This is a genomic window from Streptomyces sp. NBC_01497 (assembly GCF_036250695.1).
Classification (GTDB): Bacteria; Actinomycetota; Actinomycetes; order Streptomycetales; family Streptomycetaceae; genus Streptomyces.
In genome coordinates, this window is sequence record NZ_CP109427.1 from 863,464 (window position 1) to 975,189 (window position 111,726).

The window sequence follows — 111,726 nt, forward strand, 5'->3', positions numbered from 1 at the left end:
GGGGTCGTCAGGCCGTACTCGCGGGAGATGCCGTTGGCGCCCACGTACGCCAGGTCGATCACGAACCCGGAGAGCATCCGGGTGGTCCAGTGGTCGACCGTCGCCATGGTGGAGCCGCGCACCCGGCCGCCGAGCAGCAGTACCGCCGTCTTCTCCGTGCCCGCCAGCGCGGTCGCCACACCGAGGGACGCGGTCACCACGGTCAGCGGCCGGTCCCTCGGCAGCGCCTCGGCCACCAGTCTCGGGGTGTAGCCCTCGTCCACGAAGACGGTCTCCGCGTCGCCGAGCAGGTCGGCCGCCGCCGTCGCGATGCGGGACTTCTGCGGGACGAGCCGGGTCGTGCGCACCGCCAGGGTGGTCTCGAACCCGGCGCTCTCCACCGGGTAGGCGCCGCCGTGCGTCCGGCGGACGAGGCCGTGTTCCTCCAGCGCGCGCAGGTCCCGCCGCACGGTCTCCTTCGCGACCAGGAGCTCGGCGGCCAGGTCGGTGACATCCACGGATCCGTCCCTGCGGGCGACGTCGAGGATCGTTCGTCGGCGTTCGTCGGGGTCCATGGCACACTTCCCTGCTTGCTTCTCACTCGGCCCTGTGCCCGATCGGGTCCCGTACCCGTTCGGGCTCATGCGTCGTTTGTACAAGCAACGCCCGGCCCTGGACCAGCTTCTTCGCCACGGCGGCTGTGCCCGTTCACGCCCGTTTCACCGTTCGCCTTTGAGCAGGTCATGACCGATCGGGCGCCCGATGCCGCCCGGATCGGTGACCGATAGGGGCCACGGGCCGCCCGGACCGTGCCCGCCGGCGGTCCTGTGGCCCCGTCCGGGCCCGGGTCGGACCCTGCCCGGCGGCGCGCCGGGCGGCCGCCCGCAGGCCCGCCCGCCGGCCCCTTGCGACGGTGCCGCGCCGGGGAGCGATCCGACCCGCGCGCGTGGATCGCGGAATGAACGGCGCTCCACCACCATTGGTGATCAGATGGAAGAAGACATCCACGGACACGCTTCAGGAGTACACGCATGAGTGGTACTGCCCAGATCGGCGTCACGGGGCTGGCGGTCATGGGCCGCAACCTCGCCCGTAACTTCGCGCGCAACGGCCTGACGGTCGCGCTGCACAACCGGACCGTCGCCCGCACCCGCTCCCTGGTGGAGGAGTTCGGCGACGAGGGTTCCTTCGTGCCCGCCGAGAGCGCCGAGGACTTCGTGGCGGCGCTCGAACGGCCGCGCCGGCTGATCATCATGGTGAAGGCGGGGGAGCCGACCGACGCCGTGATCCAGGAGTTCGCCCCGCTGCTCGAAGAGGGCGACGTCATCATCGACGGCGGCAACGCGCACTACGAGGACACGCGGCGCCGCGAGCGGGAACTGCGCGAGCGCGGCATCCACTTCGTCGGCGTCGGCATCTCCGGTGGTGAGGAGGGGGCGCTGCACGGCCCCAGCATCATGCCGGGCGGATCCGCCGAGTCCTACGCGTCGCTCGGCCCGCTGCTGGAGAAGATCGCGGCCAAGGCGCCCGACGACGCGCCCTGCGTGACGCACGTGGGCCCGGACGGCGCGGGCCACTTCGTGAAGATGGTGCACAACGGCATCGAGTACGCCGACATGCAGCTGATCGCGGAGGCGTACCACCTGCTGCGCGCGGTCGCCGGCTACTCGCCCCAGCAGATCGCCGAGACCTTCCGCCGCTGGAACACCGGCCGGCTGGACTCGTATCTGATCGAGATCACCGCCGAGGTGCTGTCGCACACGGACGAGGCCACCGGCAAGCCGTTCGTCGACATCGTGCAGGACCAGGCGGAGCAGAAGGGCACCGGCCGCTGGACCGTGCAGACCGCGCTCGACCTCGGGGTCCCGGTGTCGGGCATCGCGGAGGCGGTCTTCGCGCGCTCGCTGTCCGGCCACCCGGCGCTGCGTGAGGCCTCCCGGTCGCTGACGGGCCCGAGTGCCCGTCCGCTGGACGAGGCGGGCGCCGCGCGCTTCGCCGACCAGGTCGAGCAGGCCCTGTACGCGTCGAAGATCGTCTCGTACACGCAGGGCTTCCACCAGATCCAGGCGGGCAGCGAGGAGTTCGGCTGGGACATCGACCTCGGGTCGGTGGCGGCGATCTGGCGGGCGGGCTGCATCATCCGCGCCGCCTTCCTCGACCGGATCCGCAGCGCGTTCGACACGCGGCCCGACCTGCCGAGCCTGCTCCAGGACAAGCAGTTCGCCGAGGAGATCGGCGCGGCGCAGGACGACTGGCGGGCCACGATCGCCGAGGCCGTGCGCCAGGGGGTGCCCACGCCGGGCTTCTCCGCCGCGCTCGCCTACTACGACGCGCTGCGCGCCGAGCGGTTGCCGGCCGCGCTCACCCAGGGACAGCGCGACTTCTTCGGTGCGCACACCTACCGCCGTACCGACCGCGCGGGGTCGTTCCACACCCTGTGGGGCGGGGACCGCTCCGAGGTCTCCACGGACTGACGGCACGCGGCGGCGCCGTATGCACGGAGGGGGACGTCCGCACCCGGCGGCCGTATCCACGGAGGGGGCCGGTCCGCTTGAGGACCGGCCCCCTCCGTGGGTGCGCTCCGCCGCCGTACGCCCGTTCGGGCATACGACTGCCCGGCCGCCTCAGCCGAGCGGCCCCGGGGCCGGCTCGGGTTCCGGCACCGGGTCGGGACCCGGAGGCTTCGGAATCGGGTCGGGCGAGGGCAGCGGTTCCGGTGGTACGGGCGTCGGCCCCGGGACGGGACCGGGCGCGGGACCCGGCGCGGGTCCCGGCGGGCCGGGCGTCGGCGTAGGGGTGGGAGGCACCGGGTCGGGGTGCGGACTGGTCATGTCGGACCTCCAAACGCGGGACGTCCTCGACGGGGCTCCGGCGAAGGACGTCTTCTCCACTGTCTCTCCCGTCGCGTGCCCAGCGGCGGCGAGCCCACGCATGATCCAACCCGATCGTGCCCCGGCGGTCGCGGAAGGTCACCGCCCCGGTGCTCGCGGAAGGTCACCAGCGGTGCGGGTCCGCCTTCAGCTGCGCCTGTGCGTCCGTCACCAGGTCCGCGGGCGGTAGGGGGGCCTCGTCGGGGTGGCGCCGCGCCCACTGCGCCGTGTACGGGCACAGCGGGACGACGGGGACCTCCCGCTGTGCGGCCATCCGGTAGAAGTGCCGTACGAGAGCACTCGCGATGCCCATGCCCTGGTGCGCCTCGTCGACTTCGGTGTGGACGGCGACCAGCGCGGGCGGAGCCGCGTCGAGGACGAAGTAGGTGAGGACCCCGACGACGGCGCCGTCCTCCTCCGCCTCCAGCCGGCCCCGCGGCCGGTCGTCACGGATGTCGATGTGTGCCATGCCGTTCGTCGTCTCCGTCTCTCGGCTCCCACCACTGCCGTGTGCCGGGGCTCAGATCTCGCCCACCGTGTCCGAGTTGCCGAGGTCGTCGGACTCCTCGGCCTGCGCCGCGGCGGTGGCCTGCTCCAGGGTCTGGGTCCGCTTGCGGATCACGCAGGCGGTGACGAGGCCGCTGACCGCGAAGGCCGCCGCCACCATCCACGTCCGGTCCAGCCGGTGTCCCGTGGCGTGGTCGAGGGAGTAGCGGCCCGCACCGGTCAGGCCGAGGCTCGCAGCCGTCCAGCCGAGGAATCCCGGGTGTTCGAGGCCGCCGGACGCGCTGAAGAACCCGTTCGGGGCGTGCACGGCCGCCGCCCCGGCCATCGCGCCCGCGGCCACGGCGCCCGCCGCGGGCGTCGCGAGACCGAGGGCCATCAGCGCGCCGCCGCCCGCCTCGCCGACCCCCGCCAGGAACGCGCTGCGCCGCCCGGGCTGGAAGCCCATGGACTCCATGGCCTTGGAAGTGATGTCCAGCCCCGCGCCGCCGAACCAGCCGAACAGCTTCTGCGTCCCGTGGGCGACCAGGACGGCGCCGGTGCCGAGCCGCAGGGCGAGCAGGCCGAGGTCACTGTGGTCGCGGTGGATCGCACCGTTCATCGGGGGCTCCCAGGGAAGTCGGGGACGATCGGGCCGCGGCCGGGGCGGGACGTTCGCACGCCCGCACACGCGCCCTTGACCTCCACTGTCCGCTCCCACCGGGCCGGACGGGAACGGTACTGGGCCGTTCGGGTGACCCGGGCGGACGCCGGGCAGCCCACGGCCGCCGTGTGCGGCGCCGTACGCGGGGCACCCGTCCGGCGTGACGAAGACGAAGAAACAGAAGCTGTCGCTGACGTACAAGCCGGTGGGGTTCGTGCTCGGCTGGGTCGGTGGATCACTGGCCGGGGCGCTCTTCCGCACCACCTGGAAGGCACTGCGCCACGAGGACGACGCGCCGGACGCCCTGGACCGCGACCGCGGCTGGGGCGAAGTGGTCCTCGCGGCGGCCGTGCAGGGCGCGATCTTCGCCGCTGTCAGGAGTGTCGTGGACCGCTCGGGCGCCAAGGCCATCGAGCGCGCCACCGGCACCTGGCCGGGCACGGGCGGCGGTGGGCGGGACTGACGCCGCCACGCGCTCCTGGTGGACGGGCCGGCCGCCAGGAGCGGGAGCCACGGGCAGGCCGGCCGGGCAACCGACATCGAGGAGGTGTGTGGACCGTGGCGAACAGGAGCCAGAGCGACACCGTCGAGCGACTTCTCGACACCTACGGCAGGACGTACACCGACGAGGCGGGCATCCGCCTGCGCGACACCCCGCAGCCGCTGTACCGGCTACTGGTCATGTCCGTCCTGCTGAGCGCGCGGATCAGCTCCGGCATCGCGCTCGCCACCGCGCGGGCGCTCGCGGACGCGGGGCTGCGTTCCCCGCGGGCGATGGCGGACGCCACCTGGCAGCAGCGGGTGGACGCGCTCGGCGAGGGCGGTTACCGGCGCTATGACGAGCGCACGGCGACCCAGCTCGGCAAGGGCGCGGAACTGCTGCTGGAGCACTACCGCGGCGACCTGCGACGCCTGCGGGCGACGGCGGACGGCGACCGGGACAGGTTGAGCCGGCTGCTGCAGCAGGTGCCGGGGCTCGGCCCGGTCGGCGCGGACATCTTCCTGCGCGAGGTGCAGGACATCTGGCCCGAGGCCGCTCCCTACCTGGACGGGAAGGCCCGGCAGGGCGCCCGCAAGGTGGGGCTCCCGGACGACCCGGCCCGGCTGGCCCGCCTGGCGGGCGACGACCCCGCGCTGTTCGCCGCCGCACTGGTACGGGTGTCGCTGGACCGGCACGCGGAGCTCGCGACCGCGTGAGGGCGCCGCCGGTACTCACGGCCTCATGACCGCACGCCGGGGAGCCGCGACCGCGTGGTCGCGCCTCCCCGGCGTCGTGACGCGCGGATCGAGTGGCCCGGTCGCGGACGGCGCACGGTCATCGCGTACGACACGTGCCGGCGCGGCCCGTACGGCGGATGACATCGCGCACTGCCGTATCGGCGGGCGCACGGACGTCCTGCCGGGGCGCCGCGCCGCTCCCCCGCCCGCTCCTTCGTCCCCCTCGGCCGCGCCCGTCGCGCGCGAACGCCGGTGTGCGCCACACGGAAAGGTGTGGCGCACACCGGCGTGAGGACGCCTGCGGTCAGCCGCGCGGTGGGTTGTCGTCCCCGGACCTGGGGTCGTTGCCCATCTGCTCGTCCATCTTCTTCTGCCCGGTGTCGACCTGGTTCTCGTACTTGTTGCCGGTCTTCTTGTCGACGGCGTCCCCCGCCTTGTCCACACCTTTGTGGGCAGTGTCCTCGTGCCCCTTCATCATGCCCTTGAGCTTGTCGAGCATCGACATGGCTGGCTCCTCACTCGGGACGTACTACTCTCCCCACCATCCACGCCACCGCACGATCCCGCATCCGCAGCCGTCCGGGGGCCAGCTCAGGGTGAGTACGAGTACGCGTGGGTGCGGCTGCACGGGTCGGTCCTGTGGCCGCTCACCGCGTCGATCCCGTCGTCCGGCAGCCCGGCCGCGCCCTGCAGCGCCGCGCTCACGAGCGTGACGAGCAGGTCGATGTCGGCACCCGTCTCCAGCCGCACGGTGACCCAGCCGGAACCGGGGTGCAGCCGCAGCGCGGTCGAGTTCTTGAGTGCCGGGCGCAGTTTTGCGATCATGGTGCTGGCGAGGTGCACATCGGCCTCGTGCTCGCCGTGGAAGTGCACGATGTCGCGGGTGCCCTCACGTACGCACAGGTCCGTGCCGCAGTAGCCCGCTCCGGCGCTGAGACCCGGCCAGGTCATCAGTCGTTCTCCGGCATGTCTGGCACCGTTCATGCATTCAGCGTGCCCTATCGGGGGCGCCCGGCACAGGGGATTCGCGTAACGGAGAGGACTCGGATGCGCCGTGTTGACGCGGTGATGGTCCGTTTCTGTTCGCTGCGCGTTCAACCCGTTGTGGCGCGGACCGTTCATTCCCGCGTGATCTGCTCGTCGTCGCGACGGTGAACAGAGGAAGGAAGCCCATGACCGCTCACTCGGTGGACGAGCTGATGGATCTCCTCCACGCGTGCCGGGGCGCGTGGGACACCCCGGACCGCACGGGCGATCCGGTGGACCTGCACGACCATGCGCTCCAGACGGCGGCCCTGCTGCGCCGCAGACATCCTGCCGACAAGGAATTGCAGGTCGCGGGATTGCTGCACGACCTGGGGCATCTCCTGCGTCCCGGCGACGACGCGGGGCACGCCGACTCGGCGGCCGCCGCGGTGCGCCCGCTGCTCGGTGAGCGGGTGGCGCGGCTGGTGCAGCTCCACGTACCGGCCAAGCGGTATCTCGCGGCGGCCGAGCCCGGTCGGAGCCTGTCACCGCAGAGCGACCTGACACTGGGGGTGCAGGGCGGTCCGATGACGGCGGACGAGATGGCCGCGTTCGTCCAGGATCCCTGCGCCCAGGACGCACTGACTCTCCGTCAGGCCGACGACGAGGGCAAGGTCGTGGGACTGGACGCGGGCGAACTGGAGGACTGGCGGCCGGTGTTGGAGCATCTGGCGGCGTCCCGTACCGGAGCCGCCCGCTGAGCGTCGCGCACCCACGCCCCCCGTTCCCGCCCACCCCGGCACCGGCCGCGGCCACTGCGGCCCGCAGCGCCGGTCGGGAGCGCACGGCCGGGCTGTCGGGGGCGGTGTGTCACCCGCCGTCGCGGCTCCGGCTCAGCCTCCCTTCACCCGGGACCCTCCGGACGCATGGGTGGTTTCCTCCCCGGTGGGGCCCGGTGCGTGCCGGCCACGGCGCCCGCGGGTAGCCTGCGGCCACGATGAAACTCTCCGATGAACTGACCGCGCTGCTGCGCGAACCGAGCACCTGCTACCTGACCACGCTGATGCCCGACGGGTCCCCGCAGATCACCCAGGTCTGGGTCGACACGGACGGCGAGAACGTCCTCGTCAACAGCGTGCGCACCCACCTCAAGACGCGGAACATCGCCCGTGACCCCCGCGTCGCCCTCGCCGTCTCCTCACCGCGGAACCCGTCGCGGTACGTGCAGATCCGCGGCCGGGTGGCCGAGGTGAGGACCGACGGCGCGGCCGACCACATCGAGGCCTTGGCCCACAAGTACCTGGGCGGTCCGTACCCGTGGTTCGGCGGCCGGGACCAGGAGCGTGTCCAGTTCGTCATAGAGGCGGGGAGTGTCAGCGGCATCGGGAACTGACCGGCCCCAGCCCCCGTTGGTCCTTGCGTCACCCCATGTCGCGTACCAGCTGGTCGAGTTGGCGCACCGCGGTGGCCATCCGGTCCGGGTGGCCTCGGAAGAACGGGTCGTCGGGCACGGGCAGGGACGCCGCGAGTCCCCAGCCGCGGCCGCGCGCCCAGGTCGCGTCGTCCACCCCGAGCGCGGCCCGGAACCGGGGCCGGGCCGACGCGGGCAGGAACGTCCAGGCGGGGAGCAGGTCGACGGCCGGATCACCGGCCGCGAGCGTCCCGAAGTCGATGACGCCGCTCAGTTCGCCGTCGGCCACGAGAAGGTTCCCGGCGGCCAGGTCGCCGTGGATCCACACCGGGGGCCGGTCCCACGCGGGTGCGGCGAGCGCCGCGTCCCAGACGGCGCGGACGCCGTCCGCGTCCACGCCCGGCAGCTCCACGACCCGCTCCAGCTTGGTCCGCACACGCCATTCCACGGCGAGGGAGTCCCGCTCGTCGCCCATCGGCACTCCCCGGAACGCGTTGCTCCACTCTGGGCCCGGCGCGCCCGTGGCGTCGACCGTCCGGAGCGCGGCGATGAATCCGGCGAGCCGGTCGGCGGCGCGGTCCGGGTGTGTGAGGTGCTCGCCGGTCGCGGCCCGGCCGCCGAGCCGGCGGTTGACCGACCACGGGAACGGATATCCCTCGCCGGGCTCTCCCCTGCCGAGCGGGACGGGTACCGCCAGCGGCAGCCGCGGGGCGAGGACCGGCAGCCAGCGCTGCTCCCGCTCCACCTGGCCCACCCAGCGCGGGAAACGCGGCAGCCGCACCGACATGGTCCCGCCGAGCCGGAACGTGGTGTTGTCCATGCCCTGCTGGGGCTCGGGGGCGAGCGGCAGCCCGGCCCACTGCGGGAACTGGGTCGCGATCAGCCTGCCGACCCGCTCCGCGTCCACCTCGACGGGTCGCTCACCGCCCTGTGACATCGGTGTCCTCCGCGTTCTCCGGCCGGTCCGCCGTGGCCGGCGGTGCCCCATCCCAGCGGGTGGGGCGGCCCGGCGTCCACCGGTTTACCCCTGAGGCCGGCGGAACGAGCCGTTCCCGGACGCACGGGAGCCGGGGCGGACGAGGAGCCTCACGCTCCCCGCCCGCCCCGGCGGCCCGCCGCGGACGAGCGGTGTGCTCCGCGTCAGCCGATGACCGCGCGCAGCGACTGCTTGAGCGATCCCATCGTGGCGAGCACGGCCGTCGGCTCGTAGCCGCAGTGGGCCATGCAGTTGTCGCAGCGGGGGTCCTTGCCGCGCCCGTACTTGTCCCAGTCGGTGTCGTCGAGCAGTTCCTGGTAGGTCTTCGCGTACCCGTCGCTCATCAGGTAGCAGGGCTTCTGCCAGCCGAACAGCGAGTAGGAGGGGACGCCCCAGGGTGTGCACTCGAACTCCGCCTTGCCCTCAAGGAAGTCGAGGAACAGCTCGGAGTGGTTGAGGCGCCACCGCTTGCGCCGGCCCTCGCCGAACGCTTTCCTGAAGACCTCGCGGGTCTGCTCCACACCGAGGAAGTGGTCCTGGTCTGGGGCCTTCTCGTAGGCGTAGGCCGGCGAGATCTCCAGGCGGTCGACCTTCAGCTCGTCGTTGAGGTAGTCGAGGACCTCGATGATGTCCTCGGCGGTGTCAGTGTTGAAGAACGTCGAGTTGGTGTAGACGGCGAAGCCCGCGGCCTTGGCCTGCCGGATCGCCTCGACGGCCTGGTCGAAGACGCCTTCCTTGCTCACCGACTCGTCGTGCCGCTCCCGCATGCCGTCGATGTGCACCATCCACGCGAAGTTGCGGTGCGGGGTGAACTTGTGCAGGTGCTTGGGCAGCAGGACCGCGTTGGTGCACAGCACCACGAACTTGCCCCGGTCCAGGAGCTCCCGCGTGATGATGTCGATCTGCGGGTGCATCAGCGGCTCGCCGCCCGCCAGGGACACCATGGGCGCGCCGCACTCCTCGACCGCGCCGATGGCCTGCGCGACCGGCATGCGCTGCTTGAGGACTCCCGCGGGGTGCTGGATCTTGCCGCAGCCGTTGCAGGCGAGGTTGCAGGCGAAGAGCGGCTCGATCTCGACGATGAGGGGGAACTTCTCCGTCCTCTTCATCTTCTGTTTGACGAGGTGGCTGCCCATCTTGACGGTCAGGTTGAGGGGTAGGGCCATGACCTTTTCTCCGTTCCCACGGGGCCCTTCGGCTCCGTCGCGGACGCGTCCCGCGCATGCGTCTGTTGGCTGGCATACACGATGCTCTCAACATACAGCCTGTATGGGACAGAATAAAGGCATGTCCCCACCACCGAAGTCCGTGTCGAGCCGGCGCGCCGAGCATGTCGCCGACACCCGGGAGGCCCTGCTGGGCGCGGCGCGCACCCTGTTCGCGAGCCGTGGTTACGCGGCCACGGGAACGGAGGACATCGTCTCCGCCGCCCGGGTGACGCGGGGCGCCCTGTACCACCACTTCCGGGACAAGGCGGACCTCTTCACCGCGGTGATGGAGCGGTGCGCGCGGGAGATGGCCGACCGGCTGATCGAGCAGGAGACCCGCCGCGCGGAGGCGGAGCACCAGGAGGACACCTGGAGCCTGCTGCGCACGGGTTTCCAGTCGTTCCTCGACGCCTGCGCGGACCCGGACTTCCAGCGGATCGTGCTGATCGAGGGGCCCGCGGTGCTGGGCCACAGCGTCTGGGACGCGCTCGTGGAGAAGCACGGCTACGTACTGCTGGAGGAGGTGCTGTCGCAGGCGGTCGCGGAGGGCAGGATCGACCCGCTCCCCGTGCGCCCGCTGACCCGCATGCTCGGCGCGCTGATCTCGGAGGCGAGTCTGTACATCGCCCGCTCCGACGATCAGCGGCGGGCACGCGCCGACGCCGGAGCGGTGCTCGACCGGATACTGACGGGCCTTCGCCGCGGCGGGGAGTCCTGAGCGCCCCGGTCCCGTGCGGCGGCGCCCGGTCGGGGGCCGCGGCGGCCGGTGGATCGGCGGCCGGTGGTCAGCGGTCAGCGGTCGCGGACCGGGGGACCGCATCAGTCGCCCCCGGGTCGCGACGGTCTCAGCCGTCGCCTATGGCCGTGTACGCCTCGTCGAGGAGGTCGTTGACGCGGTCCACCGTCCGTTCCGCCACGGGCAGTTCGACGCACGACTTCAGCGCGGAGAGCAGCGGTGAGATGGCCGCGCTCGCCAGCACGCGGGCCCGGAAGAGCGGATCGGGCGGCGAGGGGTCCGCGCCCGCGCCCGTCGGTGCCGTGTCACGCGCCGCCTCACCGGTACCGGCGCACCCGGCCGGGAGGGACAGGAGCCGGACGGTCGGGGTCGAGACCCCCGCGAGCCGGGGCCGCAGCCCGTCGGCGAGGCCCTCGCAGAACTCCTCGATCATGCGGTGCATGCCGGGCGCCGACTTGTCGAGCAGCCGCTCCCCCATGTCCCGCACGAGCAGGCCCATGACGTGCGGATGCTGCTCCTCCAGGCTGCGCAGCGCCCGCCAGACCGCTGTGAAGGGACGCTCTGACGCGGGCCGGCCGGCCGTGAGGTCACGCAGCAGCGGGATCAGTCCCCGCACCTCGGCCAGCACCAGATCGTCCTTGAACGGGAAGTACCGGTAGACCGTGCGCTCGGTGACCCGGCAGACATCGGCGATCTGCCGCATCGTCGTCGCCTCGAAGCCCTGCTCACCGAAGAGGCGCAGCGCCGCGGCGAGAATCCTGGCGCGCGTGCTCTCGCGGCCCCCCGGCCGTTCCTCTTCCGTCACCCGGACAGTCTCCCACGCGCGCTGAGCGGGGGCGATGCGTCGTGTCAGGTCTGACAGGGCGGTGGATGTCAGGCCTGACACGAGTGCTAGCGTGAGGGCGGATGTCAGGTCTGACATTCCTGCGTCCCTCTGCCCGCGCACCCACCCGGAGAGCCAGCATGGCGAGTCTTCTCTACCGTCTCGGACGTTTCTCCTTCCGCCGCCGACGGCTTCTGCTCTCGATCTGGCTGGCCGCCCTCGCGCTGATCGTGGCCGGGTTCGCGCTGGCGGGCAGCGCGCTCGACGAGCAGTTCTCCATACCCGGATCGCAGTCCCAGCAGGCGCTGGACCGGCTCAAGACCGTGGAGCCCGCGGCCGGCGGAGTGAGCGGGCAGATCGTGTTCACCGCGCCGCCCGGCAAGAAGGTCACCGAGCAGCCGTACGCGAACGGGATGGCGGCAGCGCTGCGGGCTGCCTCCCACGCACCGCAGGTCGGTGCGGTGATCCCGCCGCAGAAGGCCGGGACGCTCACTCGTGACGGCCGTACGGCACTGGCTCAGGTGCAGTACTCCGTGTCCGCTCCCGATGTGCGGACCACCAGCGTGGACGCGCTGCAGGACGCGACGAAGCCCGCCACACGGGCCGGGCTCACCGTGCACGTCGGCGGCGCGGTCTTCGCGAGTCACGGCGTGCAGGTCGGCGCGACCGAGGTCATCGGTGTCCTCGTGGCGCTGGTGGTACTCGTGATCACGTTCGGATCGCTGCTGGCCGCGGGCATGCCCCTGCTCACGGCGATCGGCGGACTGGCCGTGTCGCTGTGCGCCCTGATGCTGCTCGGACATGTCTTCACCGTGTCGTCGACCGCGCTCACCCTGGCCGTGATGCTGGGGCTCGCCGTCGGCATCGACTACACCCTGTTCATCCTGTCCCGGCACAGGACGCAGCTGGCACGGGGCATGGACGTGGAGGAGTCGACCGCACGGGCCCTCGGCACGGCGGGCAGCGCGGTCACCTTCGCCGGACTCACCGTCGTCGTCGCGCTGGCCGGACTCTCCGTGGTCGGCATACCGTTCCTCACCGTCATGGGGCTGAGCGGCGCGCTGACCGTGGTGATCGCCGTTCTCGCGGCCACCACCCTGCTCCCCGCACTGCTCGGCTTCGCCGGTCGACGGCTCGTGCCGAAGCCGGCCTCGCGGGCTGCGCGGCGCGAAACCAGCGACAAGCCCGCCATGGGGGCCCGGTGGATCAGGGCCACCACCCGCAAGCCGTTGCTGACCCTGCTCGCCGGCGTGGCCGTGCTCGTCGTGGTGGCGATCCCGGCGCGGGACCTGCAGCTCGCCCTGCCGGACAACGGATCCGCCCCGCAGGGCTCCAGCCAGCGCGAGGCGTACGACGCGGTGTCCGACGCCTTCGGGCCCGGCTTCAACGGCCCGCTGCTCGTGCTCGCCGACACCGCGCACGCGAAGGGCGGTACGAAGGGGGCCCGCGCCGAGCTCAACCAGGTCGTCGCGGACCTGAAGAAGCTGCCGGGCGTCGCGGCCGTCACCCCGCCGCAGCCGACCTCGTCCAGGACCGACGAGGTGCTGCAGCTCGTCCCCACCACGGCCCCGGACGCCCAGGGCACCCAGGACCTGGTGCACGCGGTACGCGACTACGCGGACGGGGCGCGGGAGCAGTCCGGCGTCTCGCTCGCGGTGACCGGGACCACCGCGGTCAACGTGGACGTGTCGAGCAAACTCAGCGCGTCCCTGGTGCCGTTCGCCGCGGTCGTCGTGGGGCTCTGCCTCATCATCCTGCTGATCGTGTTCCGGTCGCTGGTGGTCCCGTTGAAGGCGACGATCGGATTCCTGCTGTCGGTCGCGGCGGCCTTCGGCGCGGTGGTCGCGGTCTTCCAGTGGGGCTGGCTGGCCGATGTGCTCGGTGTGACGAAGACCGGCCCGGTGGTCAGTTTCCTGCCGGTGATCCTGATGGCCGTGCTGTTCGGACTGGCCATGGACTACGAGGTGTTCGTCGTCGCCGGCATCCATGAGGAGTACGCGCACGGCCGCGAGCCGAGGGAGGCCATCCAGCGCGGCGCGCCGGGCGCCTTCCGGGTGGTGACGGCGGCGGCGCTGATCATGATCGCGGTGTTCGCGGGGTTCGTGACGCTCGACGACGCGATCGTGAAACCGATCGCGTTCGCGCTGGCCTTCGGTGTGCTGGTCGACGCGTTCGTGGTGCGGATGACGCTCGTGCCGGCGGTGCTCACCCTGGTGGGGCGGGCCGGTTGGTGGCTGCCGAAGTGGCTGGCGCGGATCCTGCCGACCGTGGACATCGAGGGGCGCGGGCTGCCGGAGCGGGCCGCCCCGGAGCCGGCCGCCGTGGACGACCGGAAGCACGAGGTGCCGTCCGGCCATTGAGCGGCCGACGGTGAACGGCGGGACCGCGGGGCCCTGGCCCCGGCAGGCCCCGGCCCGGCTGCCCTGAACGGGCGGGCCGCCGGGCCGGGGCCTTGCTCCGTCGACCGGTCACGTCGATGGCGCGTGCGGCGGCCGAGGCCCGGGCTCCGGCGGCTCCGGCCCGGTGCGAGGGCGGTGGCGCCCGGACGCCCAGGCCGCGCGGGCCGCAGCGGTCAGGTCGTCCGGCCAGGTCGGTTCGTTCGGTCCGGCCAGGTCGGGTCAGGTCGGTCGGTTCGAGCAGGTCTCGTCAGGTCGGTCAGTTCGGATCAGGTCAGGTCAGTTCGAGCACCCGCACACCGAAGGGGTCCAGCGTCACCTCGGTCACCGGCGCGCCGTCGAGGCCGCACAGGACGCCCCCGGCACGTGGCCGTACCGTCAGTTCGGTCGCGCCCTGACTCACCAGCCACACGAAGCGGCGCCCGTCCTCGTGGCGGACCGTGTCGGCGCAGACGTGCGGAGTGTCCACCGTCACCGGCCGGGCCGCGCCCGCGACCTGTGCGAGCGCCGCGTAGAGCCGGTGTGTCTGCTCGGGGTTGATCCGTGCGCTGCGGGCCGCCATGTGCTCCAGCGGGTACGTCGCAAGGACGGTACGGCCCCGGCCCAGTGTGTGCTCCAGCAGTGCGGGCCTGCCGTGCGCGTCGGTGGCGATCACACGCGCGCCCCGCGGGACCACGGGGAGGTACGCGCGGCTGTCCTCATTGCCCGCCACCGGGAAGCGCAGGGTCTCCCCCGCCGTGATCGACCCGAAGTCCACGAGGAAGGTGAGGGCGAGTTCGTCGTCCTCGATCGGCTCCGCGACGCCGTAGGTGAGTTGCTGCTCGACACCGAACAGGGCGTCCAGGCCGTCGAACCAGGGGCCTCGCGTGCCGGGGTGCTCGCCGGAGCAGAACGACAGGTAGACGGTGGCGCCCTCGCGGGCCCTGCGCTCCAGTTCACGCCGGGTGCGCGTGGTGAACTGCCGAGTGGACGGCAGCAGATAGAGCTTCGCGTCGCCGGGCAGGCCGTCGGCCTCGCGGCTGAGCGCGACCGGCAGGTCGGCCGCGCGGGCCGCCACGTACGCCTGGTGCAGCGAGGTGAAGATCAACGGCCGGTCGGCGGGGCGGCTGTAGGGGTAGCCGCGTTCGAGGAAGGCGGGGACGACGAGCGCCGTGTCGGCGTCGGAGCGGTGGCACCTGGCGAAGTCGGTGGCCGCCAGCACCCCGGCGAAGTCGTCCAGTTCCCGCAGCGGCGGCTTCGGCGCGCCGGAGCTGTCCGTGATGCCGAAGTGCATCTCGAAGGGGTGGTGGTCGTACGGGGAGCGGTCCCACAGCGCGTCGTAGTCGGTGTTGTTCCAGGCGATCCAGCCGGTGGCCCCGCCCAGCAGCGAGTTGTGCAGCGTCTGCCGGTAGTACACGGCCGCCGCCTCGGCCGAGACGGTGTCGGTGGACAGCCCGAACTCCTCCAGTACCACCGGCTGCCCCGTCACCGAGGCCAGTTCGCACTCGAAGGCGGCGCGGTAGTGCTGGCGGACCCGGTCGGTGTCGGAGCGGTAGACGTGCGGGCCCACGAAGTCCACGTACTCGGCGGTGTCGCGCAGCGAGAAACCGTTGTCCCGGCCGGTCACCTCGATCCCCCACGCGCCGTCGCCGAGCGAGAGGGGCTGGGTGCCGCCCGCGGCGCGCACGGCATGGCACATGGCCTGCGCCCAGGCCGTGACGACGTCGGAGGAGGGCGGGTCGACCTGGTGGATCCGGCCGTAGCCCGGCATCTCGTTGGTGATGAGCCAGCCGGTGACGGCGGGATGGTCCTTGAACCTGCGGGTCATCTGGTGCACGAACCAGGCCTGGCGGCCCACCATCCACACGTCCTCGTACAGGTCCCGCCCGCCGCGCCACGCCGGGTCCCAGTTCTCCCCCGACATGTGTCCGACGATGAACGTGGGCACGGTCGCCATGCCGCGTTCGCTGTGCGCGTCCAGGAAGTCGCGGAAGCGGTCGCACAGCTCCTCGTCGATCCGGCCCGGTTCGGGATGGAAGTCGGGCCAGTAGAAGAAGGACCTGGTCATCGTGAGGCCGTGGTCGCCGAGGACGGCCAGTTCCTCACGGACCACCGCCGGATCGTAGTCGCGCCACATCAGCGGTCCGCCGGTACGGGACCAGTAGTTGGCGCCGAGCCAGGGCAGGACGGCGGCATCGTGGGTGAGCTGGGCGGTGTGGCGTCGCATACGGGTGTCTGTTCTTTCCTCGGTGTGTTCGGTGTGCTCACCGCCGTCCGCAGCCGTGGCGGCGCGGTCCGGGGCCGGTGGTGCTTCGGTGCGGGTCAGGGGTGCGGTGCCCGGCAGGTGGACTCCCGTACCACGAGCCGGGGCCTGCCGTCCGGCGGCGCGGTGTCGACGTCCTCGCCGCACTGCGCGAGCAGCGCCCGTGCGGCGGCGGCGCCGACGCGCTGCACCTGCTGGTCGACGGTGGTCAGTCGGGGGTGCATCCAGCGGCCGAGCGGCAGATCGTCGTAGCCGACGACCGAGAGGTCCTCCGGTACACGCAGCCCGGCGCGGAGCGTGGCGCCGATGCCGCAGACGGCCATCGAGTCGTTGGCGTACACGACGGCCGTGGGCCGCTCCGCCCTGGCAAGCAGTTGCTCCGTCGCGGCGAGGGCCGCCGCCTCGGAGAAGTCCGTCTCCAGTACGGCCGCCGGCTCGGTGCGGGCGGTCGCCAGCGCGTCCCGGAACGCGGCCAGCCGCAGCCGGGTGTGCAGCAGTTCGCCGGGTCCGGTCACGTACGCGATCCGGCGGTGCCCGAGCAGCAGCAGATGCTCGACCGCCTCACGGACGCCCGCCCCCTGCTGCGGCAGCCCCACACTCGGCACCTGGAGACCGCTGTCGGGGGCACCCAACAGCACGGCGGGGAGCGCCAGTTCCCTGAGCAGCGGCGGCCTCGGGTCGTCGGCGCGGGCGTCGGTGAGGACCGCGCCGTCCACCCGGCCCTCGGCGGCGAGGCGCTCGTACAGGGCACGCTCCTGCTCGGGGCCCGCCACCAGGTGCAGCAGCAGGCCGTAGCCGCGCGGCGAGAGTTCGCCCTCCAGGCCCGTGATGAGTTCGCCGAAGTGCGGGTCCGCACCGAGCACGTCGGTGGGCCTGCGCACGACGAGTGCGAACGTCCGGGTACGGGCGCTGCGCAGCGCGGACGCCGACGCGTTCGGCGACCAGCCGAGCGATGCGGCGGCGGCCAGCACCCGGCGCCTGGTGCGCTCCGAGAGACGGCCGGTGCCGTTGACGGCCTGGGAGACGGCCGCCGTGGAGACGCCCGCCGCCGCGGCGACCGCCTTGATGGTGGGCCGCCCGGCGGACTCCTCGGGACCCGCGGGCCCGGGGTCCTCGCGTCCCGTACCGGGCTCCTGCCGCGAACCCGAACCCGGGGATGCCTCGCTGCCGCTCACATCTTCACCGCCCCACTGACCAGTGCCTGCTGCATGCGCTTCTGGAGAACCGTATAGACGATCCAGACGGGGATGAGGGTGAGGACCGTGCCCGCCGTCAGCACGCCGTAGTCGGTCCCGGTCAGGGCGCGCAGGGTCGGCAGCGCCACCTGGACGGTCCGCTGAGAGGGGTCGGGGCCGATGATGACGAGCGAGTAGAGGTACTCGTTCCAGAAGGACAGGAAGTTCAGCAGCACCACCGTCGCGATGCCCGGCAGGCACATCGGCGCGTAGACGCGGCACAACAGCGTGAAGGTCGACGCGCCGTCGAGGCGCGCCGCCTCCTCCATCTCGCGCGGGACGGTGCGCATGAACTGCACGAGGATCACCACCGCGAGCGGCATCGCCGTCGCGGGCAGGAAGATCATCATGAACAGCCGCGTGTGGAACAGCCCGGTCGCGGCGGCCAGCAGGAAGGTCGGGAACAAGGCCGCGAACGTCGGTACGAGGAAGCCGAGGGAGAACACCCGCTCGACGGCCCTGCCCGTCCGGCCCTCGGAACGCGCCACGGCGAAGGCGGCCGGCACGGCCAGGACCACGGTGACGATCAGCGCGACGGCCGTCACCAGCACCGACGAGACGATCGCGCCGCCGAGGTCCGCGGTGTCGAAGGCATGACCGAAGTTGTGGAAGGACAGCGACGTGGGCAGCGAGAACGGCGTCGCGAAGATCTGGTCGTTGCTCTTGAACGCCGACACCAGCAGGTAGTAGAGCGGCACGAGGAGCAGCAGCGCGTACAGCCAGGCCAGGACGTGCGCGGGCAGCCAGGACTTTCCGGTTTTCACGGGTGCCTCCTTCGGTCAGTAGGTCTGGCGGAACACACGGCGGATGACGAGCAGGCCGGCGAGCCCGACGAGGAAGAGGACCACACCGACGGTCTGGCTGTAGCCGAGGTCGGCCGCGATGAACGCCTTCTGGTAGACGAGGAAGGAGAGCGTCGTCGAGGACGATCCCGGGCCGCCCTGGGTGAGCAGCAGCACGTTCTGGGCGGAGTCGAAGAGGGTCCACAGGAACTGCAGCATCGTCACCACCCCGACGTAGTCGCGGATGACCGGGAAGTGGATGCGCCACATGGTGCGCCAGTGGCCGGCGCCGTCGAGCTGCGCTGCCTCGCCGATCTCGTCGGGGACGCTGCCGAGACGGGCGGCGAACAGCACGGCGGTGAAGCCGATGCCGCTCCACACGTCCAGCAGGACGACGCACAGCAGCGCGGTCGACGGGGAGGCCAGCCAGGCGTCCTGGAGCGATCCGAGACCCATCGCGTCGAGCGCCCCGTTGAGCAGTCCGTCCGGCGAGAGCACGGCGTAGAACACCATCGCCTTGGCCGAGGTCGAGATCAGGCCGGGTATGAACAGCAGATAGCGCAGCACCCGGTGCCCCGGCGGGCGCTGGACGACGTAGTACCCCAGCATGTACGCGCACACGACCATCACCGGCAGGGCGATGGCGAGCTGCACGGCGGTGTTGCGTACCGCGTCCCAGAAGACCGGATCGCCCAGCACCGTACGCACGTTGGCCAGTCCGGCGAAGGACACCGGCTGCAACATGCCGGGCCAGTGCAGCGCCGCGACGACGAACATCGCGACCAGCGGGCCGAGCATGAACACGGCGTACCAGACGAGGGCGGGCACGGCGAGGATGGTGCCGCCCTGGCGGCGCCCGCCCCGGGGCCTCGCGGGCGGAGGGCGGCGCGCGGGCCGGGCCGCAGGGGGGGTCGAGGACAGCATCGTCATGAGGGGACTCCCCTGAAGGCGTGGAGGGGCGGCGGGACGGACGGTGGGTCCGCTACGGCCACGGTGTGCGGGTACCGGGGCGCGGAAACGATGGCGGGTGGCGGGTGTGCGGGGCTGCCGTGGTCAACGACACCGGTGCTGCGGCAGGTTGGCGTTCGCGCGCGGTGAGACGCGGCGCTCCCCCGCCGACAGCGGCCCGTGCTCAGGACGAGCGGTAGGCGGCTTCCAGCGCCGCCCGCACCCGGGCTGCGCTGGTGCCCGGTGTGAAAGCCGTGCTGGTCGCGGTGATCAGCGGCTGGTTGGCGGTCGGCGGCACATGGACGTCGGGCAGCACGACCTGGCTGACCTTGTCCCCGAGCCGCGTGGCGTCCGCGACCAGCGGGAACCGCGTCGCGAGGGTCGTGGATCTGACCGCCATGTCCCGCCCCGCCTCGGTGATGAACCGGGAGACGGTCTCGGGCCGGTACATGAAGCGCAGGAACTTCTCCACGGCGTCGATCTTCTTCGTGCCGTTGGGGCTGATCCAGAACGCGATCAGGGTGTACGTGCGCAGCGCGGTGGGGTGCGGCTGCACGGCGCCGGCCGTGAGCGGGAACCCGCCCACTGCGGTGTGTTTCACCACGTCCGCCGGCACCTGCGCGAGCGCGGAGGACTCCGCCGACTCCACGGCGGCCTTCTCGGTGTTGTACTGGGTGAACATCGAGTCGGACGTGAGTCCCTGGGCCTTGTCGGAGAACACACCGGCGTCGCGCAGGGTGACGAAGTACTCGATGCCCTGCCGGGCCGCGCGCGTGCTGAAGTCGCCTGTCGTGTAGGCGTGGACGGCCTCGTCCGCCGTCAGGAAGGTCTGGATGATCTGCGCCAGCAGCTTCTGCCCGGTCCAGTCCTCGCCCCCGATCGTGACGGGCATGATGCCCTTGCCGCGCAACTTGTGGGCGGCGCTGATGAGTTCGTCACCGGTGGTGGGGACGGCACCCACCCCCGCCCGTTCCAGCAGCCGGGTGTTGTACGCGACCGGCCAGTTGGTCCCGAAGTAGGGGAACGCCCGGACGCGGCCCCTGGCGTCGGTCCACTCGCGCAGGGCCTCGGGCAGGACACGCTCGTGCAGGCCCCAGTCGACGAGGTACGGCTTCACGTCCACGGTCGCGCCGACGTCCGTCCAGGCCAGCGTCTTGTCGTAGAGGTTGACCATCACGACGTCGGCCTCTTTGCGCGCCAGCCGCGAGGTCTCGTAGACCTGGGCCAGGTCGTCGCCGTTGACGAGGTTCTTGACCGTGAGGCCGGGGTTCTCCCGGTGGAAGTCGGCCACGGCCGACAGATACGTCCCGGATCCGGTGGCGGTGGTCCCGAGCTGGGTGTGGACGACGAGGGTGTCAGGGTCCGCGCCGTCACCGGCGAGGGCGGCACCGCAGCCGGTCAGGGACGGCGCGGCCGCCGCGGCGGCGAGGCCGGAGCCCGCGGCGAGCAATCGCCGCCGGCTCATCGTTGGGCGCACGGCAGAACGCCTCCAGCCTGAGGAGAGGGGACGGAAGGGGGGAGCGGAACAGGGGGGAGCGGGGGTGGAGCGCCTCGTGGTTAATCGATATACCAGCGAGGTGGCTGCACCATACGGCGCCCTTTCGCGGCGGGTCAACCCCCTGTGATCACGGCATCGCACCCGCGCCGGCGGAAGGGGAGGCACCGCGTGCCGGGCCCCTCGCCGCCGGCCGCGCCGTGCCTGCTCGGGATGGTCCGGGGAACATCGCGGCACCCCTCGCACAGCCACCGGCACCGGCACCCGGCACCCGGCACCCGGGCCATCCGTCCCCGGGCAACAGTGGTTCCCGCGCAGCGTGCGGAGCCACCCGCCCGCGATCAGCCGCCGGCCGGTGCCCCGGGTGCCAGTCGTGCCGCCGGCGGCAGCGGTGCGTGGTGAGGGCAGGCTTCGAGCGCCTGGATCGCCAGCCCCGCGAAGCGCCGGGAGGCCATGACCTGGGTGGCGGTCGATGCCGCGTGGATCCCCTTGTTGGCCATGAGGATGAGAAGAAGGTCGTCCAGGACGAAGTCCGGCCTCAGGTGACCTGCGTCCTTGGCGCGCCGGGCCAGGGCCGCGACCGCCTTCACCGTGTACGCACGTCCCGCGACACCCGGCGCCCCGGGCAGGGTCGACAGGAAGGCTTCGGTGAAGCCTCGATCGCGTGCGTGCAGCTCACAGATCTTCTCGATCACCAGGCACAGACCACGCCACGGATCGGGATCCGCGCATCCCTCGTCGACGATGGTGCGGCATGCGGTCAGCTGGTCCGCGAAGGCCTCGGCGACCAGCAACTGCTTGGTCGGGAAACGACGGTACAAGGTGGCGGGTCCCACCCCGGCACGCCGCGCGATCTCCCGCATCGGCACATCCAGGCCGTCGGCCGAGAACACCGCTCGGGCCGCGTCGAGGATGCGGTCGCGGTTGTCCCTCGCGTCGGAACGCAGCTTATGAGGCAAAGCGTCGGTCACCGTCTCACTTTAGCCAAGCGGACGGGGGCGTCCACTAACGTCCGGCACGGAGAAGCTCGCCGAGATCATCGGGGCGCGCGGTACGGGGTCGGTCCTCGGCCACGGTGCGAAGCCCCCTCCCGCCAGGCGGTGATCGGCGGTGGGCATGGAGCAGGATCGCGCCTTTGAGCGGTCCACGAACAGGGGAAACGACAATGAAGGCCATCGCGATCAAGACGTTCGGGGCTCCTGAAGGTCTGGCTGTCGTCGACCTGCCCGTACCCGTACCCGCTGCCGGGCAGGTGCTGATCGCCGTCGAGGCGGTGGGTGTCGGTGGGGTGGACACAGTGATCCGCAGTGGGGCGCTGGCCGCCTACGGATTCACGGAGGGGCACATCCCGGGTGGCGAGGTGGCAGGCACCGTGACCCGGGTCGGTGACGGCGTCGACGCGTCGTGGACCGGCCGGCGGGTGTGGGCCTTCACCGGCACCGGCGGAGGCTATGTCGAACAGGCCGTCGTGCCGGTCGAGCAGACCCTTCCCCTGCCCGAGGGCCTGCCCGCCGTTGACGCCGTGACGCTCGGCAGTGCCGGCGTGGTGGCACACTTCGGGCTCCGCCACGCCCGTTTCGCTCCGGGGGAGGCGGTTCTGGTGCGTGGCGCGGCCGGCAGCATCGGGATCATGGCGGTGCAGCTCGCGGCACGCGCCGGTGGTGCCGTGGTCGCGGTCACGACATCGTCGGCCGAACGCGGTGAGCGGCTGCGCCGTCTCGGTGCGACCCACGTCCTGGACCGCTCCGGCGACGGAGGGGAATCCGCTCCCGCCGGCTACGACGTCATCGTCGACATCGTCGCCGGCAAGGACATGCCGTCGTTCTTCGACAGGCTCAACCCGAACGGCCGCATGGTGGCCGTGGGCGCCGTCGCCGGCCAACCGCCCGCGGACTTCGGCACGAAGATCATGGCGGCGTTCCAGAAGTCGATGTCCTTCGCCGCTTTCAGCGCCGCCACCGTCACCCCGGCCGACCTGCGTACCGTGCGCGGCGAGCACTTCGCCGCAGCGAGCCGCGGCGAGATCGAAACCGTGGTGCACGAGGTGCTGCCACTGGACGAAGCCGTACTGGCACACCGGAAGATGGCCACGGGCGAGGTCTTCGGCAGGATCGTACTGACTCCGTGACCGAGGGCATCCACACCGGGACTGCCTCACATCCCCGCGCGGTCGAGTCGTCCCATGGCACTGCCTGGAGGCGGGCGGCGGAGTCGGACTCCCCCGCGACCACGCTCCACGGGAAGACCGCTGATCCGGCGCGGAGTTCGCCGCCCTGCGGGCCTTGGCGGCCGCCAAGGCCGGCCGGTGTGAGCGGCGACCGCCGCCCGGGACGGGAGCGGGGTCGGACCAACCGACAGGCCCCGTCCGCCGCCCCGGCACTGCCACGCCCCCGGCGGGGGTGGGGTGCCGCCGCCGCGACTCCCTACGCTGCCGCCCACCGGGTACGGGGTGCCATGACACTGCCGCGGTGGGCCGTACGGCGTCGGACGCGTCAGATGGTCGCGGTGTCGATCACGAAGCGGTAGCGCACGTCGCTGCCGACGACCCGCTCGTACGCCTCGTTGATCTCATCGGCGCTGATCACCTCGATCTCCGCTCCGAGCCCGTGCTCGGCGCAGAAATCCAGCATCTCCTGGGTCTCGCGGATTCCGCCGATGGAGGAGCCCGCGAGCGTCCTGCGGCCCGCGATCAGCGAGAACATGTTGAGCGAGTTCGGCTCCTCGGGGGCGCCGACGTTGACGAACGCGCCGTCCACCTTGAGCAGCCGCAGGTACGCGTCGATCGGCAGCGGGGCGGAGACCGTCGAGAGGATGATGTCGAACTGGCCGCGCAGCTCGCTGAAGGTGGCGTCGTCCGAGGTCGCGTAGTACCGGTCGGCGCCGAGCCGCAGGCCGTCGTCCTTCTTGCGCAGCGACTGGCTGAGGACCGTCACCTCGGCACCCATGGCGTGGGCGATCTTGACGGCCATGTGGCCCAGTCCGCCGAGGCCGATGACGGCGACCTTCTTGCCGGGGCCCGCGTTCCAGTGACGCAGGGGGGAGTACGTGGTGATCCCCGCGCACAGCAGCGGCGCGGCCACGTCCAGGGACAGGCCCTGCGGGATGCGGACGGCGTAGTTCTCGTCGACCACGAGCTGCCGGGAGTAGCCACCGTACGTCGGGTCGCCGTTCTTCTCGCGACCGTTGTACGTGGCCACGGTGCCCTTGAGGCAGTACTGCTCCAGTCCCCGCTCGCAGTACTCACACTCCCGGCACGAGTCCACGAAGCAGCCGACACCCACGCGGTCGCCGGCGGAGTAACGGGTCACACCGGGACCGACCTCCGTGACCACACCGGCTATCTCGTGGCCGGGCACCATCGGGAAGACGGCCTCGCCCCACCCCTCGTTGGCCTGGTGGATGTCGGAGTGGCAGATGCCCGCGAACTTGATGTCGATCAGGATGTCGTACTCGCCGACCGGACGCCGCGCGATGGTGGTGCGCTCCAGCGGAGCCTTGGGCGCGGGGACAGCGTAGGCGGGAACGGTCGTGAGGCTGGTCATACCTGGGGCTCTCCGATACGTCGGGGGAAGGCCGGACGGATGTCCATGGCGGTTTCCCACAGTGCCTCGTTCGCGGCATGTCGCCCAGACCACTCCTCTGCGTACGTCCGCTGTGCGTACCACCAACGGGCACAGGCTCGAAGGCGCCCTGCGGGAATACGGCGGTCAGAGGGGCAGCGTCGGACGGCGCCACCCCGGGCGCCGGGCGCAAACAGGCACGAGGGGGTGCGATTCCTCACGTCGCGACGGGCGTTGGCGCCCCCTTCGATCGCGACGCGTCGCGTGAGGCACCTCACGTGACGCCTCCCGTCCATCGCGTCCGCCGGTCCCGGGGCGTACGACAAAAGCGCACCCGCACCCATACTGGAACGTATGACCGACCAGTCCGAGCGCCGAGCCCTCGACCGCAAGGGCGAGCTGACCGAGTTCCTGCACACCCGGCGCGCTCGTCTCAAGCCCGTCGACGTGGGCCTGCCCGACCTGGGGCGGCACCGCCGGGTGCCGGGGCTGCGCCGAGAGGAACTGGCGCAGCTGGCCGGGGTCTCCGTGGCCTACTACACACGGCTCGAACAGGGCAACGCCGAGAACGTCTCGACGGACGTCCTCGACGCCATCGCCCGGGCCCTGCGGCTGACCGACGCCGAGACACACCACCTCACACACCTCGCGAGGCCCAAGCGGCGCAGCAACAAGAGGGCGCACGTCAGGCCGCAGGCGCTGCGGGCCGGGCTCGGCACCCTGCTGCAGTCGATGGAGCTGGTGCCCGCGTACGTCCTGGGCCACCGCACCGACATCCTCGCGTGGAACCGGCTGGCCGCCGCCGTCTTCCACGACTTCGGCGCGGTCCCGGAGCACAACCGTAACTACGCGCGTCTCGTCTTTCTCGACCCGACCATGCGGACGCTCTACGCGGACTGGGAGGCGAAGGCTGCGGAGACCGCGAGCGCACTGCGCATGTACGCGGGCTACTGCGCCGATGACCCCGAACTGTCCTCGCTCGTAGGAGAGTTGTCCGTCAGGAGCGGGGACTTCCGGCGGCTCTGGGCCGCGCACGAGGTGCACGAGAAGGGGTATGGGAGCAAGGTCTTGAACCACCCGCTGGTCGGCGGGCTGGAGTTGTCGTACGAGACGCTGAAGCTGCCGGACGACCCGGAGCAGACACTGCTTCTCTTCCACGCGGAACCGGGGTCGAAGTCGGACGAGTCGCTGCGCCTGCTCGCCAGTTGGGGAGCGTATGCCTCACACCCGGACGTGGTGACGGGCTGACACGCGGCGGCCAGGCCCCTTCGGCCGCAGCCGCCGAACGGCACCCGGCCGGCGCGGCCGAAGCGCTCCCGCACCTGCTCCGGCGCTCCGCGCCCGCCTCCCCGGTCCGCACACGGGTCTGCTCCCTGACGGTGCGTCACCTTGTGGCGGTCGCCGTTGCCCGGTCGCCGTTGCCCGGTCGCCGTTGCCCGGTCGCTGTCGACACGGGCGTCCGCGCGAACCGCCGGCCGTCACTGCCCCGACCCACCGACCCCCGGCACATCTCCTCGCAAGCGCCTCGGGACCGCCCCGGCGGTGCCCGGGATCGCCTCGGGAGCCGCTCCGGAACCGGCCCGGTCTGCTCCCGCTGCCGCCCCCCGGTGCCGCCTCCCCGATCCGGCGTATCCGGGAGGCGCGGATCCGGTTCCCACCCGGTCTCCCCTTGACGAGGACGCCGGTGCGGGGAGATATTCGCCACCGGCCCGTCCGTACCGGATGGGGTTGTCAACACGAGTAGACCTCACTCCACAGCAGCGCAACACGAGTAGATTCCCCACAACGAGGAACGGAGCGACATGGCGCGGAACGGCTGCGTACTGGTCGTCGGCTCGGTCAACCGGGACGTGACCGTGAGCACGGAGCGCTTCCCGGCCCCCGGCGAGACCGTCCTCGGCGGTCCCGTGGTCACGGGTCTCGGCGGCAAGGGCGCCAACCAGGCGGTGGCGGCTGTCCGGGCAGGGGCGACCGGCCGGTTCCTCGCCACGGTGGGTGACGACAGTGACGGGCGCGAGCTCCTGCGGTCCCTCGCCGCTGCGGACGTCGACACCACGCTCGTCGAGCACGTTGCGCAAGCACCCACGGGTACGGCCCTGATCACCGTGGACGCCGCGGGGGAGAACCAGATCGTGGTCGTCGCGGGTGCCAACACCGCGACAGGCGCGGCGCGGGTGCGCGCCGCCTCGGAGGCGGTGCGGGCGGCGGACGTCGTCGTCGCGCAGGGCGAGATCCCGGTGGCGGCCATCGAGGAGATCGCGGCCGCCGGGCCCCGGCTGTTCGTCCTCAACCTCGCGCCGTACGTCAAGGTGTCCTTGGAGGTGCTGACCCGCGTCGACGTCCTGGTGGTCAACGCCACGGAGGCGGGCCAGATCCTCGGGTCGACGACCCCCTCGGGCGCGGACGAGGCGCTGGAGGCGGTGCGCGCCCTCGCGGGGATCGCCCGCAACGCGGTGGTCACCCTCGGCGGTGACGGGGCGGTTCTGGCCGGTCCGGCCGCGCGCGGCCGGACCGGCGCCCGGCACATCCCGGTTCCGTGCGCCGTGCCCGTCGTGGACGCGACCGGGGCGGGCGACGCCTTCGTCGGGGTGCTCGCCGCGCGGCTCGCCGCCGGTGACGCGCTGGACGAGGCCGCCGCGTCGGCGGTTCAGGCGGCGACCGCCACCGTGCGGGTGCGGGGCGCCGCCCCCGCCTATCCGGACTTCGCCGCCCTGCTCGGGACGCGGACGAAGACGGGCGCGGGTCGACCGGGCTCAGATCGACCGGGCCCCCCGCGGCGGGCGCCCCGGGGTGCCGAGGCGGCCGGGAGGGGGAAGCGGTCATGACCACGACGGCGGGGCAGGACGCGGACGGGACCGGCGGGCCGGCCGTCGGGGACGACGCGGGCCCGGGCAGCCGGACCTCACGCGGCCGGGGCGCTGCCACCCGGGCCGATGTCGCACGGCTCGCAGGCACGTCGAGCGCGGTGGTCAGCTACGTCATCAACGACGGCCCCCGGCCGGTGGCCGCCGCGACCCGGGAGCGCGTGCTCACCGCGATCGCCGAGCTCGACTACCGGCCCAACGCGGTGGCCAGGGCCCTTAAGACCCAGCAGACCCAGACCCTGGCGATGCTGGTGCCGGACATCGCCAACCCCTTCTTCGCCGAGTTCGCGCGTGCCGTGCAGGACGCCGCCTTCGAGCAGGGCAAGGTGCTGCTGCTCGGTGACTCCGGCGGCAGCCTCCAGCGGGAGACCGCCTACCTGCGACGCTTCCTCGACCAGCGGGTCGAGGGCATCGTCCTGATCGGTGCGCGCCGCGACTCCTCCCTGCGGATCGTCGAGGCCTCGGGCGTACCGGCCGTCGTACTCGACCGGCAGCTCGACGAAGGGGCCGCCATCTCGTCCGTGGGCATCGACAACAAGTCCGCGGCGCTCGCCGCCACCGAGCACCTGATCGGGCACGGGCACCGGGCCATCGCCTGCGTCGCCGGCCCGAGCGAACAGCGCAACGCCACCGACCGGCTCGCCGGCTGGGCCACCGCGCTGCACCGGGCCGGCATCGCTCCGGACCCCGCTCTCATCCATGTCGACGACTTCTCCGTCGAGGGCGGCGTCAGGGCCGGGCGGGCGCTCCTCGATGTGCCGGACGCACCGGGCGGGGGAACACGTCGGCCGCGGGCCGACGACGCGGGTGAGCCTTCGCAGGAGCCGCCCCGCCGCCCGGCGCACCGGCCCACCGCGGTGTTCGTGAGCAGCGACTCGCAGGCGGAGGGGCTCCTCGCGGTCGCCCACCGGCTCGGCCTGCGCGTCCCCCAGGACCTGGCGGTCCTCGGGTTCGACGGGACGCGCCGCAGCGCGTACTCCGACCCGGCGATGTCCGTCGTGGAGCAGCCGCTTCTCGCCGCCGCGGCGGCCGCCGTGGCGCTGCTCGCGCCCGGGCGCGGCCGCCGGACCCGCTCCGGCGACAGCACCCTCGGTGCCCGCGTCGTGCGTACCCCCGTCGAGCACGTCGTGCTCGGTTTCTCCCTCGTCATCCGCAGGTCCTGCGGATGCTCACCCGATCAGAGCCCGCCGGACGGGCCGTGGGACACAACGGCCGAAGGAGTCCGTTCATGACACCTGCACACACCCCTCCCCCGGCAAGGGAGCCGTCGGGCTCCGCCGGGTCCCGGCCGGCCACGCCGGCCGTCGAACAGAACGGCGTCAACCCCGTCCCCGACACCGAGCGCCACGGCACACCCCGGGGCCTGTTCGGTGTGTGGTTCTCGTGGAACGTGTCTATCCTGGGCGTCAGTTACGGCATCTTCGTCTACGGGGTCGGCCTGAGCGCGTGGCAGGCGATCCTCGCGGGACTGCTCGGATACGCCGTGTCGTCGCTGCTCGTGGGCATCCTCGCGGTGGGTGGTCCGCGGACCGGCCTGCCGACGCTGACCCAGACGCGGATGGCTTTCGGCTTCCACGGCAACAAGTTCCCGACGTTCTTCGCCTACCTCTCGAACGTCGGCTGGAAGGTCACGATCATCACGCTGGCCTCGACGACCGGCGCGAAACTCTTCGCCCGGCTCTGGCCCGGTGCGTTCGCGAACGGGAGCGGGCACGAGACCACCACCGGCGTGGTGATGTGGTACGTGGTCGTCCTCGGTGTCACGGTCACGATCGCGGTCTTCGGTCACGAGGTGATCGTCAGGGTGGAGCGCTGGATCGCCTGGCTGACCTCGGTGATGACCATCGTGTTCATCATCCTGATCATCCCACACATCCAGTGGAGCAGGATCGGCCACGCCCCCAACGGATCGTTCGCGGAGTTCATCGGCGGCACGGTCCTCGCCATGACCCTGGTGGGGCTGGGATTCCTCAACTACGGCGGTGACTTCGCCCGTTACCTGCCGCGCCGTACCCCGGCGCGCGGTGTGACCAGTTGGACCGCCGGCGGCATCACCCTCCCGGTGGCGGTCCTGCTGGTGCTGGGCGTCCTGCTGGTCTCCGGCGACGCGAAGCTCGGTTCCGCGGCGGCCGACGATCCGATCGGCGCGCTCACGGCGCTGCTGCCGCTGTGGTTCTTCATCCCCTTCAGCATCGTCATCGTCATCTCGCTGATCGCGGCCGCGATCACCGGCCTGTACTCGTCGGGGCTCGCGCTGCTGGCCCTCGGCGCGCCGGTCTCGCGGGCGGGCACGACGGTGATCAACATGGTCATCATCTCGGCCGGCGCGTTCTACCTGCTCTTCGTCTCGGACTCCTTCCTCGCCACCTTCCAGGCGTTCCTCGCCCTGATCGCGGTCGTCATGGGCACGATGGGCGGCATCCAGCTGCTGGACTTCATCCGTCAGCGGCGCCTGGGGTGGCCCGTGCGGCTCGCCGAGCGGGCGGGCCACGGCGGCCTGAGCGGCCGGTGGACGGCTCTGGTCTCCCTGGCCGTCGCCACGGTCATCGGCCTCGGGCTCGTCACGTCGTCGGACCCGAACATCGCCAGGGTCGTGGGCTTCCTGCTCTCCGATCAGCAGAAGAAGGGCGTCATCGGCACCACCAACATCGGTGTGCTGATCGCGATGGGCGTCGGGGCCGCGATGTACGCGATCCTGACCTTCGGGCTCAAGATCGATCCGCGCGCGAAGGTGCCCACGGGCGACGTGCCCGGGGAGCCGGCCGAGGGCGGCGCGTCCGCGAGGACCGGATCGACCCGCCGCACGCCCCGTCCGGACACCACGGCGGTACGGACCGCGGGGGCCGCGGGCGCCGCGCGCCGCTCCCGCCGCCAGAAGGGCGACTCATGAGCTTCGAGCACCCCGACGCCTGGCACGCGCCGGCCACGTACTGGTTCTGGCAGCGCGTACCGTCGAAGCGGGAGATCCGGGAGCAGTTGGACACCCTGGCCGGGGCGGGTTTCGGCTCGTTCCAGATCCAGACCCGGTTGTCCTTCCCCCGCGAGGAGTACCTGGGCGACGCGTATCTCGCCGCGGTGCGCCTGGCCGCCGACGAAGCCGCCGCCCGGGGCCTGATGATGGGGCTGTACGACGAGTACAACTGGTTGTCGGGGCATGCCGGCGGCCGCACGGTGGCGGGCCGGGACGAGCTGCGCGAGCGGCACATGTTCTTCTCCACCTCCGCCTCCACCTCCGCCTCCGCCGCGCCGGCGGACGATGGGGCCGCCGAGTGCGCCGTCGACGGCATCAGGGCCAAGGACGTCGACCACCTTCTCGGCCCCGGGAAGAACTGGGTCTTCGAGGACGCGGAGATCCGTTGGGACCAGTGGGAGATCGTCGCCGCGCTGGCGCATCCGGAGGGCTCGGTCACCGACGCGGACTCCGTCGTCGACGTCACCGCGCACGCGTACTTCGCGGACACCGGCGGATCGGGCTGCCGGGTGCGCGTCCCGCTCGACGTCGTCGGTCCCGGCAGGGCGGTGACGGTCTTCGTCGCGGCGCGGTGCGCCTCCAGCAGAATGATCAACTACCTGCTCCCCGAGGCCGCGGAGCGCTTCCTCGACGTGGGTTACGAGCCCTACGCCGCCGCCCTCGGGCACCACCTCGGCAGCACGGTCAGCTACGTGTTCTTCGATCAGCCCCACGCCTGCTTCTACGGCTGGCGGCAGCAGGACGAGCAGCCCGCCCACCTCACCTCCTCGCTGATGTACGCACCGGCCGTCGTCCCGCTGGACCGCAGGGAACTCCTGGCGCTGGCACGGGACATCGGGCCGGCGACGGCCGCCTGGCGCTGCGCGTTCTTCGAGCGGTACGCGGCCCTCGGCATCGACGCGTTCTTCGGCACCCTGTCGCGCTGGTGCGGAAGCCACGGTGTCGCCCTGTCGGGGCACGAGGTGCTCGGCTTTGTCTCCTCGTGGAACCCGACCGACACGATCATCACCGAGGACACCCGGACGAACTTCGGCTCCGACTACTTCGGCCTGGACCGCCACCGTGACCTCACCGCCGTCGACGCGCGCAACGAACACCCCCAGATCAGCGCCAAGTTCGGGGATTCGATGGCCCGGTCCAACGGCCGGTCCGGGTGCCTGGTCGAGCAGTACTTCGCGCGCACCGAGACGGGATCGCACTTCGCGGAGGGGCGCTGGGAGCTCACGCTCGGCGAGCTGAGAAACCAGACGGTACGACACCATCTGCTCGGCGCACGCCAGTTGCTGACCCACGCGTTCTGGCTGACGGACGGCCGGGACACGGCGCCGGAGGAGACCCGCCCCGGCACCGGGGACGGCGCTACGGCCGTGGACGCGGGCCCGCCCGCGGTGTTCACCGATCCGGCCTTCGACTTCCCTCCTGGCGTGAACTTCGAGCCATGGTTCAGCCACCACCTCGCGTTCGCGGAGGAGTCCGGCCGGCTGTCCGAGTTCCTGGACGGCGCGGATCCGTTGAACGAGATCGCGCTGCTCTATCCACTGCGTACCGCCTGGGCCGGTGGACCCGCCCACCCCTACGGCGCCCATTTCGCGTTCTGGGCCGAGCACCTGGCCCGCGCGGGCTACGACTTCAGCGTCGTCGACGAGCGGGACGTCAGGGACGGACGGCTGCGGGAGCGGTGCGCGACGCTCATCCTGCCGGGCGTCTCGGTGGTCGCTGACATCGCGACCGTCGAAGCGCTGGCGAAGTTCACCGCGGACGGCGGGACCGTGCTGGCCTCGGGCCCGCTGCCGACGGCGGCTCAGAACGGCGGAAGTGGTATCCAGGAGAGCGAGCGGGAACTGGCCGGGCGGGTCGCGGACCTCGTCGGCGGCCCCCGGGCGGCGCACTGGCCGGATCTCCCGTCCGGCGAGGACGTGGACGCCCGGCTCACCGCCGCCGTGACAGGTCACCCGCAGATCGAGTCGGACGCCGACGTGTGGTCGGTGCGGCGGCGCGACGACGACGGGTTCCGGATCGCGCTGTTCAACGACGGCGCCGGGCGCCGCGTGGTGAGCGTACGGCCGGCGTCACTGCCGGCCGGGGTCACGCGCTGGGAGGCCGCGACGGGGCTCAGGAGCGCGCCGCGCGAGGTGACGGAGTCGCTGACGCTCACCCTGGAGGCGGGCGAACTCGTCTGCCTGCACCTCACGGAGGGCACCGGCGAGGTCCGCGGGACGCCCGCCACCCTGGTACTCGACCAGGGGTGGACCCTGCAGGTGGCAGGTGTGCCGCGCCAACCGGTCGACGTGTACCGGGGCTGGGAACAGCAGGGCCTGCCCGCCTTCGCGGGGACGGGCGAGTACCGCACGGTCTTCGACCTGCCGCTCGCCGGCCCGCGATCCGGCGCGGGGTCCGGTGGCGCGGAAGCGGGCGGCGAGGAGGCCGGTGGCGGGAACCCCGCCGAGGAGTGGCCGCAGTGGGAGCTGCACCTGCCGGGTGTCGAGGCGTCCGCCGAGGCGGAGCTCAACGGCGTCGTGGTCGGGCGGTGGGGCTGGGGGCCGTTCCGCTGTGTCTTCCCGGCGGGGGTTCTGCGCCGCCACGGCAACGAGCTCACCGTGAAGGTGGCGTCGACGGCGGCGAACCGGTACGCCCCGGCGGGCCGACCGAGCGGCCTCGTACGGCCGCCGCGGCTGCGCCCGAAGCTCTGACGTTCCCCGGGCCGGGCGGCGACCGGCCGCCCGGCCCGGGGAACGCGTACACCGGCACGGTCACGGCGGCGGCCGGCGCGCGCGATCCGGAGGTGCGCCGGGACGGCCCGGCGCGCGGGGGCCCGCTTCTGCCCGCAGGGGTCCGATCAGCGCGCGCCACCGTGTCGTACGCCGGCTCAGCCCATCGGACGACCGGGGACGCCGGGCCGGCGCTCCCAGGGGCGCGGCCCCTCGGGGCGCCGGTAGTCCACACCCATCGCGTCCAGCCGCTCGTAGTGCCCGGCCATGCGCGCCTCGAAGTCAGCCAGGTCGCGTTCCGCGGGGGGCGGGAGGTGCGACCAGGTCACCTCGGCCAGCGCGGCGAGCCGGGGGAAGACCTGGTAGTCGAGACGCTGCGGGCTGTCCATCGCCTCGGTCCAGGCGTTGCCCTGGGCGCCGGCCACCCGGCGCGCCTCCTCCTCGCTCAGTTCGGCGGGTACCGGTTCGAAGCGGTAGACGTCCGCGAGGGTGCGCACGTAGCCGATCGGCACCGGCTCCCCCTCGGCGGCCTGCCGGTGATCCAGGTAGAGGTGCTCCTCGGGGCACATCACCGCCGCGTGGCCCGCCCGTGCGGCCGCGACGCCACCCGCGAAACCACGCCACGACAGGACCACGGTGTCCTCGGGCAGGTCACGGGCGCCGGGCGCGGAGTGTTGCGCGCCCACGTCGGCCCGTACGGCCCCGGACACCGCCCCGAAGCCCTCCCCCGCTTCGGCCCACGACGAGGCGAGCGCCCCCGCGCCGGAACGCGGGGCACGGCGGTCCATGATCTCGTCCCACCCCGCCGGTGTGCGCCCGCGCTCGGTGAGCCACTCGGCGAAGTGCCGTACCAGCCAGTGCTGGAGGGAGATCTCGTCGTCCAGTCCGAGTTCCTCGATGCGCAGTTGGACGGCCGCCGACTCCCGCCACTGCCCCATGGGGCACTCGTCGGCGCCGATGTGCACGTACGGGCCGGGGAAGATCTCCAGGATCTCTTCGAGGACGTGCTCGTAGAAGCGGATCGTCTCCTCGGACGGGTTCAGCACGTTGGGGCTGAGTCCCCACTCCGTCCACACCCGCAGGTCACCGGTATCCACCACGTCGGTGACGCCCAGTTCGGGGTGGGCCGCGACGGCGGCCTGGGAGTGGGCGGGCACATCGATCTCCGGCACGACGGTGATGTGCCGAACCGCCGCGTAGGCCACGATCTCCCGCAGGTCGTCCTGGGTGTAGTAACCGCCGTGCGGCCGCTCGTCCCAGAGAGTCGAGCCCTGGAGTCCGAGCCTGCTGCGCTCGCGCCACCCGCCGGTTCCGGTCAGCCGGGGGTAGCGCTTGATCTCGACGCGCCAGCCCTGGTCGTCCGTCAGGTGCAGTTGCAGGACGTTGAGTTTGTGGGCCGCCATCAGGTCGATGTAGCGCAGTACGCCGTCCTTGGGCAGGAAGTGACGTGCCACGTCGAGCATCAGCCCCCGCCACCGGAACCGGGGGGCGTCCTCGATGACGCCCCCCGGCAGGGCCCACGCGCGGTCCCCCGCTCGGGGCAGCGGCGCGCGCCGGCAGGCCTCGGGGCCGAGCAGTTGACGCAGCGTCTGGGCACCCCAGAACAGCCCGGCCGGCCCGCCGCCCAGGAGGGTCACCGCGTCGGCCCCGATGTCGAGCCGGTAACTCTCGGGGCCCCGCTCCGCTCCCGCCTGTTCGTCGAGGCCGAGCCGGATCGTACGGCTCGCCGGCACGCGGTCCGTCCCGCCGGGTCCGCCGGAGTCCGGTGGGTCCAGCGGCAGACCGGTGGCGGCCCCCACCGTGGCGCGCAGCCAGCGCGCCACGTCCTCGGCGCCGGGTCCCGCGGCGAGTCGCGTCCGCGCGTCCAGGAGGAACTCTTCGCCTGTGGGGGCCGCGGCCTGACGCAGCGGCAGAGGAAGCAGGGCGCGGCTGCCCTCGGGGCCGGGCCGCGGTGATGTGTTCGTGGCGTTCATGCTGGCGGAGCTCTCCCAATTGTCGTCGGTTCCGGCATACGGGACCGGCCTCCCGGGCGGGCCGCCCGCGCGTGTCACCGCGCCGGCTCCCCGTCCCGCGAGCCGGGGCCGATCTGGTGGGCGGACCCCGGGCACCGGCCCGTGCCCGGGTCGCGGTCCCGGCCCGAAGGGAGCGAAGGGAGAGGGGCGCGGGGAATTCGGCAGGCACTTGTGAGCGAATTCCGCTGTTGCGCGGATCACATTCGCAGCCCAACTCTCCCCCTTTCTGGTCACATGCCCGTGGTGCATACTTCAGGGGCCAGCCCCCTCTTACGCAAATGCCACGAAGTCGACCGGAGTTGAGTCTCCGAAGGAGTCGATCGCCGCATGCCGCAGCATTCCTCCCCCAGCAATGACAGTGACGTCGTCGTACCTTTCCGGGACCTCCGACGGCTGCACAGAATAGGTGGGGATTCATCACGGGCTGCCCTGCTCACAGCTCTGGATTCGGCTGATTTCGCCCGTCCCAACCGGCTCATTCGGGAATTCGAGGAACGCTACGCCGAATTCTGCGGAGCCCGGCATGTCATCGCGACCTCCAGTGGTTCCTCGGCGCTCCTCCTGGCCTACCTGACCCTCGGGATCGGGCCCGGCGACAACATCGTCACCGTCCCCAACACGTTCGTCGCCACGGCGGAGGCGGCCCTGCTGCTCGGCGCCGAGGTCCGGCTGGCCGACATCGACCCGGCCACCCACACGGTCGACGAGGCCGCAGCCCTCGACCTGCTGACGCCCCGTACGAAGGCAGTGGTACCGCTGCACACGTACGGGCGGCTCGCCGCCGTCGACGGCCTCGCCGACGCGTGCCGCGAGCGTGGCATCGCCCTCGTCGAGGAGGCGTGCCACGCCCACGGCGCCGTGCGCGGGGGCCGCAGCGCCGGGTCGTTCGGCGACTGCGCGGTCTACAGCTTCGGTCCGACCAAGACCTTCGCGGGTATGGGCGAAGGCGGCGCCGTGGTGACGAACGACGACGAACTCGCCGCCCGATTGCGGGCCATGAACAGCCACGGTCTCGAAGGCTCGCTCCACACCTCGCTCGGCCTCAGCTTCCGCATGCACCCGATGGAGGCCGCCTACCTGACGGCCCGCCTCGAACTGCTGCCGGCGATGCTCAAGGAGCGGCGGGAGGTCGCCGCGCTCTACAACGAGGCGTTCTCGCCCTTCGGGGTGGTGCACAACACCGATGTCCCCGACCTGGCCGAGCACGGCCTGTACGTGTACGTGATCGACGTGCCCGACCGGGACGCCTTCTGCCGGCACCTGACGTCCGCCGGGGTCGGCTGGGACATCCACTACCGCGCGGCACTGCACCAGCAGCCCGCACACCGTGAGCGCTTCCGTTCCAGCGTGCTGCCCTCCTGCGACACGCGGATGCGGGAGATCGTGTCGCTGCCGATGATCGCCGGGCTGACGGACCGGGAGGTCGCCCGGGTGATCGACGTCGTCACCGACGCGCTCGGCGAGGTCACGACGGCACCCGCGGCAGCCGGGGCGTGAACGCGCGGGGCCCCGGATAGACCGCCCGGGGCCCCAGCGCCTCCGCGATCCTCAGCAACTGGTTGTACTTGGCGACCCGTTCGCCCCGCACGGGTGCGCCGCTCTTGAGCTGCCCGCAGCCGGACGCGACCGCCAGGTCGGCGACGGCGGTGTCGTCCGTCTCACCGGTGCGGTGGCTCACCACGCAGCGGTACCCCGACGCGTGGGCGAGCCCGATCGCGTCGAGGGTCTCGGTGACGGTGCCGGCCTGGCCCGGTTTGGCGAGGAAGGCGTTGGCCGCCCCGCGTTCGACACCGTCGCGCAGCCGCTCGGCCCCCGTCAGGAACAGCGCGTCGCCGACGAGCTGCACCCGGTGGCCGATCAGCCGGGTCAACTCGCTCCAGCCGGCCCAGTCCTCGCCCCCGAGGGGGTCTTCCAGGGAGACCAGCGGGTAGGAGCCGAGCCAGTCGCCGTAGACGTAGGCCATGCCCTCCGCGTCGCGCACGCGCCCCGCGAAGTCGTAGCGGCCGTCGGGGCGCGGACTGATCCCCACGTCGAGGGCGAGGCCGACGTCCCGCCCCGGTTCCAGGCCCGCGGCCTCGATCGCGGCGCTCACCCAGTCCAGGGCCACGCGGTCGTCCGGGACCGGCGGGGCATAGCTGCCCTCGTCGGTGGTGGGAGCGGCCACACCCGCCTTCGCCAGCACCGCCCCCAGGGCGTGCCAGATCTCCGCGCCCCAGCGGACGGCCTCCCCGAGGTCCGGGGCACCCAGGGGAACGATCATGAACTCCTGCACGGCGGCCGCCCCGTTCCCCCGGGCGCCGCTGAGCACGTTCATCAGCGGTACGGGCAGGACGTGCGCGTCCGGGCCGCCGAGGTGGGCCGCGAGCGGCAGCCCGCGCGCGTCGGCCGCCGCACGGGCCACCGCGAGCGAGACGCCGAGCAGGACGTTCCCGCCGAGCCGCGACTTGAGCGGTGTGCCGTCCAGAGCGATCAGCAACGAGTCCAGCTCGCGCTGGTCCAGGGCGGAGCGCCCGCTCAGCGCGGGTTCGACCTCCTGGGCCACCGAGGCGATCGCGGTACGCAGCCCCTGACCCGCGTACCGCGTGCCGCCGTCACGGATCTCGGCCGCGAACGCCCCGGTGGTCACCGCGCCGGCGACGGAGGCCCGGCCCGTCGCGCCGCGCGCCAGCCGGACGTCCACCTCCAGGGCGGGCACGCCCCGCCCGTCGAGGATCTCCCGGGCCCGTACCGTACGAATCACGCTCATCGTTCGTTCCTTCCGTGCTCGTGCGCCCCCGCTCCGCGCGGGGCCGAGGGTCGTCCACGCCCGGTCCGTCGCCGGTCGGCGGGCTCATGCCGTCGGGACACCGTCCGGCGCTCCGATCAACCCGAGGTGGGCGACCGGATCGGGCTCCCGCCCCCGGTCGAGCCCGTCGAGCAGGTCCGTCATCAGCACCGCGCCGTTGAGGAAGAGTCCGAGCGAGCGGTTGTACCGCACGGCCGGCGCCTCGGCACGGTCCGAGAGCCGGCACGCGGACTCCGCGAGGACGTGCGACGCGTGGGCGAACAGCAGGCGGTGCACCCACGGCCCGGGCGGAAAGCCGGCGTCGGCGAGCATCGTCCAGACCTCCGGCAGCAGCTCCAGAAAACCCGCCGTGGCGGCCCGCAGCGGGCTCGGCACCGCGCCGGCGACGGTGTACGAGCCGGGGCCCGCCGAGTCGAGCGCGAAGCCCGCGCGCATGGTGTCGTCGAACAGCGTGACGGTGAACAGCATCTTGGCGAGGTCGTAGACGACGTCCCACGGCGTGAGCACGCCCCTCGGGTCGAGGAGCCGGAAACCGGGGCCACCGCCGGGCGGCGGGACCAGGATGTTGCGCAGGTTCAGGTCACCGTGCACCGGCTGCGAGAGCGGACTGCCCGCGAACAACGCGGTGACGTTCGCCGATTCGGCCCTGCGGACCAGCTCGCGCAGACCGTACGCCCGGCGTCCGCCGACCGTGACGTGCGGGTCTTCGAGGAGGTCGGCGGGCAAGTGGCGCTCCAGGATCCACCGACGGCGCGTCAGGCGCTCCAGGTACATCGACTGCCACAGCCGCTCCGGCCCGGGCGCCACGACACGGCCGTACCCGTCCGCGACGAGCGCCCGCAGCACCGGGCCCAGCAGCTCCGGCACGCTCCCGCCCCCGCGCAGGGCCTCGACCAGCGTGGGCCAGGGGTAGTAGGTCAGCACATAGGCCGACCACGCGCGGCGGTGCGCCGAGTGCAGGATCGCCGCGTACGACCCCGCGACGCCGGGAGCGGTCCGCTCCAGCAGCTCCTGCTGCCGCTGCTTGGCACGGAAGGTCTTGAGCCCGTGCCCGTCGACGCGTTCCGAGGCCGGCTGGAGGCATTTCAGCACCACCTGTTCGCCGTCGGCGGTCGTGGCCAGGGCGCACGCGGAATCCGAACCGCCGTCCTTGAGGACGCGCACCAATGTGAGACCGAAGTGCGCCGCGGCCTCCTCCAGCGGGCCGGCCGACGGCGCCTGCGGGCCGCCGCTGTGCGCGGCGGCCCCGGCCTCGTGGGGCGCAGCCGTCACGGGCGGACGGCGCGCAGCCGGCCGGCGAAGGCGACGAGTTCCTCGTCCGTGCACTCGGCGAGCACCCCGCGCAGCCCGCCGCGCTCCCGCACCTCCTCGTCCAGCTCGACGGGCAGGGGGCGCTGTTCGGATATGACCCGGCCGGGGGTGTGGTCACCGGGGAGCCAGGTGGCGCGGGGCTGCCCGTCCTGCATGGTCACGACGCAGGGCAGCGGCACCCTGCTGTGGTACTTCTCGGAGACGTCGGTGCCGCCCCCGCCCTCCCGTGCCGTATAGACGTTGAACACGTCCGCGCGCTTCCAGGGCGATCCCGTCAGGTGGAACCAGCCGGGCGGGATGAGCGCGAGATCGCCCGGCCCGTACTCGGCCAGCCACACCCGCTCACCACCCGGCGGGGCGATCAGCATGACCACACGGCCGGACTCGACCTCGAAGACCTCCAGTTGGTCCGTGGAGTTCCAGTGGCCGATCGAGCGGACCGGCTCGCCGTCCGCGAGCACCCCGCCCTCGTACTCCACGAAGTCGCCCCGCCAGTGGAACGCCTCCGCGTCCGCCGGCGCGAGCGGCCTCGCCGGGATCCCGTCGCGGTAGGCCGTGTAAAGGAGCGGGCCCGGCTCCGCGGGGTCCGCGCTCAGCGCCTCCCGGTCGGCCACCACGGGGCCGACGCCATCCGGGCGCGCGCGGAGCAGGTCGGCGAGGTGGCGGGGCTCCTTCGCGGCGGGACGGTCGGTCTTCTCCTGCGTGACGAGCGGGTGCATGGCTTTCTCGATCCTCCGGATCTCGGCAGGGTGCCCTCGATGGCATGGCGCGTGAATTCACATCGCGTACGGCACGGAATTGCGGTCACGCCGGACACGTCCGCATTTTCCGGTCCGTTCGTGGAACGCCGGCCTTCTCCTCGCGGAGGGGTCCGGTCGGGGCCGACAAGGGCTTCGGGAGGGGAGCGGACCGGCAGGGGTGAACAATCCGCCCACGATCCGCCTCACTCAACTGTCGCATTGCTTCGCGGCGGTTCATGGGTGAGGAAGGTTGCGGCGCGATCATGCCCGGCGGGCGCGCCGTAAATCACGGCGCGCATGATTGTGACCGAGGCCACAGGTAATTGCTCGCGATTGTGTCCATGCAGCAGAAAGGGCGGCAACCCGGCGCAAACGACCGGAGGTCAAGCAGTCCGGCCCGGAAGCGGACGACCTTCGGTCCGCGCGCGCATCCGGGCGGACCCTTCCAACCCCGGTCATTCAGGCCGCACTCGACTCCGAGCCCCGGCCGCCGCCCTCAAGCTCCGGCTCCGGCTCCGACTCCGGGTCTGCCTCTGCCTCTGCCTCTGCCTCTGCCTCTGCCTCTGCCTCTGCCTCTGCCTCAGTCATAGCCGGTCATCCGTCAGCGACGGTGCGTCGCCCAGGGGTCCGGATGGCCGGGGCCCGGCGCGGGATCTCCCGGCGCCATCGGGAAAGCGTCCGTTCGCGATTGGGGGCAGCGCCCGCGGTCTCCCCCGGTCTCGGCGTGGAGGGGCGACTTCCCGGGCCAGCGCGCACCGGCCCGGACCCCCGCTCCCGGCTTCCTCCCCCCCTCTCTAAGGGCCGTGACCGGCCGGGCGAGGAGGTCCGGCCGGGAAGCGCCCCGCCTGGGCCGCCCCTCCAGCCGGGAGCCTCGGGTTACTTGGCGGCCAGGACGTCGACGGGAGTGATCTCCGGGGCGCGCACGAGGAGGTCCCCCGCCACATTGCCCAGTGCCTTGGCGATCTCCCCTTCGAGGTGTGCTCGGCGTCCCTCCTCGGCGGCGAACGTGTCGAAGATCGCGAACTCGCGTTCGCTCAGCCGGCAGGCGTACCAGGTGACGGTCTGCTCCTCGGCGACGGCGAGTTCCCGGCCCGCCGCGAGGAACTCGGCAAGCGCCTGTTCCTTCCCCGGCTTGGCCTCCAGACGTACCAGCAGGCCCAGTGTCACGGTCATGGTGTTCTCCTCTGTCTGATCAAGGGCTGAATCGGGTGCCGCCGGGCGCCGGCCCGGAGTACCTGACCAGGTGCCACCGCCGGCGCCCCGCACGGTGAAACGACCGCGCACCGGGCCGGGGCATCAGCCGAACCGGTGAAAGGTGGGCCTGTGGGCCGGTGTGTCCGGCAGCGGCGGACGGCCTCCGTCCTACGGGTGTGTCCCGACCGCCGAGGGCGGTCCGCAGATGGCTCCTCCTCCCGCGCCGGATCCCGACGCCGCCACTGTGCGCCGTCACCAGCCGGTCAGAAGGAGGTGGTTGATCAGCAGGGCGACGACAGCCTGCGCGGCCAGCCACATCCGGCGGTCCGCGCGCGGCAGCAGCACCGCCGTCGCGGGCAGCCACAGGGTGAAGGGCAGCCAGATCCGCTCGGTCTCGGCCTTGCTCATCCCCGAGACGTCGGCGGCCACGATGGCCAGCAGGAACGCGCAGCCGAGCAGGACCACGGCCCGGTTGTCCCGCAGCGGGAACCGCAGGAGCCGCCCGATGCCCGCCACGGAGGCGAGACCCGCGCTCGCCACCACGGTCCCCAGGTCACCGAACAGCCAGTAGGAGTAAGGGCGTACACCGCCCACGCCCTGGTAGTACCGCACGACCAGCAGCGGGTACGCGTCCCACCAGCGAAACCCCACCGCCACGAAGAGCCCGGCCACCCCGGCCGCCGCACCCAGCACGTACGGAAGCGGCCGCAGGGTCCGCGCACACCACAGCACCGCGAGACCCGGCAGCGCGATCAGTGTGAGTCCGTACGAGACGTGGACCGCGAGACCGAAAAGGAGGCCGCTGCCGATCGCCGCCGCGGCGGGTCGCCGCACGCGCCGCGTGGCGGCGAGCGCCAGCAGGGCGAGCGCCCAGGCGGCGACACTCGCGAAGTACCCGTCACCGGACGCACCCACCCAGATGGCGGCCGGGGTCAGGACGAGGAAGGGCGCAGCGGTCCGCGCGGTGGCCTCCGTCCCGAGGGCGCGCAGGGCGATGAGCGCCGCAACGGCCACCGAACTGCCGGTGACCACGCAGAACACCCCGGCCCATCCCCCGCCCCCCAGGCCCATCCGGTCCAGGAGGACGAAGGTCAGCACGGCACCTGGCGGGTGACCCGCCACGTGCGCCGGCCAGTAGCCGGGCCGTCCGCCCACGATGTGCTGCGAGAAAGTGTGCAGGGCGGGCCACAGGTCGTCGAACCGCGGAATCGCGGACACGTATTCGTGACGGGTCGTCAGACGTCCGGCGATGCCGCGCTGCCAGCCGTCGACGAGGGCGAGGGAGAACGTCCACGCCATGGCGCTCGCCCAAGTCGCCGCGAGAGTGAGCCGCCAGGAGAGCACTTCGGCGGCCGTGGGCCCGTACGTGACGACCAGCACGGCGACGGCGACGGCGGCCGGGGTCCCGGGGCCGACGTGGGGCATCCAGTCGGCGAGAAGGGGTGGCCACGAGACGTTCAGTGTGCCGCTGGACCGCTCGATGACACCGCCCGCCACGGCGACAGCGGCGAAGAGGAGAACCCCGACGGCCGCCGCCACGATGTCACGGCGCCGGGTGTCCGGCCGGACGGCCATGACGGCCTTCGAGGCGGGATCGGTGGGAGGACGGGAGAAGGAGACGCTCACGGGCGCCACCCTAGAACGGCCTCCCGGCTCGAATGCGGAGCACGGGCGCCACGGAGGTCCCCGGCTCCCAGTAGCGCAGGAGAACGGCGTTATTCGCGTCCCCGTTCGCCGTAATCTTACCCGTGCGTGCGAAATACGCGGGGCACACGCTCCTGAGCAGGCCGTTCGCATGCGCGCCAGGAACGGTTCCATGGTCGGCCGAACGCCCATGGCGTCATTCTTTCGTCACATCCTTGATGACGTGCCGCCACGCGTTCGGGGAGAGTCGGACAAGGGCCGAGATCCGGGACCGCTTCGGGGAGCGAATCCAGGAGCTCATCAGGGAGGAATCCGGTCCGGATCGGCCAGCGGACCGGGGCGCGTCATACTTCCGTAAGAAGTCCGGCCGGGGTCGGGTTCCCTGGCCTTCGCGGGCCATTTCCGGGCACAGGACGGACGTGACCAGGGCATCCCCCCTTATCAGCCTCACCGCGTCGCGATGTCTTACGCAGTGACCTGATAATTCCTCACGCCCGCCTCGGATCTGCACAATTACCCGATTTCAGAAGGCGTCACGGGGCAGCGGTACCCTGTTGAGGTCATATTTTCGTCATGTCTCGGACCGGATGACGTTCCCTGGATGTGGTCTACAGTCCGGCGTCATGAAAGTTTCCAGTGGCCTTCCGGCAAGCCCGTGGCGAAGTCCTCTGCGCGGCCCGTGGCTGACGTCCGTATTCGGAGTGGTGCTGCTTGTCGGCATTCCGGTGCTCTTCGTCACTGGATTGCTCTCGTACGCGGCATACAACCCCGGTCTCGCGGCCGTCAACGACAAGACCCCGGACAAGGGGCTGCTGGGTTTCTACCTCTTCTCGTGGCCGACGGACCCGTACTGGCTGTACCGCCTCACTCAGGGCGTACACGTGACGCTCGGTGTGGTGCTCGTGCCGGTGCTGCTGGCGAAGTTGTGGTCCGTCGTGCCCAAGCTGTTCACCATCCCGCCGCTGCGGTCGGCGGGACACGCGCTGGACCGGCTGTCCTTGCTGCTGCTGGTGGGCGGCGGCCTGTTCGAGTTCCTGACCGGCGTGCTCAACGTCCAGCTCGACTACCTGTTCCCCGGTTCGTTCTACCCGTTGCACTTCTACGGCGCCTGGGTGTTCGTCGGCGCGGTGTCCGCCCATGTCGCCCTGCGCCTGCCACGCACCCTACGGGCCCTGCGCAGCCGGGACTTCCGGGCGGAACTGCGCACGAACACCGCCCGTACACGTCCCGAGCCGCGGGACCAGAGCGGGCTCGTCGCCGCCCACCCGTCCGAGCCGACCCTGTCACGGCGCGGCGCGCTCGGCATGGTGGGACTCGGTTCCCTGGCCCTGTTCGTCGTCACGGCCGGGCAGAGCATCGGTGGGCCGCTGCGCCGTACCGCCCTCCTCGCGCCCCACGGCAGAGCGGTCGGCGACGGGCCCAACGGGTTCCCGGTGAACAAGAGTTACCTGGCCGCCGGCATCCACGGCCCGGACGTCGGCGAGGGCTGGCGTCTCGTCGTCGAGGGACCCGGCCGGCAACTCACCCTGACGCTGGACGAGATACGCCGCCTGCCCCAATACCGTTCTGCGCTGCCCATCGCCTGTGTGGAGGGCTGGTCGACGGAGAATCAGCACTGGGAGGGGGTACGCCTCGTCGACCTGGCCCGGATGGCGGGCTACGACGACGACGTGCCCGGTGTGTTCGTCGAGTCGGCCCAGCTCACGGGCTCCTTCCGGGCCGTCGCGCTGCGCGGCAACCAGGTCCGCGATCCACGGTCGCTGCTCGCGCTGCGGGTCAACGGCGCGGTGCTGTCGCACGACCACGGCCGTCCGGCCCGCATCATCGTTCCGGACGCACCCGGTGTGATGAACACCAAATGGGTCCGCCGGCTCACCTTCGGTGCCACGGCTCAGGGGGCCCGCGCATGAGGAACCTCTCGCCGGCGCGGCGCCGGTCGGGCGGGACGGACGCGGGCACAGCGGCGCGGCGCGCCGGCGCGCGGTTCCGGCGGCTCTACGGCGCGTCACCCCCGCACCTGGTCATCCTGCTCGCGTCGTTCGCCGTCTGCGGGTACGCGGCGTTGCGGTGGCTCACGGACGACTGGCTGTCCATCGCGGTGTGGTTCGTCGGGGCGGCCGTGCTGCACGACCTCGTCCTGGTGCCGTTGTACGCAGGTGCCGACTGGATCGTCAGCCGCCTCCTCGGCCTCGCGGCCCGCGGGTCGCGGACGACACCACGAACGGCGGTGAATCACCTGCGCGTGCCCGCCTTCGTGTCACTGTTGCTGCTCCTCGTCTACTGGCCCCTCATCCTCGGGGACTCCCCCCACTACGCCGTGTCGACGCACCTGTCCGGCACCGTCTTCCTCGGGCGCTGGCTGCTGATCACCGCCGCGTTGTTCGGCGCGTCCGCCCTCTGGTTCGCGCTGGCCCGATGGCGGAGCCGCCCTCGCACACGTATCCCCACGAAGGAGCACTGACATGCGAGTACTGCTGACCGGCGGAGCCGGCTTCATCGGATCGCACATCGCCCGGGCCCTGCTCGCCGCGGACCACGACGTGGTCGTCCTCGATGCGCTGCTGGCCTCGGCGCACCCGGCGCCGGCCGACCCCGTCCCGGGCACCACCTGGATCCAGGGGGACGTACGCGACGCGGCGACGGTGGCCGGAGCCCTGCGCGGTGTGGACGTGGTGTGCCACCAGGCGGCCATGGTGGGACTCGGCAAGGACTTCGCCGACGCCCCCGCCTATGTCGCGTGCAACGACCTGGGCACGGCCGTCCTGCTGGCCGCCATGGCCCAGGGCCCGGTGCGCGGCCTGGTGCTGGCCGGATCGATGGTGGTCTACGGCGAAGGACGCTACGACTGCGCCCGCCACGGACGAGTCGCCCCCGGGCCCCGCGCCGAACGGGACCTGGCCGAGGGCCGGTTCGAACTACGCTGTCCGCACTGCGGCGAGGACCTCGCCCCCGGACTCGTCGGGGAGGACGCGGCGACGGATCCGCGCAACGTGTACGCGGCGAGCAAGCTCGCCCAGGAGCACCTGGCCGGATCATGGGCACGCGCGGTGGGAGGCAGGGCGATCGCCCTGCGCTACCACAACGTCTACGGGCCGGGCATGCCGCGCGACACACCCTACGCGGGGGTGGCGTCGTTCTTCCGTTCGTCCCTGGCCAGGGGGGAGGCCCCCCGCGTGTTCGAGGACGGCGGCCAGCGTCGCGACTTCGTCCACGTGCGGGACATCGCCGCGGCCAACGTCCTCGCCCTGACGGCCCTGGCAGGCCGCCCGCAGGGCTCGTTCCGTGCCTACAACGCGGGCAGCGGGGCACCGCACACCGTCGGCGAGATGGCCCGCACACTCTCCGACGCACACGGCGGTCCGGATCCCGTGGTCACCGGTGAGTACCGGCTCGGCGACGTACGCCACATCACCGCGTCCTCCACCCGGCTGCGCACCGAACTGGGCTGGCGGCCCGAAGTCCCGTTCGCGGCAGGCGTCCACGAGTTCGCACACGCGGCACAGCGGACGGCGCACCCGGCGCACCGCCCTACGGTCGCACCGGCCACCCCGGCCGCCCCGGCCTCTGCCACTTCCACTCCCATCGCCTCTGCCACTGCCACTGCCGGAAACCGGCCCTGACCGGCGCCCGTCCACTCCTCCCGTTGCGACGGCCCCGCTGGTTCCCCCTCCCCCCTTTCGACTCCATGGACGTGACTGCTTTGACCGCCACGACGGCAGACGTCGTACTCCCCTGTCTCGACGAGGCCCGCGCCCTGCCCTGGGTGCTCGAACGCATGCCCCCCGGATGGCGGGCCATCGTCGTCGACAACGGCTCCTCGGACGGATCGGCCGCCATCGCCGCGGCGCTCGGCGCCACGGTCGTCCACGAGGCGCGGCGCGGATTCGGTGCCGCCTGCCATGCCGGTCTCCTCGCCGCCGACGCCGAGTTCGTCTGCTTCTGCGACTGTGACGCCTCACTCGACCCCGGCCTGCTCACCGGCTTCGTCGAACGCCTCGCGGAGGGCCGGGCCGACCTCGTCCTCGGACGGCGCAGGCCCCAGCGATTCGGTGTCTGGCCGGCGCACGCGAGAGCAGGCAACCTCGCGCTGGCCCGTATGACGCGCACCAGGACCGGCCTCGACCTGCACGACCTGGGGCCGTTGCGCGCCGCGCGCCGGGCCGCGCTCCTCGGCCTCGGCCTGAGCGACCGGCGCAGCGGCTACCCGCTGGAGATGGTGGTGAAGGCAGCCGACGCCGGCTGGCGGGTCGAGGAGCGGGACGTGCCGTACCTGCCGAGGAAGGGCAAATCCAAGGTGACCGGCACCTGGCGCGGCACCTGGCACGCGGTACGCGACATGCGCGGTGTCCTCACCGCGCCGGCGGCGCCCGTGGGCACCACGGACCCCGTCCGTATCGCGGACCCCCTGACCGCCGGCGAGCGCGTGAGCGATGGAGGCCGCGTCGCCACGGGAGAGCCCGATTCCGCCGGGGACCCCGTCCGCACCGCGGATCCCGTGGGCAGTGCGGAAGCCGCGGGCGCCCTGGATTCCGCGCAGACCGCGCAGACCCGCCCCCGCCCCTCGCACGGAACGGATGTGCGATGACCACCCTTCTCGTCATCGCCAAGGAACCGGTTCCCGGCCGCGTCAAGACGCGCCTCTCGCCGCCCTACACACCCGGTGAGGCCGCGCGGCTCGCCGAAGCCGCCCTCACCGACACCCTGCACACCGTGCTCGACGCGGGCGCGAGCCGCAGGATCCTCGTCCTCGACGGAGAGCCGGGGCCCTGGCTGCCCCCGGGGATCGAGGTGTTCCCCCAGGTGACCGGCGGGCTCGACCGGCGCATCGCGGGGGCCTTCGCCCTCTGCGACGGTCCCGCTCTCCTCATCGGCATGGACACCCCGCAGGTCACGGCGCGGCTCCTGCGGCCTGCTCTCGACCCGGGGAGCCTGCGCCCGGACACGGCCTGGTTCGGCCCCGCGGCAGACGGGGGATTCTGGTGCCTGGGCCTCACCGACCCCGATCCCGCGCTCCTGACCGGCGTACCGATGTCCACTGCGGACACTGGCGCTCTCCAGCGGGCACGGCTCACCGACGCCGGTCTCGCCGTCCGGGACCTGCCCGAACTGCGCGACGTGGACACGGCCCACGACGCACGGCTGGTCGCGGCGGACGCACCGGGCAGCCGGTTCGCCGCCGTCTTGCGCGAGTTGGCGGGAGTCGGTGCCCGATGAGTCACCCGGGCACCGGCACCGCCGCGGCCAGGGGCTTCGCGACCGGGGCCGGACACACCGTTCCGCCCCCGGCGGGACACTCCCCCGCGAGCCCGTCCACCACCGGTGCCGGTGCCGGCGCCGGCACCAGCACCAGCACCGAGGCAGCGCCGCACGCCGTCCCATCGGAGTGGCGCGCCGACCCGTACACCCACGCCCTGACTTCCGGCCACGGTCCGCTGTTCCTGAAAGGCACGGACGGGGAACGACTGCCTCTCGGTGTGGAACGCTGGTGCGGCACACCGGACGCGGCCGACCGCACCGTCGTCGGGCGCTGTGAGGGCGCGGTGCTGGACATCGGCTGCGGTCCGGGCCGGTTCGTCATCGCGCTGGCCCTCGCGGGGCACAGGACACTCGGCATCGACGTCAACCGGGCGGCCGTGCGCAGGACCGTGCGACAGGGCGGACCCGCACTCGTGCGGTCGGTGTTCGACCCCGTGCCGCGCGAAGGCCGGTGGAACACCGCCCTGCTCGTCGACGGCAACATCGGCATCGGGGGAGATCCCGCGACGCTGCTCGCCCGCGCGGCGGAGATCCTGGTTCCCGGCGGGCTGCTGGTCGTCGAGGTGGCGGCCCGCGACATCGACGAACGCCTGGAGGTCCGCTTCGACACCGGCCGCTCCCGAACGGCGGAGGGCGAAGCCTTCCCCTGGGCCCGGCTCGGTACCCGGGCCCTGCTGCGTCACGCCGGCACGGCCGGTGACTGGGCGGGGCGGGAGACCTGGGACCACGCCGGACGCGCCTTCGTGGCGCTCCGCAGCCGGACCCGTCCCGCTCCGTCCTCCTGGTGACCTGCTGGTGAACTGCCCTGACCGAACACCCTTAATGTTCCGGGCAGTTCACCACGTGCCCGGCATCTTCGCGCGAGAACAGGCGGGAGTCGGCGGGCGCTCCCTCCCGGCGTTCGGCCGGGGCCTCCGGCGCGCACCCACCCCAGGTGGTCGGCCGGGGCCCCGGGCTCGCCCGCGTTGTCGCGGCAGGACAGCGGGTTCTTACGGAGCGATGACATCCGTTGCGCACAATTGAATTGCAGGCTACATTCATGACCGCAACCACGTGGGCGGGTCGCGATCTGACCGCCCGCCAGCCATCGCCGGAAGGAATGCACGATGAACGTCGCATCGCTGAAGCGCTCCAGTTCCCTGCGCCGAGGAACGGCCGCGAGTGTGGGCGCCCTCGCCCTGACCGCCGCCGGGGTCCTCGCCTTCGGCAGCACCGCGTCCGCCACGGACTCCCACGTCGGCGGGCCGAAGCCGACGATCGTGCTGGAGCATGGCGCCTTCGCTGACGCGTCCAGCTGGAACGGCGTGATCGAGCGGCTGCGGGGTGACGGATACCAGGTGATCGCACCGGCCGACCCGCTGCGCTCGGTCGCCACCGACGCGGCCTACCTGCGGGGCGTCGTGGACCACGTACAGGGCCCCGTCGTGCTGGTGGGCCACTCCTACGGGGTTCCGTCATCAGCGAGGCCGCGACGAACGACCCCAAGGTCAAAGCGCTCGTGTATGCGGCGGCCTTCCTCCCCGCCCCGGGGGAGAGCGCGGGCGAACTGTCCGCGAAGTTCCCCGGCAGCACCCTCGGAGATGCCCTCGACCCGGTCACGTACACGCTGCCCGACGGGACGCGGGGAACCGACCTCTCCATCAAGGCGGGGTCGTTCCACCACCAGTTCGCGGCCGACGTTCCCGCGGACCAGGCGGCTCTGATGGCGGCCACCCAGCGCCCCATCACGCAGGCGGCCCTCGACGAGAAGGCCACATCGGCCGCCTGGAAGACCACGCCCAGCTGGGACATCATCACGACCCAGGACCTCAACATCCCCCCGGCCGCGCAGAAGTTCATGGCGCGGCGCGCCCACGCCCACGTCACCGTGGTGAAGTCCTCCCACGCGGTGTCCGTCTCGCACCCCGCAGTCGTCACCGAGGTGATCGAGCAGGCGGCCCGCGCCACCGTGAAGTGACGTGCCCCCCGGGCCTTCGCCGGGCAAGTGGATTGTGCACAATTCGGTAGTACAATCGCCACATGTCCGATGACGCGCGCACGACACCCACAGCGGCCGGGGCGGACTTCCTCCGCCTCGACCTGCACCTCTGTTTCGATCTGCAGAACACCTCCCGGGCCTTCGGGGACGTGTACCGGCGGGTACTGCGCGACACGGGGCTCACCTACCCCCAGTACCTCGTCATGGTCGCCCTGTGGGAGCACGGCGAGCTGCCGGTCAAGCGCCTCGGGCAGCTCCTCAGGCTGGACTCTGGCACCTTGTCGCCCCTGCTCAAGCGGATGGAGGCGGCGGGCCTCGTGTCGCGGACCCGCAGTGCCGCCGACGAGCGCTCTGTGATCGTGCGGACGACCGCCCAGGGCGCCGGCCTCCGGGAGAGCGCGAACGACATCCCGTACGCGATCCACGCGGCGGCCGGCCTGTCCGAGGAGGAGGCCTCGGTCCTCCAGCGGTCTCTGAGGAAGCTCGCCGCATCGCTCGACGCCTGGGAGGACCGCACCGGCGAGTGAGGTCGAAGTGAGGTCGAAGGACACTGGCCCGCTCGTCCCGGCGGTCGCGCAAGCGACCCACCGGGAGGCGCACGCCGGACGGGGCCACCGGGGCCCGTCCCCGCGTGGGCGGGAACGGGCCCCGGCCGGATGCACACCTTCGGGCGGTCCCGCCCGGCGTGATCCACGGCGCGCGAGTGCGGCCTCGTCCGCCCGGGATCAGAAGCCCCGGAAGACCCCGTCCTCGTCCGCCGAGCTCGCGAAATCGTCCCAGTCCATGTTGGCAAGGGAGATGTTGTTCTCGATCGACCACAGTTCTTCGGCTATGACCCGAAGTTCGTGGCTTTCGTCCTCGTCGCGGTAGAGGACGAGCAGCGGCCTCCCGGGGGCGGTGAGGGCTGTCCTGTCCGCCACGATGAGGAAGAGATCCGGGCCGGCGAGCCCGGCGACCTGCTCCGATGTCAGGTCGCGGTGATCGGGATCATCGACGATCTGCAGATTGGCGAGGAAATCGTCCTCGTTCGGTGTCGTGACGGCCGTGAGCAGCGCGCGCCACGCCTCCTCGTCGGAGAAGTCGGTGCGGACGAGCGGGGTGCTGTCGTCTGTCGGGGGAAGACTCATGATGAAGCGCGGTCCTTGTCGTGGAGCGTCCAACAGGGAAGAGGCGTACGCGAGATCGGTCGCCCGACCTCTGCGCACCGCCACCTCGAACATAACCACCGGGTCTGACACTGAGGCCGGTACCCGGGTCGCGGTGGCCGTGACTCAGGGTCCGACCGACGTCCCGACGGGCTGTCCTGCGGTTGTTCCGTCCGGCCGCGGGGACCTGTTGCCGCAGCTCGGGACGGCCCACTCCGGCACCCGGCGGGTGTCGCGCGCACGGGCGCCCGCAACCCGTACCCCGTACGCCTTCGCCGGCGTCGCGGCGGCCGGCCGGCAGTACATCGATCCGGGCAACGCCCCACCCCCGGCAGTACGTCGAGTACGGCAGTGCGCCGTGCCCGGGGACGGCTCGCGACGCTCAGCCCCGGTACGCCTTCATCAGGTGCAGCCAGACCTCGCTGATGGTCGGGAAGCAGGGCACCGCGTGCCAGAGCCGGTCCATCGTGATGCGTCCCGCCACGGCCACCGTCGCCGAGTGCAGGAGTTCCGCGACGCCCGGGCCCACGAACGTGACACCGAGCAGGTACTCGTGGTCGAGGTCGACCACCATCCTGGCGTGCCCGCGGTAGCCGTCGGCGTAGAGGAAGGCCCCCTGCACCTCGCCCATGTCCACGTCGACCACCTTGGTCCGGTGGCCGGTCTGCTGGGCCTGTGCCGCGGTCAGCCCCACGGCCGCGGCCTCGGGGTCACAGAAGAAGACCTGCGGTACCGCTTGCGTGTCCGCGGTGGTCGCGTGGTCGCCCCACGGCTCCTCGTCGAGCGACAGCCCCCGCGCGCGGGCGCCGATGGCCTCGCCCGCTATCCGCGCCTGGTACTTGCCCTGATGGGTGAGCAGGGCGTGGTGGTTGACATCCCCGGCCGCGTACAGCCAGCCGCCGTCGACCCCGCGTACGCGACAGGTCCCATCCACATCCAGCCAGGAGCCGGGTGCGAGACCCGCCGTGTCGAGTCCGAGGTCATCGGTGCCCGGCGCCCTGCCGGTGGCGAACAGGACCTCGTCCGCCTCCAGTTCACCGCCGGTGTCGAGGCGCAGGGTGACGGGCCCCGCCGGATCGGGCCTGCTCAGGGACGTCACGGAGGTTGCCGTGCGCACGTCCACGCCCGACTCGGCCAGTCCCCGGGCGACCTCTTCGCCGACGAACGGCTCCATGCGCGGCAGGACACCGCTCCCGCGTACGAGCAGAGTGACCTGGGCGCCCAGCCCCTGCCAGGCACTGGCCATCTCCACGGCGACCCCGCCCCCGCCCACCACGGCGAGCCTTCCCGGTACGTCCTCGGAGTCGGTGGCCCGCCGGTTGTTCCAGGCGCGTGCCTCCTCGATGCCCGGCAGGTCCGGCAGGGAGGCGGCACTGCCGGTGCACAGGACCACGGCGTGCCGTGCCTCCAGCGTCACCCGCTCGCCGCCCGGCCGGTCGACCGTGACGCGGCGCTCGCCGGCGAGCCGCCCATGGCCGCGCACCAGAGCCGCGCCGAGACCGGTCATGGAGTCGGCCTGCCCGGCGTCGTCCCAGTTGGTGACGACACGGTCCCGGCGGGCGAACGCGCCCTGCGGGTCGACCCTCCCGGTCACGGCCGCCCTCGCCCCTTCGACCCGTTGTGTGTCGGCCACCGCGACGACCGGCCGCAGCAGCGCCTTGCTCGGGACGCAGGCCCAGTACGAGCACTCGCCACCGACGAGTTCGCGTTCGACCATGGCGACGGACAGGCCTGCGGCACGCGCGCGCTCCACCAGGGTCTGGCCGACCGGCCCCGCGCCGACCACGATCACGTCATGGAGGGCGGTCCGGTCATCGGGGGTCGGATTCATCTTCCTGCCTCTTCTCTCGGTGCCGCGGGTTGCCGGTCGGCGCGTCCGGTGTCCTGCCGGAGCGGCGCCGCCCTCCCGCTCACGGCGCCGGAACCGGGAGGGCCGGCCGCTTCCCGGCGGCTTCAGTGCACGAGCGCCGTCTGCTGGAGCGCGTCCATGATCACGTCCGTCACGAGCCCGGCCGCGCTGATCAGGGGGGCGTGGTCGGTGTTCATGGACCTGATGGACGCGTGCATGCGCTCTGCCATGAACCGCTGGGTTCCGGGCGGGATCATGCGGTCCTGTTCGGCCACGAAGTACCAGGACGGCCTGGTCCGCCAGAGGGGCGCTCCGACCGGAGTCGTGATGCACCCGACGGCGATCGGACGCTGGACGGAGGCCAGCCACGTGTGGTCCTCGGGCGTGGCGTTCTGCGCGAACGCGTCGGCGAAGGCCATGTCCGGCAGCCAGACGAGACCCGCCGCGTCCGGAGTGAGCTCGGGTGCGTCCGGGTGCGGCTCTCCCCGGTAGAAGACGTCGGCCACCGTCTCGCCCTCGTCGGGTGCGAGAGCCGCCACGTAGAGGAGGCCGCTGACCTTGTCGGGCCGGGCCGACCCGATGACGGCGCCCGCGTAGGCGTGCCCCACGACGAGTGCGGGTTCCGCCACCCGGTCGAGTAGCCGGTCGAGGGCCGCGACGTCGTCGTCGAGCGAGGTCAGCGGAAGGGGAGCGGCACGGGCCCGTACGCCCCTGTCCCGGAGGAGGCCGATGACCCGGCTCCAGCTCGATCCGTCGGCCCACGCTCCGTGGGCAAGCACCACGGGCGCCGTGGGGGCCGTGGTGTCGTCGGTGCTCATGTCGTGTCTCTCCCCTTCTCGAACCGCTCTGCCGCTCCCCTCGGAAGCAGCCGGAATGCCGTGTGCCACCGGAGCATTGGGGCCTTCGCCCGTCCTGCGCCCGTCAGGACTTCAACGCCCGGCCCAGGAAGCCGGTGATGAGCTCCGCCGCCTCGTCGAAGGCACTCTCCAGCAGGAAGTGGCCGCCTTCGAGCAGGTGGATCTCCGCGTCGGGCAGATCGCGGGCGAAGGCCTCCGCTCCAGCGGGGCCGAAGATGGGGTCGCCCTTGCCCCAGACGGCGAGCAGCGGGGGCCGCGCGTCCCGGAAGTATTCGTGCAGCGCCGGGTACTGCGGCGAGTTGGTCGCGTAGTCGAGGAAGAGCTTGAGCTGGATCTCGTCGTTGCCCGGGCGGGAGATCAGCTGGTAGTCGTGGTGCCACGTGTCGGGGCTCACGACGGTCTCGTCCGGGACCCCGGTGACGTACTGCCACTTGGTGACGTCGAGGGTGAGCGCGCCGCGGATGGCACTCTCGGCCTCCGGGCTCTGCTCGCGCTGGTAGTCCCAGATCGTCTTCCAGAAGCTCTCCACGAAGCCGTCGTCGTAGGCGTTGCCGCTCTGGGTGATGACCGCGGTGACCGCGCCGGGGTTGTTCAGGGCGAGGCGCCAGCCGATGGGGGCACCGTAATCCTGCACGTAGAGGGCGTACCGGGTGACCCCGATCTGGTCGAGCAGCCCCTTGGTCAACCCCGTCAGCGCGTCGAAGGTGTAGTCGAACTCGTCGACGCCCGGGGCGTCGGAGAATCCGTAGCCGAGGTGGTCGGGGGCGATGACGTGGTACCGCTCCGCGAGCACCGGGATGAGGTTGCGGAACATGTACGAGCTGGTGGGGAAGCCGTGCAGCAGCACCACGGCAGGGGCGTCCGTGGGCCCGGCCTCCCGGTAGAAGAGCTGCTGGCCCTGCACGGTCGCGTACCGGTGGTGAACGGTTGCCATAACTAACTCCTTAAATTTGTTTTGACGGTTATACTCAACCATGACCTGGGTAACCAGTCAAACTCTCATAGATGGTTAGCATGGAAAAGGGCCGGCACATCGCGCCCAGCGGTCCACCGGGCGCCCTCGTGGCACGTGGCATACCGCTCCGGCCACCTCGCCCCCCCCTGCCGCACCCGCCCCCGCTTCACCCGAGCCGGACCGGCCTCCGGGAACATCGCCGCCAAAAGGCCCTTTGGCGGCGCGGCTGCCTCCCAGCGGGGCAAACTCCACCTGGTGCACGCGTCGTTGACTCCGGAACCGGTACGAAGCGATCCGGCGGACCGGCACCGCCCGGCGCTCCCCGGCCGGACCCCGAGGACCGTTCGCCCGCTCCTCGGCGCCCGGAAACCTCGCGCGATCGGCGACCCGGCCAGGCGGGACTTCCCCATCCCGGTGTGGACGGTCCTCCTCTGCCGCGGGACGTCCTTCGGACGTTCCCGCGCTCCTTGACGACGGCGTTGTCATCGCGTTCGCTCCTTCGGGCCGCTGCCGTCGGCCGACGGGGCTGGACCGGGGCCTCAGATGCGGGACTCCCCGCCGCCGGCCCGAACCGTCACACCGCTCGGCGCGGGGTCGGTCGTCACGAGCGGGCCCGCCACCACCATGTCGTCGACGGCGCCGGTCCGCCTGCCGGGATTCTTCGCCCGCAGTTTCTCGAAGTACCCGCGTCTGCCCTCTTCACCCACGGAGTCCCGGATGCCGGTGCCACTGGCGCCCTGCGGGACCACGTACACACTGATCCGCCCGAGCACCTGGACGCCGCTTCGCCTGGACACCACGTCGTCGACCTGCCCGGCGCAAGCGGCCGACAGCTGGATGCCCGCGTCGTCGTGATCCGCCTCCCCGCGCGCTTCCGGTGCCCCGTTCACGTCCTACCTTCCAGGCACCACGCGGGCGCCGCGAGGGTGACGGCCGGGCGCCACGGCAAAGCCCGCCGCCATCGCCAACCCAACCACTGCCACTGCCACTGCCACTGCCACTGCCACGACCGATCACACGGACAACGATCCGGTTCTCAAGTGACACAGCCACGTGCTGGATGCCCTTTCTCCCCCCCGTTTCCCACTCTAGGAGCCGCCGACCTCCAGCGCCTTCCTCCTGATCATGGAAGTTCCGGTCGCTGGAGCGGACCTGACCATCCCGCCCACCTCCGGGGCGGCCGTGCGGCGGGCCGGTGTGGTGTGCGGCCTGGAACCCCGGACACCACGCACACCGTCAGCACACTGGCCGGGCAGGGGCAGAACCCCGCGCCCCGCCACCGTGTTTGGCCGGCCACGTTTCGCGCACGTCCGGCATTGCGGGTGCTCCCGCATGCCCCTAGCGTCGAAGGGAGGATTGCCCTGCGTCCCCGGCCCTCGCCGTGGGCGGGATGTGACGTGGACGGCGTCCGCCGGACGGGGAAAGAAGGGAACGCCATGGGTCTGGCATGGCAGCAGGGTCCACTGGCCGCCCATGCGGCGGGCAGGTTCCTGACGCCCGAACCACTCCCGCAGAGAGTCCTGTTCGCAGAGCCCCTGCGCCGCCGCATGCGGGCGAGGTTCGCCGGCGACTGGGTGGCCGACAGTGAGGACGTCGTGCTGCTGCACGAGCCCGGCCGCTACCCGGTGGCGTACTTCCCCCTCAAGGACGTCGCGGACGGGGCACTGCTGAGCACAGAGCGCACGACCCGCCACCGCGAGCTCGGACCCACAGCCTGGTACACCGTGCGCGGCGGGGACACGGAGACCGAGCGTGCGGCCTGGCGGCACACCGAACCACCGGATTTTGCCCGGGAGTTCGAGGGGCGGGTGGCCTTCGCCTGGCGCGCCATGGACGCGTTCTACGAGGAGGACGACCGTATCCTCGGCCACGCGGCCGACGCCTACCACCGGATCGACATCCGATCGACGTCCCGCGAACTCGTCGTGCGCGATGGCGACCGGGTCGTGGCCAGGTCACAGCACCCACTGGTGTTGTACGAGTCCGGCTTCGCGCCCCGCTGGTACGTGCCGAGGGCGGACGTGGACGAGGGTGCGCTCCAGCCCGTCGAGGGCCGGACGTTCTGCCCGTACAAGGGACTGGCCGACTACTTCGCGATCGGCGGGACACCCGGGGCCGCGTGGTCGTACGAGGACGCGTATCCGGAAGTGGAGCGGGTCTCCGGCCACGTCTCCTTCGAACCGGACAAGGTAGAGGTCACACTCGACGGCGAGCGCCTGCGTCTGGAGCCCGGGCAGAACGTGATCTCCCACGGGATGGACCGCGGCCTCGATGTCGAAGAACTCCGCCGCGCGACGGCGTAGGACCGTGCGCCTTTCCCGCGTTTCATGGCCGGCTGCCCGGCGGGGCGCCGCGGGCCTCGTCCTGAACGTCCATGAGGAGAAGGCTCCCGGTACCCGTCGTAGGGACGGCCGTACGACGGAACCGCAGGGCGTGCGATGCCAGGGTGATGCCCGCCAGCGAGAGGAAGCCGAGGCCGCTGCTCACGACGCCGGCCCATCCGAAGGCGGAGAACAGCGCCCCGGCGACGGCGGATCCGGCAGCGCCTCCGGCGAAGACGCAGAAGATGTAGACCGTGTTGAGCCTCGCCCTGATCTCCGGTCGCACGGCCAGGATGCGTGCCTGGTTGGCGATCTGGCCGCTGGTCGTCCCGTAACCGAGAAGATTGCAGCCGATCACCAGAGCGATCAGTGACTGGCCGGCCAGGGCGAACACGGTGAAGGCGAGCAGCGCCGACGCGATGGACAGGGCGTTGACGGCACGCGGGCCCCATCGGTCGGTGAGGTGTCCCGAGTACCGCGCCCCCAGGGCGCCGGGCACGCTGAACAGGCACGCCCGTCACACCACTTCGCGGACGCGCGGGTAGTGGCAGGCCGCGACATGGTCGGCGCCGTGGGAGAGCAGCGGCGGGACGACGCTCTCACAGCGGTGCGCTTCCTCCCGCCCCAGGCCGGCGAAGACGGGGCACCGCCCCCGGAAGCGGCATCCGTCCTCGCGGCGTGTGGGACTGGGCGGGTCACCCGCGAGGAGGATGCGCTCCCTGGCCCGTTCACGGGGCGGGTCGGGCAGCGGGACCGCCGACAGCAGTGCCTGGGTGTACGGGTGGCGCGGCGCCGTGAAGACCTCGGCCACGGAGCCCGCCTCGACGGTCCTGCCGAGATACATCACACTCACCCGGTCGGCGATGTGCCGGACCACGGACAGGTCGTGGGAGACGAAGAGGTACGCGAGGCCCAGCTGGTGCTTGAGTGCCTGGAGCAGGTTGAGGATGCCGGCCTGGATCGAGACGTCGAGCGCCGACACCGGTTCGTCGAGGACGAGAAGCCGCGGTTCGACGGACAACGCCCTTGCGATGCAGATGCGTTGGCGCTGGCCGCCGGAGAACTCATGGGGGAACCGGTCGGCATGCGCCGCATCGAGGCCGACGAGACGCAGCAGGCCGGGGATGCGGCGCGCGATGGCGGCGCGGTCGGCTCCCTGGGCGCGCAGCGGCTCGGCGACGATCTCGCCGACGGGCATCCGGGGGTCGAGGCCGGCGAGCGGATCCTGGAAGACGATCTGGACCTGTCCGCGCAGCCGCTGGGCCTCCCGTCGTGCGAGGCGGGACGTGGACACGCCCAGGATCTCCACCTCGCCGCGCTCCGGCGCCTGGAGTCCCAGGATCTCGTACAGGGTGGTCGACTTACCGGATCCCGACTCGCCGACGAGTCCGAGCGTCTCGCCCCGGCGGATGTCGAGTTCGACCCCGTCGACCGCGTGCACCGTGCCGGTGCGCCGCTTGAATACGGTTCCCTTGTACAGCGGGAACGAGCGGACGAGGCCCCGCACCCGCAGAGCGGGTCCCGCCTGCGCCTCCTCGCGGGTGGACGCCGGCGCCGAAGCGGGCTCGGGCACCGGGAAGACGTCCGTGGGCCCGAGCCGCCGTGCGGCGATCTCGTCGGACCGTACGCAGGCCGCCAGGTGCGACGGGACCACCGCAGCGGACAGGGCGGGCTCGGCTTCCCGGCACACGTCCTCGGCCAGCGGGCAGCGCGGGGCGAACGGGCAGCCGGGGGGCAGCGCGTCCATGGCCGGCGGGGTCCCCGGAATCGGTACGAGGACGGGCGGGGCACCCGGAATCGGTACGGGGACGGGCCCGGGGCTCCCGGGCTCCGCTGACCGGATCGCCTCCGACCCGTCGCCGGGGCCTCCCTCTGGGCCCGGGCCCCCGCCGGGTCCGGCGGCCGGAGTGGCCCCGTCGAGCCGGGGGACGGCGCCGATCAGCCCCAGGGTGTACGGCATGACGGGCCGGGCGAAGAGGTCGTCGACGGGGGCGGTCTCCACGATGCGGCCCGCGTACATGACCGCGACCCGGTCCGCCGTGCCCGCGATGACGCCGAGGTCGTGGCTGACGAGGACCATCGCCGCGCCGGTCTCTCGCTGCGCGGTGCGCAGCACGTCGAGGATCTGCGCCTGGATGGTGACGTCGAGGGCCGTCGTGGGCTCGTCGGCGAGGATGACGTCGGGGTCGTTGGCGACGGCCATCGCGATCATGGCCCGCTGGCGCATGCCCCCGGAGAACTCGTGCGGGAACGCCTCCGCCCGTACGCGCGGTTCCGGTATGCCGACCAGGTCGAGGAGCTCCACGGCACGCCGGCGGGCCGCGTCCTTGGACACGTCCTGGTGGGCCCTGATCGCTTCGGTGATCTGGTCGCCTATCCGGTAGACCGGGGTGAAGGCGGACAGCGGGTCCTGGAAGACCATCGCGATCCGGTTCCCCCGCAGGGAGTCGAGCGTCCGCTCGGGGGCCCCGAGCAGTTCGGTGCCGTCCAGCAGGACCGAACCCCCCACCCGTGCCGAGCGGGGCAGCAGGCCGAGCACGGCGAGGGCGGTGGCGGACTTGCCCGACCCCGACTCCCCCACGATGCCGAGGACTTCGCCGCGCGAGAGGTCGAAGCCGACGCCGCGCACGGCGGGCACGTCGCCGAAGTCGACGGCGAGGTCGCGTACCTGGAGCACCGGGGTCATGAACGGCCCTTTCGCGAGGTCGGGTCGAACGCGTCCCGCAGCCCGTCCCCGATGAGGTTGACGGCGAGCACGAAGACCACGAGCAGCCCGGAGGCGAAGAAGAACATCCAGGGATAGGTGACCGCGGCGCTCGTGCCGGATGCGATGAGCGTGCCGAGCGACACGTCGGGAGGCTGCACACCGAACCCGAAGTACGACAGGGCGGTCTCGGTCATCACGGCGCCTCCCACCGAGATGGTCGCGTCGATGATCAGGAAGGAGGCGACATTCGGGAGGATGTGCCGCAGGATGATCCGCAGCGGACGCACCCCCATGTAGCGGGCCGCGCGCACGAATTCGCGCTCACGCAGCGACCGGGTCATCGAGCGGACGACCCGGGCCGTCACCATCCAGGCGAACAGGGCGAGCAGGCCGACGAAGGCGAGCCAGCCGGCCGCCCTGAGCCGCGGTGCCACGATCGCGATGACCAGGAAGCTCGGGAAGACCAGCAGCAGGTCCACGAGGAACATCAGAGCGCGATCGGCCAGGCCGCCGAAGTAGCCCGCGCAGGCTCCGACGCCCGCCGCCACCGAGGTGGACAGGCACCCGACGACGAGGCCGATGAGCAGTGACTTCTGCAGGCCCCGCACCGTCTGGGCGAACACGTCCTGGCCGATCCTGTTGGTGCCGAACCAGTGCGCGGACGAGGGTGGTTGACGCAGGGCGGTGTAGTCGATGGCGGAGTAGTCCCACTGCGTGAGGTGCGGCCCGGCGAAGGCGAGGGCGAACAGCAGCGCCACCACCACGACCCCGGCGACGGCGCTGCGGCGGCCGAGGAAGCGGCGCAGCACCAGTCGGCCCCTGCCGGGCAGCGCGGCGGTGGCCACCGGCGCGTCGAGCACGTCGTCGGCGGCCGCCGCGGTGATCTCTGCTGTCATGGCCTCGGTCTCCTTCTCAGGCGCGGACGCGGGGATCGAGCGCCGCGTGCAGGACGTCGGCCAGGAAGCCCGAGAGCAGCACGACGACCGCGGCGAAGGTGGACACCGCGACCACGGAGTTCACGTCGTTCTTGTCGATGGACTCGACGAGCCACTCGCCCATCCCGTGCCAGCCGAAGATGATCTCGGTGAACGTGGCCCCGGTGAACAGGGCGAGGAATCCGTACGAGAAGTACGTCGACATCGGGATCAGCGCGGTGCGCAGCCCGTGTCTGAGCAGGGCGGCGCGGCGGCTGAGGCCCTTGGCGCGCGCGGTGCGCAGGTAGTCGGCGCCCAGGACGTCGAGCATGGTGTTGCGCTGGTAACGGCTGTACGAGGCGGCAGTGACGAGCCCGATGGAGAGCGTGGGAAGCAGCAGGTGCACACCGCGGTCGCGGACGATCGCGAGGAACCCGCCCTGCAGGTCGGGGTCCTTCTCGCCGGTGAACTGGATCAGGTCGGTGCCGAGGGCGGCGTTCAGCTTGATCGCCCCGATCTTGAGCAGGACGGCCAGCAGGAACGTGGGCAGCGACAGCAGCACGAACGAGACGAGGGTGACGGCGCGGTCCGACGGCCGGTACTGGCGCACCGCCGTCCACGCCCCCGCCAGGATGCCGATGACCGTACCGAGGACCGTGCCCACGATCAACAGGCGCAGACTGACGCCGAGTCGGCGTCCGAGTTCGGCCGAGACGGACGTGTCGTCGATGGTGCGGCCGAGGTCGCCGTGGAGTGCGCCCGCGAACCAGTGCCACAACCGCACGACGAGGGCGCTGTGGTCGTTCATGCCCAGCGCGGTGAGCTGCGCGTTGACGGCGCCGGGCGGCGGCACGGGGCGGCGGTCCGCGAAGTAGGCGCGCGGGTCCAGGGCGAGGGAGGCGAGGACGTAGGAGAGGGCGACGGCGACGACCAGCAGTACCGCGTAGTAGCCGAGCCTCCGGGCCAGGTAGGCCGTCACATGCGTTCCTCTCCCCCGGTGTCGGCTGTCCCGTCGATCTTCATGTCGCACTGTTGCGGCAATGTGAAGAGAGCATGTCAGATCTTTGCAACCGCTTACACGCCGCCCCCGCGGCTCTACCATTCCCGTCGCGGGCGGACCCCCATCCGCCGGCTCGCCCCGACACCCGGAGGAAACGCCCATGTTCAAGCCCCACAGAGCCGTCGCGTACACGGCCGCCACCCTCTCGGCGGCCCTGGTGATGGCGGCGTGCGGAGGGCCGTCGGGCGACGGGCACGACAAGGCCGTCAGCCATGCCGCCCCCGCGGTGGGCGCCCAGGGCGTCAACGCGCAGCCCGCGTCGAAGGTGCGGCAGGGCGGCACGCTCAAGCTGTCGACCCAGACGTGGATCACGCAGTACAACGAGTACCAGGTGGACGGCACCGACGGTGACGCCTCCGCGATCCTGGAGCAGGTCGAGCCGGTGCTGATGCCGAAGGACGCCAAGGGCGTCCCGCACCCGGACCCCGACTACCTGCGCTCCGCGCGCGTCACCTCCACGGCTCCGCAGGTGGTGACGTACGAACTGAACCCGAAGGCGGCCTGGTCCGACGGTAAGAAGATGAGCTACCGCGACTTCGCGGCCGTGTGGCACGCGCTCGACGGGCACGACGACCGCTACCTCGTCGCGGACAGCAGCGGCTACGACCAGATCGCGGACGTGGCGCGCGGCAAGGACGACCAGGAGGTGAAGGTCACCTTCAGCACCCCGTACGCCGACTGGCAGCGCCTGTTCCGCGTGCTGCTGCCGGCCGCGGCGATCGACACGCCCGAGAAGTTCAACAAGGGCTGGATCCAGCGGATCCCGGTCACCGGCGCCGCGTGGAAGATCAAGTCGATCGACAAGACCGCGCAGACCGTCTCGACCATGCCCGACCCGAAGTGGTGGGGTGCGCGGCCCAAACTGGACTCGATCACCTGGCGCGCCCTCGACCTGCCGGCGGACACCGAGGCGTACCTGAACAAGGAGGTCGACGAGGCCCCCGCGATCCTCCCCGAGGACTACAAGCGCCTGGCGAAGGCACCGGACACGGACATCAGGCGCGGTGCCCGCTGGGACGAGGTGCACATATCCCTGAGCGAGCGCGGCGCGCTGGGGGATGTGAGGGTGCGTCAGGCCGTGGACCTGGCCACCGACCGCAAGGGCATCGTCGCGGCGTTCGCCCACGACCTCGACTTCCCCGTCGAGACGCTGAACAGCCACTTCTTCATGCCCAACCAGGCGGGTTACGAGGACACCGCGGGCAAGTGGGGAACCTTCGACCTGGCAGGCGCCAAGAAGCTGCTCGACCAGGCGGGTTGGCGGGACAACGGGGCGGGCAAGCCGCGCACGAAGGGCGGCAGGCAGCTGACCCTGCAGTACGTGATCAGCTCGGGCTCCGCCTCCGCCTCGGTGGACCAGGCGCAGATCGTGCAGCAGCAGCTCGGAATGGCCGGCATCAAGGTCGTGATCCAGCAGGTGCCGCAGGCCGACTTCTTCGTGAAGTTCATCGACCGCGGCGCCTTCGACCTGACGAGCTTCCGCAACGTCGACGAGATCTTCCACTCGCAGCTCTTCTCCACGTTCCAGCAGCCCAAGGGCGCCCAGGCCTACCTCAACTACGGGCGGATCGGCTCCCCGGAGATCGACAAGCTCATGACGCAGGCGTCGCGGACCACCGACACGTCGAAGTCGAACGCGCTGTACAACGAGGCCGACAAGCTGATCTGGGCCGAGGGCCACTCGATCGAGCTCTACCAGCGTCCGCAGATCCTCGCCGTGCGCAAGGGCCTGGCGAACTTCGGCGCGAGCGGTCTCGGCGACTCGGACTTCGTGACCATGGGCTGGCAGAAGTAGACGGGCCGGCAGAAGTAGGCAGACGCAGCCCCACCGCCCGTTCACAGGGGCCCGGTACCGCCCGGCCCCCTGTGGCGCGGGACAGCAACACCCGGTGGTGCCGGGAGAGGGCCCGGGTGGTGCACGGGCAGAGCCCGGTGGCGCCCGGCTCGTGTGTCAGTGTTTCCGGTGGTGGACGCCCTGCTCGTGTGCTGCGGCGGCCGTGACGAACAGGTCGCGCAGTGCGGCGGCCGCGGCCGGGAACGACCCCGCGAGCGGCCGCTCGACCACCATGAACACCTCGGTGGGTTCGGTGACGAGCGGGCGGTGGGTGATGATCCCCGCCCGCTCCAGCGGGTCGCCCCGGACACTGAAGTCCGGCAGGACCGTGACACCGAGCCCCTCCGCCACCATCAGCTTGCCCATCTCGGCGCCGTCGGTGGAGTACGAGAAGTCCGGGGCACGGCCCCCGAGCAGCCGGTTGACATAGCGGTGCATGACATAGCCCTGCCGCATCACGATCAGCGGCTGCGTGAGCAGTTCGTCCACCGTCAGCCGAGTCCCGCCGGCGAGCGGGCTGTCGGAGCGCAGGCACACCACCGGACGCCCCCTGAGCAGCTCGGTGCCCTCGATGCCGTACGGCCGGTCGTCGCCCTGCAGGTAGTTGATGAGCCCGAGGTCGAGCCCGCCCTCCAGCAGCATGCGCTGGATGACGGCCTGCTGCTCCGCCACGACCTCGATCCGCGTCGCGGGGTGCGCGGCGCGAAAAGCGCGGATCGTGGGCACCAGGAGCGGCACCGTGGCCGCGTTGACCGTGCCCAGCCGCACGGCACGACTGCTGAGATGCTGCTCGTCCGCCGCCCCGCGCAGCCGGTCCACGGCGTCCAGGACGCCCACGATGTGCGGCAGCAGCTCCCGTCCGGCATCGCTGATCCTCGCACCGGAACGCCTGCGATCCAGGAGATCCACACCCAGCTCACGCTCCAGGTTGCGCACGGTCTCACTGAGCGCCGGCTGCGAGAGATGCAGCGCCTGGGCCGCCTTGCGCAGCGAACCGAGCCGGGTCACCGCCTCGATGCACGCGAGCTGTTCGATCCGCACGACGACGCCCCCATCCCTCCCGGTGAAAGGAAAACCCTATCAACGGGTCGCGGATACCGAATGTACTGCCGGCCACCTGGACGGCTAGCCTCATACCGACAGGTCCGGCGCGGACCACGAGCACTGTGCCAGCGAGGAGGTGACGGCGATGCGGGACCGATGGGGACTGACCTTGCGCCGCCACATCGACCTCGCCCGGGTCGCCAGCGCCCTGTGTCGCCACAGCCGCTGAGCCGACACCCCGCCCGCTGACCCCCGCCCCACCCGTCCTGCCGGATACGCAGGCCCGGACGCGGGACGGGAGACCCGGGGTTCGGCCTCCCGCTGACGTCCGCCCGCCGGGCACGGCGTTCACCATGTCACCGTCGGGCGCGCACGCCGGGACACGTCGTCCCCCGGGCGCTTGCTCCCGGCGGGCCGGCTCCCGGCCCGTTCGTCGGCCGTCCCGAGCGGGCGGCAGTCACCGCGCGGTCCACCACCGGCGCGGCGCGGGCGTCAGGTCCTTCCCGGCACTGACGGCCGGCCCCAGGTCCTCCACGGAATTCCGAGGTGCATCCGCATGGCCACCATCCTCTCCCTCTCGGGCAGTCCCTCCCCGGCATCCCGTACCGCCCGACTGCTGCGGCACCTGGACGCAGGGCTCGTGGCCCGGGGCCACGACGTCGTCCCCCTCGACGTACGGACCCTGCCCGCCGCCGCGCTGCTCGGCGCCGACACGCGTCATCCCGCGATCGCCGAGGCCGTGCGCCTCGTCGCGCGGGCGGACGGCGTCGTCGTGGGCACCCCCGTGTACAAGGCGTCCTACTCGGGAGTGCTCAAGAGCTTCCTCGACCTCCTGCCGCAGGACGCGCTCGCCGGCAAGACCGTCCTGCCGCTGGCCACCGGCGGATCGCCCGCCCACGTCCTGGCGATCGACTACGCCCTCCGCCCGGTCCTCGCGTCGATGGGCGCGCGGCACATCGTGCGCGGCTGGTTCGTCCTCGACAAGGACATCACCGCCGGTGACAGCGGGGTGCGGGTCGCGCCGGACGCGGCCCGGGCGCTGGACACCGCCGTCGACCGGTTCGCGCGTGCCCTGTCCGCGCCCGCCGAGCATCGCCCCGCCCCGGCCGCCGCGGCCTGACCCCTTTCCCGAGGAGACCCAGCCGTGGGTCCCCGACCACACCCGGAGGACAACCGTGACCGCTCCCGACCGCCCGAGAGCCGGGCAGTCCGAGGCCCATGTCATCGCGGACGACGCGGAGGCGCTCGCTGTCGCCGCGGAACTGGCCGGCGCGTTCCGGCAGGGGGCCGCGCGGCGCGACGCCGAGCGCATCCTCCCGCACGAGGAGCTGGACCGTCTCGCGGCGAGCGGGCTGCTCGGGATCACGGTGCCCGCGTCGTACGGCGGCGCGGACGTGCGCCTGACCACACTGGCCGAGGTATTCCGGCTCCTGGCCGCAGCCGACGGCAGCCTGGCGCAGATCCCGCAGAACCACTTCGTGTACGTGAACGTGCTCCGGCGCCAGGGAAGCCCGGCCCAGCGGGAGTTCTTCTTCCGTGAAGTCCTCGCGGGCCGCAGGTTCGGCAACGCCCAGTCGGAGGCCGGGACCAAGCACGTCCTGGACATCCGCACCCGGCTGACACCGCGCGGCGACGGTACGTACCTCCTGCGCGGCGAGAAGCACTACTCGACGGGAGCTCTCTTCGCGGACTCGATCCCCGTCCTCGCCCGGGCCGAGGAGGATGCCCTGCATGTCGCCTACGTCCCGCGGCACGCGCCGGGCGTGAGCGTGGTCGACGACTGGGACGGCATGGGGCAGCGCACCACGGCGAGCGGGACCGTACGACTCGCGGATGTGGTGGTCCCCGCCGACCGGGTGGTGCCGCACCACCTGACCTTCCAGGGACCTCAACTGCATGGCGCAGTAGCCCAGTTGCTCCACGCGGCCATCGACGCGGGGATCGCGGCGGGGGCGCTCGACGAGGCCGCCGCGTTCGTGCGCACCAAGAGCAGGCCCTGGTTCGAGAGCGGGTACGAGAGCGCCGTCGAGGACCCGCTGCTCGTGCAGCGCTTCGGCGAACTCGCCCTGCGGGTGCGCGCGTCGGACGCGCTGGTCGCCGCGGCCGCCCGTGCCGTCGACGCGGCGGCGGCGGACCTCACCGACGACACGGCGGCCGAGGCGTCGATAGCGGTCGCCGCCGCCAAGGTCCAGGCCGCGAACGCGGCGGTCGAACTGGGCAGCGCGCTCTTCGAGGTGGCGGGCACCCGGGCCGCGCTCAACGGCCTCAATCTGCACCGGCACTGGCGCGACGCCCGTACGCACACCCTGCACGACCCGTCCCGCTGGAAGATCCAGCACATCGGCCGCTACGTCCTGACCGGAACCAGGCCGCCCCGCCACGGACTGATCTGAGCGGGCGGCCCCGCCCGCCCGTTCCCTGCCCCACCGCCGCCCGGCGGCACCCCGGAGAAGACTGGAGACCTGCTGTGAGCCTCACCTTCCACTGGTTCCTCCCCACCTACGGCGACAGCCGGCATGTCGTCGGCGGCGGGCACGGGCTGCCCGCGGGCGGCGCGGGCGGCCAGCGCCCCGCCGACCTCGGCTACCTCACCCAGATCGGCCGCGCCGCAGAGCAGTTGGGGTTCGTCGGCGCCCTCACCCCGACCGGGGCCTGGTGCGAGGACGCGTGGCTGACCACCGCGATGCTGGCGCGGGAGACCGAACGGCTCAAGTTCCTCGTCGCCTTCCGGCCCGGCTTCGTGGCCCCCACGCTCGCCGCCCAGATGGCCGCGACCTTCCAGCGCCACTCGGGCGGCCGGCTGCTGCTGAACGTGGTCACCGGTGGCGAGAGCCACGAACAGCGCGCCTACGGCGACTTCCTGGACAAGGAGGGCCGCTACGCCCGCACCGGCGAGTTCCTGGACATCGTGCGCTCCCTGTGGGCGGGCGGGACGGTCACACGGGAGGGGCAGCACCTGCGCGTGGAGGAGGCGCGGCTCGCCCGCGTACCCGATCCGGTACCGCCGGTGTACTTCGGCGGCTCGTCGCCCGCCGCCGGCGAGGTCGCGGGCCGGTACAGCGACGTGTACCTGACGTGGGGGGAGCCGCCGGCCCAGGTCGAGGAGAAGATCGCCTGGATCCGTTCGCTCGCCGAGAAGCAGGGCCGGCAGGTGCGGTTCGGCATCCGGCTGCACGTCATCACCCGGGACACCGCGGACCACGCGTGGGCCGAGGCGCGCAGGCTGCTCGACGGCTTCTCGGACGAGGCCGTCGCCACCGTCCAGGCGGGGCTCGCCCGCAGCGAGTCCGAGGGCCAGCGCAGGATGCTCGCGCTGCACGGCGGCAGCAGGGACGGGCTGGAGGTCTCGCCCAATCTGTGGGCCGGCATCGGCCTCGTGCGCGGCGGAGCCGGTACGGCCCTGGTGGGCAGTCACGCGGAGGTGGCGGAGCGCATCGAGGAGTACCACCGGCTCGGTGTCGACGAGTTCATCATGTCCGGCCACCCCCACGTCGAGGAGGCGTACTGGTTCGGCGAGGGCGTACTGCCGAGGCTGGCCGCGGCGGGTCTGTGGACCCACCCGGCCGAGCACGCCGTCGAACACCCGGCCAACGGGGTGCCGTTCGCGCCCGGCGTCGGGTCCTAGAACCTGTCCGACGACTCAGGTGACCCGCCTGTCAACCAGCCACGAGAGGTGACACGTCACCGCACGGCCGCGGGGGCGAACAACGCGGAGGCACCCCTTCTGCGATGTCTGCGATATGTGCGACAGCAGACCGTTGACGGCCCCCACAGGAGACCGTTGACGAGGGCGCGGGTCTCCCCCGGGGGCCCCGCCGCGTCGCACCGACCGGTCGGGGACAAGAACCGCTCAACCAGCCGCTGCGGTAGGTGCGTTCGGGGTACCGCGTCGCGTGAGTGCCCACAGGAGGAGCGCTAGCGAGCTGAACCCTGCGCCCAGCGCGCACACGGCCGTCCAGCCCGCCACCGCGTACAGAGCCGTCGCGGTGACGGCACCCGAGGCGCTGCCGATCGAGTAGAAGACCATGTAACCGCCGATCAGTCGGCTCCCCGCCTCCGGGTGCAGGGCGTAGATCAGGGTCTGGTTGGTGACGTGGACCGCTTGTACGGCGAGATCGAGGACGATCACGCCGGCCGCCAGCGCCCAGAGCGAGTGCCGGGTCAGCGCCAGGGGAAGCCAGGAGACGGTGAGCAGCGCCAGGCCGATGCCGGTGGTCCGCTGGGAGAAACCTCGGTCGTTCAAGCGGCCGGCTGCCGTGGCGGCGAGGGCACCCGCCGCTCCGGCCAGTCCGAATGCTCCGATTTCGGTGTGCGAGAGGGAGAGTGGAGGCGCGCTGAGCGGCAGCGCGACACTGCTCCACAGGGCGCTGAAGGCCGCGAAGATCAGCAGAGCGAACAGGGCCCGCAATCGAAGGAGACGCTCGCGGACGAACAGTGTGACGGTGGAGCGCAGCAGTCGCCCGTACCCCCCGGCCGCCGGTGCGGCGCTGACACCGGACGGCAACAGGCGGTGGAGTGTGAGGGCGAGGACGCAGGCGACAGCCGCAGAAGAGAGGTAGACGGAGCGCCATCCGGCGAGGTCGGCCAGCAGGCCGGACACGGTACGGGCCAGCAGGATCCCGGTGACCACACCGCTGGTCACCAGGCCGACGGCCCGTCCGCGCGCCGCGGACGGAGCGAGGGACGCGGCGAAGGCCACCAACGTCTGGGTGACCACCGCGAGCGACCCCACCGCGGCGAGGCCCACGAGCAGGAGCGCCACGTTGTCGGCGGTGCCGACTGCCGCCAGCGCCGCCGCCAGCAGGAGGAGTTGCCCCACGACGAGGCGCCTGCGGTCGAGCAGGTCTCCCAGTGGCACGAGGAAGAACAAGCCCAGCCCGTAACCGAGTTGCGTCAGCGACACGACCGCGCCGACCGTCGCTGTGCCGATCGAGAAGTCGCGGCCCAGTGTCACCAGGAGGGGCTGCGCGAAGTAGACATTGGCCACGGCCGTTCCACAGGCGACGGCGAAGAGCAGGGCGACTCCCCTGGTCAGTGGGAATCTGGGCGTCGCGCTCAGGCTCTCGGCCCCTGTGGTGACGGCCCCCGGGTGTCGTGCCATGCGAAGCCCTTCCACAACTGGTTTCATCTTGCAACCAGCAGAAGGTAGCTCGATTTGGTAGCATGTTGCAACCGTTATGACAGGAGAGGTCGCCATGGTGGAGCGAACGCGTTTCGACGACAGCGACTGTCCCGTCGCGCGGTCGGTCGACACGATCGGCGACTGGTGGTCAATGCTGATCGTGCGGGACGCCTTCGACGGCAGCCGCCGCTTCGGGGAGTTCCAACGCGGCCTCGGCGTGGCGAAGAACATCCTCGCCGCGCGCCTGCGCTCCCTGGTCGCCTCAGGAGTCCTCGAAACCCTCCCCGCCTCGGACGGCAGCGCCTACCGGGAGTACGTACTGACACCGAAGGGCAGGGGGCTCTTTCCTGTCATCGTCGCGCTGCGCCAGTGGGGCGAACAGAACCTCTTCGACCCCGGTGAGTCCCACTCGGAGATGGTCGACCTCCGGCAGGGACGCCCTTTGCGCACCATGGAGGTCCGCTCCGCGGACGGGCGGCGCGTCGACGCCGACGACACCGTGGTCAACAAGGTCGGGTGACAGGAGCTCCGCGGATCCACGAGGCGAGCTCAGCCCGGCGCGCGCCAGGACGCGACGGAGCCGTTCCCGCCGCGCCGTAGGCACGGGGCAACACGGCGGCCGGCCCCGGCGGGAGCGGCGTCAGAGAGCTCCGTCGGAGGCCCCGGGCCGGCGCCCGGAAGCAGGGTCGACCCCGGTGGTGACCCATGGCCGGGCGACACGGGCGATGTCGGCGTCGGAGGCATCGGCGAAGGCGTCGAGTTTCAGGAAGTGACGGGCGACGGTGAGCCCGAGGATGCTGCTGACGATCAGTGCGGCACGCAGTTCGGCGTCCTCGCCGCCCATGGCACCGCTCAGGTTGGCGACCCGCTCGTTCAGGAACGCGCTCATGGAGGCCTCCGCCTCGGGCGCGGTGAGCATGGACCGCACGAGAGCCCTGGTCTCCGGAGGCAGGGCCGCGAGCCGTACGTCCAGGACGTCGTGGAGATGGGCCTCCACCTCCCGCGGGGTGGACTCTCCCATGTCGATGGCGACGGCGAAGAGGGCGGCCTTCGATCCGTAGTGCTGCATGACCAGCGACGGATCCACCTGGGCGCGCTGGGCGATGCGGCGGATGGTCGTCGCCTCCAGGCCGCGCTCCCCGAACTCCGCACGCGCCGCCTCCAGGATGCGCTGCGCCGTCGCCGCCCTCTTCTCGGCCCTGCTCCTCGGCTCACTCACGCAATTCACTCTACCGTTGTTGAGCGAACGGTGGCCGAACCTGTAGCTTTCACTCAACAGACGATGAGCGAACCCCGATGAGGCCGCCGAACGGTCCGCCGTCCGGCACCAAGGAGCGGTCATGGCAGCAACCGGCCGAAGTCCGCCCCGCTCGTCGGCGCGTCCCGTGCGCCGGGCTCGCCCTGGCCGCCGCATACCTGGAACGGGGCCGGGTGACCGCGACGGTGCACGGAACCGGGCGGACCGACCTGCATGACCTGGCGGACTCCTCAGCCGGCCGGCTCGCCGTGGAGACAGTCGACATCACGATTTCCGACCAGGTCACGGCGGTGCACGCGCGCCTGACGGCCGACCAGAGCGTTCCCGGCGTGCTCGACACGGTCGCGGCCCGGTCCGGCACGGGCGGACTGCGGTTCCTCGACCACCGGGGGCAGACCGTGCGCTGGTGACGCGCGCGGCCCGGCCACCGGCACCGGCACCGGCACCGGCACCGGCACCGAAGACATCCGATACGGCATCGAGGAACCGCAACGTGAAGATCATCGCGATCGAAGAGCACTGGAACAGCGTCACCATCCGCGACGCGCTCGACCGCCTGCCCGACGGGGCGCGGGACGAAAGCGTCGCCTTCAACACGATGGGCGACAACCAGGCCCGGCTGGAGGACATCGGCCGGGGCCGCATCGAGGCGATGGACGCCGCAGGGATCGACATCTCGATCCTGTCGGTCGTCACACCCGCCACCCAGGCCCTCCCCGCCCCGGAAGCCGTCGCGCTGGCCCGGGAAGCGAACGACGAGGCCGCTGAGGCCGTCCGGGCGCATCCGGACCGCTTCCGCGCGTTCGCCACCCTGCCGACCGGCGATCCGCAGGCCGCGGCCGCGGAACTCGAACGGTGCGCCACCGAGCTGGGCCATGTCGGCGCGATGATCCACGGCCGAACGGGCGCCCGCACACTGGACGATCCCGCCTACGACGACCTGTTCGCCACCGCGGCCCGCCTCCACCAGCCCGTCTTCATCCACCCGCAGATCCCGTCGGACGAGGTGCGCGACGCCTCGTACCGGGGACTGGACCCCCTGACCGACCTCGGCCTCGCGAGCTTCGGCTGGGGCTGGCACATGGACGCGGGCCTCTGCGCCCTGCGGCTGATCCTGCGCGGCACCTTCGACCGCCACCCCGGGCTCCAGATCGTCCTCGGCCACTGGGGCGAGATGCTGTTGTTCTGGATGGACCGCGTCGACAGCCTCTCCTCGGTCGCCCACCACCTCGAACGCCGGGTCTCGGACTACATCAGAACCAACATCCACGTCACCGGCAGCGGCATGCTCCAGGAGCGGCTGCTGCGCCACACCCTGGACTTCACCACCGCCGACCGGGTGCTGTTCTCCACCGACTACCCCTTCCACCGACCCGACGCGAGGGCGGTCGAGCAGTTCTTCGCCGCCGTCCCCGACCCCTCGGACCGTTCCGGAATCGCTTCGGGCAACGCGGAAGCCCTGTTCGGGCTGGCCTGAGCGAGCATCACCGGTCCTGGAACGCCCTCGGACGTCCTCACGGTCACAACCGGTCCCGCCGCCGGCCCGACGGTACGTCCGGACGGCTCAACGCGGCGCGGGATCACCGGCTCCGCGCCGGGAGGCGCGCGCCGCGGCCCGGCGACCCCCGCGAGGGTGAGTCCCCCGCGAACAGGAGAGGAGCACGACGCCGCCGGCGCTCCCGCAGAGGTCGGCGGCAGTGAGAACGAGGACCGCCCGGTGGAGGAAGCCCGCTTTCCCCACCGGGCCGGCGGGCAGGATGGCCTCATGAGACATCTGTCCCCGCGCTCGGCCCACCGTGTCCACTCCGGCTCCGTGCTGTCGCTCTGGTCCAAGGACTCCGTGTTGTCGATCGGCTCAGTGGGATCGGTGCTGTCCGTGGGGTCCGTCGGTTCGGCCCTGTCGATCGGCTCGATCGGAAGCTCCCTGTCCGTCGGTTCGATCGGCTCGGCCCTCTCGCTCGTCTCTGCCGGATCGTGGCTGAGCACAGGGTCGGTGTTCTCGGCGCAGTCGCGGTGGTCCGTACTCTCCTGGCGTTCCTCCCGCGGGTTCCTGGCGGCCGGCACCGTGGGGGCGGCAGCCGGGGGCGCCCTGCTGCTGGCGCGCGTGCTGCACGAGGCCCGCCCCGCCGGCAGCTGATTCCGCTGGACATCGACATCCCCGACATCGACGCCCACCCGGCCAAAGGTGAAGCTGGTGAACCCGGCCACCAGCATTTCGACCTCCGGATCCTCTTCAGCCTGCACACCGTGAGCGACGCGACAGTGGTGCTGCGGGAAGAAGAGGTCGGCGGCACCGAGTGGCGGCCCGTCGACAGGGTGCCCCCCTCCCTAGGCGAGAAGCTGCTCGAACTCACCCCGGCAGCGGAACCGGAGACGGCCAACGCCCCACCCTGATCTCCAACGACCGTGGCACGTACCTGCTCCACCCGCGCGACCACGTCCCCGGCCAGATCTGGGAGCCGGGCATGTGGTCCCCGCTGGGCGCGGCGGCCGAGAGCCCCAGGACACCACCTTGGACCACACCGAACGGCGCGAACTGGCAGAGGAAGCCGGCCTCGATATCGCCGACCGGCCAGTTCGGCACGGAGCACGCCTGCCACGACATCAGCGCGAGGGTGCCCATCGCCATCCACGCCGGCCCCTGGAACGGCGATCCCCCCGCGAACTCCGCCTGACAGAGCGGGTGATGCCGGCCTGGTTCAACCCGGACGACCTTCACCGCCTCCGTATCGCCGGCACCACCCGCGACCTCGTACGGCGCAACGCCGCCAGTCTCCGGGCCACCGGCGCGTCCCAGGACGGGCTCACACCGCAGGAGCAGCACCGAGCTTCGCCGCACAGCACGGTCCTCAGTGTCAACAGCTCCTCTTCCAACAGATCGGCGCCCCGGCCGCGGCCATCCACTGACAGCGCAGAAGTGCTCTCTTCGGAGGAAGGAGTGCCCGCGCTCGCGAAGGTCGAGCGGCGCCTGGGAGCAGCCCGCCCGTACCCGCGCCCGGGAGACGAAAAGTTCATCCGCAACATCATGGCGCGCGCTGATGCTGTTCCGCCCCTTGACCGAGTGCAGGCGCACGGGGACTGTCAGCCGCTTCACCAGGCACGTGCGCTGTCGGCAACAAGGTGTCGGCTGCTTGAGAACACGTGTCCGGCCCACCCAGAAGCCTGCCGGACGGGGTCGTAACACGGCCGGACTTCACCGAGGCCCGCGCCAACCTACGGTTACCGCCTTGCGATGGCCAGTGCCGCGCGGATGGCGTCCTCGCCGACCGGCTGGCCCTCCTCGTCCGAGGTCGGCCCGTACGGGGTCCCCCACACCGGTGTGTCCGTCCCCTGCCGCCAGCTATCGGCCAGCGGTCCCGCGTCCACCACGCTGTACCCGATGGATTCGATGAACTCGGTCACCGCCGTCTTTGCCGGCGCGGAGTCCCCGGCGATCGGCAGGTACGAGCGGTCGGGCGCCCCCACCGGGCGGGCGAGTGACAGCAGGTGCTTGAAGAAGATGTTGTTGAACGCTTTCACGAGCAGGGCGTCCGGGATGTAGCGCAGCAGCAGCTCGCTCGACATGAGTGAGTTGCTGTCGAGTTCGGGGACGTGCCCGTCACGCCGGGGGGCGTAGTTGCACGTGTCGATGACCGTCTTCCCGGCCAGTGGCGCGGCGGGCAAGTCGGGGAACGCCTTGACCGGCACCGTGACCACGACGATGTCACCGGCAGCCGCGGCCTCCCCGCTCGTCGCCGCGCACGCCCGCGGCCCCAGTTCCGCGGCAGTGTCCGCGAGCGTCTCGGGACCGCGCGAGTTGCTGAGAACGACCCGGTGCCCGGCCTCGATCGCGAGCCGCGCGACAGTACTGCCGATGTTGCCGCTTCCGATGAATCCCACAGTCGTCGTCATATACTCAGGCCCCTCCAGAAGAGCCGTATTTTTGTCATCTGCCGGACTCATCGCGATGCGAGTCCCTTGCTGCGCGCGATGTCGGCGATCCGCACGGCCGAAGACCGCACTCCCCGTTCGGGGAGAGGCCGAGGCCGACCGACCAAACCAAGTGGTCCGCCTCGGCCTCGTCCGCTTCCCGTACCACCGTGAGCTCTCGGGCGAGCACCGGGTCGCCGCCGAGCACTCCCCGCGCGACCATGCTCTGCGCTGGTTGGGTCAGCCGCACTTGACCAGGTCGTTGACGGCCTGGGTGTCTTTGTAGAAGGCCTTCGCGCCGTGAATCTTGCCCTCACGCACCGTGCAGTGCTCCACAAACCTCCATCGGCGGTCGACGCCCGCTCTTCCGGGAGACGAATTCAAGGTTGAGCCGCATCTCCACTCCCTCGCCGGCTTCGACGACGGCGTAGGCCCGCACCATCATTTCCACCGAAGCGTTGATCGCGCCTTCCAGTCGTGCGAACCCGTCGGGTCCTCGCCACCGCCCTGAGCAGGGCAGGGTCTCGGCCTCCTACCAGACCGCCTCCGCGTCGACCATCTCCAGGGGCCCCATCAGGTCGGAGGCTTGCATGCGGGTCACGAACTTCTCCTGCGTCACGACATCGTTGGTGCCGACTGAGGTGCGGCGGGGAAGTAATGGCCGTTGTCCAGATCGGCGAGCAGGCCGGGTCGAGTGGGTTCCCAGCCGAGGGCCCGGCGGGTGATGAGGTGGGACGCCGGGTAGTTCTGCGTGACGATGTTCGCGAGGAACCCGAAGTATCCCGGCACCATCAGCACGTCCACAGGAATGCTCACCGCGGGCAGGCCCAGGCGGCTGCCGACGGCCTCGGCCAACTCGCGAAACGGGATGCCCCCGTCCTCAACCGCATGCCAATATCTCCCGGCCGGACCCTTCTCCAGCGCCAATCGGAACAACGAGGCGACATCGCGGACGTGCACGGCGTTCCACAGGTTCGCGCCGTCTCCGGGGTAGCCGGCGAAGCCCTTCTCCCTCGCGAGCGCGATCAGCATGGGGAGGAAGCCGGCATCGGTCGTGCTGTGCATGATGTTGGCGATCCGCACGACCGAAGACCGCACTCCCCGTTCGGCGAGACCGATGACGGCGGCTTCCACGGCATTGCGAACCCGGAGGGTGCCCTTGTGCTCATCACCGACGGAAAGGGCCGGGTCCTCCTCGGTGGCCGGCCGGCCCAGTTGCCCGGGCGACCCTATGCTCCCCGCCGCGACGAGCGGCTTTCCGGTTCCCGCGAGTGCCTCGCCGTAGGCGCGTACGATCGGGAGCTCCGCGGCGGCCACGGCGTCCATCCCGCCGGACGGAAGCAGGTCTTGCCGATGCGCGACGTGGACGACGCCGTCGGAATCCGCAGCCGCCTCCTTGAGCCCGGCAAGATCAGCGAGGTCGCCGCGGCGCACCTTCGCGCCGAGCGCGGACAGCGCCGCCGCGGCCGTGTCCGACCGGGCCAGGCCGGTGACCTCGTGCCCGGCGGCGATGAGCTCGGGGATGATGTACGAACCGGAATGGCCGGTCCCGCCAGTGACGAAAACGCGCATGCTACTGGTCCTTGTGATTGATGTGGCGCGAGAAGTGGTGGTGCGGGCGAACTCAGGCAGAAGTGTTGACGCCGAGGGTGAAGTTGAAGCTCCCCGCGCCATAGCGGCCCAGGCCGATCATCACCAGGCCCGTTCCCTCCAGCCAGCGCGCCATTCCCAGCGGGCCGGTGTCCATGGGCCGCAGCCCGAGGCTTTCGATGAATGCCGACACCGTCGCCTTGGCCTCGGAGTCGTCGCCGGCGATGAGCACGTCCAGCGGGTTGCCCTGTGCCAGCATGTGACCGAAGACGGTGTTGAACGCCTTCACGACGTGCGCGCCGGCGGGGGCAACCTTGGCGATCTCCTGCGCGCCGGAACTGCCTTCGGGGGTGACAAGGCCCTGGGAATCGGGGGAGACGGGGTTGGTCACGTCGATGATGACCTTGCCGTGCAGCGCGTCCCCGTACTCGCTCACCACCGCCGCCGTGCCGGCGTACGGCACGGCGAGGACAACGATGTCCCCGGCCGGGGCGGCGCCGGCCGTCCCGACAGTGGCGCCGCCGAGCGCAGCGGCCAATTCCTTGGCCTTGACCGGGTCGCGGCCGATGATCTCGACGGCGTTGCCGCCGGCGAGCGCCCGGTCGGCCAGGGCGCCGGCCATGTTCCCCAGGCCGATAATGCTGATGCTGCTCATGGGTGTGCCTGCTTTCTGGAGCCGGATAGGACGCCTGCCTACCCCGTCTTTGTCAACGGTCATGTCGTCGAAACCGTCGAATGTCGCGACGGACGGCGTCCCATTCCTGATGTGCCCGTTCCGGGCCTGATCTCTGCACATCGAGTTCCGATGTCGAATTCGTGTACCGAATTCACTTCGGCCTCGTCAGGTACCTGTTCAGGCTGTCATTGGCCTGAGTGGCTGTCCAAGACCTCTTTCAGTCGCTGCGATACCCTGGAGGCATTGCCGGACCGGGAGGCACCATGGATCTGGACCTGCGCAAGTTGCGCTACTTCGTCGCCGTCGCCGACAAGCTCCACTTCGGCCGCGCCGCCGATGAGCTGCACATCGCACAACCAGTACTCAGCCGGCAGATCCGCGCACTGGAGAAGGATCTCGGCACCCCGCTGCTGACAAGGGACAGCCACGGCGTGCTGCTGACCGACGCCGGCAGGCAACTGCTGACCGACGCGGGCCCACTGCTGGCCTCCGCGCAGGCCGCACGCCGCCGGGTGACCGTGGCCGCGCGGGGCAGCCGGCGGATAACGGTCGGCTTCCGGGCGGGCATCGCGGTCGCCCCGGCGATACAACGGTTCGCCACCGAGCACCCGGACGTTCCGGTGGACGTGCAACGGATCGAAGGGGACGACCAGGCCCCGATGCTGCTCGACGGTCGCATCGACATCGGCTATGTGCGGCTGCCCATCGACGAGGCCGGCCTGCGCGTCGCCCCGCTCTACACCGAGCCACGGGTGGCGGTGCTGCCCGTCGGCCACCGATGGGCCGGCAAGAAGGAAGTCACCGAGGCCGACCTGGTCGGTGAACCGCTGATCTGGCATGCCGACACGAGTACGCAGCCCACCAGGCACCCGCACCCCAACGCCGGGTACCTGGCGCGCGGGGTGGACGAAACGCTCGAACATGTCGCAGCCGGCCGGGGCATCTCATTCCTGCCCCGTTCAGCGACCGTGTTCTACTCACATCCGGACGTCATCTATGTGCCCGTCCCGGATCTGGCGCCCGACCAGGTGTGTCTCGCGGTGCCGGTATCGCGCGTCTCGCCGGTGGTCGACGACTTCTTCACCGCAGCTCAGGCTGCGGCCGAGATCACGGCAGAATGTGGGAACTACGAAATGTGGCAGCGTGGAGGCGATGCCGCTGCAATGCACGGTTGAGCAGTGGGACTGACAACGACAGCGCCGACAGAGGGCGCGCGCCACAGCAAAGGCGAAGGCATTGAGCTGGGGAGCGGGGGCGATGTCGGCGCACAGCGAGTTTTTCCCGGGAACGTCCCGTGACGGTTCGTCATCATGGTCAGGCGGTGCGGCCGTGTTCGAGCCGGAGCAGGACGAGTGCGGCGCGGGCCATCCGGGCGACCCACCGCCGGGTCGAGGCTGACGCGGCGCAGGGCCGTGAAGGTGACCTTCAGCAGGGCGTTCGCGCGCTCGCACGCCGTCGGCGGAGTGCCTGCACATCGCGCTCAGTCGACCTCGTGGACGCGCGCCGTCTCCTGTCTCAAGAGCCCTCGGTTCCTGCCCTCGTGGGCTCTTGAGTACGGATCAGCACGAGCAGGCTGCGGCTTTCGACCTCCACCTCGGATCCGGCCAGGAGATCTACCTCCTCGGACTCGGCAGCGGCAGTGTCCACCACCGCCCGCCAGCCGGCTCCGTAGCCGGCCTCGGGCATGCGGAAGCGAACCGGTTCGTGATGGCTGTTGAGAAGGACGAGGAACGAGTCGTCTGTCACGTGCTCGCCCTGCGGGCCCGGCTCGCTGATGGCGGCTCCGTTGAGGAAGACGCCGAGGGCATGCGCATCGTCCCGCGCCCAGTCCTCATCACACATCGCTCGGCCGTCCGGGCACAGCCATGCGATGTCGGGCAGATCGTCGTGGCTGCGGCCGGAGAAGAAACGCCGGCGCCGCAGCACGGGGTGGGCGTGACGCAACTCGATCAGGCGCCTGGTGAAGTCGAAGAGTTCAGCGTTCTCTTCTCGTAGGTCCCAGTTGATCCACGCCAGTTCGTTGTCCTGGCAGTAGACGTTGTTGTTGCCCTTTTGCGTGCGACCCAGCTCGTCGCCGTGGGCGATCATCGGGACTCCTTGCGACAGCAACAGGGTGGCAAGGAGATTGCGCTGCTGGCGCGCTCTGAGGTCGAGGATCCGCGGATCATCCGTGTCGCCCTCCGCGCCGCAGTTCCAGGAGCGGTTCGTACTCTCGCCGTCGCGCCCGTCCTCGGCGTTGGCCTCGTTGTGTTTCTCGTTGTACGAGACCAGGTCGCGCAGAGTGAAACCGTCATGTGCGGTGACGAAGTTGATGCTGGCCAGGGGGCGTCTTCCCTCGTGCTGGTAGAGGTCCGAGGACCCGGCGAACCGCGAGGCGAGCTCCGGCATCGAGGATTCCGCACCTCGCCAGAAGTCCCGTACCGCATCGCGGTACTTCCCGTTCCACTCGGTCCACAGCGGAGGGAAGTTGCCGACCTGGTAACCGCCGTCGCCGAGGTCCCACGGCTCGGCGATCAGCTTGACCTGGCTGACCACCGGGTCCTGCTGGACCAGGTCGAAGAACGCGGAGAGCCGGTCCACCTCGTGGAACTGCCGGGCCAGGCTCGCCGCGAGGTCGAAGCGGAAGCCGTCGACATGCATCTCGGTGACCCAGTAGCGCAGCGAATCCATGATCAGCTGGAGGACGGCCGGATGCTTGACGGACAAGCTGTTACCGGTCCCGGTCGTGTCGTAGTAGTGGGCGGGATCTCCGTCGACCAGTCGATAGTAGGCGTTGTTGTCGATTCCCTTGAAGGAGAGAGTCGGGCCTTGCTCATTGCCCTCCGCCGTATGGTTGTAGACGACGTCCAGGATCACCTCGATACCGGCCTGGTGCAGGGCCTTCACCATCGACTTGAACTCCTGCACCTGGCTGCCTGGGTGAGAGCCGGTGGCGTAGGCGCTGTGCGGGGCGAAGAAGCCGATGGTGTTGTACCCCCAGTAGTTCGACAGGCCGTGCTCGCGCAGCACTCCGTCCTGTGCGTACTGGTGCACGGGCATGAGCTCCAGCGCCGTCACGCCCAGATCGGAGAGGTGCTGGATCACGGCGGGGTGTGCGATTCCCGCGTAGGTGCCGCGAAGCTCCCTCGGCACGTCAGGATGCGTGGCGGTCAGGCCGCGGACATGGGCCTCGTAGATCACCGTCTCGTGGTATGGGCGGCGCGGCGGGCGATCGTCGCCCCAGTCGAAGAACGGATCCACGACCACCCCGACCATCGTATGGTCCCGGCTGTCGTCGGCGTTGAAGTCTTGCGGCCGCCCGAAACGGTGGCTGAACAGTGATTCGTCTCCGTCGATCTGTCCGTCGACGGCCTTGGCGTAGGGGTCCAGGAGTAGTTTCGCGGGATTGCAGCGCAGCCCCCGGTCGGGAGCGTAAGGGCCATGCACGCGGTAGCCGTAGCGTTGCCCCGGCCGCACGCCGGGTACGTAGGCATGCCATATGAAACGGTCCACCTCATTGAGCACGACGGTTTCTTCGGTGCGGCCCTCGTCCAGGATGACGAGTTCCACCTTCTCGGCCGCCTCGGAGTAGATGGCGAAGTTGGTCCCGGAGCCGTCGTACGTGGCTCCGAGCGGGTAGGGCTGTCCCGGCCAGGTCTGCATCTCTCCAGAGTGACCGCCACTGAGAGATCCACTCCCCCAATCCGCGCCCCTTTGCCTGCGAGCCCGCTGCCGACGACCTGGCGCGTCCCGGTAGCGTGATCAGCCGCGATGTGGAGACGGTCGTCGTATGCCTGACCGCCGGTCGTCGCCCGGGCCAGGACCCTCCGGCCGGCCGCGTTCAGCGCCGTACCGTGGGAAGGCGTGTGGTGCGCGACCCCTCACGAGTCCGAGTCCCGTTTTCTCCGGCCGTGCCCCGCGTCAGGATGGAGCCGATCACCGGACAAGCGGCCGAAGCGGCAGCGGAGCCGCCTCGCCTCGGCGGAGCAGCCAGATGTCGTCGAACGGGTCGTGCAGAGTTCTGAGCTGCGCTTTCCCACCCATGAGCGGAGTGGTTGGCCAGGGCGCCGGCTCGGTCTGAGCCGACGGTGTGCCCTTCGGTCACCGCGGCGCCCGCCCTCATCTCCCAGCCATACCAACGGGCGCCGTACGCATGGTCCGAGGAAGACCGACTCGCCGGATCGTCCCTCACTCGTCGCGACGTGACAGTTCGAACCGAGAGGCGGCCAAGGGCGGGCAGGGTGCGAAGCGGGTCACGGCTCACGGCCGGACCCGCTTCTCCTGCTTGTACGGTGCTTCTTCCGCCTGCGCCGGGCCGCCGCTCCGCACGTCTGACTGCCCCGAGTGAGGGGGCGGATGTGCCGTTCGGCGACAGCCCGGCAGGACGCGGGCGGGTATCAGACCCTTTCGTCCGCGGAACCCGTCAGGGGGTCGTCATCGACCAGGGCGGGTGTACGGGACCCGTCGGCGGCCTCCGGTGCCGGACCGGCCGTGGCCTGGCCCTCGCCCGGGACGGCGACTTCCGCCTCGCGGCGGGCCTGGTTGCCCGAGATGAGGCGCAGCGGAACCTCCTTGAGGCGCGTCGAGAGCACGACGGCAGCCAGCAGCAGGACCGCGACGATCGCGAACACCACGTCGCCCGCGCCGGAGAAACCTGCGAAGAACGGATGGCTGAGCGGCTTGGCCAGACCGTTCAGGAACGACGTGTCATTCAGCCCGGCGCCCAGGTTCTGGTGCAGGGAGGTGAGCTGATCGGGGTGGGCCTTGGCCGCCGCGGCGAAGGCGGGATCACTCCCGGCCTTCGTGTACGCGCTAGTGATCTTGGTCCCGGCCAGTGAGAACAGGACGGACAGGAAGATCGCGGTACCCAGGGTGCCGCCGATGGAGCGGAAGAACGCCGATGCGGCGGAGGCGACGCCCATGTCTTCGGCGGGCACGGCGTTCTGCATCGCCAGCACGAGGCTCTGCATGTTGAGCCCGAGGCCGATACCGAAGACCGCCATGTAGATGTCGGTCTGCCACAGGGGCGTGTCCGCACCGATCATGATCAGCAGGCCCATGCCGACGACCATGAGGACCGACCCGATCACCGGGAAGATCTTGTAGCGGCCTGTGCGGGCGATCAGCTGACCAGCGCCGAGGGAGGCGAGCATCAGCCCCGCGACGAGCGGGAGCAGCAGCAGACCGGACTTCGTCGGTGAGGCACCCTTGACGATCTGCAGGTACAGCGGGATCACCGACAGGCCGCCGAACATCGCCATACCGATGATCGTGACCTGCGCGGAGGCGACCGAGAAGGTACTGCTGCGGAACAGCCGCAGCGGGAGAAGCGCGTCGTTCCCCATGCGGTGCTGGACCCGGACGAACAGGGCGAGGCCGGCCGCACCGATCAGGTAGCAGGCGAACGAACCGGCCGAGGCCCATCCCCAGCCCTGCCCCTGCTCGGCGACGACGAGGAGAGGCACCAGTCCGACGACCAGCAGGATCGATCCCCACCAGTCGATACGCCGCTCGCGGCGGACGTGGTCGAGGTGGAGCACCTTGGCGATGACGATCAGCGCGAAGATCGCGATGGGGACGTTGATGTAGAAGATCCAGCGCCAGCCCGCGGCGCCCAGGAAGCTGTCCGTGCCGGAGAACAGACCGCCCAGCACCGGTCCGAGGACGGACGCGCTGGCGAAGACGGCCATCATGTAGCCCTGGTAACGGGCGCGCTCACGGGGCGGGATGATGTCGCCGATGACCGCAAGGGCGAGCGGCATGATGCCGCCGGCGCCTATGCCCTGGAACGCGCGGAACCCGGCCAGTTCGTACATCGACTGGGACAGACCGCACAGCGCCGAACCGACCACGAAGATGAGGATCGCGAGCATGAACAGCCGCTTGCGGCCGTAGATGTCCGACAGCTTGCCGAACAGCGGCGCGGCGATGGTCGAGGTGATCAGGAACGCGGTAGTGACCCACGCCTGCGCCGACAGGTTGTCGAGGTCGTTGCCTATCGTCTTGATCGCGGTCGAAACGATCGTCTGGTCCAGCGCCGCGAGGAACATGCCGAGGACGAGCCCGGACAGGATCGTGAGGACCTGCCGGTGGGTGAGCACCCCGTCCGGGGGCGTGCCCGTCGGACGGGTTGCGGTGGCGCTCATGTCGTACTGCCTTCTTCCGAGTTGCCGAAGCGGGCGGAATGCCGCGTCCCGCTGGTCGTCCAATGGATGTGCGTGGTGTCGTAGGCCGCGGTGAACCGCACCAGCAGGCGGGAGAACTGGTCCTGTTCCTCAACCGTCCAGCCGTCGAGCACCTGCTCGAAGAACGCGAGGCGGGCACGCTCGTGTGCGGCGATCATCGCCCGGCCGGCCTCCGTGACCACGAGGAGGCTCGCACGGCCGTCCACCGGGTCGGCCCGGCGCTCCATCAGCCCGCGCGTCACCAGCGCGGCCACCTGGCGGCTGACCGTCGACAGATCCGACTGCACGCCGGCAGCCAGCGCGCTCGCCCGCAGCGGGCCGTCGATCGCCGCGGTGCGCAGCACCATCTGCGTCGCCGAGTCGACGTCGTCGCTGGCCGCGGCCATCAAACGGGCCTTGGACCGGCGCACCGTGCGCAGCAGATCGATCACCGCGTCCGCGACGGAAGGGGCCTCGGCCCGGCCTCCGTCCGCCTCGGTTCTGAGGGCTGCCGTCCCCTGCCCCGCGACGGGCACCGCACCTGCTTGATCCACCGCCGGTCACCTTCTTTCACATCCGCACTACTTGCATAAGACAATAACTTGGGGTGCACAAGTAATCGAATTTTCGGCCGCCAAAGCGAGGAAGACCACAGTGGCCCCTGGTCCCGGGCCACCGGCGAACGCCCGACGAACCAGGTGGCGGCCGGCCGGGTAGGCAGATCGAGCCGTAACAGCGCCCCGCCGCGTCACGGCCGCCCCGCGCCCGCGCTCGTCTTCCGGTCGGTCCCGGCCCGCACTTCTGCCTCGGCGGCCCACTGGCCAAGCTGCAGGCGGAGGTGGCCGTCGGCACCCTGGTGCGCACGCTCCCCGAGCTGCGGCTGGCCGACGCGTCAACCCTGGACTGGCGGGATAACCCGCTGCAGCGGCGGCTGACCGCTCTCCCGCTCGCTCACTGACACTGAACGACGAAGGAGTACCCACCATGGCCCGAGAGTTCGAGGTCCGCCGGGAGCAGTACCTGCCCGTCCTGCCCGACCAGGTCTGGAACGCAGTCACCACCGGAGCCGGCAACCTCGGCTGGCTCTATCCGATGGAAATCGAGCCGCGCGTCGGCGGAAAGGTCACCCGGGGAGATGCCACCGTCGTGGCGTGGGAGCCGCCGCATCACATCGCTGTCCGGGCAACCCAGGAATACGGGTTCTCCAACACGCTCAGCTACCGCATCGAGTGGTCCGACGGTGGCGCGAGCCATCTGCGTATGGCAATCCACTGGTTCACACAGGTGTCGTTGACGACGCCTGGAACTGGGATGCCAAGACGGACGTCGCCGAGAAGTACGTCGACTTCCACCAGCACGCCCTCGCCGAGTATCTCCGGCACTTCGCCGGCCGACCCGCCGTCTACATCAGATCCCAGCGCCGGCAACCCACCGCCGACCCGGTCGGCTTCGCCGCCCTGTGCCGACGCCTCGGCCTCCCCGACGACGCGGCCGTCGGCGACCGGTTCACACTCCTCGCCCCCGGCCCGGACTGTGACCCCGTGGAGGTGGCCGTCGACTGGATCAGCACCGACTTCGTCGGCCTGCGAGGCCCGGACGCCCTGTACCGGTTCTTCAACGGCAGCACCTGGAACGTACCGATCTGGCTGGGCCACCACCTGTTCGCCGCGAACAGCGACGAGGAGCAGGCCACGAAGGCATGGACAGCCTGGCTCGACGACACGCACACTCAGGAGTCCTGATGCAGACCTCCACGCAGACTTTGCTCTTTGCCGCCGAACTCATAGAGGAGAACGGCACCCATACCCTCATCGTCCAGGACGTGAGAAGAGATACCATCCAGTCCACTCCGGTCCCCAAAGCCATGGTCGACAAGCTCCCGGTCTTCCTTTCCGCGCTCGTCGCCAGACTCCACCCGTCGCCGGCGCGGCACCGCTGGTAGCCCGCTCCGGAAGCCGGCCGGGGCGCGGGGCGGCAGCGCGCTGCGCGCACCACGCTCGCTACCGAGCCCCATCGTCATGACCCGCTGACCCGGTCAAGGTCGCTGGTCCCCAACTGGTCTCCAAGCCGACCCCGTAAACCCCCGCCACGAGACGCAGATTTCACCACGCTCGCGCCAAACTGGCCCCACCGCACTCGCTGACCCGCTCAGTAGCCACACTCTGAGCTGCCTTATCCACCGGGCCCGCTCCGCCCTGACGCGGTCGCGCATCACGTCTGTCCACCACGGTGGTGCATGCACCTGCTGGCCCCCTCGACGTCAGACCCACCGAGGCGTTCATGTCCCTGGTGCCGGCACTGAGCGTCCAAGGGGAAACGCGATGCCCTCAACCGGACCGCTCCAGCTCGATTTGTTGTGCGAGTGCCAGGAGCACGAGGACCTGGACCCCGCTCCTCTTCTGGCCCATATCCGCACCGCCTGCGCCGCGGGACGGGCCGACCAGCCTGCCGGCTTTCCTAGGCTCCGCAGTGCGCCACCGTCCGGTCCGGATCACCGGGAGAGCGGCCGTTTCGGTCCCATGGACGCCGGGGCGGGGGCCGAAGCCCTGCGGAGCGCTGGCGCACGCACCACTCCCGGTCAACGAACGGTGCTGCGGCAAGCCACGGCATCGAGAGCGGAGCTGTGCTGCACGAGGAGGCGGGCAGGGGCACGGTGGAGGTATGAGCGACGACGAGACGAGGATGTTCCGGCCTGGCGAGAAAGTGCCCGAGAGCGGCATCTACGAGTGCACGTGCGGTGAGTCGCACAAGGCCTTCACAAGCACGGACGTCAAGGGCCACACCTTCTCGCCCCCGCCGGAACACTGCTCCGGCATCGGCTGGAACCTGAAAGAGCCCACCCACGAGTGACGGCTGGGCGAGCAGTCGGCGAGGCTGGGTGCGGGTACCCAGACCAGCGCCCCACGTATCGCGGGTTGGGCGAGTGAAGGGCGCGAGAGGGGAGAGAAGCGAAATAGCTGGGCGCCGTCAGGGGCCTGTCGGGCGAGGGGCCCGCGAGCACGTGTGGCCTCGAGCCGAGCGGCGCCGCGTCACTCTGGAGGTCCCGTAATGACTCTTCCCGCCGACGAGAATGCCGGCAGCCCCGATCTGCTGGCGATCTACCTCAACGACCATTTTGCCGGCGCGACCGGCGGCGTGGAGCTCTTCAAGCGAGCCGCACAGTCCCACGGTGGGGCCGAGCGCAACGCTCTGGTGGAGCTGGCGCGGCAGGTGGAGGAGGACCGGGAGGCGTTGGCGCAGGTCATGGCTGATCTCGGGGTGCCAGTGGACCGGCCGAAGGCTGCGGTGGGGTGGATCGCAGAGAAGGCGGGTCGCCTCAAGCCCAACGGCCATCTGTTCTCCCGTTCCCCCCTCAGCGACGTCCTGGAGGCCGAGTCGGCTCTCCTGGGCGTCCAGGGCAAGGCAGCGTGCTGGCGTACCCTGCGCGCCTTGTCCGAGACCGACGCGCGCCTGTCCACCGAGCGGTTGGACGCCCTGGTGGAACGCGCAGAGGACCAGATTCTGACCCTGGAGAACATCCGTCTCTGTGCGGCGACGCGGACGTTCCGCTCCCTCCCCTCGTCCACGCCCTGAGTTCGGCCGGAACGTCGGCGCGCACGGTAGGAGGCAGGGTCGGCGGAGACACGCAGTCCCCAAGCACTATCCGCCGCGCCCGATCTCTTCAGCCGCACTCGAGAGGACCTGCTCCGTCAGACCGATCCGGGCTGCTGGTAGCGCCCGGTCGCATCCGCAGGGCCGCCGACGGGAAGGAGGTCCAATCCGCCGGCGGCTTCACTCAGTCTGCCCGCGTGCACGATGCCGCGCAGCCGAGGGAAGCTTGCCAGGCGCGGCTGCTCTCAGGGTGTCTGGTCAGGCCCGTCTGGGCTGCGGGGGCCCGGGTGGGGAGGGACCACGGGGATATGGGTAAGGAGACGCGGACGTTCCTGCCTGGTGAGAGAGTGCCGGTCAGCGGGGTCTACGAGTGCACCTGTGATCAGGCGCGTCGGGCTATCACGCGCGTCGGTCATGTGTTTCCCGCGCTGCCGTCGGGCTGCTCCGGTATGGGCTGGAGCGTGAAGACGGCGAACGGGGATGATTCCGCATCCGGGCGCTCGGAGGGCTGAGGCAGTACGGGAGGCAAGAGACCCGCGCCGACGGTAGGGACGGCGCGGGCCGACCTCATTGAAGAACGGACAGGCAGGCTCCTGTTGTCGACACGCCGAGAAGTGCCTGCATACCCGCAGGCACCCAGTGGTCAGCTTGCGATTTTGCCTCCCGTGCGAGTCGGCCGCCGAGGCCAGGCGCCGATGAGGGACGCCTCAGCCGCCGGATCCCGGCCTGGGCGCCGCGCCGCCGGTGCACGGGCCTGGTGCTCGGGCCGGTGCCTATAGGTTGGCAATGCGGCGGGCGCGTTCCACGATGCCTCCTGCTTGCGGAGCGGGACGCTGCTGTTCGCCGTGCAGGGCGTTGAGGACCACGAGGGCGCCGGTGAGTGCCGGAACTGTCCACTGGGCGATTTTCAGCTCTGCGCTCGAACGGGGCGGCGATGCGGACGCGGCGGTCGATGGGGTGGCGGATTGGCTGGAGCGGCAGGTTCGTAGGCCGGGCGCACGGGTGCGGTGATGCCCTGCGCGCCCGGCCCGCCGACTGGCAGGGTTCGGCCCCGGGGGTCTGGTGGGTCTCCCGGGGCCTCGGTCTGTTTCGGTGCCGCGCACAGGCGCCGTGGCGGCGGGCAGGGTTGCTCGGCTCAGGCGGCTACGGCGTTGCGCGTGGCCTGAGCGGCTTGGGTGAGTCGTTGCCGTGCGGCCTTCAGGGCGGCGTTGATGTCTCGGGTGCCGGTGGAGACGCACAGGGTGTAGGAGACGTCTTCGAGGCGTTGTCGGGAGTCGGCGTTGCCCTTTTCGGCGTGGAGGGTGAGGGGAGTCTCGTACTGCTCGACCCGTCGGAGACGCCTGTGGTGGTGTCCTGCGAGGAAGTCAGGTTGCCGGACGTGTCGTAGCTGTAGGAAGTCTTCTTGCCGGACGGGTTGGTCAGGCTGGAGGGCAGGTTGGCGCCAGAGTGGGTGCTGTGGGCGCCGAGCGCGGTGGTGGCACCGGTCGGCAGCTTCGCCGAGTTCAGGTTGTCGCTGCCGTCCCAGCCGAACGTCGTGGTGTTCTCCGAGCCCGAACCCGGCGCGTTGACGGCCGTCTTCTGATTGTGGTTCGCGTCGTAGGACGACGAACGCGTGTGGTTCAACGCGTCGACGACCTTGGTCACCTGGCCGGAGCCGTCCACCGTGTAAACGGTCTTGTGTGCGTTCGGGTCCGTCACGGTCGTTGTTCCGGCCGGGGCGCGGGTGGTGGCCGAGTAGGCGTAGGTCCAGGTGTCGGTTCCGGTCGGTGCGACGCGCTGCATCGAGGTGACGCGGGACTGGGTGTCGTAGCCGAACTCCGGGCTCGGGGAACCACAGCGAAGATCGCCCGACGCAGCGCCCCACACGGATCCGGCCTGGGCCAGACCCGCTGGGTCGTGGAACGGACCTTCGCCTGGCTCGACCAGTTCAAACGACTCTGGATCCGCTACGAGATACGCGCCGCCACCCCGGACTGGGCCGGAGTGAATCCGAGGCACTGGGGAGCCTCGCCCGGCGACGCCGACCATGGCGTTGTGGCCCCCTATGGTTCCGCAGCGCACTGACCCTGGGCGGTCTCCTTAGGCGTCGGTCCAACTCTTCGCCCGGCGCTCGCCGCGCACATCGCCGTACCAGTCCAGGCACAGCACGGTCGCGTCGTCCGCCAGGCGTCCGCCCGAAGCGTCCGCGACCGTGGTCGTCAGGATGCGTGCGACGTCGCGAGGGTGCTCGGCGGCAGTGTCGCGGATCAGGGCGGGCAGCCCTACGGTGCGCGCCCTACCGTCCTGCATGCCGTCGGTGTAGAGGACAAGCCGGTCACCGGGGCGCAAATCGAGGTCTTGGACGTGGTGGGAAGGAGCCAGGACCCCGAACGGCAGATCGACGTCCAACGCGACCTCGTGGACGGCTCCGTCGCGCAAACGCAACGGCCACGCGTGGCCTGCATTGACAAGTTGCGCCCCACTGCCGTCGAGAGCGATGCGGGCCAGCAGCCCGGTGGCGAAGGAGCCGCGGCCGTGGTCGAGCATGGCCTGATGCATCTGGCGGGCCTGTTCCACCAGGGCGACCACAGAGCGACGGGCACCGCGCGAGGCGTTGACCAGCACGCTGGCCATCAGAGCGGCATCGACGTCATGCCCCATGGCGTCCGTGATCGACAGGTGCAGGGTGTCCGGGTCGAGGGAGTAGTCGTATGAGTCCCCGGCGATATCGGTAGCAGGCACCAGTGCGCCGGCGATCGCGAACTGGTTCGCCTCGCAAGAAGAGGCCGAGGGAAGTAGCTGGCGCTGTATCTCGGCGGCGAGACTCACCGAGGTAGTGCGCTCTCCCCAGTGGTACAGGTCGGTGAATCGACGGTCGGTGACGAGGATGTACGCGAGCGTGTGCGCGGCCTCCTCGACCTGCTCCAGTGCCTCCCGCGTGACGCGGGGCAGGAACACTTCCAGGATCCCGATCGCGTCGCCACGGTTCGTAACGGGTGCAAGCACGCGCCGCCCGGGCCCGCTGTCCGGGCCCGATATCGGCTGCTGGCCGCCGAGTACCTGTTCGTAGACAGTGCCGGCCAGTGGGACCTGTTCCGCCCGGTGGCCTTCCCGCGAGGACGTTCCTTCCGAGACACGTACCAGTTGCCGGCCGGCGACATCGATGAACAGGAAGGACGCGCATCGTGCGCCGAACCGCTCGCGCAGGTTCTGCGCCACCACGTCGAGTGAGGCGACAGGCGCGGCCTCCTCCGCGGCGGCCAGCACCGCGGCGAGCCCGATTCGATCGTCAGCCACATCCGCCTCCCAGTGACTCCGGCTGTGTCGGCCCGGCTCCAGCACTCCTCTCACGTTCCGCTTCCGCGGGGGGACCCGTGAACCGTTTGCGCCGGCTCGGCTGTGGGCGGCCCTGCAGGAGCTCGGCGGACGTGGATGCCGGAATCCCCCTCTCCTGCCAGCATACGAACTGACGTCGCATGCGGGATGTGCGCGATGCACGGTGTGGACCTCGACCTGCAGAAGCAACTTGCAAGAGCACAGCCGCCCGGGCTGACAGGCTCACTCTGTGCAGAGCGGATCGCCCCGGCCTGGCAGGGGCTGATCGTCCCTCCGCCCGGCTACCGGCGATCCCCACTGGCGGTGACTTTTTTGGGAAGATTACCTCTGGCATATGCCCGGGCGCAGATCAACGCCCTCATCGTCGACGCCCCCGCCCCCGAGCGTCTTGGCGCCTCCTGGTCCGTCCTGCTCGACAGACCTGTCGTGGACCGTACGGGCCCGTACGCCTGGCTGCAGCGGCGGAACGGGACAGGCCTGGGCTTTCCGCAGACTGCACAGCCGAAACCCGGCAAGAACCGGATGCACTTCGACATCTCCTCATCCGACCACAGAACCGTAATGAGAGCGAACTGCGGGCTCACAAGGGCTCAGTCCCACGCACATGCTCAAGGCTGCCGGTAAAGTCGGCGCCCTCCATCGGGACCGGTCTCGGCTATGTGTCCCACGAGCTCACGTGCGTCCCAGTCCCCCAGCCTGTGGTCTGCTCGGCAGTTTGGTCATCCGCTCGGCAACATCCGGCTGCGCGAAGAAGAACCAGTGCCCCCACTGGACGGCGAGCTCCGGCATCACCCGGGACAGGTGCTCCGTCAGTGGCAGGCGGTCGACAAACGCCGCCCGGGACACGTCCTCGGGATGGTCGACTACGAGGCGCAGCACCGCACTGCCCCCGCGGTCCTGGTGACTTTCTCGTGAGGTACCGGCTGCCGTCCGGTTTGCGTGGGCCGCCGCAGCGATCGCCGCATTGTGATCTACCCGCCGCGCGTACCACCGGTGGCCCAGGCTCGTAGCCGAAGGTGTCTCGGCGGAAGGTAGCAGGTCTTGTCCCATTTGTTTCTGTAATGGCCGCCGGACTCTCACCGCGTTCCGGGCCGCTCGGCCACTGCCGCGCCGCGCGGGTTCAGCGCCCCACCGCCTTGCGCAGTTCTTCCTTGTTCATCGAGGAACGGCCCTCTACGTTCTTCCTCTTCGCCTCTTCATAGAGCTGATCGCGGGTGGGACTGACCGGCCCCCGATGCGAACGCTCACCACCGCGCTGGGAGGCCGACTTGGCATCACGTGTGGACGTTCGGCTCGCGGACCTGGATCGCCTCGACGTGGCGGAGGGAACCGTCCGTGACGATCCCGACGATGCGCCCGGCGACCGCACCCGCGTACCTCTGTGCGGGTCAGGGCAGCGGGGTGCCGCCAGTTGCGTTGACGATCTCCGCCGTCAGGAAGCTGGCGTGCTCGGAGGCGAGGAACACGTAGGAGGGCGCGATCTCCGCGGGCTGGGCCGGCCGTCCCAGAGGGGCCTGCTTGCCGAACTCGTTGGTGCCCGGCAGCGTCGCCGGGATGAGAGGCGTCCAGACCGGGCCCGGCGCCACGGCGTTGACCCGGATGCCGTCCGAGGCCAGCATCTGGGCGAGTCCCTGGGTGAACGTGACGATGCCGCCCTTGGTCGTGGCGTAGTCCAGCAAGTGCGGGCTGGGCTTGTAGGCCTGCACGGACGTGGTGTTGATGATGGACCCGCCCCGCGGGATGTGTGGCACGGCGTACTTGCTGAGCCAGAACATGCCATACAGGTTGGTCTTGAGGACCCGGTCGAACTGCTCGGTCGTGATCGCACCGATCCCGTCCGGCTGGGACATCTGAAATGCCGCGTTGTTGACGAGGACGTCGATTCGTCCGAACTCGTCCACCGCCCGGTCGATCAACGCTCGGCACTCGTCCTCCTCACGAATGTCGCAGGGAACGGCTATGGCCCGGCGACCGGCGTCCTGGACGAGGCGGGCGGTTTGCTCGGCGTCCTCCTTCTCCGGCTCCAGATAGGTGAACAGCACGTCGGCGCCCTCCCGGGCGTAGGCGAGCGCCACGGCCCTGCCGATCCCGGAATCGCCGCCGGTCACGACGGTCGCCCGGTCGCTGAGCAGACCGCTGCCGCGGTAGGACTCCTCGCCGTGGTCGGGCGGCGGGTCCATCGGTCCCGTCCAGCCGGGGTGGCTCTGGCCCTGCTCCGGAAAGTCGGGCTGGGGGTGCTTCTCGGTTGGATCGACGTTGTGCTGGTCGTTCATGGCAGCCTCCGTGGTTCTGATCGACGCTCGCACGGTGTGGAGCCGGTACGGCTCCGCGGCACCCGTCCCTGCGCGGTGCCCCGCGCTCCGGCCCCCGCGTACCCTGCGCCGCACTGGTGACACCGGGCCCGACATGCAGGTGGGTACGACTCGGCGGCCCGGCCGCTCCGCATGCCCCCGGCGGGCCGCCACGAGGGCGTCACGTACCCGTGCACTGTTCGTGACCCGCCGCCGAGGGGGTCATGCCGTCGGCCCTTGCGGGTGACCTGCTGCGATGCTCAGCTCTGGCACACCGGACACCACACCGTCCGTCGGCCCGCCACCCGGCCGGAGCGCAGGTGCGCACCGCACCGCGGGCACACCGGATCCACGTCCTCCCTGCGCCCGGTGAGCCAGCGTCGCCGCGGCGGTACGCAGCGGGCGCGCACGGACGTGTCGAGGACCCGGCCCATCGAGGTGTGCACATGCCGCACGGCCGTGTCGCTCAGCTCGCGTGCCGGAAGACGGGGGTTGATCCGGGCCCTCCAGAGGATCTCGTCGGACAGCAGGTTCCCCAGCCCCGCGATCACGGACTGATCCATCAGCGCACTCTTGACGGCGCCCCGTTTCCCGGCCAGTACATCCTGGAATTCCTCCCTGGGCACGGCCAGAGCGTCGGGGCCCAGCCTGTCAAGAATCCGTTCGACACCGCGCTTGTCAGTCAACTGCAGTCCCTGCAACTTGCGTTGATCCGTATAACGCAGGTGCTGCGCATCGTCGAGAGTCAGGACCACGCGGTCGTGTGCCGCGACCGGCTCGTCCAAAGAACAGCAGCGGAACGACCCCGTCATGCCGAAATGGCAGACAAGTGTCATGTCACTGCCCTCGACCGGGACGAACAGGCGTTTCCCATGACGCCACGGGTCTCCCAGCCGCCTGTCCTCCAGCTCTCTCCTCAGGCGCTCCTCCCCCACGCCTCGCAGCACGCCGGCGTCCAGAACCCGTACCTCCGAGACACGCCGCCTCGAACCGCACTCCCTCAGCACTGTGCGGAATCCTTCGACGTCCGGGAGCTCGGGCATCCATGTCACCTCGTTTCAGCGTCCTGATCCGACCGATTCACCGCCAGCACCCGACGGCCTCGTCGTCCTGCGACCCGGAGGGAGTAACGCCCCCAACGACGGCCTCACCGGGCCCCGTACGCGGGGTGGTTCGGTGCGGCCTCGGGGCGCCGACCAGCGCACGAGTACCCGGGAAACCGAGGGCGAACACCGCCGAGTGGAACAGGCCGAGGTCGCGATTTTCCGGCCCCGAGCCACGCGGGTTCCGTTCCCGCGCGGGCCGAGCGGATTCCGGTGGCGGCCCCGGGAACCCGCGGTTCCGCCGACTCGCTGCCTCACGACATCGGCCGGCTTCCGCCGCTCGCAGCCCGGCGAAGGTCCACGACGCGGAGAAGGCGGCTCTTCGGAAGGCTGCGACGGTCGAGCAGACCGCGGTGTGTCTCCGAATCGCGGGCGGCCCATCACACGCGTAAGTCGAGCCGTGTACCGACATGCGGCCGGATGCCCCGGTGCGGCCCGATCCAGGTGGGGGGCGCGGGACTGACCGACGACGTCCCCGTACCGCCGCTGCGGGGGCGGCGACTCCGTCCCTACGGGGCCACATGGCCCAGCCGCATCGGGGGACCGACTGAAGTACCGCACCTCCGGGCGACCTGAGCCGGACGAACGGGCAAGGTGCCGGTAAACCCTGCACGCGTTGCCGTCCGCAGGGAGAAGCGGTGATGGCCACCATGGCGGGCAGTCGCCGGGCGCCCAAGGCAGCACCGAACAGTCTGCAGCTGCCGGGCGTCATCCTCGGTGTGGGCCTCGGCGGGTTCGTCGACGGCATCCTGCTGCATCAGCTCCTGCAGTGGCACCACATGCTCACCAGCACCAACCACGACCGAATCGGGGTCAAGTACTACAACCCCCACACAGTCTCCGGGCTGGAGATGAACACGCTCTGGGACGGCATCTTCCACGCCGTGTGCTGGATCGCCGTCCTGCTGGGCCTGGCCACCCTGTACTCCAGGGTCACGCACAACCGGCGCGCGGTGTGGACCTCACGCGTCCTGTGGGGTTGGATCCTGGCCGGCTGGGGCCTGTTCAACCTGGTCGAAGGCATTCTCGACCACCAGATCCTGGGCATCCACCACGTCCACGGCGGCCCTTACCGGGCATGGTGGGACACCGCATTCCTCGTCCTCGGCGGCCTGCTGTTGATCGGCGGCCACCTCCTCCAGCGCACTGGCCGCCCCTACGACCCGACCAGCGCAGGCGGCCACGAGCGGGCCGGTGACCACACCTGATGGACGCTATGCACCATCAAGAAGCCGGCCTCCCGGGCACGGCCCTTTGCCTACTGCCGCTGCTCGCCGTCAGCGTGGGCTACCTGCTCGATGCACGCCACGCCCGGCGCCGAAACCCTGCTCAGGGCTGGAATGCGAGGCGCTCGGCATCGTTCCTCACCGGGACGGCCCTCCTCGCCTCCGCGTTGCTGCCGCCCCTGGCTACGGCCGCGCACGCCGACTTCCGCGCGCACATGGCCCAGCACATGCTCATCGGCATGTACGCACCTCTCGCACTGGTGCTGGGCGCGCCAGTCACCCTCCTGCTGCGCGTCCTCCCGGCCGCTCGAGCCCGACGGCTGACGGCGCTGCTGCACAGCCCCCTCGCACGAGTGCCCGCCCACCCCGCCGTCGCACTGTCCCTGAGCACCGGCACGCTCGGACTGCTGTACTTCACGCCGTTGTACAACTCGGCGACCGCCCACCCTGCGGGGCACTGGCTCATGGACGCCCACTTCCTGATGTCCGGATACCTGTTCGCCTACGTCGTCGCAGGCCCCGACCCGGCGCCCGCACGGCCCGGTGTCAGAAGCCGGCTGGTGTACCTGGGGATCGCGATCGCCGGACACGCACTGATCGCTGAAGCCATGTACGGCGGCTTCTTCGTCGACATCCACGCGCCCGTCGCACAGGTGCAGCAAGGTGCGGAGATCATGTATTACGGCGGGGACATCGCCGAACTCCTCCTGGCCGGAGCCCTGGTGGCGACCTGGCGGCCCGGGCGACGCACGACAAGGACGACACTGCCCCGATGGCCGAAGTCCGATGCCGTGACTGCGACCGCGACCGCGACCGCGACCGCGACCGCGACCGCACAGGCTGACAGAGAAGCACGCCTCCCGGTCGAACCTCCGCGTGCCCCGCCGAGCGCCCGGGCTTGCACAGGCGGGCGAGGTGACGGGAGGCGCGTACATGGCATCGCCGTGCGTGCCGGCCGTGCCCTCCTCCACGATTTGCCTACCCACTCCCTGCTGTCGGGGTACTGGTTTTCCGGGACGGCCCCGCCCTTCCCACCCCGGCCCTCGCGGCTCCCGCTTCCAGGCCCGACTGGTCGGTAGGGCCCTCCCTGTCGACCCGTACACCCCGATCTCCCGCGAGTGGCGGGTCGCAGACAAGGGACCTCCCCCGTAGGCCGTTCGGTGCATGCGGCGAAGAAGACGCGTCGCATGGAACAAGCACGGGAAGGCGGTGGTCATGGACCACTCACGTGCTCCGGTGCTGGAGGCGCTCCAGACCTACCATGCGACCGCACAGACCCCGTTCACCCCGCCGGGGCACAAGCAGGGAAGAGGGGCCGACCCCCGGGTCCGTGACGTGCTCGGCGACGCGGTCTTCCGTTCGGACGTGCTGGCCATCAGCGGCCTCGACGACCGTTCGTCCTCTGGCCGCGTGCTGGAGCGGGCGCAGGCCTTGATGGCCGACGCCGTGGGGGCAGAACACACATTCTTCTCGACGTGCGGCAGCTCGCTGTCGGTAAAAGCCGCGATGCTCGCCGTCGCGGGGCCTCACGAAAGGCTCCTCGTCGGGCGGGACGTGCACAAATCCGTCGTCTCCGGGCTCGTGCTCGCGGGGATCCAGCCGATCTGGATCGACCCCCAATGGGACGCCGAACGGCACCTCGCCCATCCTCCGACGGCCGCCTCGTTCCGAGCAGCATTCGAGGAGTACCCGGACGCGAGGGGCGCCCTGGTCACGACACCGACTCCGTACGGCACATGCGCCGACCTCGCGGCGATCGCGGAGGTCTGCCACGAGCGGTCCCGGCCGCTCATCGTCGACGAGGCGTGGGGCGCCCATCTCCCTTTCCACCCGCGGCTGCCCACCTGGGCGATGGATGCCGGGGCGGACGTCTGCGTCACTTCCGTCCACAAGATGGGCTCCGGGCTCGAACAAGGCTCGGTCTTCCATCTCCAGGGCGCCCTGATCGCACCGGAAGTGCTACGAAGCCGGGCCGACCTGCTCGGTACGACAAGCCCTTCCGTGCTCGTCTACGCCGCCCTCGACGGCTGGCGCCGTCAAATGGTGGAGCACGGCAGGGCGCTCTACGACGAGGCCCTCACGCGCGCGGAGTCCGTACGCAAGGCGATCGCCTCGATCGACGGCATGCACGTGCACGGCAGGCAGGACTTCTGCGGTCCCGGTCTCTCGAACGATCTGGACCCTCTGCAGATCGTGATCGACATTTCCGAGCTCGCCACGACCGGCTACCGCATCACCGACTGGGTCCGCGAGCACCACGGGGTCAACCTCCACACGGCCGACCACCGCCGTATCAACGCGCAGCTGACCCACGCGGACGACCGGAGGAGCGAGGAAGTGCTGCTGGCGGCACTCCGGGACGTGTCCGCGCACGCGGACGGGCTGCGCGACTCCGCCGAGATCGCGGTGCCCGACCCCGCGGGCCTGCGACTGGAGCAGGTCATGCTTCCGAGGGACGCCTACTTCGGTCCGGTAGAGGACGTGCCGTGGCAGCGGGCCGCCGGCCGGATCGGCGCCGAGGTGCTGACGCCCTACCCGCCCGGCATTCCCGCCGCACTGCCCGGAGAGCGCCTCAGTACCGCGGTGGTGGAGTACCTCCGCAGCGGGGTCGAGGCCGGCATGGTCGTGCCGGATGCCGCCGACAGTGACGTGAAGACGATCCGGGTCGTGCGCGGGGAGTGAGTTCGCCGCGCGGGGGCGCCGAGAAGGAGGAAGAAGGAGTGGATCGATGGGCTCGCCCTCGTCCCCCGTGCTCAGGTGCTCGTGTCGGTGGCTCCCGGTCCGGACTTCGGTGACAGCCTCGGAACGCGGCCTCTTGGTGCATCCTCCGATGCCGCGGCCCCACGGTGTGAGCATGTTCTCGGAGTGACGCCGGACGCGCAGAGGCCGGGTCGGGTGCGGGCGGAGCCTGGGAGGGGCATCGCACCGCTTCCTTGAAGGGCCCTCGGCGTGGCTACGGCGTCGGCGTTGAACGCCAGGGCCGTGAGCGTTGCTCCCCGCGGCTGGGCGGCGCCGGCTCGTCGGTCGTCTCACGAGGCGTCGACCAGGACGTAGTCGGGCGGAAGCGGCTCGCCCGAGAGGTAGGCGCGGAGGATCTCCTCGACCCCGGCCGCTATGCGCTCCTGTGCTTCCAGAGTCATGCCCGAGTAGTGGATGGTCATGGCGTGACGGGGCATGCTCCGCCACGGGTGGTCTGGGGGGCCGGCTGGGGATACCACGTGTCGCCGGCGTACCCCGCCAGGTGGCCGCTCTCCACGGCCTCCACCAGGGCATCGGTGTCGACGATGCCGCCTCGCGCGGTGTTGACCAGCCAACTGCCCGGCTTCATGGCCGCCAGCCGTTCTCGACCGAAGAGCGCCTTGCTGCCCTCCATGAGCGGCAACGCCAGACAGACCACGTCCGACTCGGCCACCAGGTCGTCCAACCGCGCATACTTGACCCCGAGCGTCGCCTCCTCCGCGGGCGTGCGGCGGTGATTGGCGTAATACAGCGCCCGCACATCGAAGCCCTTGAGGCGCAAGGCCGTACGGGCACCTATCGCACCGAGCCCGACGAGCCCCACGGTCTTACCTTCCAGGTCATGCGCATCGCGGGAGACCTTGGCAATGTCCCATCCGCCCTCCACCGCTTGTCGATGGCCCGGCAGCATGTTGCGCACAAGTGCGAGGATCTGCATGACGTTGTGCTCAGCGACACTGACGACGTTGCTGCCGGTGACCTCGGCCACCGAGATGCCGTGCCGCTCCGCCACCGCCTCATCGATGTGGTCGGAACCGATGCCTGCGGTGATGACCAGCTTGAGCCGCTCGGCGTTCTCGACCCGCTTCTCGTTGAGGTAGACGGGCCAAAAGGGCGTGGTGACGAGCACCTCCGCGTCTTCAAGCTCCGCGTCGAGGGCCGCGTCGGTGTCCGACATGCCGACGACCTCGTGCCCCTGCGCCTCCAGGAAGGGACGCAACCCGAGGATCTTGTCCGCGGACGCGAGAACCGGTGTGTCCTCGTTCTGCTGTTCTGCGGGGTACAGCACTGCCACGATCTTCATGTGCGAAGGCCTCCAGGTTGAAGGGGCGGACGGCGCGCCGGTCAACGTCCGGCACCGAGCGTGAGCAGCGGGGCGAGTACCCAGGAGAGCTCGGTGAAACGGGTCATGTCCGAAGCCGAACTCCCGGGAACCGGGGGAAGTGGGAGCTGTCGTCCACCTCCGGCTCGCGGTGCCTGGGCCGACGTCCGCATCGTGTGTGCCTCCGGCGGTCTCCGCGAGGCCCGAGGGAGGCAGGTGACGGCCGGGTCCTGCTGGTCTCGGCGCGGCCACTTCTGCCGCTTCCCGCGCGACGTGCCTCGCGGGGCATGCCCGGGTAGGCAATCCGGCTCCAGGCAGCGCCTTCATCCATGCCCCGCCATACACCGGGCGGAGCTCTCGTAACACCGGGCCCTTGTCGAACACCCCGGATGGGGCATGCGTCAGTCCCGTTGGGTCCGCCTTCGCGAACTGCCGTGACGTCGCGAAAGTGGTGAGGCCAGGATGAAGGCGCTTGAGGGTCCGAAGGATGTCGTGGTCAAGGACGTTCCCGATGCGCGGACCGAAAGGCCGACCGACGCTCTCGTCACGATCACATCCACCAACATCTGCGGCTCCGACCTGCATATGTACGAGGGCAGGACCACCATGGAGACAGGACGTGTCCTCGGGCACGAGAACCTCGGCGAGGTAGTGGAGACGGAGCGGGCGTGGACCGCGTCAAGGTCGGTGACCGGGTGTGTCTGCCGTTCAACGTCGGGTGCGGATTCCGCGCGAACTGCGAGCGTGGGCTGACCGGGTTCTGCCTGTCGGTCGACTCCGACACCCCGGGAGGCTCGTACGGTTTCGCAGCCATGTGAACGCCGCGGCCACGACCGAAGGCGTCCAGAGCAACCCCGGCGTCGGCGTCACCGTCAAGCACTTCGCCGGGAACGACCAGGAAGCCAACCGCAACGCTGTCACTGACGTCGTCAGCGAGCGGGCGCTGCGCGAGATCGAACTCAAGGGCTTCGAGATCGCCGTCAAGGCCGCACAGCCGATGGCCCTCATGAGCTCCTGCAACCAGGTCAACGGCAGCTACAGACCGGCCAACTACGACCTGTTCACCGACGTGCTGCGCGGGGAAGAGGGTTACAAAGGTACGGTGATGACCGACTGGGGCGGCAGCCACAGCCCTGTGGGTGTCATGTACTCCGGCACCGACCTGATAGAGCACGGCGGGAACCCTGGCGAGATCATCAACGCCACGGTCAAGGTGGTTCCCACCGTCGATATCGACGGTCTGCCTGCGTACAACCGGGTGATCAACGGCACCCGCACCAGCTACACCTACCGGCTGGGCGGTCTGACCCTCGCGGCCGACGGCGCTACTGCCGTGTCCACCACGGTCAACGCCGCAACGGACCTGTCGAAGACCCCTCTTTCCGGCACCACCACAACGGACACGATCAACAACCAGGTGTACACGGCCAACCCGAAGTTCACCTCGGTCGATGATGCCTACCAGGCGGTGCAGACCCTGCTCGCCTCCGTGGCTCTGAGCACCGCCCAGAAGGCCGGCGTCAGCATCACCAACGTCGTCCATGCCACACCCGGTGACGCCACCACACCGGTCACCACCTACACCGTGAACCTCACCGAAAACTACCCCCCGCTGGCTACACGATGCGCCTGGTCGACCTGCAGCGCAGCGCCATCCGCCTCCTGACCACTGCCTCCAGAACCGAGTCCTTCCAGCAGCTCGCCCAGCAGCACGGTGTCAAAGGCATCAAGGTCGGCCCCTACGGCAAGCTGTTCACCGACCTCGACCCGACCCTCACATCCTCCAAGGGTCGGGTGAAGAAGGCCGGGGACTAACCCCCACCCGAAGGTGCCTCTGCCCTCAATACGGCAGGCGTCTGGCAAGTCGGAGTGACCCACGGGCGGATCGCGCCCGCACAGGAGCGGGGGCGATCCGCCCGTTGGCCCTGGCGCGACTGGCGTGGCTTCGACGCGGCTGTCCATGGCAGTGTCAGAGAGTTGGACAGGAAATTTCCTAGCCCGTCCCTGAAACCCCCTGACGAGGACGTGCGAGGACCGAGCGGCGATGTCAAGGGAGTCCGCGGTGCCCCGCACGGCAGTCACCGCCGATCGACAGTCCGGGCCATCAGGACGCCGCCGTGGATCTCCGGCAGTGACAGCCCCAAATCGAGGGAGAAGGGGTCGTAGTCGACCGTCACGGCAACTTCCGGGTTGACGGCTCAACGAGTCACGGGCCCCGCCGGTCACACCGCAGGCCGGCCCGAGCCAGTTCGAACCGTAGGCCGACGCCAGGTGATGGGCGCGGCCAGGCGCCTCAACTCTCCCTCGGCGGTGAGGGATGCGACAATCGTGACGGTGCCCTGCACGGCCAGTGGATGCCGGTCAGACCGGCATCGCGCAGCCGGGCACGGAGGCCGTCGCGCAAGGTGATGAGCGCGACGATCGCCACCGTGACCGGCCCGAACAGGTCCTGCAGCGCGTCGGCGAGGTTGTCCACCACGCACCCGGTGCCAGCGACCGCGCGCAGAGTCGAGGTCCGGTCCTCGATGCCGCGGACGCGGTCGAGGACCAGTTCCGCCAGGAAAGCGTCGAAGTCGGTGAAGTGCCGGGTGCAGCACGCCCTTGGGACAGTTCGTCTCCTCCGTGACCGCCCTGCTGGTCAACGCGTCGGGCCCGTCCCGGAGCGAGACGCGCTTGGCGGCTTCGCAGCGCGGTGACGACGTACGAGAAGAAGTCGGTGGCCAAGCAGCCCTACGGCCTGCGGGGGCCCGTCACGCTGCAGCCCTCCCGTTCCGTTCCCACGGCTCGTGGTCAGCGTCAGAGGCGGGCCGGAGTCATCGCTCCATCATCCGCATGCCCACTTCATCGTGCGTGTCCCCCACGGCCGCGGGGAGGTTGTTGAGCTTCTCGATCTGTTCGGCTGTCAGTTCCACGGCGTCGGCGGCGCTGTTCTCCTCGACGCGCGCCACGTGCTTGGTTCCGGGGATGGGGGCGATGTTGTCGCCCCTGGTCAGCAGCCAGGCGAGAGCTGTCTGCGCCGGGGTGGCTCCCGCCTCGGCGGCGACGGCCTGGACCTGGTCGGCGATGCCAAGGTTGTGCTGAAAGTTCTCGCCGGTGAAGCGCGGGATGCTTTTGCACAGGTCGGTGTCGTCGAAGCCGTCGGTGGAGCGTATCTGCCCGGTGAGGAAGCCGCGGCCCAGGGAAGAGAAGGGCACGAAGCCTATGTTCAGCTCACGCAGCAGAGGCAGCAGCCGTGTCTCGGAGTGCCGGGACCACAGGGAGTACTCCGACTGGATGGCGGCGACGGGGTGGACGGCCTGGGCGCGGCGGATCGTCTCCGGGCCGGCCTCGGACAGGCCGATGTGCCGGATCTTGCCCTCGGTGACCAGTTCGGCCAGTGTCCCGACGGTGTCTTCGATGGGCGTGCCCGGGTCGACCCGGTGCTGGTAGTAGAGGTCGATGTAGTCCGTGCCCAGGCGCGTGAGCGAGCCTTCCACGGCGGTGCGGATGTTGGCCGGACTGCTGTCGAGCTGCCCGGCGGGACGGCCGGTGTGGGAGACGATGCCGAACTTCGTCGCCACCACGGCGCGGTCACGACGGCCCTTGAGCGCTTTGCCGAGAAGTTCCTCGTTGACGTACGGGCCGTAGACCTCTGCGGTGTCGAGGAGCGTCACACCGATTTCCAGAGCGCGGTGGATGGTGCGGATCGACTCGGTGTCGTCCATGCCGGCTCCCGTGTAAGCGCCGGACATCGACACCAGGCCCAGCCCGATCCGGGACACCTCCAGGCGTCCCAGCTTGATGTGCTTCATGGCGTTTCTCCGTTCTCCGGCGTCGTGTGCGGTGTGCCGGGCGCTGTACCCGGCTCCGCCGCCCGTTCCCGGCGTTGTTGTCGATCATTCGCGCTGGGATGCGCGGCCCGTTCGTGATCGAGGTGGGCCGGAGCAGCAGGGCGGCAAGGAGCGCTCGCCGCTGATCCCCGGTGTGCCGCTTCCGGCCGTGGCCGGTACCGGCGCTTTCGAAGAGTCAGGGGCGAATGAGGACCTTGAGCGCTTCGCGGTCGTTCATGGCCTTGTAGCCGTCGGGTACGTCGTCGAGGCCGACGGTACGGTCGAAGACCCGTCCGGGCTGGATCGCGCCCGAGAGGACGTCGGGCAGCAGTTCGGGGATGTAGGCCCGCGCGGGTGCGACGCCACCGGTGAGGTGGATGTTCTTCAGGAACAGGTTGAAGCCCAAGGTGAATTCTTCGTACTGCGGGGCTCCGACGCGGGAGACGGTGCCGCCGGGTCGGGTAATCGCCCCAACCCTTACCGTGCGCGCGTCCGCTGGTTCGATCCCACGATGAAGCGGCGCCTGTCTCTGTCGGAGGGAAAGGCCGACGAGGACGAGGCACAAGAGTGGCTCCACGCCATCATCGAAGCAGCGCAGGCCGGACTGTCCCCAGCGCTCGCCACCATGAAACTCGCCGAATACGGCGACGCGAACATGAACCTCGCGTTGCGTGGGCTGGAGTTGAAGACCCTCGACCCCTATCTCGCGGGATGGCGGATGCGCGTGGTCCCCGCTCTGGGCCACCTTCCCGTACGAATGATCACCAACGGCGTCGTCGACCGCACCGTGCAGAACTGGATCGTCGACGAACAAGGCCGCTCCACGGTCAAGAACACCATCGCCGTACTGGTTCGCGTCATGGAGCAGGCGGTCCGCGACGGCATCATCACCGTCAACCCCGCCCGGGTGACCGGCTGGCAGAAGCTCTACAAACAGGCCGAGGACGAACTCCGCGACCCGCGGGCCCTCGCCCTGCCGACTGGGGCACACTCGTCCAGCTGGCCGATGCACTCGTCACCGCCTCCTCCAACAACTACCGGGGCTGGGGCTACGTCGTCCTCTTCGCCGCGAGCACCGCCGCCCGGATCGGAGAAGTCTCAGGCTGCCGCGTCGGAGACATCGACACTAGCCAGTGGATCTGGACCGTACGACGCCAGACCACATCCGCGCCCGGCGGACTCACCGACAAAGGCACCAAGGGCAAACGCGCCCGGAAGGCACCATCATCGAAGAGATCCGCCCCCTCGTGGCGCAGCGCATCCTCTCCGCCGGCCCCGCCCCCGACGCCCGTCTGTTCACCGGCCCACGCGCAGGACGCATCTCCACCGCCGTCTTGCGCGACGCCACCCACTGGGACGAGGTAGTAACCCACCTCGGCTACGAGCACCTTCGCCGCCACGACCTGCGCCACACCGGACTCACCTGGCTCGCCGACGCTGGAGTCCCCCTCCACGTACTACGCAGGATCGCCGGCCACGGGTCCCTCACGACCACACAGCGCTACCTACACCCCGACACTCACAAGATCACAGCCGCCGGTACAGCACTCTCCGCGCACCTCAGCGTGCTCCGCGCCCCACGAACCCTTCCCAGCACGACCGTCCTCACCCGCTGACACCGGTCAAGCAACACTGGTCCCCAACGGGTCCCCAAAAACGATCAAGGGCCGGTCTCGGATCTCTCCGAAACCGGCCCTGACCTCGACTCTTTCGAGTCGGGACGACAGGATTTGAACCTGCGACCCCTTGACCCCCAGTCAAGTGCGCTACCAAGCTGCGCCACGTCCCGGTGCGTGATCACGCGTGCCAAACAATACCGCACTCCGGAGGTACCCAGGTCACGGCCGGACGCCATCGCGGGGACAATCGGGGTATGGCGAAGAACGAGCGGGACGGCGAGGCCCCGGACGACGGCACCCCGGACGTTCAGACCCCGGGTGGCACGGCCTCGGACGGTGGGCGGCCGGGCGCTGAACAGCCGGACGGTGAGCGGCCGGGCGCTGAACAGCCGGACGGTGAGCGGCCGGGCGCTGAACAGCCGGACGGTGAGCGGCCGGGCGCTGAACAGCCGGACGGTGAGCGGCCGGGCGCTGAACAGCCGGACGGTGGGCGGCCGGAGGGGGAATCCTCCGTGGGCAGGGACCGGGATGCCGGGGGGCGGGCCCGCAGCGCGCGCCCCAGGGACGGCCTCGGCCGGCCGCTGCCCTACGGGGCGCGGGGCGTGGAGCGCCAGCCTGAGGGTGTCGTGCGGGCGCCTGAGGAGAGCATCACGCAGGCGCAGCGGCTGCTGGACGCGGGCATGCCGTTCCACGCCCACGAGGTGTTCGAGGACGCCTGGAAGTCCGGTCCTGCGGACGAACGCGCACTGTGGCGCGGACTCGCCCAGCTGGCAGTGGGGCTGACGCACGCCGCGCGCGGCAACCCGAAGGGCGGTGGGCGGCTGCTGCTGCGTGGCGCGGGGGTCGTGGAGGCGTCGGCACCCGCACACGGCCTGGACCGTCCGGGGATCGTGGCGTGGGCGCGCGGACTCGCCGCCCGTGTGGGCGCGGGCGGCGAGGTGGTCGACCCGGCGGCCGAGGCACCCCGGCTGCGCGGCTGACCCGGCCGGGCCGCTTCGGCTCGCGGCGCGGAATCAGCTCTCGACCAGGATCACTTCCAGGGTCCGGGGGCCGTGCACGCCCTCGACGCGGTCGAGTTCGATGTCGCTGGTGGCGGACGGCCCGGAGATCCAGGTGAGGGGCCGGGTCGGGTCGAGGCGCGGCATCGCCTGCGGGACGCCGCCGACGACCTGGTCGGGGACGCGGACGACGCAGATGTGGTGGTCGGGCACCAGCGTGATGCGTCGCCTGCCCTGGTCGGGGCCCGCGTCCAGGACGATGGTGCCGGTCTCGGCGATCGCCAGGGCGCAGCCCGTGACGACGGAGTCGACGGCGTCCAGTTCGGCCGAGGTCGCCGCGGGCCGGTCGGGCACCCGGGTGACGTCGCTGTCCGCGAGCCACTTCTCCGGCAGCCCCGGCGGTACGGCCACCGAGGTGCTGCCGTGCTCGGTGAGCAGGCGGGCCACCAGGGCGGGCAGCGCCGCCATGTCACAACGGTGCACGATCGCACGGTAGTCGTCGAGGTTCTCCGCGAGCAGGTCCACGATGCGCTCGTCGCTCGTGTGCGTCTCCCGGTAGGCACGCTCCGGCTCGGGCGCCTCGGGAGCCTGGGCCACGGCCGCGCGGACGCGGGCGAGGATCTGTGTCCGGGAGTGCGGGGCGGGGCTCATGATCCGCCGTCCTTCCTGGCGCCCGGGCGGGCGGCACCGTTGGTGCGGTTCTTGCGCCACCAGTCGCGGAACGACTCGGGGGGCATCTCGGGCAGGTCGCGCGTGTTGGTCCAGGCGCCGGCGCCGGGGAGCTTCGAGGGGTGCAGCCTCCGGGTCGCGGTGGCGGCGCGTTCCCCCGCCGCCAGCACACCCGGGTGCTCGAACACCCAGCTGGCGGCCTTGATTGCGGTGCGCTCCAGGAAGTGCCCCTTGCCGCCCTGGTGGGCCACCCGGTCGCGCAGGTGGACCAGCACCTCGGGGATGTCGATCGCCACGGGGCACACCTCGTAACAGGCGCCGCACAGGGAGGAGGCGTACGGCAGGGAGGCGTCGATCTCGCTCTGCGTGCCGCGCAGTTGGGGGCTGAGGATCGCGCCGATCGGCCCCGGGTAGACGGAGCCGTAGGCGTGGCCGCCGGCGCGCTCGTACACCGGGCAGACGTTGAGGCAGGCGGAGCAGCGGATGCAGCGCAGTGCCTGCCGGCCGACGTCGTCGGCGAGGGTGTCGGTGCGGCCGTTGTCGAGCAGGACGAGGTGGAAGACCTTCGGCCCGTCACCGTCGGTGGTGCCGGTCCACATCGTCGTGTACGGGTTCATCCGCTCGGCGGTGGAGGAGCGCGGCAGCGTCTGTAGGAAGACCTCCAGGTCCCGCCATGTCGGCACGACCTTCTCGATGCCGACGACGGAGATCAGCGTCTCGGGCAGGGTCAGGCACATCCTGCCGTTGCCCTCGGACTCGAAGACGGTGAGGGTGCCGGTCTCCGCGACCATGAAGTTGGCGCCGGAGATACCCACCTTGGCGCGCAGGAACTTCTCCCGCAGGTGCAGCCGGGCAGCTTCGGCCAGTTCCCGCGGCGAGTCGGTCAGGTTCTCGGGGGCGGCCTTGCCCCACTTGCCCATCTGGCCGGCGAAGATCTCCTTGATCTCGGCGCGGTTGCGGTGGATGGCGGGCACCAGGATGTGCGAGGGGCGGTCGTCGCCGAGCTGCACGATCAGCTCGGCGAGGTCCGTCTCGTACGCGGAGATGCCCTCGGCGGCGAGCGCTTCGTTGAGGCCGATCTCCTGCGTGGCCATCGACTTGACCTTGACGACCTCGGTCTCGCCGGTGGCCTTCACCAGGTCGGCGACGATGCGGTTCGCCTCGTCCGCGTCGGCGGCCCAGTGCACCACACCGCCCGCGGCCGTGACCGCCTCCTCCAGTTGGACGAGGTAGCGGTCCAGGTGGCGCAGCGTGTGGTCCTTGATCTGCTTGCCCGCCTCGCGCAGCTCCGCCCAGTCGTCGAGTTCGGCGACGGCCTTGGCGCGCTTGTCGCGGATGGTGTGGGTGGCGTAGCGGAGGTTGCCGCGCAGGGTCTCGTTGGCGAGCGCGTCCTTCGCCGCCGTGGGGAAGGCCGGCATTCCGAGATACGTCCCGCTCATGCCCAGGGCTCCTCTTCAGTCGACGCAAGGATCTCCGCGATGTGCAGGGGCCGCACCGGATCACCCTCGCGGCTCAGTACACCGCCGATGTGCATCAGGCAGGAGTTGTCGGCGCCGCAGAGCACTTCGGCGCCGGTGGACACCGCGCTGCGCACCTTGTCCTGGCCCATGGCGGCCGACACGTCGGCGTTCTTGACGGCGAAGGTGCCACCGAAGCCGCAGCACTCCTCGGCGCCCGGCAGCTCGCGCAGCTCGATGCCCTTGACGGCGCTCAGCAGTTTGTGCGGACGCTCGCCCAGGCCGAGGAGGCGCAGGCCGTGACAGGAGGGGTGGTAGGTGACGGAGTGCGGGAAGTACGCACCGACGTCGGTGACGCCCAGTACGTCCACCAGGAACTCCGTGAGCTCATACATCCGAGGTGCGAGCGCGGTGGCGGCGCTGTCCCCCATCGTCGGATAGTGGTTTCTGACCATCGCGGCACAGGAGCCGGACGGGGTCACCACATGGTCGTAGCCGTCGAAGACGCCTGCCATGCGACGGGCGAGGGGCACGGTCTCCTGGCGGTACCCCGTGTTGAACTGGGGCTGTCCGCAGCAGGTCTGCCCCTGGGGGAAGTCGACTTCCACCCCGAGGCGTTCCAGGAGCCGCACGGTCGCGATGCCGGTGGCCGGGTACACGGCGTCATTGACGCAGGTGACGAAGAGAGCGACGCGCATGGGTGGAGCATATGTCGGCCCCTGACGTGGACAGAAGGCCCCGTCCGTTCTGATGGGTCATCAGACATCCGATGGCTGAGCCCGGGCGAGGGACGCGCCGGAGTCCGGCGCGCGCCGGGCCCGGTCACGCCGGACGGTGATACCGCTCCATCACCCGTGCGGGCCCCGCCTGTTCGCCTGGGCCCGCACGCCTGTGACTGCTGCCACCCGAGAGATCCGGCATGACTTCCGGGGCAGTGGGCAGGCGCCGGGATGCGACGTCCGCCTGATGGACCCCACCGAGGAACAGGTAGGAACACCCGTGCTGATGGCCCACCCCACGACTCTGCGCCACCACGTCCTGAGCTACGAGACCGCGCGGGAGCTGCACGCCCGGCAGGGGAACAAGGAGACGGGACGGCGTCTTGAGGACGCCACCTACACGCTCTGCGTCTCGACCGGCACCCGAAGCGCCGACGACGCGCTCGCCGCGGCCGGCAGACAGCTGGCGGCGGCGGAGGCGACGACGGCACCGGGCACATTCGCTCCCGCCGTCTGACTCCCGGTACGACGGCCCTCGCCGCCACGAGAAGCACAGTCAGTACACGACGCGCGAACGAACGGATCGGCCCATGGACGGCCATGGCGCACAACCGTCGACGGACACGCTCCGCGATGCTGCCGAGACGCTGGCGGACTCCGCGGAGGCCGTCACCGAGATCTCCGTCACCACGGCCACGGCGCTCGACCCGTGGCTGCTGCCGAACCGGCTGAGAGTCCTCCGGTTCGTCGGCGAGAGGCCCGGGGTCAACCTGACCGGCCTCGCCGCCGGAGCGGGAATGACACTGCCCAGGGCCAGCCGGATGTGCGCGGCCATGGAGTCCGCCGAACTCATCGAACGCAGACCGGTCCGCCAGGACCGCAGGGAGATCGGTCTCGTGCTCACCGGGCGCGGTACCGCGCTGCTCGCGGACTACCGGGCCCTGCGCGCCTCGCGCATCGCGGACGTCATGCGCCGTATGCCCGACGACCGCCGCGCGGACCTTCTCGCCGGGCTCCGGGCGTTCGTCGCGTCACTGGGCGACGCGGGAGAGCGCTGACCCGTCCGAGGGACCACCGTCCGCGGCGAGAGCCTCCGGCACGGACTCGTAGACCCCCAGCGCCTGCCCCAGACCGATCACCGTGAACAGGCGCCGGACGAACGCGGACGGGCGCGCGACGCGCAGCCGGTCCCCGAGCATGGCCCGGGCCTGGAGCAGCACATTCACCGTGGTCGAGTCCGCGAAGACGACTCCCGACAGGTCCAGTACGACCGCTCCGGTCCCGCCCGAGTCCTCGGCCGCCCGTTCGAGCGCGTCGGCCAGCGGCTCAGCCGTGTCGAGGTCGAGTTCCCCGTCGACGGCGAGCACGACCGCGCCGTCCTGCGCGCGCACGGTCAGTTCCATCGCCCTGTCGGCGCTGGGAGGAGGCAGCACATTGTTCCTTTGCACGGTCGACGGCACGGCACCAGGGACCCCACGATAGAAGCGATAGTTGTCATTTGACAACATTCTCCGGTGGGCAACAATCTGTTCACTGCTTCCACGCGGCTCCATCGCACCGGAGGTACCGTGCCCGTACCAGGAAGTAGGGCTGAATGAAGCTATGCGCTGTCCGCCACACGGCCCTGCCCGGAATCGGCGGGTGCGCTGCCCAGCTCGTCGAACCGCTCCCCCGCCGCGGCACGGAAGGCACCGAGGCCCTGGGCCAGCGCGACGATGTCCGAGGACTCCATGCGATCGAGGACCATCGTGACCTCACGGGCCCGGAAGGCCCGGTACTCCTCCAGCACCTTGTGGCCCCGCCTGCTCAGCCGGAGCTCCACCTCGCGCCTGCTGGTCGGGCTCGGCGAGCGGATCACCAGCCCCATCGCTTCCATCCGGTCGCACAGCCTGCTCAGCGACGAGGGGCGCGATCCGAGGACCTCGCTCAGGGTGCGCAGATTGGCGCCCTCGTATCCTTCGATGACAAGAAGGGCACGTAGTTGCGACGGCGACACGGGTCCGGACGGCACAGCATCCTGGCCCCGGCCCCACAGCACCTCGAGCAGCTCGGAAGCGGCGCGGGCGGCCATGGCGACCTGCTCGCGCTGGTGCGGCTGAGCCGTGAAGCGGGACATCGATCCACTCTTTCATCCGGCACGGGTCTTTGTCAGCCCAGACGGATTCGCCCTGAGAAGAGAGCCTGAACGACAGTGACTGTACTAGCGGACATGGAAACAGCGGTCCGGGCGGCCGCCCCCCACGCCGTCACCGACGTGGTGCGCGACGCGCTGGCCGCGGGTTACGGCGCCTCGTCCGTACGGCTCTACCTGGCCGATTACGGCCTCACGGTGCTTCGGCCCGTGGGCGAGAGCGCCGACGAGGGGCTGTCGATCGACAACAGTGTGGAGGGCCGCGCCTTCGGCAGCCAGGAGCCGCACGAGCAGCGCCCTCGCCGCGGCGAGGTCGACCACCACCTGCCCGTGACCGTGCGCGGCGACCGGCTCGGCATCCTGAGCGTACGGCTGCCCGAGGACCGCTCGGTGAAGGAGACGGTGACGGAGCTGGAGCGGGTCGCTGAGCTGCTCGGCCACGCGATCCTGGTCGCGGAGCGCGACACGGACCTCTACCGGCAGGCGCGCCGGGTCACCCGGCTGACCCTCGCCGCCGAGATGCAGTGGGAGCTGCTGCCGGCCCGGGCCTGCGAGGCGCCCGAGTACGCCATCGGCGCGCACCTGGAACCCGCCTACACGATCCACGGCGACAACTACGACTGGTCCGCGGACGGGAACGGGCTGACCCTCGCCGTCACCAACGGCATGGGTGAGGGCATCCAGGCCGCCCTGCTGAGCAATCTCGCGGTGAAGGCGCTGCGCAACGCGCGGCGCGCGGGCATCGGCCTGGCGGACCAGGCGGCCCTCGCCGACCAGGCGCTGTACGAGCAGCACCGGGGCGCGCTGCACGTCTCGACGCTGCTGCTCCACTTCGACTTCGCGACGGGCCTCGTGCAGGCCGTGGACGCGGGTTCGCCGCAGCTGTGGCGCCGGCGCGGCAGGACGATCGAGCGGATGGAGCTGGACGCCCAACTGCCGCTCGGCATGTTCGAGGAGTCGGACTACACCGCGCAGACCTTCCAGGTGGAACCCGGCGACCGGCTACTGTTCGCAAGCGACGGGGTGTACGAGGCGGTGTCGCCGCGTGGCGAGGCCTACGGGGACCGCGCGCTGGCCCGGGCCATCAGTTCGACGAGTCTGCTGCCCGCCGCGGGGGTCCCGCGCGCGGTGCTGCAGGAGCTGGCCCTGTACCGGGAGACGGAAGCGGCGGACGACGCCCTGGTGGTCTGCGTCGACTGGTTCGGACGCCCGTAGCGGGCGCCGGGGGCCGCCGGGGACGGGGTGCGTACGGCGGCGGGCCCGTAGCGCGCCGAGGACGCTACGGCAGGCGCGACGGGCAACGACGCCGTAAGGACCGGCACCGGTGATGTTCCCTACGGCCCCGGCCGTAGGACGATGCGCTTGCACACGGACCCGGCCCCGGCGGTGCGTCGCCCGCCGGGCGGCGCGCAGGCGCGTCGCGGAGGATCCGGGCGACCGCGCTGACGGGCTCAGGCGTCCTGCGGCAGGTCGAAACGGGCCGTGACCCGCTTGCCGACCGGGACGATCTCGGCGGTCACACTGTCGCTGACCGCGCGGACGATCTCCATGCCGTGGCCGCCGAGCCGGCTCGGGTCGGGCGGGAAGACACGGGGCAGCGTCGTGCTGCTGTCGTAGACCGTGACGGACACGTACCGCCCGGTGCCCTCCAGCTCGATCACGTACGGGCCGTGGCTGTGCCGCTCCGCGTTGGTCACCAGTTCACTGACGACGAGCAGGATGTCGTCCCGCACGAGCTCGCCCAGCGGGGCCAGCCACTCGGCGCACAGCTGCTGCAGGAAGCGGATGGCGAGATCCCTGGCGGCGGCGATGGAGCCGGGCTCCCCGGTGAATTCGGCGGCCCTGTTCAGGCTCTGTGTCGGCTGCACGAAAGACTCCGGGCGGTCGGGCAGCATCGCC

At 71.0% G+C, this 111,726-nt stretch carries 101 protein-coding genes, 1 tRNA gene and 9 pseudogenes (2 of these 111 cut by a window edge); 52 read left to right on the forward strand and 59 right to left on the reverse strand.

Features of this window, described 5'->3' with window-relative positions:
• A protein-coding gene (locus tag OG310_RS03755; RefSeq protein ID WP_329454440.1) for a DeoR/GlpR family DNA-binding transcription regulator crosses the window boundary here: on the reverse strand, positions 1-554 show its 5' portion. The gene continues 208 nt to the left of window position 1, outside the view; 554 of the gene's 762 nt are visible here — the first part of the coding sequence; the start codon lies at positions 552-554; its stop codon lies off the left edge, out of view.
• 456 nt (positions 555-1,010) lie between these two features.
• Here OG310_RS03755 and gndA point away from each other — a divergent pair, with 456 nt between their 5' ends.
• Positions 1,011-2,453 (forward strand): NADP-dependent phosphogluconate dehydrogenase, encoded by a 1,443-nt coding sequence (gene gndA / locus OG310_RS03760; RefSeq protein ID WP_329454441.1) that lies wholly within the window; start codon positions 1,011-1,013, stop codon positions 2,451-2,453.
• 520 nt (positions 2,454-2,973) lie between these two features.
• Here gndA and OG310_RS03765 read toward each other — a convergent pair.
• Both OG310_RS03765 and OG310_RS03770 read right to left on the reverse strand, forming a co-directional pair.
• Positions 2,974-3,318, reverse strand: coding sequence for a GNAT family N-acetyltransferase (locus OG310_RS03765; RefSeq protein ID WP_329454442.1), 345 nt, complete (start codon positions 3,316-3,318; stop codon positions 2,974-2,976).
• A 51-nt stretch (positions 3,319-3,369) separates the two neighbouring features.
• A complete protein-coding gene (locus OG310_RS03770; protein WP_329454443.1) occupies positions 3,370-3,954 on the reverse strand; it encodes a DoxX family protein in 585 nt (194 codons plus the stop codon).
• A gap of 202 nt (positions 3,955-4,156) precedes the next feature.
• On the opposite strand from OG310_RS03770, the gene OG310_RS03775 reads away from it, so the two are divergent.
• Both OG310_RS03775 and OG310_RS03780 read left to right on the forward strand, forming a co-directional pair.
• Entirely contained in the window at positions 4,157-4,459 is a 303-nt protein-coding gene (locus tag OG310_RS03775; RefSeq protein WP_329454444.1) for a DUF4235 domain-containing protein, read from the forward strand.
• Between the two features lie 95 nt (positions 4,460-4,554).
• Entirely contained in the window at positions 4,555-5,193 is a 639-nt protein-coding gene (locus tag OG310_RS03780; RefSeq protein WP_329454445.1) for an endonuclease, read from the forward strand.
• Between the two features lie 325 nt (positions 5,194-5,518).
• Here OG310_RS03780 and OG310_RS03785 read toward each other — a convergent pair whose 3' ends face one another.
• Both OG310_RS03785 and OG310_RS03790 read right to left on the reverse strand, forming a co-directional pair.
• Positions 5,519-5,719 (reverse strand): antitoxin, encoded by a 201-nt coding sequence (locus OG310_RS03785; protein WP_329454446.1) that lies wholly within the window; start codon positions 5,717-5,719, stop codon positions 5,519-5,521.
• Between the two features lie 86 nt (positions 5,720-5,805).
• Entirely contained in the window at positions 5,806-6,198 is a 393-nt protein-coding gene (locus OG310_RS03790; protein WP_329454447.1) for a luciferase domain-containing protein, read from the reverse strand.
• Between the two features lie 188 nt (positions 6,199-6,386).
• Between OG310_RS03790 and OG310_RS03795 the strand changes: the two genes are divergently transcribed.
• A complete protein-coding gene (locus tag OG310_RS03795; RefSeq protein ID WP_329454448.1) occupies positions 6,387-6,941 on the forward strand; it encodes an inositol oxygenase family protein in 555 nt (184 codons plus the stop codon).
• A gap of 236 nt (positions 6,942-7,177) precedes the next feature.
• Entirely contained in the window at positions 7,178-7,573 is a 396-nt protein-coding gene (locus tag OG310_RS03800; protein ID WP_329454449.1) for a PPOX class F420-dependent oxidoreductase, read from the forward strand.
• Between the two features lie 28 nt (positions 7,574-7,601).
• Here the strand turns inward: OG310_RS03800 and OG310_RS03805 are convergent, their stop codons facing one another.
• Positions 7,602-8,528 (reverse strand): aminoglycoside phosphotransferase family protein, encoded by a 927-nt coding sequence (locus OG310_RS03805; protein ID WP_329454450.1) that lies wholly within the window; start codon positions 8,526-8,528, stop codon positions 7,602-7,604.
• 203 nt (positions 8,529-8,731) lie between these two features.
• Complete coding sequence (gene hpnH / locus OG310_RS03810; RefSeq protein ID WP_329454451.1) at positions 8,732-9,733, reverse strand: adenosyl-hopene transferase HpnH; 1,002 nt, start codon at positions 9,731-9,733, stop codon at positions 8,732-8,734.
• 121 nt (positions 9,734-9,854) lie between these two features.
• Here hpnH and OG310_RS03815 point away from each other — a divergent pair, with 121 nt between their 5' ends.
• A complete protein-coding gene (locus OG310_RS03815) occupies positions 9,855-10,493 on the forward strand; it encodes a TetR/AcrR family transcriptional regulator (RefSeq protein WP_329454452.1) in 639 nt (212 codons plus the stop codon).
• Positions 10,494-10,620: 127 nt separating this feature from the next.
• Here OG310_RS03815 and OG310_RS03820 read toward each other — a convergent pair whose 3' ends face one another.
• Complete coding sequence (locus tag OG310_RS03820; RefSeq protein WP_329454453.1) at positions 10,621-11,316, reverse strand: TetR/AcrR family transcriptional regulator; 696 nt, start codon at positions 11,314-11,316, stop codon at positions 10,621-10,623.
• 158 nt (positions 11,317-11,474) lie between these two features.
• Between OG310_RS03820 and OG310_RS03825 the strand changes: the two genes are divergently transcribed.
• The gene (locus OG310_RS03825) at positions 11,475-13,694 is read left to right on the forward strand and encodes an MMPL family transporter (protein ID WP_329454454.1); all 2,220 of its coding nucleotides are present in this window, start codon (positions 11,475-11,477) and stop codon (positions 13,692-13,694) included.
• Between the two features lie 310 nt (positions 13,695-14,004).
• Here OG310_RS03825 and OG310_RS03830 read toward each other — a convergent pair whose 3' ends face one another.
• The 6 genes from OG310_RS03830 to OG310_RS03855 form a co-directional block, all read right to left on the reverse strand.
• Entirely contained in the window at positions 14,005-15,936 is a 1,932-nt protein-coding gene (locus OG310_RS03830; protein WP_329454455.1) for a glycoside hydrolase 5 family protein, read from the reverse strand.
• A gap of 95 nt (positions 15,937-16,031) precedes the next feature.
• On the reverse strand, positions 16,032-17,039 hold the full coding sequence (locus tag OG310_RS03835; protein ID WP_329460012.1) for a LacI family DNA-binding transcriptional regulator: 1,008 nt from the start codon (positions 17,037-17,039) through the stop codon (positions 16,032-16,034).
• A gap of 104 nt (positions 17,040-17,143) precedes the next feature.
• Positions 17,144-17,971 carry a carbohydrate ABC transporter permease gene (locus OG310_RS03840; RefSeq protein WP_329454456.1) on the reverse strand — a complete coding sequence of 276 codons (828 nt, stop codon included), beginning with the start codon at positions 17,969-17,971 and terminating at the stop codon, positions 17,144-17,146.
• Between the two features lie 15 nt (positions 17,972-17,986).
• Positions 17,987-18,919, reverse strand: a complete 933-nt coding sequence (locus tag OG310_RS03845; protein WP_329454457.1) for a carbohydrate ABC transporter permease — start codon at positions 18,917-18,919, stop codon at positions 17,987-17,989.
• A gap of 202 nt (positions 18,920-19,121) precedes the next feature.
• Positions 19,122-20,414 carry an ABC transporter substrate-binding protein gene (locus tag OG310_RS03850; protein ID WP_329454458.1) on the reverse strand — a complete coding sequence of 431 codons (1,293 nt, stop codon included), beginning with the start codon at positions 20,412-20,414 and terminating at the stop codon, positions 19,122-19,124.
• A gap of 359 nt (positions 20,415-20,773) precedes the next feature.
• Positions 20,774-21,403, reverse strand: coding sequence for a TetR/AcrR family transcriptional regulator (locus OG310_RS03855; RefSeq protein ID WP_329454459.1), 630 nt, complete (start codon positions 21,401-21,403; stop codon positions 20,774-20,776).
• Positions 21,404-21,597: 194 nt separating this feature from the next.
• On the opposite strand from OG310_RS03855, the gene OG310_RS03860 reads away from it, so the two are divergent.
• A complete protein-coding gene (locus tag OG310_RS03860; RefSeq protein WP_329454460.1) occupies positions 21,598-22,560 on the forward strand; it encodes a zinc-binding dehydrogenase in 963 nt (320 codons plus the stop codon).
• 364 nt (positions 22,561-22,924) lie between these two features.
• Here the strand turns inward: OG310_RS03860 and OG310_RS03865 are convergent, their stop codons facing one another.
• Complete coding sequence (locus tag OG310_RS03865; protein ID WP_329454461.1) at positions 22,925-23,974, reverse strand: NAD(P)-dependent alcohol dehydrogenase; 1,050 nt, start codon at positions 23,972-23,974, stop codon at positions 22,925-22,927.
• A gap of 372 nt (positions 23,975-24,346) precedes the next feature.
• Between OG310_RS03865 and OG310_RS03870 the strand changes: the two genes are divergently transcribed.
• The 5 genes from OG310_RS03870 (at position 24,347) to OG310_RS03890 (ending at position 32,517) form a co-directional block, all read left to right on the forward strand.
• Positions 24,347-25,240, forward strand: coding sequence for a helix-turn-helix domain-containing protein (locus tag OG310_RS03870; RefSeq protein WP_329454462.1), 894 nt, complete (start codon positions 24,347-24,349; stop codon positions 25,238-25,240).
• A gap of 554 nt (positions 25,241-25,794) precedes the next feature.
• Positions 25,795-26,817, forward strand: a complete 1,023-nt coding sequence (locus OG310_RS03875) for a ribokinase (protein WP_329454463.1) — start codon at positions 25,795-25,797, stop codon at positions 26,815-26,817.
• On the forward strand, positions 26,814-28,088 hold the full coding sequence (locus tag OG310_RS03880; RefSeq protein ID WP_329454464.1) for a LacI family DNA-binding transcriptional regulator: 1,275 nt from the start codon (positions 26,814-26,816) through the stop codon (positions 28,086-28,088). The genes OG310_RS03875 and OG310_RS03880 overlap by 4 nt, the downstream gene beginning before the upstream one ends.
• Complete coding sequence (locus OG310_RS03885) at positions 28,085-29,746, forward strand: purine-cytosine permease family protein (RefSeq protein WP_329454465.1); 1,662 nt, start codon at positions 28,085-28,087, stop codon at positions 29,744-29,746. The genes OG310_RS03880 and OG310_RS03885 overlap by 4 nt, the downstream gene beginning before the upstream one ends.
• Positions 29,743-32,517, forward strand: a complete 2,775-nt coding sequence (locus OG310_RS03890) for a hypothetical protein (protein ID WP_329454466.1) — start codon at positions 29,743-29,745, stop codon at positions 32,515-32,517. Before OG310_RS03885 ends, OG310_RS03890 begins: the two co-directional genes overlap by 4 nt.
• A gap of 176 nt (positions 32,518-32,693) precedes the next feature.
• On the opposite strand, the gene OG310_RS03895 is transcribed toward OG310_RS03890, so the two are convergent.
• The gene (locus OG310_RS03895; RefSeq protein ID WP_329454467.1) at positions 32,694-34,508 is read right to left on the reverse strand and encodes a beta-N-acetylhexosaminidase; all 1,815 of its coding nucleotides are present in this window, start codon (positions 34,506-34,508) and stop codon (positions 32,694-32,696) included.
• Between the two features lie 366 nt (positions 34,509-34,874).
• On the opposite strand from OG310_RS03895, the gene OG310_RS03900 reads away from it, so the two are divergent.
• Complete coding sequence (locus tag OG310_RS03900; RefSeq protein ID WP_329454468.1) at positions 34,875-36,044, forward strand: DegT/DnrJ/EryC1/StrS family aminotransferase; 1,170 nt, start codon at positions 34,875-34,877, stop codon at positions 36,042-36,044.
• On the opposite strand, the gene eno is transcribed toward OG310_RS03900, so the two are convergent.
• From eno to OG310_RS03930, 6 genes are all read right to left on the reverse strand, one after another.
• The gene (gene eno / locus OG310_RS03905; protein ID WP_329454469.1) at positions 36,013-37,293 is read right to left on the reverse strand and encodes a phosphopyruvate hydratase; all 1,281 of its coding nucleotides are present in this window, start codon (positions 37,291-37,293) and stop codon (positions 36,013-36,015) included. The genes OG310_RS03900 and eno overlap by 32 nt on opposite strands.
• An 84-nt stretch (positions 37,294-37,377) precedes the next feature.
• Positions 37,378-38,604: a hypothetical protein gene (locus OG310_RS03910; protein ID WP_329454470.1), complete on the reverse strand. Its 1,227-nt coding sequence runs from the start codon at positions 38,602-38,604 to the stop codon at positions 37,378-37,380.
• Positions 38,601-39,362 carry a hypothetical protein gene (locus tag OG310_RS03915; protein ID WP_329454471.1) on the reverse strand — a complete coding sequence of 254 codons (762 nt, stop codon included), beginning with the start codon at positions 39,360-39,362 and terminating at the stop codon, positions 38,601-38,603. The genes OG310_RS03910 and OG310_RS03915 overlap by 4 nt, the downstream gene beginning before the upstream one ends.
• Positions 39,363-39,842: 480 nt before the next feature.
• The gene (locus tag OG310_RS03920) at positions 39,843-39,971 is read right to left on the reverse strand and encodes a hypothetical protein (RefSeq protein WP_329454472.1); all 129 of its coding nucleotides are present in this window, start codon (positions 39,969-39,971) and stop codon (positions 39,843-39,845) included.
• 288 nt (positions 39,972-40,259) lie between these two features.
• Positions 40,260-40,556: a putative quinol monooxygenase gene (locus tag OG310_RS03925; protein WP_329454473.1), complete on the reverse strand. Its 297-nt coding sequence runs from the start codon at positions 40,554-40,556 to the stop codon at positions 40,260-40,262.
• Positions 40,557-40,829: 273 nt separating this feature from the next.
• Positions 40,830-42,152 carry a hypothetical protein gene (locus tag OG310_RS03930; RefSeq protein WP_329460013.1) on the reverse strand — a complete coding sequence of 441 codons (1,323 nt, stop codon included), beginning with the start codon at positions 42,150-42,152 and terminating at the stop codon, positions 40,830-40,832.
• Between the two features lie 692 nt (positions 42,153-42,844).
• Here OG310_RS03930 and OG310_RS03935 point away from each other — a divergent pair.
• The 8 genes and pseudogenes from OG310_RS03935 (at position 42,845) to OG310_RS03970 (ending at position 49,982) form a co-directional block, all read left to right on the forward strand.
• Entirely contained in the window at positions 42,845-44,131 is a 1,287-nt protein-coding gene (locus tag OG310_RS03935) for a molybdopterin-dependent oxidoreductase (protein WP_329454474.1), read from the forward strand.
• Positions 44,128-44,682, forward strand: coding sequence for a hypothetical protein (locus OG310_RS03940; RefSeq protein WP_329454475.1), 555 nt, complete (start codon positions 44,128-44,130; stop codon positions 44,680-44,682). The genes OG310_RS03935 and OG310_RS03940 overlap by 4 nt, the downstream gene beginning before the upstream one ends.
• Before the next feature lies 1 nt (position 44,683).
• Positions 44,684-45,841, forward strand: a complete 1,158-nt coding sequence (locus tag OG310_RS03945) for an NAD-dependent epimerase/dehydratase family protein (RefSeq protein ID WP_329454476.1) — start codon at positions 44,684-44,686, stop codon at positions 45,839-45,841.
• A gap of 65 nt (positions 45,842-45,906) precedes the next feature.
• Positions 45,907-46,584: pseudogene (locus tag OG310_RS03950) on the forward strand (glycosyltransferase family 2 protein); the annotation flags it as partial.
• A gap of 218 nt (positions 46,585-46,802) precedes the next feature.
• Positions 46,803-47,435 (forward strand): TIGR04282 family arsenosugar biosynthesis glycosyltransferase, encoded by a 633-nt coding sequence (locus OG310_RS03955; protein ID WP_329454477.1) that lies wholly within the window; start codon positions 46,803-46,805, stop codon positions 47,433-47,435.
• The gene (locus OG310_RS03960; protein ID WP_329454478.1) at positions 47,432-48,265 is read left to right on the forward strand and encodes a class I SAM-dependent methyltransferase; all 834 of its coding nucleotides are present in this window, start codon (positions 47,432-47,434) and stop codon (positions 48,263-48,265) included. Before OG310_RS03955 ends, OG310_RS03960 begins: the two co-directional genes overlap by 4 nt.
• A 318-nt stretch (positions 48,266-48,583) precedes the next feature.
• Positions 48,584-49,434: pseudogene (locus OG310_RS03965) on the forward strand (alpha/beta fold hydrolase).
• Between the two features lie 62 nt (positions 49,435-49,496).
• Positions 49,497-49,982: a MarR family winged helix-turn-helix transcriptional regulator gene (locus tag OG310_RS03970; RefSeq protein ID WP_329454479.1), complete on the forward strand. Its 486-nt coding sequence runs from the start codon at positions 49,497-49,499 to the stop codon at positions 49,980-49,982.
• Between the two features lie 198 nt (positions 49,983-50,180).
• Here the strand turns inward: OG310_RS03970 and OG310_RS03975 are convergent, their stop codons facing one another.
• From OG310_RS03975 to OG310_RS03995, 5 genes are all read right to left on the reverse strand, one after another.
• On the reverse strand, positions 50,181-50,582 hold the full coding sequence (locus OG310_RS03975; RefSeq protein ID WP_329454480.1) for a DUF6924 domain-containing protein: 402 nt from the start codon (positions 50,580-50,582) through the stop codon (positions 50,181-50,183).
• Positions 50,583-50,982: 400 nt separating this feature from the next.
• Complete coding sequence (locus OG310_RS03980) at positions 50,983-52,431, reverse strand: dihydrolipoyl dehydrogenase family protein (RefSeq protein WP_329454481.1); 1,449 nt, start codon at positions 52,429-52,431, stop codon at positions 50,983-50,985.
• Positions 52,432-52,553: 122 nt separating this feature from the next.
• Positions 52,554-53,267: an alpha/beta fold hydrolase gene (locus OG310_RS03985; protein WP_329454482.1), complete on the reverse strand. Its 714-nt coding sequence runs from the start codon at positions 53,265-53,267 to the stop codon at positions 52,554-52,556.
• Between the two features lie 103 nt (positions 53,268-53,370).
• Entirely contained in the window at positions 53,371-54,240 is an 870-nt protein-coding gene (locus tag OG310_RS03990; RefSeq protein ID WP_329454483.1) for an alpha/beta fold hydrolase, read from the reverse strand.
• Positions 54,241-54,800: 560 nt separating this feature from the next.
• Positions 54,801-55,151, reverse strand: coding sequence for a hypothetical protein (locus OG310_RS03995; protein WP_329454484.1), 351 nt, complete (start codon positions 55,149-55,151; stop codon positions 54,801-54,803).
• A gap of 546 nt (positions 55,152-55,697) precedes the next feature.
• Between OG310_RS03995 and OG310_RS04000 the strand changes: the two genes are divergently transcribed.
• A complete protein-coding gene (locus OG310_RS04000; protein WP_329454485.1) occupies positions 55,698-56,564 on the forward strand; it encodes a DUF427 domain-containing protein in 867 nt (288 codons plus the stop codon).
• A gap of 22 nt (positions 56,565-56,586) precedes the next feature.
• Here the strand turns inward: OG310_RS04000 and OG310_RS04005 are convergent, their stop codons facing one another.
• From OG310_RS04005 to OG310_RS04020, 4 genes are read right to left on the reverse strand one after another with little or no spacing between them, the layout of a single operon-like run.
• A complete protein-coding gene (locus OG310_RS04005; RefSeq protein WP_329454486.1) occupies positions 56,587-57,081 on the reverse strand; it encodes a hypothetical protein in 495 nt (164 codons plus the stop codon).
• An 18-nt stretch (positions 57,082-57,099) separates the two neighbouring features.
• Positions 57,100-59,268 carry an ABC transporter ATP-binding protein gene (locus OG310_RS04010; protein WP_329454487.1) on the reverse strand — a complete coding sequence of 723 codons (2,169 nt, stop codon included), beginning with the start codon at positions 59,266-59,268 and terminating at the stop codon, positions 57,100-57,102.
• Positions 59,265-60,185 (reverse strand): ABC transporter permease, encoded by a 921-nt coding sequence (locus OG310_RS04015; RefSeq protein ID WP_329454488.1) that lies wholly within the window; start codon positions 60,183-60,185, stop codon positions 59,265-59,267. The genes OG310_RS04010 and OG310_RS04015 overlap by 4 nt, the downstream gene beginning before the upstream one ends.
• Before the next feature lie 16 nt (positions 60,186-60,201).
• Positions 60,202-61,182, reverse strand: a complete 981-nt coding sequence (locus OG310_RS04020; protein ID WP_329454489.1) for an ABC transporter permease — start codon at positions 61,180-61,182, stop codon at positions 60,202-60,204.
• Between the two features lie 181 nt (positions 61,183-61,363).
• Between OG310_RS04020 and OG310_RS04025 the strand changes: the two genes are divergently transcribed.
• The gene (locus OG310_RS04025; RefSeq protein WP_329454490.1) at positions 61,364-63,058 is read left to right on the forward strand and encodes an ABC transporter family substrate-binding protein; all 1,695 of its coding nucleotides are present in this window, start codon (positions 61,364-61,366) and stop codon (positions 63,056-63,058) included.
• A gap of 156 nt (positions 63,059-63,214) precedes the next feature.
• Here OG310_RS04025 and OG310_RS04030 read toward each other — a convergent pair whose 3' ends face one another.
• Positions 63,215-64,138, reverse strand: a complete 924-nt coding sequence (locus OG310_RS04030) for a LysR family transcriptional regulator (protein ID WP_329454491.1) — start codon at positions 64,136-64,138, stop codon at positions 63,215-63,217.
• Between the two features lie 148 nt (positions 64,139-64,286).
• Between OG310_RS04030 and OG310_RS38480 the strand changes: the two genes are divergently transcribed.
• The 4 genes from OG310_RS38480 (at position 64,287) to OG310_RS04045 (ending at position 67,766) form a co-directional block, all read left to right on the forward strand.
• Positions 64,287-64,370, forward strand: a complete 84-nt coding sequence (locus OG310_RS38480; RefSeq protein WP_443078819.1) for a putative leader peptide — start codon at positions 64,287-64,289, stop codon at positions 64,368-64,370.
• 327 nt (positions 64,371-64,697) lie between these two features.
• Entirely contained in the window at positions 64,698-65,261 is a 564-nt protein-coding gene (gene ssuE / locus OG310_RS04035; protein WP_329454492.1) for an NADPH-dependent FMN reductase, read from the forward strand.
• 55 nt (positions 65,262-65,316) lie between these two features.
• Positions 65,317-66,534, forward strand: a complete 1,218-nt coding sequence (locus tag OG310_RS04040; RefSeq protein WP_329454493.1) for an SfnB family sulfur acquisition oxidoreductase — start codon at positions 65,317-65,319, stop codon at positions 66,532-66,534.
• A gap of 74 nt (positions 66,535-66,608) precedes the next feature.
• On the forward strand, positions 66,609-67,766 hold the full coding sequence (locus tag OG310_RS04045; protein ID WP_329454494.1) for an LLM class flavin-dependent oxidoreductase: 1,158 nt from the start codon (positions 66,609-66,611) through the stop codon (positions 67,764-67,766).
• 225 nt (positions 67,767-67,991) lie between these two features.
• Here the strand turns inward: OG310_RS04045 and OG310_RS04050 are convergent, their stop codons facing one another.
• Positions 67,992-69,242: an MFS transporter gene (locus OG310_RS04050; protein WP_329454495.1), complete on the reverse strand. Its 1,251-nt coding sequence runs from the start codon at positions 69,240-69,242 to the stop codon at positions 67,992-67,994.
• Positions 69,243-69,336: 94 nt separating this feature from the next.
• On the opposite strand from OG310_RS04050, the gene OG310_RS04055 reads away from it, so the two are divergent.
• Positions 69,337-69,783 (forward strand): winged helix-turn-helix transcriptional regulator, encoded by a 447-nt coding sequence (locus tag OG310_RS04055; RefSeq protein WP_329454496.1) that lies wholly within the window; start codon positions 69,337-69,339, stop codon positions 69,781-69,783.
• Between the two features lie 120 nt (positions 69,784-69,903).
• Here the strand turns inward: OG310_RS04055 and OG310_RS04060 are convergent, their stop codons facing one another.
• Complete coding sequence (locus OG310_RS04060; protein WP_329454497.1) at positions 69,904-70,482, reverse strand: TetR/AcrR family transcriptional regulator; 579 nt, start codon at positions 70,480-70,482, stop codon at positions 69,904-69,906.
• 77 nt (positions 70,483-70,559) lie between these two features.
• Between OG310_RS04060 and OG310_RS04065 the strand changes: the two genes are divergently transcribed.
• The 5 genes from OG310_RS04065 to OG310_RS04085 all read left to right on the forward strand — a co-directional run bounded on the left by OG310_RS04065 (position 70,560) and on the right by OG310_RS04085 (position 73,196).
• A complete protein-coding gene (locus OG310_RS04065; protein WP_329454498.1) occupies positions 70,560-70,931 on the forward strand; it encodes a hypothetical protein in 372 nt (123 codons plus the stop codon).
• A gap of 83 nt (positions 70,932-71,014) precedes the next feature.
• The gene (locus OG310_RS04070) at positions 71,015-71,998 is read left to right on the forward strand and encodes an amidohydrolase family protein (protein WP_329454499.1); all 984 of its coding nucleotides are present in this window, start codon (positions 71,015-71,017) and stop codon (positions 71,996-71,998) included.
• A gap of 288 nt (positions 71,999-72,286) precedes the next feature.
• Positions 72,287-72,658 carry a hypothetical protein gene (locus tag OG310_RS04075; RefSeq protein WP_329454500.1) on the forward strand — a complete coding sequence of 124 codons (372 nt, stop codon included), beginning with the start codon at positions 72,287-72,289 and terminating at the stop codon, positions 72,656-72,658.
• Between the two features lie 110 nt (positions 72,659-72,768).
• The gene (locus OG310_RS04080) at positions 72,769-72,915 is read left to right on the forward strand and encodes a hypothetical protein (RefSeq protein ID WP_329454501.1); all 147 of its coding nucleotides are present in this window, start codon (positions 72,769-72,771) and stop codon (positions 72,913-72,915) included.
• A gap of 71 nt (positions 72,916-72,986) precedes the next feature.
• Positions 72,987-73,196 (forward strand): hypothetical protein, encoded by a 210-nt coding sequence (locus tag OG310_RS04085; RefSeq protein WP_329454502.1) that lies wholly within the window; start codon positions 72,987-72,989, stop codon positions 73,194-73,196.
• Positions 73,197-73,740: 544 nt separating this feature from the next.
• Here the strand turns inward: OG310_RS04085 and OG310_RS04090 are convergent.
• The 3 genes from OG310_RS04090 to OG310_RS04100 all read right to left on the reverse strand — a co-directional run bounded on the left by OG310_RS04090 (position 73,741) and on the right by OG310_RS04100 (position 76,675).
• Positions 73,741-74,463 (reverse strand): NADPH-dependent F420 reductase, encoded by a 723-nt coding sequence (locus tag OG310_RS04090; RefSeq protein WP_329454503.1) that lies wholly within the window; start codon positions 74,461-74,463, stop codon positions 73,741-73,743.
• Positions 74,464-75,045: 582 nt separating this feature from the next.
• Positions 75,046-76,002, reverse strand: coding sequence for an SDR family oxidoreductase (locus OG310_RS04095; RefSeq protein WP_329454504.1), 957 nt, complete (start codon positions 76,000-76,002; stop codon positions 75,046-75,048).
• A 52-nt stretch (positions 76,003-76,054) separates the two neighbouring features.
• Complete coding sequence (locus tag OG310_RS04100) at positions 76,055-76,675, reverse strand: NADPH-dependent F420 reductase (RefSeq protein ID WP_329454505.1); 621 nt, start codon at positions 76,673-76,675, stop codon at positions 76,055-76,057.
• A gap of 284 nt (positions 76,676-76,959) precedes the next feature.
• On the opposite strand from OG310_RS04100, the gene OG310_RS04105 reads away from it, so the two are divergent.
• Positions 76,960-77,871: a LysR family transcriptional regulator gene (locus OG310_RS04105; RefSeq protein WP_329460014.1), complete on the forward strand. Its 912-nt coding sequence runs from the start codon at positions 76,960-76,962 to the stop codon at positions 77,869-77,871.
• Positions 77,872-78,010: 139 nt separating this feature from the next.
• On the opposite strand, the pseudogene OG310_RS04110 reads toward OG310_RS04105, so the two are convergent.
• The 4 genes and pseudogenes from OG310_RS04110 to OG310_RS04125 form a co-directional block, all read right to left on the reverse strand.
• A pseudogene (locus OG310_RS04110) lies at positions 78,011-78,146 on the reverse strand (IS5/IS1182 family transposase); the annotation flags it as partial.
• A 65-nt stretch (positions 78,147-78,211) separates the two neighbouring features.
• Positions 78,212-80,338 (reverse strand): glycogen debranching protein GlgX, encoded by a 2,127-nt coding sequence (gene glgX / locus OG310_RS04115; protein ID WP_329454506.1) that lies wholly within the window; start codon positions 80,336-80,338, stop codon positions 78,212-78,214.
• Between the two features lie 734 nt (positions 80,339-81,072).
• Complete coding sequence (locus OG310_RS04120) at positions 81,073-82,821, reverse strand: MDR family MFS transporter (protein WP_329454507.1); 1,749 nt, start codon at positions 82,819-82,821, stop codon at positions 81,073-81,075.
• The gene (locus OG310_RS04125; RefSeq protein ID WP_329454508.1) at positions 82,818-83,393 is read right to left on the reverse strand and encodes a MarR family winged helix-turn-helix transcriptional regulator; all 576 of its coding nucleotides are present in this window, start codon (positions 83,391-83,393) and stop codon (positions 82,818-82,820) included. The genes OG310_RS04120 and OG310_RS04125 overlap by 4 nt, the downstream gene beginning before the upstream one ends.
• Positions 83,394-84,068: 675 nt before the next feature.
• Here OG310_RS04125 and OG310_RS04130 point away from each other — a divergent pair.
• The 4 genes from OG310_RS04130 to OG310_RS04145 all read left to right on the forward strand — a co-directional run bounded on the left by OG310_RS04130 (position 84,069) and on the right by OG310_RS04145 (position 86,412).
• Complete coding sequence (locus OG310_RS04130) at positions 84,069-84,581, forward strand: hypothetical protein (protein WP_329454509.1); 513 nt, start codon at positions 84,069-84,071, stop codon at positions 84,579-84,581.
• Positions 84,581-84,781 (forward strand): hypothetical protein, encoded by a 201-nt coding sequence (locus tag OG310_RS04135; protein WP_329454510.1) that lies wholly within the window; start codon positions 84,581-84,583, stop codon positions 84,779-84,781. The genes OG310_RS04130 and OG310_RS04135 overlap by 1 nt, the downstream gene beginning before the upstream one ends.
• A gap of 719 nt (positions 84,782-85,500) precedes the next feature.
• Positions 85,501-85,689: a hypothetical protein gene (locus tag OG310_RS04140; RefSeq protein WP_329454511.1), complete on the forward strand. Its 189-nt coding sequence runs from the start codon at positions 85,501-85,503 to the stop codon at positions 85,687-85,689.
• Positions 85,690-85,887: 198 nt separating this feature from the next.
• Positions 85,888-86,412 carry a hypothetical protein gene (locus OG310_RS04145; protein ID WP_329454512.1) on the forward strand — a complete coding sequence of 175 codons (525 nt, stop codon included), beginning with the start codon at positions 85,888-85,890 and terminating at the stop codon, positions 86,410-86,412.
• Between the two features lie 1,153 nt (positions 86,413-87,565).
• Here the strand turns inward: OG310_RS04145 and OG310_RS04150 are convergent.
• Positions 87,566-87,757: pseudogene (locus tag OG310_RS04150) on the reverse strand (DUF5133 domain-containing protein); the annotation flags it as partial.
• Between the two features lie 488 nt (positions 87,758-88,245).
• On the opposite strand from OG310_RS04150, the pseudogene OG310_RS04160 reads away from it, so the two are divergent.
• Positions 88,246-88,392: pseudogene (locus OG310_RS04160) on the forward strand (transposase); the annotation flags it as partial.
• Positions 88,393-88,509: 117 nt separating this feature from the next.
• On the opposite strand, the gene OG310_RS04165 reads toward OG310_RS04160, so the two are convergent.
• Complete coding sequence (locus tag OG310_RS04165) at positions 88,510-89,706, reverse strand: PP2C family protein-serine/threonine phosphatase (protein ID WP_329454513.1); 1,197 nt, start codon at positions 89,704-89,706, stop codon at positions 88,510-88,512.
• Positions 89,707-89,901: 195 nt separating this feature from the next.
• On the opposite strand from OG310_RS04165, the gene OG310_RS04170 reads away from it, so the two are divergent.
• Positions 89,902-90,369: a VOC family protein gene (locus OG310_RS04170; RefSeq protein ID WP_329454514.1), complete on the forward strand. Its 468-nt coding sequence runs from the start codon at positions 89,902-89,904 to the stop codon at positions 90,367-90,369.
• 48 nt (positions 90,370-90,417) lie between these two features.
• On the opposite strand, the gene OG310_RS04175 is transcribed toward OG310_RS04170, so the two are convergent.
• The 4 genes from OG310_RS04175 to OG310_RS04190 all read right to left on the reverse strand — a co-directional run bounded on the left by OG310_RS04175 (position 90,418) and on the right by OG310_RS04190 (position 93,079).
• Positions 90,418-90,624, reverse strand: coding sequence for a hypothetical protein (locus OG310_RS04175; RefSeq protein ID WP_329454515.1), 207 nt, complete (start codon positions 90,622-90,624; stop codon positions 90,418-90,420).
• Positions 90,625-90,865: 241 nt separating this feature from the next.
• Positions 90,866-91,114: a plasmid stabilization protein gene (locus OG310_RS04180; protein WP_443078544.1), complete on the reverse strand. Its 249-nt coding sequence runs from the start codon at positions 91,112-91,114 to the stop codon at positions 90,866-90,868.
• 19 nt (positions 91,115-91,133) lie between these two features.
• Positions 91,134-92,018, reverse strand: coding sequence for an SDR family oxidoreductase (locus OG310_RS04185; RefSeq protein ID WP_329454516.1), 885 nt, complete (start codon positions 92,016-92,018; stop codon positions 91,134-91,136).
• Positions 92,019-92,296: 278 nt separating this feature from the next.
• Positions 92,297-93,079, reverse strand: a complete 783-nt coding sequence (locus OG310_RS04190) for an Fpg/Nei family DNA glycosylase (protein WP_329454517.1) — start codon at positions 93,077-93,079, stop codon at positions 92,297-92,299.
• A gap of 701 nt (positions 93,080-93,780) precedes the next feature.
• Here OG310_RS04190 and OG310_RS04195 point away from each other — a divergent pair.
• The 3 genes and pseudogenes from OG310_RS04195 to OG310_RS04205 all read left to right on the forward strand — a co-directional run bounded on the left by OG310_RS04195 (position 93,781) and on the right by OG310_RS04205 (position 97,047).
• Positions 93,781-94,347, forward strand: coding sequence for a DUF2243 domain-containing protein (locus OG310_RS04195; RefSeq protein WP_329454518.1), 567 nt, complete (start codon positions 93,781-93,783; stop codon positions 94,345-94,347).
• Between the two features lie 8 nt (positions 94,348-94,355).
• Positions 94,356-95,117: pseudogene (locus tag OG310_RS04200) on the forward strand (cytochrome c oxidase assembly protein); the annotation flags it as partial.
• Between the two features lie 463 nt (positions 95,118-95,580).
• Positions 95,581-97,047, forward strand: coding sequence for an aminotransferase class I/II-fold pyridoxal phosphate-dependent enzyme (locus OG310_RS04205; protein WP_329454519.1), 1,467 nt, complete (start codon positions 95,581-95,583; stop codon positions 97,045-97,047).
• 347 nt (positions 97,048-97,394) lie between these two features.
• Here OG310_RS04205 and OG310_RS04210 read toward each other — a convergent pair whose 3' ends face one another.
• Together OG310_RS04210 and OG310_RS04215 are read right to left on the reverse strand one after the other, a co-directional pair.
• The gene (locus OG310_RS04210) at positions 97,395-97,526 is read right to left on the reverse strand and encodes a hypothetical protein (RefSeq protein WP_329454520.1); all 132 of its coding nucleotides are present in this window, start codon (positions 97,524-97,526) and stop codon (positions 97,395-97,397) included.
• The gene (locus OG310_RS04215; RefSeq protein WP_329454521.1) at positions 97,523-98,407 is read right to left on the reverse strand and encodes an NAD-dependent formate dehydrogenase; all 885 of its coding nucleotides are present in this window, start codon (positions 98,405-98,407) and stop codon (positions 97,523-97,525) included. Before OG310_RS04215 ends, OG310_RS04210 begins: the two co-directional genes overlap by 4 nt.
• 480 nt (positions 98,408-98,887) lie before the next feature.
• On the opposite strand from OG310_RS04215, the pseudogene OG310_RS04220 reads away from it, so the two are divergent.
• The 3 genes and pseudogenes from OG310_RS04220 to OG310_RS04230 all read left to right on the forward strand — a co-directional run.
• Positions 98,888-99,240 (forward strand): annotated as a pseudogene (locus OG310_RS04220) (alcohol dehydrogenase catalytic domain-containing protein); the annotation flags it as partial.
• Entirely contained in the window at positions 99,240-100,091 is an 852-nt protein-coding gene (locus tag OG310_RS04225) for a glycoside hydrolase family 3 N-terminal domain-containing protein (protein ID WP_329454522.1), read from the forward strand. The pseudogene OG310_RS04220 and the gene OG310_RS04225, both read left to right, overlap by 1 nt.
• A complete protein-coding gene (locus tag OG310_RS04230; protein WP_329454523.1) occupies positions 100,049-100,240 on the forward strand; it encodes a hypothetical protein in 192 nt (63 codons plus the stop codon). The genes OG310_RS04225 and OG310_RS04230 overlap by 43 nt, the downstream gene beginning before the upstream one ends.
• A gap of 422 nt (positions 100,241-100,662) precedes the next feature.
• Here OG310_RS04230 and OG310_RS04235 read toward each other — a convergent pair.
• The 3 genes and pseudogenes from OG310_RS04235 to OG310_RS04245 form a co-directional block, all read right to left on the reverse strand.
• Positions 100,663-101,067: pseudogene (locus tag OG310_RS04235) on the reverse strand (TetR/AcrR family transcriptional regulator); the annotation flags it as partial.
• Between the two features lie 171 nt (positions 101,068-101,238).
• Positions 101,239-102,216 (reverse strand): aldo/keto reductase, encoded by a 978-nt coding sequence (locus OG310_RS04240; RefSeq protein ID WP_329454524.1) that lies wholly within the window; start codon positions 102,214-102,216, stop codon positions 101,239-101,241.
• 214 nt (positions 102,217-102,430) lie between these two features.
• Positions 102,431-102,700: pseudogene (locus OG310_RS04245) on the reverse strand (IMP dehydrogenase); the annotation flags it as partial.
• Between the two features lie 781 nt (positions 102,701-103,481).
• On the opposite strand from OG310_RS04245, the gene OG310_RS04250 reads away from it, so the two are divergent.
• On the forward strand, positions 103,482-103,850 hold the full coding sequence (locus tag OG310_RS04250; protein WP_329454525.1) for a tyrosine-type recombinase/integrase: 369 nt from the start codon (positions 103,482-103,484) through the stop codon (positions 103,848-103,850).
• A gap of 99 nt (positions 103,851-103,949) precedes the next feature.
• Here OG310_RS04250 and OG310_RS04255 read toward each other — a convergent pair.
• Positions 103,950-104,023: transfer RNA gene (locus OG310_RS04255), tRNA-Pro, on the reverse strand.
• A gap of 342 nt (positions 104,024-104,365) precedes the next feature.
• On the opposite strand from OG310_RS04255, the gene OG310_RS04260 reads away from it, so the two are divergent.
• On the forward strand, positions 104,366-104,833 hold the full coding sequence (locus OG310_RS04260) for a DUF309 domain-containing protein (protein ID WP_329460015.1): 468 nt from the start codon (positions 104,366-104,368) through the stop codon (positions 104,831-104,833).
• Positions 104,834-104,866: 33 nt separating this feature from the next.
• On the opposite strand, the gene OG310_RS04265 is transcribed toward OG310_RS04260, so the two are convergent.
• Genes OG310_RS04265 through OG310_RS04275 form a run of 3 tightly spaced genes read right to left on the reverse strand, consistent with a single transcriptional unit; the run spans position 104,867 to position 107,675 of the window.
• Complete coding sequence (locus OG310_RS04265) at positions 104,867-105,502, reverse strand: LutC/YkgG family protein (RefSeq protein WP_329454526.1); 636 nt, start codon at positions 105,500-105,502, stop codon at positions 104,867-104,869.
• Positions 105,499-106,959 carry a LutB/LldF family L-lactate oxidation iron-sulfur protein gene (locus tag OG310_RS04270; RefSeq protein WP_329454527.1) on the reverse strand — a complete coding sequence of 487 codons (1,461 nt, stop codon included), beginning with the start codon at positions 106,957-106,959 and terminating at the stop codon, positions 105,499-105,501. Before OG310_RS04270 ends, OG310_RS04265 begins: the two co-directional genes overlap by 4 nt.
• Positions 106,956-107,675, reverse strand: a complete 720-nt coding sequence (locus OG310_RS04275; RefSeq protein ID WP_329454528.1) for a (Fe-S)-binding protein — start codon at positions 107,673-107,675, stop codon at positions 106,956-106,958. The genes OG310_RS04270 and OG310_RS04275 overlap by 4 nt, the downstream gene beginning before the upstream one ends.
• 301 nt (positions 107,676-107,976) lie before the next feature.
• On the opposite strand from OG310_RS04275, the gene OG310_RS04280 reads away from it, so the two are divergent.
• On the forward strand, positions 107,977-108,213 hold the full coding sequence (locus OG310_RS04280; protein ID WP_329460016.1) for a DUF5133 domain-containing protein: 237 nt from the start codon (positions 107,977-107,979) through the stop codon (positions 108,211-108,213).
• A 73-nt stretch (positions 108,214-108,286) separates the two neighbouring features.
• A complete protein-coding gene (locus OG310_RS04285; RefSeq protein ID WP_329454529.1) occupies positions 108,287-108,754 on the forward strand; it encodes a MarR family winged helix-turn-helix transcriptional regulator in 468 nt (155 codons plus the stop codon).
• On the opposite strand, the gene OG310_RS04290 is transcribed toward OG310_RS04285, so the two are convergent.
• Positions 108,728-109,129 carry an STAS domain-containing protein gene (locus OG310_RS04290; RefSeq protein WP_329454530.1) on the reverse strand — a complete coding sequence of 134 codons (402 nt, stop codon included), beginning with the start codon at positions 109,127-109,129 and terminating at the stop codon, positions 108,728-108,730. The genes OG310_RS04285 and OG310_RS04290 overlap by 27 nt on opposite strands.
• Positions 109,130-109,296: 167 nt before the next feature.
• On the reverse strand, positions 109,297-109,812 hold the full coding sequence (locus OG310_RS04295; RefSeq protein WP_329454531.1) for a MarR family winged helix-turn-helix transcriptional regulator: 516 nt from the start codon (positions 109,810-109,812) through the stop codon (positions 109,297-109,299).
• A gap of 93 nt (positions 109,813-109,905) precedes the next feature.
• Here OG310_RS04295 and OG310_RS04300 point away from each other — a divergent pair, with 93 nt between their 5' ends.
• Positions 109,906-111,042: a PP2C family protein-serine/threonine phosphatase gene (locus tag OG310_RS04300; protein WP_329454532.1), complete on the forward strand. Its 1,137-nt coding sequence runs from the start codon at positions 109,906-109,908 to the stop codon at positions 111,040-111,042.
• Between the two features lie 236 nt (positions 111,043-111,278).
• Here the strand turns inward: OG310_RS04300 and OG310_RS04305 are convergent, their stop codons facing one another.
• Positions 111,279-111,726, reverse strand: the 3' portion of a protein-coding gene (locus OG310_RS04305; RefSeq protein ID WP_329454533.1) for an ATP-binding protein. The gene runs 23 nt beyond the window's last position; the window shows 448 of its 471 coding nt (coding positions 24-471); the start codon falls outside the window, past its right edge — the gene reads right to left on this strand; the stop codon is at positions 111,279-111,281.

What these genes read in the sequence shown, in the direction of transcription:
- OG310_RS03790 (WP_329454447.1), bottom strand. Translation starts at nt 6,198, where the DNA reads ATGAACGGTGCCAGACATGCCGGAGAACGACTGATGACCTGGCCGGGT.
- OG310_RS04300 (WP_329454532.1), top strand. Translation starts at nt 109,906, where the DNA reads ATGGAAACAGCGGTCCGGGCGGCCGCCCCCCACGCCGTCACCGACGTG.
- OG310_RS04050 (WP_329454495.1), bottom strand. Translation starts at nt 69,242, where the DNA reads ATGGCACGACACCCGGGGGCCGTCACCACAGGGGCCGAGAGCCTGAGC.
- OG310_RS03885 (WP_329454465.1), top strand. Translation starts at nt 28,085, where the DNA reads ATGACACCTGCACACACCCCTCCCCCGGCAAGGGAGCCGTCGGGCTCC.
- OG310_RS04240 (WP_329454524.1), bottom strand. Translation starts at nt 102,216, where the DNA reads ATGAAGCACATCAAGCTGGGACGCCTGGAGGTGTCCCGGATCGGGCTG.
- hpnH (WP_329454451.1), bottom strand. Translation starts at nt 9,733, where the DNA reads ATGGCCCTACCCCTCAACCTGACCGTCAAGATGGGCAGCCACCTCGTC.
- OG310_RS04140 (WP_329454511.1), top strand. Translation starts at nt 85,501, where the DNA reads ATGAGCGACGACGAGACGAGGATGTTCCGGCCTGGCGAGAAAGTGCCC.
- OG310_RS03765 (WP_329454442.1), bottom strand. Translation starts at nt 3,318, where the DNA reads ATGGCACACATCGACATCCGTGACGACCGGCCGCGGGGCCGGCTGGAG.
- OG310_RS04265 (WP_329454526.1), bottom strand. Translation starts at nt 105,502, where the DNA reads ATGAGCCCCGCCCCGCACTCCCGGACACAGATCCTCGCCCGCGTCCGC.
- OG310_RS04090 (WP_329454503.1), bottom strand. Translation starts at nt 74,463, where the DNA reads ATGAGTCCGGCAGATGACAAAAATACGGCTCTTCTGGAGGGGCCTGAG.
- OG310_RS04025 (WP_329454490.1), top strand. Translation starts at nt 61,364, where the DNA reads ATGTTCAAGCCCCACAGAGCCGTCGCGTACACGGCCGCCACCCTCTCG.
- OG310_RS04120 (WP_329454507.1), bottom strand. Translation starts at nt 82,821, where the DNA reads ATGAGCGCCACCGCAACCCGTCCGACGGGCACGCCCCCGGACGGGGTG.
- OG310_RS03800 (WP_329454449.1), top strand. Translation starts at nt 7,178, where the DNA reads ATGAAACTCTCCGATGAACTGACCGCGCTGCTGCGCGAACCGAGCACC.
- OG310_RS04135 (WP_329454510.1), top strand. Translation starts at nt 84,581, where the DNA reads ATGCAGACCTCCACGCAGACTTTGCTCTTTGCCGCCGAACTCATAGAG.
- OG310_RS04215 (WP_329454521.1), bottom strand. Translation starts at nt 98,407, where the DNA reads ATGAAGATCGTGGCAGTGCTGTACCCCGCAGAACAGCAGAACGAGGAC.
- OG310_RS03825 (WP_329454454.1), top strand. Translation starts at nt 11,475, where the DNA reads ATGGCGAGTCTTCTCTACCGTCTCGGACGTTTCTCCTTCCGCCGCCGA.
- OG310_RS04055 (WP_329454496.1), top strand. Translation starts at nt 69,337, where the DNA reads ATGGTGGAGCGAACGCGTTTCGACGACAGCGACTGTCCCGTCGCGCGG.
- OG310_RS03895 (WP_329454467.1), bottom strand. Translation starts at nt 34,508, where the DNA reads ATGAACGCCACGAACACATCACCGCGGCCCGGCCCCGAGGGCAGCCGC.
- OG310_RS03860 (WP_329454460.1), top strand. Translation starts at nt 21,598, where the DNA reads ATGAAGGCCATCGCGATCAAGACGTTCGGGGCTCCTGAAGGTCTGGCT.
- OG310_RS03975 (WP_329454480.1), bottom strand. Translation starts at nt 50,582, where the DNA reads ATGAGTCTTCCCCCGACAGACGACAGCACCCCGCTCGTCCGCACCGAC.
- OG310_RS03955 (WP_329454477.1), top strand. Translation starts at nt 46,803, where the DNA reads ATGACCACCCTTCTCGTCATCGCCAAGGAACCGGTTCCCGGCCGCGTC.
- OG310_RS04275 (WP_329454528.1), bottom strand. Translation starts at nt 107,675, where the DNA reads ATGCGCGTCGCTCTCTTCGTCACCTGCGTCAATGACGCCGTGTACCCG.
- OG310_RS03915 (WP_329454471.1), bottom strand. Translation starts at nt 39,362, where the DNA reads ATGCACCCGCTCGTCACGCAGGAGAAGACCGACCGTCCCGCCGCGAAG.
- OG310_RS03940 (WP_329454475.1), top strand. Translation starts at nt 44,128, where the DNA reads ATGAGGAACCTCTCGCCGGCGCGGCGCCGGTCGGGCGGGACGGACGCG.
- OG310_RS04085 (WP_329454502.1), top strand. Translation starts at nt 72,987, where the DNA reads ATGTGGTCCCCGCTGGGCGCGGCGGCCGAGAGCCCCAGGACACCACCT.
- OG310_RS04170 (WP_329454514.1), top strand. Translation starts at nt 89,902, where the DNA reads ATGCACGGTGTGGACCTCGACCTGCAGAAGCAACTTGCAAGAGCACAG.
- OG310_RS03945 (WP_329454476.1), top strand. Translation starts at nt 44,684, where the DNA reads ATGCGAGTACTGCTGACCGGCGGAGCCGGCTTCATCGGATCGCACATC.
- OG310_RS03865 (WP_329454461.1), bottom strand. Translation starts at nt 23,974, where the DNA reads ATGACCAGCCTCACGACCGTTCCCGCCTACGCTGTCCCCGCGCCCAAG.
- eno (WP_329454469.1), bottom strand. Translation starts at nt 37,293, where the DNA reads ATGAGCGTGATTCGTACGGTACGGGCCCGGGAGATCCTCGACGGGCGG.
- ssuE (WP_329454492.1), top strand. Translation starts at nt 64,698, where the DNA reads ATGGCCACCATCCTCTCCCTCTCGGGCAGTCCCTCCCCGGCATCCCGT.
- OG310_RS03900 (WP_329454468.1), top strand. Translation starts at nt 34,875, where the DNA reads ATGCCGCAGCATTCCTCCCCCAGCAATGACAGTGACGTCGTCGTACCT.
- OG310_RS03830 (WP_329454455.1), bottom strand. Translation starts at nt 15,936, where the DNA reads ATGCGACGCCACACCGCCCAGCTCACCCACGATGCCGCCGTCCTGCCC.
- OG310_RS04185 (WP_329454516.1), bottom strand. Translation starts at nt 92,018, where the DNA reads ATGAACGACCAGCACAACGTCGATCCAACCGAGAAGCACCCCCAGCCC.
- OG310_RS04010 (WP_329454487.1), bottom strand. Translation starts at nt 59,268, where the DNA reads ATGACCCCGGTGCTCCAGGTACGCGACCTCGCCGTCGACTTCGGCGAC.
- OG310_RS04015 (WP_329454488.1), bottom strand. Translation starts at nt 60,185, where the DNA reads ATGACAGCAGAGATCACCGCGGCGGCCGCCGACGACGTGCTCGACGCG.
- gndA (WP_329454441.1), top strand. Translation starts at nt 1,011, where the DNA reads ATGAGTGGTACTGCCCAGATCGGCGTCACGGGGCTGGCGGTCATGGGC.
- OG310_RS38480 (WP_443078819.1), top strand. Translation starts at nt 64,287, where the DNA reads ATGCGGGACCGATGGGGACTGACCTTGCGCCGCCACATCGACCTCGCC.
- OG310_RS03880 (WP_329454464.1), top strand. Translation starts at nt 26,814, where the DNA reads ATGACCACGACGGCGGGGCAGGACGCGGACGGGACCGGCGGGCCGGCC.
- OG310_RS04075 (WP_329454500.1), top strand. Translation starts at nt 72,287, where the DNA reads ATGAGACATCTGTCCCCGCGCTCGGCCCACCGTGTCCACTCCGGCTCC.
- OG310_RS04295 (WP_329454531.1), bottom strand. Translation starts at nt 109,812, where the DNA reads ATGTCCCGCTTCACGGCTCAGCCGCACCAGCGCGAGCAGGTCGCCATG.
- OG310_RS03770 (WP_329454443.1), bottom strand. Translation starts at nt 3,954, where the DNA reads ATGAACGGTGCGATCCACCGCGACCACAGTGACCTCGGCCTGCTCGCC.
- OG310_RS03990 (WP_329454483.1), bottom strand. Translation starts at nt 54,240, where the DNA reads ATGGCAACCGTTCACCACCGGTACGCGACCGTGCAGGGCCAGCAGCTC.
- OG310_RS04205 (WP_329454519.1), top strand. Translation starts at nt 95,581, where the DNA reads ATGGACCACTCACGTGCTCCGGTGCTGGAGGCGCTCCAGACCTACCAT.
- OG310_RS03925 (WP_329454473.1), bottom strand. Translation starts at nt 40,556, where the DNA reads ATGACCGTGACACTGGGCCTGCTGGTACGTCTGGAGGCCAAGCCGGGG.
- OG310_RS04190 (WP_329454517.1), bottom strand. Translation starts at nt 93,079, where the DNA reads ATGCCCGAGCTCCCGGACGTCGAAGGATTCCGCACAGTGCTGAGGGAG.
- OG310_RS03980 (WP_329454481.1), bottom strand. Translation starts at nt 52,431, where the DNA reads ATGAATCCGACCCCCGATGACCGGACCGCCCTCCATGACGTGATCGTG.
- OG310_RS04230 (WP_329454523.1), top strand. Translation starts at nt 100,049, where the DNA reads ATGCGCCTGGTCGACCTGCAGCGCAGCGCCATCCGCCTCCTGACCACT.
- OG310_RS03795 (WP_329454448.1), top strand. Translation starts at nt 6,387, where the DNA reads ATGACCGCTCACTCGGTGGACGAGCTGATGGATCTCCTCCACGCGTGC.
- OG310_RS04195 (WP_329454518.1), top strand. Translation starts at nt 93,781, where the DNA reads ATGGCCACCATGGCGGGCAGTCGCCGGGCGCCCAAGGCAGCACCGAAC.
- OG310_RS03985 (WP_329454482.1), bottom strand. Translation starts at nt 53,267, where the DNA reads ATGAGCACCGACGACACCACGGCCCCCACGGCGCCCGTGGTGCTTGCC.
- OG310_RS03970 (WP_329454479.1), top strand. Translation starts at nt 49,497, where the DNA reads ATGTCCGATGACGCGCGCACGACACCCACAGCGGCCGGGGCGGACTTC.
- OG310_RS03920 (WP_329454472.1), bottom strand. Translation starts at nt 39,971, where the DNA reads ATGACTGAGGCAGAGGCAGAGGCAGAGGCAGAGGCAGAGGCAGAGGCA.
- OG310_RS03935 (WP_329454474.1), top strand. Translation starts at nt 42,845, where the DNA reads ATGAAAGTTTCCAGTGGCCTTCCGGCAAGCCCGTGGCGAAGTCCTCTG.
- OG310_RS03875 (WP_329454463.1), top strand. Translation starts at nt 25,795, where the DNA reads ATGGCGCGGAACGGCTGCGTACTGGTCGTCGGCTCGGTCAACCGGGAC.
- OG310_RS03870 (WP_329454462.1), top strand. Translation starts at nt 24,347, where the DNA reads ATGACCGACCAGTCCGAGCGCCGAGCCCTCGACCGCAAGGGCGAGCTG.
- OG310_RS03805 (WP_329454450.1), bottom strand. Translation starts at nt 8,528, where the DNA reads ATGTCACAGGGCGGTGAGCGACCCGTCGAGGTGGACGCGGAGCGGGTC.
- OG310_RS04145 (WP_329454512.1), top strand. Translation starts at nt 85,888, where the DNA reads ATGACTCTTCCCGCCGACGAGAATGCCGGCAGCCCCGATCTGCTGGCG.
- OG310_RS04065 (WP_329454498.1), top strand. Translation starts at nt 70,560, where the DNA reads ATGAGGCCGCCGAACGGTCCGCCGTCCGGCACCAAGGAGCGGTCATGG.
- OG310_RS04095 (WP_329454504.1), bottom strand. Translation starts at nt 76,002, where the DNA reads ATGCGCGTTTTCGTCACTGGCGGGACCGGCCATTCCGGTTCGTACATC.
- OG310_RS04000 (WP_329454485.1), top strand. Translation starts at nt 55,698, where the DNA reads ATGGGTCTGGCATGGCAGCAGGGTCCACTGGCCGCCCATGCGGCGGGC.
- OG310_RS03960 (WP_329454478.1), top strand. Translation starts at nt 47,432, where the DNA reads ATGAGTCACCCGGGCACCGGCACCGCCGCGGCCAGGGGCTTCGCGACC.
- glgX (WP_329454506.1), bottom strand. Translation starts at nt 80,338, where the DNA reads ATGCAGACCTGGCCGGGACAGCCCTACCCGCTCGGAGCCACGTACGAC.
- OG310_RS03930 (WP_329460013.1), bottom strand. Translation starts at nt 42,152, where the DNA reads ATGGCCGTCCGGCCGGACACCCGGCGCCGTGACATCGTGGCGGCGGCC.
- OG310_RS04100 (WP_329454505.1), bottom strand. Translation starts at nt 76,675, where the DNA reads ATGAGCAGCATCAGCATTATCGGCCTGGGGAACATGGCCGGCGCCCTG.
- OG310_RS04210 (WP_329454520.1), bottom strand. Translation starts at nt 97,526, where the DNA reads ATGACCATCCACTACTCGGGCATGACTCTGGAAGCACAGGAGCGCATA.
- OG310_RS03785 (WP_329454446.1), bottom strand. Translation starts at nt 5,719, where the DNA reads ATGTCGATGCTCGACAAGCTCAAGGGCATGATGAAGGGGCACGAGGAC.
- OG310_RS03845 (WP_329454457.1), bottom strand. Translation starts at nt 18,919, where the DNA reads ATGACGATGCTGTCCTCGACCCCCCCTGCGGCCCGGCCCGCGCGCCGC.
- OG310_RS04285 (WP_329454529.1), top strand. Translation starts at nt 108,287, where the DNA reads ATGGACGGCCATGGCGCACAACCGTCGACGGACACGCTCCGCGATGCT.
- OG310_RS04270 (WP_329454527.1), bottom strand. Translation starts at nt 106,959, where the DNA reads ATGAGCGGGACGTATCTCGGAATGCCGGCCTTCCCCACGGCGGCGAAG.
- OG310_RS03815 (WP_329454452.1), top strand. Translation starts at nt 9,855, where the DNA reads ATGTCCCCACCACCGAAGTCCGTGTCGAGCCGGCGCGCCGAGCATGTC.
- OG310_RS04105 (WP_329460014.1), top strand. Translation starts at nt 76,960, where the DNA reads ATGGATCTGGACCTGCGCAAGTTGCGCTACTTCGTCGCCGTCGCCGAC.
- OG310_RS03890 (WP_329454466.1), top strand. Translation starts at nt 29,743, where the DNA reads ATGAGCTTCGAGCACCCCGACGCCTGGCACGCGCCGGCCACGTACTGG.